Annotated in this window: 97 protein-coding genes, 2 tRNA genes and 1 pseudogene (2 of these 100 running past the window's edge); 51 read left to right on the forward strand and 49 right to left on the reverse strand. The window is 42.7% G+C overall.

The genetic code is table 11. From position 1 onward, the window contains the following. Positions 1-1,025, forward strand: partial view of a peptidylprolyl isomerase gene (locus tag ACEZ3G_RS08500; RefSeq protein WP_432425011.1) — the end only. The gene continues 1,096 nt to the left of window position 1, outside the view; only the last 1,025 of its 2,121 coding nucleotides appear in the window; its start codon lies off the left edge, out of view; the stop codon is at positions 1,023-1,025. A 9-nt stretch (positions 1,026-1,034) separates the two neighbouring features. Here the strand turns inward: ACEZ3G_RS08500 and ACEZ3G_RS08505 are convergent, their stop codons facing one another. Further along, positions 1,035-1,946 carry a GYDIA family GHMP kinase gene (locus tag ACEZ3G_RS08505; RefSeq protein WP_432425012.1) on the reverse strand — a complete coding sequence of 304 codons (912 nt, stop codon included), beginning with the start codon at positions 1,944-1,946 and terminating at the stop codon, positions 1,035-1,037. Next, positions 1,943-3,280, reverse strand: a pseudogene (locus tag ACEZ3G_RS08510) (hydroxymethylglutaryl-CoA reductase, degradative); the annotation flags it as partial. The gene ACEZ3G_RS08505 and the pseudogene ACEZ3G_RS08510, both read right to left, overlap by 4 nt. A gap of 138 nt (positions 3,281-3,418) precedes the next feature. On the opposite strand from ACEZ3G_RS08510, the gene ACEZ3G_RS08515 reads away from it, so the two are divergent. Both ACEZ3G_RS08515 and ACEZ3G_RS08520 read left to right on the forward strand, forming a co-directional pair. Beyond that, positions 3,419-5,584: a S9 family peptidase gene (locus ACEZ3G_RS08515; RefSeq protein WP_432425013.1), complete on the forward strand. Its 2,166-nt coding sequence runs from the start codon at positions 3,419-3,421 to the stop codon at positions 5,582-5,584. A 20-nt stretch (positions 5,585-5,604) separates the two neighbouring features. Next, positions 5,605-7,137, forward strand: a complete 1,533-nt coding sequence (locus ACEZ3G_RS08520) for a peptide MFS transporter (protein WP_432425014.1) — start codon at positions 5,605-5,607, stop codon at positions 7,135-7,137. Here the strand turns inward: ACEZ3G_RS08520 and ACEZ3G_RS08525 are convergent, their stop codons facing one another. The 5 genes from ACEZ3G_RS08525 to surE form a co-directional block, all read right to left on the reverse strand. Next, entirely contained in the window at positions 7,138-9,165 is a 2,028-nt protein-coding gene (locus ACEZ3G_RS08525) for a ComEC/Rec2 family competence protein (RefSeq protein ID WP_432425015.1), read from the reverse strand. Positions 9,166-9,206: 41 nt separating this feature from the next. Continuing rightward, entirely contained in the window at positions 9,207-9,776 is a 570-nt protein-coding gene (locus tag ACEZ3G_RS08530; RefSeq protein WP_432425016.1) for a C40 family peptidase, read from the reverse strand. 239 nt (positions 9,777-10,015) lie between these two features. Further along, positions 10,016-11,134, reverse strand: coding sequence for a lipid-A-disaccharide synthase (gene lpxB, locus ACEZ3G_RS08535; RefSeq protein ID WP_432425017.1), 1,119 nt, complete (start codon positions 11,132-11,134; stop codon positions 10,016-10,018). Position 11,135: 1 nt separating this feature from the next. After that, positions 11,136-11,417, reverse strand: coding sequence for a hypothetical protein (locus tag ACEZ3G_RS08540; protein WP_432425018.1), 282 nt, complete (start codon positions 11,415-11,417; stop codon positions 11,136-11,138). Next, entirely contained in the window at positions 11,410-12,189 is a 780-nt protein-coding gene (gene surE, locus ACEZ3G_RS08545) for a 5'/3'-nucleotidase SurE (protein WP_432425019.1), read from the reverse strand. The genes ACEZ3G_RS08540 and surE overlap by 8 nt, the downstream gene beginning before the upstream one ends. Before the next feature lie 190 nt (positions 12,190-12,379). Here surE and ACEZ3G_RS08550 point away from each other — a divergent pair, with 190 nt between their 5' ends. Together ACEZ3G_RS08550 and ACEZ3G_RS08555 are read left to right on the forward strand one after the other, a co-directional pair. After that, positions 12,380-14,512, forward strand: coding sequence for a carboxy terminal-processing peptidase (locus ACEZ3G_RS08550; protein ID WP_432425020.1), 2,133 nt, complete (start codon positions 12,380-12,382; stop codon positions 14,510-14,512). Positions 14,513-14,725: 213 nt separating this feature from the next. Then, on the forward strand, positions 14,726-15,496 hold the full coding sequence (locus ACEZ3G_RS08555; protein ID WP_432425021.1) for a DNA/RNA non-specific endonuclease: 771 nt from the start codon (positions 14,726-14,728) through the stop codon (positions 15,494-15,496). A 9-nt stretch (positions 15,497-15,505) separates the two neighbouring features. Here the strand turns inward: ACEZ3G_RS08555 and rodA are convergent, their stop codons facing one another. The 7 genes from rodA to ACEZ3G_RS08590 form a co-directional block, all read right to left on the reverse strand. Next, positions 15,506-16,789, reverse strand: coding sequence for a rod shape-determining protein RodA (gene rodA / locus ACEZ3G_RS08560; protein ID WP_432425022.1), 1,284 nt, complete (start codon positions 16,787-16,789; stop codon positions 15,506-15,508). Beyond that, positions 16,779-18,653: a peptidoglycan D,D-transpeptidase FtsI family protein gene (locus tag ACEZ3G_RS08565; RefSeq protein ID WP_432425023.1), complete on the reverse strand. Its 1,875-nt coding sequence runs from the start codon at positions 18,651-18,653 to the stop codon at positions 16,779-16,781. Before ACEZ3G_RS08565 ends, rodA begins: the two co-directional genes overlap by 11 nt. A 106-nt stretch (positions 18,654-18,759) precedes the next feature. Beyond that, positions 18,760-19,269 carry a rod shape-determining protein MreD gene (locus ACEZ3G_RS08570; RefSeq protein WP_432425024.1) on the reverse strand — a complete coding sequence of 170 codons (510 nt, stop codon included), beginning with the start codon at positions 19,267-19,269 and terminating at the stop codon, positions 18,760-18,762. Continuing rightward, complete coding sequence (gene mreC, locus ACEZ3G_RS08575) at positions 19,259-20,080, reverse strand: rod shape-determining protein MreC (RefSeq protein WP_432425025.1); 822 nt, start codon at positions 20,078-20,080, stop codon at positions 19,259-19,261. The genes ACEZ3G_RS08570 and mreC overlap by 11 nt, the downstream gene beginning before the upstream one ends. A gap of 66 nt (positions 20,081-20,146) precedes the next feature. Beyond that, a complete protein-coding gene (locus ACEZ3G_RS08580) occupies positions 20,147-21,175 on the reverse strand; it encodes a rod shape-determining protein (protein ID WP_432425026.1) in 1,029 nt (342 codons plus the stop codon). 65 nt (positions 21,176-21,240) lie between these two features. Beyond that, positions 21,241-22,770, reverse strand: coding sequence for a bifunctional phosphoribosylaminoimidazolecarboxamide formyltransferase/IMP cyclohydrolase (gene purH, locus ACEZ3G_RS08585; RefSeq protein ID WP_432425027.1), 1,530 nt, complete (start codon positions 22,768-22,770; stop codon positions 21,241-21,243). 93 nt (positions 22,771-22,863) lie between these two features. Then, positions 22,864-23,316 carry a GAF domain-containing protein gene (locus ACEZ3G_RS08590; RefSeq protein WP_432425028.1) on the reverse strand — a complete coding sequence of 151 codons (453 nt, stop codon included), beginning with the start codon at positions 23,314-23,316 and terminating at the stop codon, positions 22,864-22,866. Positions 23,317-23,431: 115 nt separating this feature from the next. Here ACEZ3G_RS08590 and ACEZ3G_RS08595 point away from each other — a divergent pair, with 115 nt between their 5' ends. The 4 genes from ACEZ3G_RS08595 to ACEZ3G_RS08610 all read left to right on the forward strand — a co-directional run bounded on the left by ACEZ3G_RS08595 (position 23,432) and on the right by ACEZ3G_RS08610 (position 27,327). Further along, positions 23,432-23,845 (forward strand): HYC_CC_PP family protein, encoded by a 414-nt coding sequence (locus tag ACEZ3G_RS08595; RefSeq protein ID WP_432425029.1) that lies wholly within the window; start codon positions 23,432-23,434, stop codon positions 23,843-23,845. A gap of 129 nt (positions 23,846-23,974) precedes the next feature. Beyond that, positions 23,975-24,697: a heavy-metal-associated domain-containing protein gene (locus ACEZ3G_RS08600; RefSeq protein ID WP_432425030.1), complete on the forward strand. Its 723-nt coding sequence runs from the start codon at positions 23,975-23,977 to the stop codon at positions 24,695-24,697. 9 nt (positions 24,698-24,706) lie between these two features. Further along, positions 24,707-26,944, forward strand: coding sequence for a TonB-dependent receptor (locus ACEZ3G_RS08605; protein WP_432425031.1), 2,238 nt, complete (start codon positions 24,707-24,709; stop codon positions 26,942-26,944). Positions 26,945-26,970: 26 nt separating this feature from the next. Then, complete coding sequence (locus ACEZ3G_RS08610; RefSeq protein ID WP_432425032.1) at positions 26,971-27,327, forward strand: heavy-metal-associated domain-containing protein; 357 nt, start codon at positions 26,971-26,973, stop codon at positions 27,325-27,327. 414 nt (positions 27,328-27,741) lie between these two features. Here ACEZ3G_RS08610 and groL read toward each other — a convergent pair whose 3' ends face one another. The 7 genes from groL to miaB form a co-directional block, all read right to left on the reverse strand. Beyond that, positions 27,742-29,373 (reverse strand): chaperonin GroEL, encoded by a 1,632-nt coding sequence (groL, locus tag ACEZ3G_RS08615; RefSeq protein ID WP_432425033.1) that lies wholly within the window; start codon positions 29,371-29,373, stop codon positions 27,742-27,744. A gap of 95 nt (positions 29,374-29,468) precedes the next feature. Beyond that, the gene (locus ACEZ3G_RS08620) at positions 29,469-29,747 is read right to left on the reverse strand and encodes a co-chaperone GroES (protein WP_432425034.1); all 279 of its coding nucleotides are present in this window, start codon (positions 29,745-29,747) and stop codon (positions 29,469-29,471) included. 142 nt (positions 29,748-29,889) lie between these two features. After that, entirely contained in the window at positions 29,890-30,264 is a 375-nt protein-coding gene (gene secG, locus ACEZ3G_RS08625) for a preprotein translocase subunit SecG (protein ID WP_432425035.1), read from the reverse strand. After that, positions 30,264-31,163, reverse strand: coding sequence for a hypothetical protein (locus ACEZ3G_RS08630; RefSeq protein WP_432425036.1), 900 nt, complete (start codon positions 31,161-31,163; stop codon positions 30,264-30,266). Before ACEZ3G_RS08630 ends, secG begins: the two co-directional genes overlap by 1 nt. A gap of 12 nt (positions 31,164-31,175) precedes the next feature. After that, positions 31,176-31,691 (reverse strand): LptE family protein, encoded by a 516-nt coding sequence (locus tag ACEZ3G_RS08635; protein WP_432425037.1) that lies wholly within the window; start codon positions 31,689-31,691, stop codon positions 31,176-31,178. A gap of 90 nt (positions 31,692-31,781) precedes the next feature. Then, entirely contained in the window at positions 31,782-33,062 is a 1,281-nt protein-coding gene (locus ACEZ3G_RS08640; protein WP_432425038.1) for a sigma-54 interaction domain-containing protein, read from the reverse strand. 68 nt (positions 33,063-33,130) lie between these two features. After that, positions 33,131-34,576 carry a tRNA (N6-isopentenyl adenosine(37)-C2)-methylthiotransferase MiaB gene (gene miaB, locus ACEZ3G_RS08645; protein ID WP_432425039.1) on the reverse strand — a complete coding sequence of 482 codons (1,446 nt, stop codon included), beginning with the start codon at positions 34,574-34,576 and terminating at the stop codon, positions 33,131-33,133. 131 nt (positions 34,577-34,707) lie between these two features. Between miaB and ACEZ3G_RS08650 the strand changes: the two genes are divergently transcribed. The 10 genes from ACEZ3G_RS08650 to ACEZ3G_RS08695 all read left to right on the forward strand — a co-directional run bounded on the left by ACEZ3G_RS08650 (position 34,708) and on the right by ACEZ3G_RS08695 (position 47,616). Next, positions 34,708-35,436, forward strand: a complete 729-nt coding sequence (locus tag ACEZ3G_RS08650) for a hypothetical protein (RefSeq protein WP_432425040.1) — start codon at positions 34,708-34,710, stop codon at positions 35,434-35,436. A 217-nt stretch (positions 35,437-35,653) separates the two neighbouring features. After that, positions 35,654-36,898, forward strand: a complete 1,245-nt coding sequence (locus ACEZ3G_RS08655; protein WP_432425041.1) for an LVIVD repeat-containing protein — start codon at positions 35,654-35,656, stop codon at positions 36,896-36,898. 4 nt (positions 36,899-36,902) lie between these two features. Beyond that, on the forward strand, positions 36,903-37,583 hold the full coding sequence (locus ACEZ3G_RS08660) for a BPTI/Kunitz domain-containing protein (protein WP_432425042.1): 681 nt from the start codon (positions 36,903-36,905) through the stop codon (positions 37,581-37,583). Between the two features lie 148 nt (positions 37,584-37,731). Next, complete coding sequence (topA, locus tag ACEZ3G_RS08665; protein WP_432425043.1) at positions 37,732-40,209, forward strand: type I DNA topoisomerase; 2,478 nt, start codon at positions 37,732-37,734, stop codon at positions 40,207-40,209. 187 nt (positions 40,210-40,396) lie between these two features. Further along, positions 40,397-41,554, forward strand: a complete 1,158-nt coding sequence (locus ACEZ3G_RS08670) for a formimidoylglutamase (protein ID WP_432425044.1) — start codon at positions 40,397-40,399, stop codon at positions 41,552-41,554. A gap of 122 nt (positions 41,555-41,676) precedes the next feature. Then, entirely contained in the window at positions 41,677-43,032 is a 1,356-nt protein-coding gene (porK, locus tag ACEZ3G_RS08675; protein ID WP_432425045.1) for a T9SS ring complex lipoprotein PorK/GldK, read from the forward strand. 102 nt (positions 43,033-43,134) lie between these two features. Continuing rightward, positions 43,135-43,785 (forward strand): type IX secretion system motor protein PorL/GldL, encoded by a 651-nt coding sequence (porL, locus tag ACEZ3G_RS08680; RefSeq protein ID WP_432425046.1) that lies wholly within the window; start codon positions 43,135-43,137, stop codon positions 43,783-43,785. Between the two features lie 56 nt (positions 43,786-43,841). After that, a complete protein-coding gene (porM, locus tag ACEZ3G_RS08685; protein WP_432425047.1) occupies positions 43,842-45,401 on the forward strand; it encodes a type IX secretion system motor protein PorM/GldM in 1,560 nt (519 codons plus the stop codon). A gap of 59 nt (positions 45,402-45,460) precedes the next feature. Continuing rightward, complete coding sequence (porN, locus tag ACEZ3G_RS08690) at positions 45,461-46,360, forward strand: type IX secretion system ring subunit PorN/GldN (protein ID WP_432425048.1); 900 nt, start codon at positions 45,461-45,463, stop codon at positions 46,358-46,360. A gap of 200 nt (positions 46,361-46,560) precedes the next feature. Further along, the gene (locus ACEZ3G_RS08695) at positions 46,561-47,616 is read left to right on the forward strand and encodes an NAD(P)/FAD-dependent oxidoreductase (protein ID WP_432425049.1); all 1,056 of its coding nucleotides are present in this window, start codon (positions 46,561-46,563) and stop codon (positions 47,614-47,616) included. Here ACEZ3G_RS08695 and ACEZ3G_RS08700 read toward each other — a convergent pair. Further along, complete coding sequence (locus tag ACEZ3G_RS08700) at positions 47,604-47,996, reverse strand: DUF983 domain-containing protein (protein WP_432425050.1); 393 nt, start codon at positions 47,994-47,996, stop codon at positions 47,604-47,606. The two genes, ACEZ3G_RS08695 and ACEZ3G_RS08700, sit on opposite strands and share 13 nt — an antisense overlap. A 64-nt stretch (positions 47,997-48,060) precedes the next feature. On the opposite strand from ACEZ3G_RS08700, the gene ACEZ3G_RS08705 reads away from it, so the two are divergent. The 6 genes from ACEZ3G_RS08705 to ACEZ3G_RS08730 all read left to right on the forward strand — a co-directional run bounded on the left by ACEZ3G_RS08705 (position 48,061) and on the right by ACEZ3G_RS08730 (position 57,203). Continuing rightward, the gene (locus ACEZ3G_RS08705; protein ID WP_432425051.1) at positions 48,061-49,986 is read left to right on the forward strand and encodes an ABC-F family ATP-binding cassette domain-containing protein; all 1,926 of its coding nucleotides are present in this window, start codon (positions 48,061-48,063) and stop codon (positions 49,984-49,986) included. Positions 49,987-50,166: 180 nt separating this feature from the next. Then, on the forward strand, positions 50,167-51,048 hold the full coding sequence (locus ACEZ3G_RS08710; RefSeq protein WP_432425052.1) for a leucine-rich repeat domain-containing protein: 882 nt from the start codon (positions 50,167-50,169) through the stop codon (positions 51,046-51,048). 166 nt (positions 51,049-51,214) lie between these two features. After that, complete coding sequence (locus ACEZ3G_RS08715) at positions 51,215-52,330, forward strand: efflux RND transporter periplasmic adaptor subunit (protein ID WP_432425053.1); 1,116 nt, start codon at positions 51,215-51,217, stop codon at positions 52,328-52,330. 17 nt (positions 52,331-52,347) lie between these two features. Further along, a complete protein-coding gene (locus ACEZ3G_RS08720; protein WP_432425054.1) occupies positions 52,348-55,653 on the forward strand; it encodes an efflux RND transporter permease subunit in 3,306 nt (1,101 codons plus the stop codon). Next, positions 55,653-57,008: a TolC family protein gene (locus ACEZ3G_RS08725; protein ID WP_432425055.1), complete on the forward strand. Its 1,356-nt coding sequence runs from the start codon at positions 55,653-55,655 to the stop codon at positions 57,006-57,008. The genes ACEZ3G_RS08720 and ACEZ3G_RS08725 overlap by 1 nt, the downstream gene beginning before the upstream one ends. 12 nt (positions 57,009-57,020) lie before the next feature. Further along, complete coding sequence (locus ACEZ3G_RS08730; RefSeq protein ID WP_432425056.1) at positions 57,021-57,203, forward strand: CPXCG motif-containing cysteine-rich protein; 183 nt, start codon at positions 57,021-57,023, stop codon at positions 57,201-57,203. Positions 57,204-57,209: 6 nt separating this feature from the next. Here ACEZ3G_RS08730 and ACEZ3G_RS08735 read toward each other — a convergent pair whose 3' ends face one another. Then, positions 57,210-57,890, reverse strand: a complete 681-nt coding sequence (locus ACEZ3G_RS08735) for a head GIN domain-containing protein (protein ID WP_432425057.1) — start codon at positions 57,888-57,890, stop codon at positions 57,210-57,212. 249 nt (positions 57,891-58,139) lie between these two features. Between ACEZ3G_RS08735 and ACEZ3G_RS08740 the strand changes: the two genes are divergently transcribed. From ACEZ3G_RS08740 to ACEZ3G_RS08780, 9 genes are all read left to right on the forward strand, one after another. Next, the gene (locus ACEZ3G_RS08740; RefSeq protein WP_432425058.1) at positions 58,140-59,186 is read left to right on the forward strand and encodes a formylglycine-generating enzyme family protein; all 1,047 of its coding nucleotides are present in this window, start codon (positions 58,140-58,142) and stop codon (positions 59,184-59,186) included. A 22-nt stretch (positions 59,187-59,208) separates the two neighbouring features. Further along, the gene (locus tag ACEZ3G_RS08745; protein ID WP_432425059.1) at positions 59,209-59,754 is read left to right on the forward strand and encodes a YceI family protein; all 546 of its coding nucleotides are present in this window, start codon (positions 59,209-59,211) and stop codon (positions 59,752-59,754) included. Continuing rightward, complete coding sequence (locus tag ACEZ3G_RS08750; protein WP_432425060.1) at positions 59,744-60,772, forward strand: FAD:protein FMN transferase; 1,029 nt, start codon at positions 59,744-59,746, stop codon at positions 60,770-60,772. Before ACEZ3G_RS08745 ends, ACEZ3G_RS08750 begins: the two co-directional genes overlap by 11 nt. Positions 60,773-60,857: 85 nt before the next feature. Next, on the forward strand, positions 60,858-63,200 hold the full coding sequence (locus ACEZ3G_RS08755) for a PSD1 and planctomycete cytochrome C domain-containing protein (protein ID WP_432425061.1): 2,343 nt from the start codon (positions 60,858-60,860) through the stop codon (positions 63,198-63,200). 4 nt (positions 63,201-63,204) lie between these two features. Beyond that, positions 63,205-64,665: a DUF1501 domain-containing protein gene (locus ACEZ3G_RS08760; RefSeq protein ID WP_432425062.1), complete on the forward strand. Its 1,461-nt coding sequence runs from the start codon at positions 63,205-63,207 to the stop codon at positions 64,663-64,665. Positions 64,666-64,668: 3 nt separating this feature from the next. After that, complete coding sequence (locus ACEZ3G_RS08765; RefSeq protein WP_432425063.1) at positions 64,669-66,099, forward strand: c-type cytochrome domain-containing protein; 1,431 nt, start codon at positions 64,669-64,671, stop codon at positions 66,097-66,099. Positions 66,100-66,670: 571 nt separating this feature from the next. Further along, a complete protein-coding gene (locus ACEZ3G_RS08770; protein ID WP_432425064.1) occupies positions 66,671-67,219 on the forward strand; it encodes a DUF4347 domain-containing protein in 549 nt (182 codons plus the stop codon). Positions 67,220-67,230: 11 nt separating this feature from the next. Further along, a complete protein-coding gene (locus ACEZ3G_RS08775; protein WP_432425065.1) occupies positions 67,231-71,865 on the forward strand; it encodes a T9SS type B sorting domain-containing protein in 4,635 nt (1,544 codons plus the stop codon). 31 nt (positions 71,866-71,896) lie between these two features. Further along, positions 71,897-72,787 (forward strand): PorP/SprF family type IX secretion system membrane protein, encoded by an 891-nt coding sequence (locus ACEZ3G_RS08780; RefSeq protein ID WP_432425066.1) that lies wholly within the window; start codon positions 71,897-71,899, stop codon positions 72,785-72,787. 756 nt (positions 72,788-73,543) lie between these two features. On the opposite strand, the gene ACEZ3G_RS08785 is transcribed toward ACEZ3G_RS08780, so the two are convergent. The 4 genes from ACEZ3G_RS08785 to ACEZ3G_RS08800 all read right to left on the reverse strand — a co-directional run bounded on the left by ACEZ3G_RS08785 (position 73,544) and on the right by ACEZ3G_RS08800 (position 77,287). After that, a complete protein-coding gene (locus tag ACEZ3G_RS08785; RefSeq protein ID WP_432425067.1) occupies positions 73,544-74,656 on the reverse strand; it encodes a helix-turn-helix domain-containing protein in 1,113 nt (370 codons plus the stop codon). Between the two features lie 48 nt (positions 74,657-74,704). Next, the gene (locus ACEZ3G_RS08790; protein WP_432425068.1) at positions 74,705-75,397 is read right to left on the reverse strand and encodes a hypothetical protein; all 693 of its coding nucleotides are present in this window, start codon (positions 75,395-75,397) and stop codon (positions 74,705-74,707) included. Between the two features lie 229 nt (positions 75,398-75,626). Continuing rightward, the gene (locus tag ACEZ3G_RS08795) at positions 75,627-76,229 is read right to left on the reverse strand and encodes a LytR/AlgR family response regulator transcription factor (RefSeq protein ID WP_432425069.1); all 603 of its coding nucleotides are present in this window, start codon (positions 76,227-76,229) and stop codon (positions 75,627-75,629) included. Further along, a complete protein-coding gene (locus ACEZ3G_RS08800; RefSeq protein ID WP_432425070.1) occupies positions 76,226-77,287 on the reverse strand; it encodes a sensor histidine kinase in 1,062 nt (353 codons plus the stop codon). Before ACEZ3G_RS08800 ends, ACEZ3G_RS08795 begins: the two co-directional genes overlap by 4 nt. Before the next feature lie 220 nt (positions 77,288-77,507). Between ACEZ3G_RS08800 and ACEZ3G_RS08805 the strand changes: the two genes are divergently transcribed. From ACEZ3G_RS08805 to ACEZ3G_RS08820, 4 genes are all read left to right on the forward strand, one after another. Then, positions 77,508-79,874 carry a TonB-dependent receptor domain-containing protein gene (locus tag ACEZ3G_RS08805; RefSeq protein WP_432425071.1) on the forward strand — a complete coding sequence of 789 codons (2,367 nt, stop codon included), beginning with the start codon at positions 77,508-77,510 and terminating at the stop codon, positions 79,872-79,874. Between the two features lie 457 nt (positions 79,875-80,331). Further along, positions 80,332-80,652: a hypothetical protein gene (locus ACEZ3G_RS08810; protein WP_432425072.1), complete on the forward strand. Its 321-nt coding sequence runs from the start codon at positions 80,332-80,334 to the stop codon at positions 80,650-80,652. Between the two features lie 97 nt (positions 80,653-80,749). After that, the gene (locus ACEZ3G_RS08815) at positions 80,750-80,890 is read left to right on the forward strand and encodes a hypothetical protein (protein ID WP_432425073.1); all 141 of its coding nucleotides are present in this window, start codon (positions 80,750-80,752) and stop codon (positions 80,888-80,890) included. A 113-nt stretch (positions 80,891-81,003) separates the two neighbouring features. Next, a complete protein-coding gene (locus ACEZ3G_RS08820; RefSeq protein WP_432425074.1) occupies positions 81,004-81,378 on the forward strand; it encodes a hypothetical protein in 375 nt (124 codons plus the stop codon). Between the two features lie 483 nt (positions 81,379-81,861). Here ACEZ3G_RS08820 and ACEZ3G_RS08825 read toward each other — a convergent pair. The 5 genes from ACEZ3G_RS08825 to ACEZ3G_RS08845 all read right to left on the reverse strand — a co-directional run bounded on the left by ACEZ3G_RS08825 (position 81,862) and on the right by ACEZ3G_RS08845 (position 86,276). Next, positions 81,862-81,935 (reverse strand) — tRNA-Arg (locus ACEZ3G_RS08825). 109 nt (positions 81,936-82,044) lie between these two features. Continuing rightward, complete coding sequence (gene scpA / locus ACEZ3G_RS08830; protein WP_432425075.1) at positions 82,045-84,276, reverse strand: methylmalonyl-CoA mutase; 2,232 nt, start codon at positions 84,274-84,276, stop codon at positions 82,045-82,047. Next, complete coding sequence (locus tag ACEZ3G_RS08835; protein WP_432425076.1) at positions 84,269-85,645, reverse strand: methylmalonyl-CoA mutase subunit beta; 1,377 nt, start codon at positions 85,643-85,645, stop codon at positions 84,269-84,271. The genes scpA and ACEZ3G_RS08835 overlap by 8 nt, the downstream gene beginning before the upstream one ends. A 279-nt stretch (positions 85,646-85,924) precedes the next feature. After that, positions 85,925-85,997, reverse strand: a tRNA-Met gene (locus ACEZ3G_RS08840). Continuing rightward, positions 85,980-86,276: a hypothetical protein gene (locus ACEZ3G_RS08845; protein ID WP_432425077.1), complete on the reverse strand. Its 297-nt coding sequence runs from the start codon at positions 86,274-86,276 to the stop codon at positions 85,980-85,982. The genes ACEZ3G_RS08840 and ACEZ3G_RS08845 overlap by 18 nt, the downstream gene beginning before the upstream one ends. Before the next feature lie 135 nt (positions 86,277-86,411). Between ACEZ3G_RS08845 and ACEZ3G_RS08850 the strand changes: the two genes are divergently transcribed. From ACEZ3G_RS08850 to der, 4 genes are all read left to right on the forward strand, one after another. Further along, positions 86,412-87,779: an alanine/glycine:cation symporter family protein gene (locus ACEZ3G_RS08850; protein ID WP_432425078.1), complete on the forward strand. Its 1,368-nt coding sequence runs from the start codon at positions 86,412-86,414 to the stop codon at positions 87,777-87,779. Continuing rightward, a complete protein-coding gene (era, locus tag ACEZ3G_RS08855) occupies positions 87,766-88,653 on the forward strand; it encodes a GTPase Era (RefSeq protein ID WP_432425079.1) in 888 nt (295 codons plus the stop codon). Before ACEZ3G_RS08850 ends, era begins: the two co-directional genes overlap by 14 nt. A gap of 221 nt (positions 88,654-88,874) precedes the next feature. After that, positions 88,875-89,576, forward strand: a complete 702-nt coding sequence (locus ACEZ3G_RS08860; protein WP_432425080.1) for an acetyltransferase — start codon at positions 88,875-88,877, stop codon at positions 89,574-89,576. 105 nt (positions 89,577-89,681) lie between these two features. Then, on the forward strand, positions 89,682-90,986 hold the full coding sequence (gene der / locus ACEZ3G_RS08865) for a ribosome biogenesis GTPase Der (RefSeq protein ID WP_432425081.1): 1,305 nt from the start codon (positions 89,682-89,684) through the stop codon (positions 90,984-90,986). Positions 90,987-91,122: 136 nt separating this feature from the next. Here the strand turns inward: der and ACEZ3G_RS08870 are convergent, their stop codons facing one another. The 5 genes from ACEZ3G_RS08870 to ACEZ3G_RS08890 all read right to left on the reverse strand — a co-directional run bounded on the left by ACEZ3G_RS08870 (position 91,123) and on the right by ACEZ3G_RS08890 (position 94,501). After that, positions 91,123-91,941: a TPM domain-containing protein gene (locus ACEZ3G_RS08870; RefSeq protein WP_432425082.1), complete on the reverse strand. Its 819-nt coding sequence runs from the start codon at positions 91,939-91,941 to the stop codon at positions 91,123-91,125. A gap of 44 nt (positions 91,942-91,985) precedes the next feature. Next, complete coding sequence (locus tag ACEZ3G_RS08875; protein ID WP_432425083.1) at positions 91,986-92,423, reverse strand: TPM domain-containing protein; 438 nt, start codon at positions 92,421-92,423, stop codon at positions 91,986-91,988. A 4-nt stretch (positions 92,424-92,427) separates the two neighbouring features. Then, positions 92,428-93,027: a LemA family protein gene (locus tag ACEZ3G_RS08880; protein WP_432425084.1), complete on the reverse strand. Its 600-nt coding sequence runs from the start codon at positions 93,025-93,027 to the stop codon at positions 92,428-92,430. Between the two features lie 167 nt (positions 93,028-93,194). Then, positions 93,195-93,524, reverse strand: a complete 330-nt coding sequence (locus ACEZ3G_RS08885) for a MerR family transcriptional regulator (RefSeq protein WP_432425085.1) — start codon at positions 93,522-93,524, stop codon at positions 93,195-93,197. Beyond that, positions 93,524-94,501, reverse strand: coding sequence for a M23 family metallopeptidase (locus ACEZ3G_RS08890; protein ID WP_432425086.1), 978 nt, complete (start codon positions 94,499-94,501; stop codon positions 93,524-93,526). The genes ACEZ3G_RS08885 and ACEZ3G_RS08890 overlap by 1 nt, the downstream gene beginning before the upstream one ends. A 104-nt stretch (positions 94,502-94,605) precedes the next feature. On the opposite strand from ACEZ3G_RS08890, the gene alaS reads away from it, so the two are divergent. The 4 genes from alaS to ACEZ3G_RS08910 all read left to right on the forward strand — a co-directional run bounded on the left by alaS (position 94,606) and on the right by ACEZ3G_RS08910 (position 99,534). Then, positions 94,606-97,218, forward strand: coding sequence for an alanine--tRNA ligase (gene alaS / locus ACEZ3G_RS08895; RefSeq protein WP_432425087.1), 2,613 nt, complete (start codon positions 94,606-94,608; stop codon positions 97,216-97,218). A gap of 3 nt (positions 97,219-97,221) precedes the next feature. Continuing rightward, complete coding sequence (locus ACEZ3G_RS08900; protein WP_432425088.1) at positions 97,222-98,217, forward strand: GSCFA domain-containing protein; 996 nt, start codon at positions 97,222-97,224, stop codon at positions 98,215-98,217. Next, entirely contained in the window at positions 98,214-98,828 is a 615-nt protein-coding gene (locus ACEZ3G_RS08905) for a DUF4230 domain-containing protein (protein ID WP_432425089.1), read from the forward strand. The genes ACEZ3G_RS08900 and ACEZ3G_RS08905 overlap by 4 nt, the downstream gene beginning before the upstream one ends. A gap of 67 nt (positions 98,829-98,895) precedes the next feature. Continuing rightward, positions 98,896-99,534 carry a mycothiol transferase gene (locus tag ACEZ3G_RS08910; protein WP_432425090.1) on the forward strand — a complete coding sequence of 213 codons (639 nt, stop codon included), beginning with the start codon at positions 98,896-98,898 and terminating at the stop codon, positions 99,532-99,534. On the opposite strand, the gene ACEZ3G_RS08915 is transcribed toward ACEZ3G_RS08910, so the two are convergent. The 4 genes from ACEZ3G_RS08915 to ACEZ3G_RS08930 form a co-directional block, all read right to left on the reverse strand. Beyond that, complete coding sequence (locus ACEZ3G_RS08915; RefSeq protein ID WP_432425091.1) at positions 99,535-100,794, reverse strand: glucuronyl esterase domain-containing protein; 1,260 nt, start codon at positions 100,792-100,794, stop codon at positions 99,535-99,537. A 26-nt stretch (positions 100,795-100,820) separates the two neighbouring features. After that, complete coding sequence (locus ACEZ3G_RS08920) at positions 100,821-102,572, reverse strand: aromatic amino acid hydroxylase (RefSeq protein WP_432425092.1); 1,752 nt, start codon at positions 102,570-102,572, stop codon at positions 100,821-100,823. 84 nt (positions 102,573-102,656) lie between these two features. After that, positions 102,657-103,226, reverse strand: coding sequence for a DUF4136 domain-containing protein (locus ACEZ3G_RS08925; RefSeq protein WP_432425093.1), 570 nt, complete (start codon positions 103,224-103,226; stop codon positions 102,657-102,659). Positions 103,227-103,302: 76 nt separating this feature from the next. Continuing rightward, the gene (locus ACEZ3G_RS08930; RefSeq protein WP_432425094.1) at positions 103,303-103,464 is read right to left on the reverse strand and encodes a DUF5522 domain-containing protein; all 162 of its coding nucleotides are present in this window, start codon (positions 103,462-103,464) and stop codon (positions 103,303-103,305) included. 205 nt (positions 103,465-103,669) lie between these two features. Here ACEZ3G_RS08930 and ACEZ3G_RS08935 point away from each other — a divergent pair, with 205 nt between their 5' ends. From ACEZ3G_RS08935 to hemL, 4 genes are read left to right on the forward strand one after another with little or no spacing between them, the layout of a single operon-like run. After that, positions 103,670-103,999, forward strand: a complete 330-nt coding sequence (locus tag ACEZ3G_RS08935) for a hypothetical protein (protein ID WP_432425095.1) — start codon at positions 103,670-103,672, stop codon at positions 103,997-103,999. Positions 104,000-104,013: 14 nt separating this feature from the next. After that, the gene (locus ACEZ3G_RS08940; RefSeq protein WP_432425096.1) at positions 104,014-104,922 is read left to right on the forward strand and encodes a 1-aminocyclopropane-1-carboxylate deaminase/D-cysteine desulfhydrase; all 909 of its coding nucleotides are present in this window, start codon (positions 104,014-104,016) and stop codon (positions 104,920-104,922) included. Then, positions 104,919-105,779, forward strand: a complete 861-nt coding sequence (locus ACEZ3G_RS08945; protein WP_432425097.1) for a glucosaminidase domain-containing protein — start codon at positions 104,919-104,921, stop codon at positions 105,777-105,779. Before ACEZ3G_RS08940 ends, ACEZ3G_RS08945 begins: the two co-directional genes overlap by 4 nt. Before the next feature lie 2 nt (positions 105,780-105,781). Next, positions 105,782-107,065, forward strand: coding sequence for a glutamate-1-semialdehyde 2,1-aminomutase (gene hemL, locus ACEZ3G_RS08950; protein WP_432425098.1), 1,284 nt, complete (start codon positions 105,782-105,784; stop codon positions 107,063-107,065). Between the two features lie 2 nt (positions 107,066-107,067). Here hemL and ACEZ3G_RS08955 read toward each other — a convergent pair whose 3' ends face one another. From ACEZ3G_RS08955 to ACEZ3G_RS08965, 3 genes are all read right to left on the reverse strand, one after another. Next, entirely contained in the window at positions 107,068-107,517 is a 450-nt protein-coding gene (locus tag ACEZ3G_RS08955) for a hypothetical protein (protein WP_432425099.1), read from the reverse strand. Between the two features lie 424 nt (positions 107,518-107,941). Continuing rightward, on the reverse strand, positions 107,942-108,397 hold the full coding sequence (locus ACEZ3G_RS08960; protein WP_432425100.1) for a hypothetical protein: 456 nt from the start codon (positions 108,395-108,397) through the stop codon (positions 107,942-107,944). 161 nt (positions 108,398-108,558) lie between these two features. Continuing rightward, positions 108,559-108,729 carry a hypothetical protein gene (locus ACEZ3G_RS08965; protein WP_432425101.1) on the reverse strand — a complete coding sequence of 57 codons (171 nt, stop codon included), beginning with the start codon at positions 108,727-108,729 and terminating at the stop codon, positions 108,559-108,561. Positions 108,730-109,360: 631 nt separating this feature from the next. Here ACEZ3G_RS08965 and ACEZ3G_RS08970 point away from each other — a divergent pair. Further along, a complete protein-coding gene (locus ACEZ3G_RS08970; protein WP_432425102.1) occupies positions 109,361-109,672 on the forward strand; it encodes a hypothetical protein in 312 nt (103 codons plus the stop codon). A 58-nt stretch (positions 109,673-109,730) separates the two neighbouring features. On the opposite strand, the gene ACEZ3G_RS08975 is transcribed toward ACEZ3G_RS08970, so the two are convergent. The 5 genes from ACEZ3G_RS08975 to ACEZ3G_RS08995 all read right to left on the reverse strand — a co-directional run. Then, positions 109,731-111,161: an SLC13 family permease gene (locus tag ACEZ3G_RS08975; RefSeq protein ID WP_432425103.1), complete on the reverse strand. Its 1,431-nt coding sequence runs from the start codon at positions 111,159-111,161 to the stop codon at positions 109,731-109,733. A 112-nt stretch (positions 111,162-111,273) separates the two neighbouring features. Continuing rightward, positions 111,274-112,668, reverse strand: coding sequence for a c-type cytochrome domain-containing protein (locus ACEZ3G_RS08980; RefSeq protein ID WP_432425104.1), 1,395 nt, complete (start codon positions 112,666-112,668; stop codon positions 111,274-111,276). Between the two features lie 12 nt (positions 112,669-112,680). Then, positions 112,681-113,556, reverse strand: coding sequence for a sugar phosphate isomerase/epimerase family protein (locus ACEZ3G_RS08985; protein ID WP_432425105.1), 876 nt, complete (start codon positions 113,554-113,556; stop codon positions 112,681-112,683). Positions 113,557-113,653: 97 nt separating this feature from the next. After that, positions 113,654-115,165 carry a DUF1501 domain-containing protein gene (locus ACEZ3G_RS08990; protein ID WP_432425106.1) on the reverse strand — a complete coding sequence of 504 codons (1,512 nt, stop codon included), beginning with the start codon at positions 115,163-115,165 and terminating at the stop codon, positions 113,654-113,656. Then, positions 115,165-115,343 carry the end of a PSD1 and planctomycete cytochrome C domain-containing protein gene (locus tag ACEZ3G_RS08995; protein ID WP_432425107.1) on the reverse strand. The gene runs 2,563 nt beyond the window's last position, so 179 of the gene's 2,742 nt are visible here — the last part of the coding sequence; the start codon falls outside the window, past its right edge; the stop codon is at positions 115,165-115,167. The genes ACEZ3G_RS08990 and ACEZ3G_RS08995 overlap by 1 nt, the downstream gene beginning before the upstream one ends.

Genomic DNA, 115,343 nt, shown 5'->3' on the forward strand with positions numbered 1-115,343 from the left:
CGAATCCAGATATTAAACGTACAAAAGAAGAAGCTGAGGTAAAAGCCAAAGATTTACTAAAGGAGGCGTTAAAAAAAGATGCCGTTTTTGTTGAATTGGCTCGAGATAACTCAGATGGCCCTTCGGCACCGAATGGTGGCGACCTAGGCTATTTCCAGCAAGGGGTAATGACACCCAAATTCAATGATTACGCATTTGGTAATCCAATTGGAAAAATAGGTTTGGTGGAAACCGAATTTGGTTTCCATATCATAAAGGTCGATGACAAACAAGATATCGTTCAGGTCGCCACTTTGACACGTGAGATCGAACCATCTGAAGAAACAATAAATACCCTGTTTACCGACGCGACCAAATTTGAAATGGAATCGATTGATTCCGATAAGGCATTTTTTGATTTGGCCAAAGAAAATGAATATGCCGTGATGCCCGTGAACAAGATAAAGGCTATGGATGAGAACCTGCCCGGTCTTGGTGCTCAACGGGCCATTGTACAATGGGCGTTTAACAGTGACACTAAGTTGGGTGATATCAGAAGATTCAACATTAACAATGGTTACGCCGTTGTTCAACTTACGGCCAGTTACGATGAAGGTTTGATGTCTCCGGAAGATGCTTCGGCCACCGTATTGCCCAAAATACGTAAAGAGCGCAAGGCAGCACAGATCATTTCAACGAACAAGGGCAAATCGATGGATGATTTGGCCAAAGACAATAATGTAAGTGCCAGTACCGCAACAGCTTTGGCGGTCAAATCGCCTACCATTCCGGGATCTGGAAGCGAACCCGTCGTGGTTGGGACGGCCTATACTATGCAAGAGGGTGAGACCTCTGGCCTTATCGAAGGGCAATCGGGTGTTTTCATGATTACGGTAACGAAGAAACAAGAGGCCCCAAAACTCGATAATTATAGCACTTTTGCCAATTCACTTCAGTCGGCCAATGCCTCTAAGGTGAATACGGCCGTCTACAATGCACTTAAGGAAGCTTCTGAAATTGAGGATAAAAGAGCCACTTTTTATTAGTAATCGAAGTTAAGAAAGAACCATTTGGGAATAGGGTATGATCGTTTCATACCCTTTTTCTTTGAAATAATCGGGTGTCCGGTTATCTCCGGTAGCCAATATAAAATCGCCTCCCCAGGCCCCTAGACTTTTTATAGCCCCTGAATAGTCAGAAAACAATTTTTCGCCCACGGGTTTGAGATTGAGCGCTCGAGACAGTAAGTCTTCGTGTTTGGAGATCAACTCTTCGAAGAGGTTTAATTTTTTACATTTAAGTAGTTGCAAAGAAACGTCAGAGAGGCTATTGATCAGTTCTATTTGGTCGAAATGTTTTTTTCTATAGTCAGCAATGCCCTCGCGACTGTTTTGCTTTTTGTTGAGATGTATGAAAAAAAGACGGTCCTTGAATGGAGGGTCGTAGTGAACGACTTTTGTTTTAGGACGCGAATCTTCAAGCCAAAACAACACTGGGGAATCATTTTGGGCACAGGCGATGTCATATCCACTACCTCCAAAGGTTTTTGCTAATAATGCATAGGGATCTACGCCCGACCATTGCGCGATGTTATTGATTAGGGTAGATGAAGTGCCGAGTCCCCAATTTTGAGAAAATGTAAGCTTTGTTTCAACTCTTAGTCCACCAGGCTCTACTAAAAATTTAGGATTCAAACCTTTTGCTTGTCGCAGTATTGCGATCAAGGTTTTTGATATTTTGGCATCGGAACTTGAAACTTCGGCGAACGACAACAATTCATAACGACCTTCGAACCAAATATTTCCTTTTTCATCAATACTCTTCCAATGTAGCATTGCTGAATCCTCTTCGGTCACATTCAACGATTGGCCAAATTTGGTCGGCACCGCTAAACCCTTTGCCCCATCTAAAATGGCATATTCGCCTGATAACAAAAGCTTCCCGTTGCTGTAAAAGTTTTTTGTCATTTGCCATTTCTCAAGGCTTCAAAAGCATCGACCACGGCACTATGCGAGGCAGTATGGTTTTTGAAGTGTTCGGTCAGGTTCTTTTTTTCTTCTTGGGTGGCGCCCAATTGATTAAGAATGTTCAACAGGTGCATTTTCATATGGCCTTCTTGTATGCCCGTTGTAACCAGCGAACTTACCGCGGCAAAGTTTTGTGCAAGGCCGGCAACGGCAACAATTTGCATTAACTTTTCAGCCGTAGGCCTTTGTAAGATTTCGAGGGCCAGTTTTACCAAAGGATGAAGTGAGGTTAGTCCGCCGACCGTGCCCAAAGCCAAGGGCAATTCGATCCAAAAATGAAAAATATCACCCCTGATCTCCGCATGGGTCAGGCTGGTATATTTTCCATCTTTGGCGGCATAGGCATGTATTCCCGCTTCCACTGCCCTAAAATCATTGCCCGTGGCCAATACGACCGCATCGATACCGTTCATAATACCCTTGTTATGGGTTACCGCCCTATGGGGCTCGACCTTGGCAATGTCGATGGCCCGTACCATTTTATCTGCGAACGCTTTCGGTGAAATCGAATTCGGAACTTTTAATTCTTTGACAGGGCAACTGACCTCTGCCTTCACAAGGCAATCGGGTACATAGTTGCTCAGAATGCCCATTACGATTTCGATATGCTTTTCTTTTTCGGTAAATTGACCAAAAAGTAGCGCTTGTTCCTTAAAGGTTTTGCCAAATTGTTCGAGGCATGAATTGATGAAATTCGCCCCCATGGCATCCAGGGTTTCAAAAGTACAGTGCAACTGATAGTAACCCTTTATTTGAGCCGTCTTGTCGCGCAGTTCAATATCGACTATACCTCCTCCGCGCCCCTCCATATTTTTTGTGATCGGCCTTGCATCGGCCCTTAATTTTGGTTTTACCTCGAGGAAGAATTTTTTAAGTTTCGATGGATTGCCGTAATAGTTAAAATGTACCTGCCCTATTTTCTGGGTTCCGAGTACGACGGTCTTGAATCCGCCGCGATCCAGCCAAAATTTAGCGGCCCGACTGGCCGCTGCAACCACCGAGCTTTCTTCAATGGCCATTGGAATCGCGTATAACTTGCCATTTATCAAAAAATTCGGCGCAATGCCAAAAGGCAGGTAATAATTGGTTATCGTGTTTTCGATGAACTCATCGTGTAATTTTTGAAGCTCGATGTCCTCGTTCCAATAGTTTTTCAAGATTCTTTTTGCGGCCTTTGGATCGGGGGTGAAGTTGTTGGCCAACCAATCGATTTTTTCTTCTTTGGTCAGTTTGGAAAATCCTTCGATAGGCTTTGTCATAAAGTACTTGGTTTCGTGATAAAGATAAGCATAAACCTGAAAAAGGGACTCTTATGTTCGCTTGACCCCTTATTGTATTTTAATGGTAAAGGTTATATTATCTGCAAAATTATCACTAAACTTGACCGATTTAATCCAATTTTTAACAAACTAATGCGAAAAATAGTATTACTGGGTTTTATAGGGGTCTTTTTTTTGACATCTGCACATTCCCAAAACAAACAAATAACCGTAGAAGATATCTACCAAGGCACCTTTGGCACCGAAGGTCTTGACGCCCTGCGATCGCTCAACAATGGCAAGGAATATACTGTTTTGAACTATGACCGTGTAAGTAAGGCAAGTTCGATCGACATGTATGATTATACCACCTTGTCCAAAGTCCGGACTATAGTTTCTTCGGCAGATTTGAAAGGGGTGTCTAACTTCACCTCCTATGAATTTAGTACAGATGAAAGTAAAATTCTTTTGGCCACAGAAGTCGAGTCTATTTTTAGGCGTTCTACTTTGGGCGTTTTCTTCGTTTATGATATTGGCTCAAAGACCGTAATCCAAATCTCGGATTCGAAAATTCAAGAGCCTTCACTATCGCCTGATGGCACCCAAGTTGCCTATGTTCTTGATAATAATATTTACCTTTTCAACATAGCCGATAAGACCACGAAACAATTGACGACCGATGGCGTCAAGAACAAAATAATCAATGGTGTTACCGATTGGGTCTATGAAGAGGAGTTTGCTTTCGTTCGGGCTTTTGAATGGAATTCCGATGGTACCAAAATCGCGTTTCTTCGCTTTGATGAGACCGATGTTCCCGAATTTTCCATGGATGTCTATGGTGCCGAACTCTATCAAAAGCCATATGTGTTCAAGTACCCGAAAGCGGGCGAGAAAAATGCGATGGTGACTTTGCACACGTACGACCTTTCTTCGAAAAGTATTTCGAATGTTGATTTGGCCGACGCATACTATATTCCTCGAATAAAGTGGATGAAAAACCCCGATCAACTAAGTGTACAGACAATCAACCGTCATCAAAACCATTTACGGTTGCACCGGGTCAATACAAAAGACAATAGCATTGATCTGTTATTGGAAGAAAAAGACGAAGCTTATGTCGATATTCACGATAACCTTACTTTTTTGGCCGATGACAGTTTGATATGGTCAAGTGAAAAAGATGGATGGAACCATATTTATCTGCATGATAAGAACGGCCGATTGGTTGAACAGGTTACCAAAGGCCCTTGGGAGGTAACGGCCTATTATGGCTATGACCCTAAAAAAGACAAAATATACTATCAATCTACCGAAAATGGTTCTATAAACAGGGGTGTTTATAGTGTTTCCAGTAATGGTAAGAACAAAAAGGAATTGGCAACCGCGTTGGGAACTAACAGTGCTGATTTCAGTGCCGACTTCACGTATTTCATCAATACTTTTTCAAGCGCCGCCACACCGCCTGAATATACATTGCACAGGGCGTCGAACGGCAAAAAGTTGAAGGATATCAAAGACAATAATAACCTTCTTAATAATTTAAAAGGTTATGTTACCTCCCCAAAGGAATTTTCCACCATAGCCATCAATGGTAACGATTTGAACATGTATATGGTCAAGCCCAAAGATTTTGATGCCTCTAAAAAATACCCGATGTTAATGTTTCAATATAGCGGTCCGGGATCACAACAAGTTGCGAACCGATGGATGGCAGCCAATGACTACTGGCACCAGATGTTGGCCCAAATGGGCTACATAATTGTGTGCGTCGACGGTAGGGGCACAGGTCTTAAGGGTAGAGACTTCAAAAAGGTCACGTATTTGAATTTGGTAAAGTATGAGACCGAAGACCAGATCTCCGCTGCCAAAAAGTTGAGCGAGCTACCTTATATCGATGAAGAGCGTACTGGAATTTGGGGTTGGAGTTTTGGCGGGCATATGGCCACAAATTGCATATTGAAAGGCAATGATGTCTTTGAAATGGCGATTGCTGTGGCACCGGTTACAAGTTGGCGATTCTACGATACCATCTATACCGAGCGATTCATGCGAACACCTGAAGAGAATCCGAATGGGTACGATGACAATTCGCCTTTCAACTATCCTGAGCTTTTACAAGGAAAATATTTGTTGGTACATGGATCTGGTGACGATAACGTTCACGTACAGAACAGTATGCGAATGATCGAGGCATTGGTTCAGGCGAATAAACAGTTCGATTGGGCGATATATCCTGATAAGAACCATGGCATTTATGGCGGCAATACCCGAATACATCTCTTTACCAAATTGACCGATTTTGTAAAAGAAAACTTGTAATAAACCAATCATAAGATCTTATGGAAACCAAAAATGAATATACCGATCAAGAGCAAATGTTCGGCCATCCCAAAGGTTTGTTCTATCTCTTTTTCGCCGAGCTGTGGGAACGTTTTAGTTTTTATGGTATGCGTGCCTTGCTTACCCTTTATATGGTCAATGTTATCTTCGAAGCATTGGCCGAGCGCGATTTTGCAACGGCCGCGGTTTATGCTTCATACGGATCGTTGGTGTATGCATCAACGGTGATTGGGGGCAAAATATCAGATCAGATTTTGGGTATGCGCAATTCCATTTTTTTAGGAGGCATATTGATGGCCCTTGGGCACTTCGTTCTGGCCATTGAGAACAATATGGCGTTCTTTTTGGCCTTGTCGCTCATCATCGTTGGTAATGGGTTTTTTAAGCCGAACATCTCAACTTTTGTTGGCACTTTATATGAAAAGGGAGATCCCAAAAAAGATTCGGGATTTACGATATTTTATATGGGAATCAATATTGGAGGCTGGGTAGCCCCGCTCTTGTGTGGTTGGTTGGCGGCAAAATATGGATGGCATTATGGTTTCGGTTTGGCCGGAATCGGGATGCTAACGGGACTTATATTTTTCTGGAGCGGTATCAAAAAGAACGTTTTTGGAAATCGAGGGCTTCCTCCTAATGAAGAAGTAATGGACAAAAAAATAGTTGGAATTCCGCAAGGTATTCTTGTTCCGATCTTGGCCGTTATGGCCGTACCTTTGATAGCTTTTCTATTGTCCTCGTACGAATCTGTCGCAACAGAGGGTATGTTCGCCGGCCAGAATATAGTAAATGTCATATTCACGGGTATTGGTATTACGGTTCTCGCGTACTTGGCCTATATCATGTACAAAGCTTCCCTTGATGAGCGTAAAAAATTATTCGTTGCAGTGCTGCTTACATTTTTCATGACCATTTTTTGGGGATTTCATGAGCTTTCGGGGAGTGTAATAACACTCTTCGCTGCAAGAAATATTGATTTGGAGGGAATAATGACCGCCGCACAGACTAATTCTTTGAACTCAATGTTCATAATAATTTTAGCGATTCCTATTTCAATGATGTGGACATGGTTGAGCAAGAAAAAATCGAATCCAAGAACCCCTTATAAATTCGGTTTGGGATTGTTGTTCGCTGGAATTAGTTTCTATGTTTTGGCGATTAGCGGAGCAAGTGCCAACGACAATGGTTTAGTGCCATTTGCTTATCTTTTGTTGATGTATTTTCTGCTTTCTGTCGGTGAGTTGTTCATGTCACCGGTCGGCCTTTCGAAGATGACCGATTTGGCACCTCTGCGCTTTATAGCCTTTATTATGGGGGTTTGGTTTTTATCATCGGCTTTTGCATTTCAGATTGTAGGGTTTATTGGCAAACAATTGGCAATCGAAAGTACTGACAAGAACATTGGGGGATTGGAAACCTTGGGTGTTTACACCGATGGTTTTATGTTAATAGCCAAATATGCGCTAGGAGCCGGATTGATTGTGCTCGTAACATCTCCATTGATTAAAAAGCTGATGGGCAAGATACATTGATTATGGTATATCAATGAAGTAATATGCTCCCTTTTCACCTGTATAGTGAAAGGGGAGTCTTCTTTTTTTACAAGTCGTTCTCCAGCGTTCGATATCGCTTTTATAGTTGCTTCCGTCGGCGATCAAACTTTTAGGGTGCAAAGAATCGATCAGTCTTTCAAGATTAATTTTGGGTGATTCGGTAAGTACGATGTAATCCATTGGTTCAGAGGTCGGGCCATATACTCCAAGACTGTCGATAATCAACAAATTATTGCCCCTAAAAGAATAACTGTTCTTCAGTTCTTGATATCCAACGGAATCGATTCGTTCAGCGACTTTATAATCGGCGGCCAAGCGGGCCGCTTCGTTTTTTTTGTTGGTCATAAGGGTCAGTCGATTTCCATTATGGTGCATTAAAACAGAATTACGGGTTTGATGCGCCAATATCAACTTTGTCGTTCGGGCGGTGCGATGAGAGGTACGGAGCATCCAAAGTTGGAAACCGATAACCAAGGCCAATAGGGTCGCGGCTCTTTTAAAGGATACTTTTGTGCTTATCATAAGTAGATAAAACATAATCGCGTAGACCAATAGCAATTGAACATGATCAAAAGAAATGTCCTTAAAAATAAAAGCTTCGCGTTGGGCGACCCATTCGACGACCTTATTCATTGAACCAATGGCAAAATCATAGATTTTGACCAACGCATCGGGCAGTATATTGAAAAGGGAGAGTAAAATGACCAAGATACCAAGACCTAAAATCAATCCTAAGAACGGTACGATCAAGAGGTTCGAAACAAAGAAAAGACCAGGAAACTGGTGAAAATAATAAAGACCGATAGGCAATACCCCTAACTGAGCCGCTATACTAACCGACAATAATTGCCACACTTTTCGAGTAAACCAATTCTTGGGATGCCATAATTTCTGAAATAATGGATAAATTCGAACAATGGCAAAAACAGCGGCGTAACTCATTTGAAACCCGACCTGGAACAAAAGTTTTGGGTCATAGACCAATAAAATGAAAAACATCGAAAGGGCGAGAATGTTGAAAGTATTGCCCGGTCTGTTCAAAAATAGGGCATAGGCCACGAACGTGAACATGGTGACCGCCCTGACAATAGAAGCGGACAAGCCTGCTAAAAAGGCAAACCCCCAAAGCAACAGAAGCGTAACTATTAGTTTAATGGTTTTTCCCTTGGGTAGATATTCCAAAGGCCTTAACAAGAACTGTAGTAGAAATAGCAAGATACCGATATGCAATCCCGATACGGCTAAAATATGAACGGCCCCTGCATTTTTATAGTTATTATAAGTCTCTACCGATATATCGTGGCGCTGCCCCAAAAGCAACGCCTGTATAATGGCCAATTCTTCATTCCCAAAATCAGAGGTTTTCAATTTTGAAATGATCTTATTTCGAAAAGATGCGGCCACCCCATAAAGTGTTGGCGATTGATTTTTTAAAACGATATAGTTACTATTATTCAGTCGTAACTGATGTGAAATGCCTAGATTTTTAAGGTAATTTTTGTAATCGAATTGATGTGGGTTCAAAGCAGGCCCGATTTCTTCGGCTTGGCCAAAGGAAATGAGTTCATCATCCACCTCAAATGGCGACACTGCGGTATCTTTGGGCAAACTCAGTAATACTTTTCCTGATGCTCTATGGTTTTCGAGACGATGTACTTCGGCAATATAGCGCGCTGAAAAGGTGGTAGGTTTCATGACCTCCAAAATCTTCAATCGCCATTTTACGTCATAGCCTGAAATCCGGTATGAATAATGATCATCATAATTTTCGGGCGTCGCCAGTGATATTGAAAGCACGCCTAAACTAATAGTGGTCAAGAAGACCATGATTGCGAACAGATGTGCTTCTTTTCTTTTGTTCCTAATGAATATCCACCCCAATACGGCAAGGAAGAAAACTGTCAAGGTAGAAGAAATGATAATTCCAAAATGTAAATAGTGACCCAAAAGAATACCTAAAATGAGGTATATCGTCAATTTTACCGGGATGAATCGGAATAGCTGCATCGGGTCGGTTTACGCCCTAAAGTAGGAAAAAACAAACAATTTTAGAGAACGCGGGTCGCCTTGACGAAAGCGTAGTTCCAATATCCTTCCCGTAAAGAAGAAACGATGACACCCCTTGAAGTGGATGCATGAATGAATTTTATGTCATCACCTTCCACCGCAACGACCATGCCCACATGATTGATACGTCTTTTGCGCTTACTGGTCTTAAAGAACAGAAGATCTCCCTTTTTGACTTTATTTATTCGAATTCGGCGACCTTCCTCGGCCATTTGATACGAAATTCGCGGCAATGCTATATCATGCTCGCCGAAGGATACGTAAAGCAGTCCGGAGCAGTCCATTCCCTTTTTTGTGGTACCTCCATATTTGTATCGGGTACCTGAATAGGTAAGAGCCGTATTGATGATCTTGTCGGCGACAGGGCCGTTAGGTGACGAATTGTCTTCATGATCCGATTCATCGATTTCGACGGTCTTTGATTCGGATGCCTCGACAGTTACCTTTCGGGTTTCGCCAAAGGACTTATTCTTGCTGTACGAAGTCTTCTTTTTATAGGTACCACAGTTTACTACCAAAAGACCCAAAAAAATATAAACGATTTTTCGCATTTTAAGGACGTTTTAGGCATCCTTCCGTTTCAAAATTAAAGAAATTATTTAGAGAACCCATCTTGACTTTTTCCTACAGGCCAAAAATTGCTCTTTTGATTCTGCTTTTCGTCATGTTTTCTTTTCGTAGCCCAGATATGCAATTCAAGAATGTTTTCGATCAGTCTCAAAATGGCCGATTTTCGCTAAGATCAAAAAAGTCAAGGTGGGTTCGTAAAAGATTTTGTGGGGCCTGGCAATTAATGCTTGATATTCTCAATGATCAAGCTTGCCGTTTTGGTACTGGCACCGGGCCCGCCCAGTTTTTCGGACAGTTCTTCGTATGCTTCCACTTGCTTTTTTCTATAAGGATCCCCAAGAATTTTCTTCAATTCGACCTTGATGTTTTGGGTGTTCAATTCGGTTTGGATCAGTTCTTTGACAACCTCTTTTTCCATGATCAGATTTACCAGTGATATATAGTCCAGGGTGATAATGCGTTTGGCGATTTGATACGATATCCAATTGGCGCGATAACAGACCACTTGTGGTACTTTGTAAAGTGCGGTTTCCAAGGTGGCCGTACCGCTGGTCACCAATGCGGCATCGGCCACACTTAGAAGGTCATATGTTTTGTTCGCAACAAAACCGACATTCGGATTATCTAAAAAAGGGGTGAAAAAATCACGCTCCAGACTGGGGGCTCCCGCTATCACGAACTCATATTCCGAAAAATCATCGACGACCGATAGCATTAATGAGAGCATTTTTTCAACTTCCTGTTTACGGCTTCCCGGAAGTAGGGCGATAATCGGTTTTTCTGGATCCAAATGATTTTCGGATCGAAATTGTTCAGGGTCGGGCCTTGTTTTTTGTGAGATCGCATCTATTAAGGGGTGCCCCACAAAGTGTACCGGAAAACTATGTTTGCCCTCGTAAAATTGCTTTTCAAAGGGAAGAATGACATACATCGCATCAATATCTCTTTTGATATCATTGATCCTGCTTTCTCGTGAGGCCCATATTTGGGGTGAAATGTAGTAGTTGGTCAAAAAACCATGTCGTTTTGCCCATTTGGCAATTCGAAGGTTAAAGCCTGAAAAGTCTATAAAGATGATTACATCGGGCGAACATTGGGCAATATCGGCCTTGCAGAAAGCGATATTTTTTTTGATGGCACCAAGATTTTGAACGACTTCCAAGAAGCCCATAAAGGCCATTTCCTTATAATGCTTGACAAGTGTTCCACCTGCGCTTTGCATGAGGTCGCCCCCCCAACAACGCACTTCGGCGTAATTGTCTTGAGCCTTTAAGGCCTTAATCAGGTTGGAACCGTGCAAGTCTCCGGAAGCCTCACCGGCGATGATGTAGTATTTCATATTAAAATACTTTGTAGCACAAAATTATCAGGGCCGTCATCAAAGTGGCGATCAAGACGCCTTTTGCCCGCTGGTCTCTCTTGATGCGCAAAAAGCCAAAAAAAGCGCCGAGGTTCAATATGGCGCCCAAGGCGAGCAGGCTTCCTATATGTCCCTGTTGCACGGCGGCTTCAAAAGTTTCAACAATTCCCAAGTCCGAAAATAGAAGAATGTACAATAAAGTTCCAACGGTATTGGCGATTATGCCAACGGCAATGCCAATGATCAATTCCTTCCTATTCATTTAAATTCCACGTGTTTAGGTTTTGTATCGCATGATGGGCAGTGAGGTCGAATTGGGTAGGCACAACCGAAATGTAGCCGTTGGCCAAGGCCCACTCATCGGTATCTTCGCCTTTATCAAGTAGTTCGAACTCGCCGGTCAACCAATAATAGTCCTTGCCCATGGGACTCGTTCTGTGGTCGAATTTCTCTTTCCAATTCGCGCGTGCCTGTCTGCATACCTTTATACCTTTGATGTTTTCTTTGCTCAATTTCGGTATGTTTACGTTTAGTACCACTCCTTCGGGCATACCCTTTTTCAACGATTGTCTTACTATTTTTTTGATTGCGGGGCCGGCCTGTTCAAAATCGGCGTTCCAAGAATAATCGAGCAAAGAAAAACCGATGGCCGGAATTCCTTCGATGCCCGCCTCTATGGCCGCGCTCATGGTTCCTGAATAAATGACATTGATCGAAGAGTTCGACCCATGGTTGATACCGCTGACACAGATATCGGGCTTTCTGTCTAAAATTACCTGAAGCCCTAGCTTAACGCAATCTGCGGGCGTGCCGCTACAGCTATATTCTTTCGGAGCGCCGTGCAGCTGGTCTACCGTGACCTTGGTTGAGAATAAAGTGTCATCAATGGTTATGGCGTGGCCTTTGCCAGATTGCGGACTGTCAGGGGCGACGACCACGACCTCTCCCAAATCACCCATAAAACGTATCAATGCCCTCAGCCCCGGTGCTGTAATTCCATCATCATTCGTCACAAGAATCAAGGGTTTCGACATACGGTATAATTTTAATGGTAAAAATACGTTTTAAAAAAGATATCGCCTTTCCGGCCATTAACAAAAAATTAATGAAAGAAGCTCCTTGCTGGCATGGTTTTTTCAGTATATTAGGGAATCGAACGATATGGGAGACCCATTTGGACTGAAAATCCCGGGCGATAAGATTTTAATAAATTAAAAATAACGGATGAAAAGGAATTTGGCCTACGCATTGGTTGTAATGCTCATAGCTGTAGCTTCGTGCAGCTTTACTAACAAGACTTTTGAAAATGACGATAAGGACAAATTATTGTTGGATCTTATTACCTATGTGCTAGAGAAAGGGCACTATGAGCCTAAGGACATCGATGATGATTTTTCAGTAAATGTCTTTGAAGATTTCATCGATATTATCGACCCTACAAAACGTTATTTTTTAGAAAGTGACATAAGGGAGTTCGAGAAGTATAAATACCAGATAGACGACCAGATCAAGAATACCGATATCACCTTCTTTAACTTGGTCCATGAAAGATTGGTGCAACGAATGGGCGACGCGAAACAAATCTATAAAGAGATTTTAGAAAAGCCCTTTGATTATGCCCAAAACGAAACGATCAATATCGATTATGATAAAGAGCCCTTTGCATCTTCACGGGAAGATTTGAAAGAACGATGGAGAAAGCAATTGAAATATGCCACTTTGGGCAATTACGATGCCAAGATGACCGTGAACGGACCGGATTCTGAAACTGGGACCGATTCTGAAAAACCGTTAACTGCCGAGGAAGCCGAATTGGAGGCGCGACAATATACCGAAAAGACTTTGGACGAGTTTTTTGATTTCATCGATGACCTTGAAAGAAAAGATTGGTTCGTGCAATATATTAATACCATCGTTGATGAGTTCGATCCTCATACCTTGTTTTTCCCTCCTGAGGAAAAGGACAAGTTTGACATGAATATGTCGGGTAAATTCGAAGGAATCGGCGCGCGACTACAGAAGAAGCCCGAAGGGGCAAAAATAGTGGAGATCATTTCAGGTGGGCCGGTATGGCGTGATGCACGGCTTGAGGTCGGAGACTTGATCTTGAAGGTGGGCCAAAAGGGTGAAGAGCCCATCGACATCGTAGGTATGCGCCTTGACGATGCCATTAAGATGATCAAGGGCCCTGAGGGTACCGTGGTAGACCTCACCATTCGCAAGGTAGATGGCTCTTTGGAAATTGTTTCATTGACCAGAGATGTGGTCGAGTTGGAAGAATCGTATGCAAAATCTGCCAATATCATAAAAGGAGACCAGACTTTCGGTATTATCAATCTGCCCAAGTTCTATGTTGATTTTGAGGACTATAGTGAGCGTAATGCCGCGACCGATGTGGCCAAGGAAATCGAAAGATTGAAAGAGACCGGGGTCGAGGGCCTTATCTTGGACTTGCGTGACAATGGTGGTGGTTCGCTGAAAACCGTGGTAGAAATGGCGGGACTGTTTATCAAAGACGGCCCGATCGTTCAGGTACGATCGAACGGAAAACGAAAAGATGTTTATGACGACAAAGACGAGCGTATTCAGTGGGATGGCCCATTGGTTGTATTGGTCAACGAGCTGTCCGCTTCGGCTTCTGAAATATTGGCTGCCGCTATGCAAGATTACAAACGTGCGATTGTCATTGGCAGTAAACAAACCTTTGGAAAAGGAACCGTACAGAACGTTATTCCTTTAGATAATATAGTACGAAGTAATGAACACGGAGACCTAGGGGCCATTAAGTTGACCACACAAAAGTTCTATCGTATCAATGGCGGCTCTACGCAGCTTGAAGGGGTGAAGAGCGATGTTGTGGTTCCGGATCGTTACAGCTACATCGACCTAGGTGAGCGTGATCAAGAGAACCCCCTTAAATGGGATGAAATCGAACCTGCCAACTATGAAGTATGGGACGGTTATATCGATTATGAGCAGACCATTGCCAACAGCAAGAGCCGCATGGCCAAAAATCCGCAGATCAAATTGATCGAGGAGAATGCCAAATGGCTTAAGGACGAACAGGATGAAACCGAGATTTCATTGAACTATGAGGTCTATAAAACCGAGGACAAGAAAGATAAAGAAAAATCGAAATATTTTAAAACGCTATCGGATTACGATTCACAGTTGACGTTCAAGTCGCTTAAATATGAAGAAGAACTGTTTACCAAAGATTCGGTCTTGCGACAAAAAAGAGATCGTTGGCATCAAGATTTAGCCAAAGATGTCTATGTCGAAGAAGCGGTCAACGTACTTCGGGATCTCAAGATCAACAATATCAAGAACGGCAAGTTGGCCAGTGTAAAGGGATAATAATCCCAATAAGATTGTCAAATAGACCCCGGCGTAAATACGTCGGGGTTTTTGTTTCTGGTTCGATTTTGGAAATCTTGTTCGACGCATTTTTTTTGACAAATCAGCGCGCTCGACTTTTGTAATAAATGCTGGTGCCCTTGTGACCGATATTTGATTTACATTTGACCCATGCGAAGCAGCGATAAGAACAGAATCATTTATACAGGTTTAATGTTGTTATGTATAATCGGGTTCTGGGTTTTTGAGAATTTCTATACGCCCGATAGCTATTCCAATACCAAGGAGCGTTTTTCCAAAACTAAAATACCGACTTTTTTCATGCCAAGTTCGACAACAGGTGCCATTGTTGAGCATGAACATTTCATACTCTCGTACAACGAACCTTTTGAGCAGGCCGAATGGGTGGCCCATGTTTTGAAAAAAGAGCATTTGACCAATGACGACAGAAAGCGGCCCTATTTTATCGAAGACCCAAAGGTAAGGACAAAGTCCGCCGATTGGCGCAATTATAGAGGTTCAGGGTTTGACCGCGGACATTTGTGTCCGGCCGGTGATCGTAGGTTTTCAGAGCAGGCCTATAATGAGACTTTTTATACAAGCAACATAAGTCCGCAGAATACTGATTTCAATGCCGGCATATGGAACCGACTTGAAATCAAAGTTCGTCAATGGGCCAAACAATACGGAACGCTTTACATCGTTACCGGAGGTGTCTTGGAAGCAGGTCTTCAAGAAATCGGAGACGAAGATGTCGACGTACCCAAATATTTTTACAAAATCATAGCAAGGGGAAATCCTGAAAGCTTAAAGGTCATCGTGTTCTTAATGCCAGGCGAAGAGCGCACTCAACCACTTGAACAATTTGTTGTTTCTGTCGACACGGTCGAAGCGATGACAGGTATCGATTTTTTCGAAGATCTTAATGACGAGCAGGAAGCCGAATTGGAAAGTCGAATAGTAACCGACAACTGGAAATTTTGATGTGAGGCATTAAATGCCTTCCTTGAGTCTGTTCGAGTCCAACTTCAGAAAAATAAAGAGTAGGGCGGTGAAACCCAACATACTCGACCCCCCGTAACTGAAAAAAGGCAACGGTATACCGATAGTCGGTAGTAAACCGATGACCATACCGATATTTATAACGTAGTGTATAAGAAGTATTGATATTACGCCATAACCGAACATGCGGGCAAAATCTGTTTTTTGCCTTTCTGCCAAATGAACCAAGCGCAGCAGTAAAAAAGTAAAAAGCAATACCACGGTCGTCGTGCCTATAAACCCCCATTCTTCGCCCACAGAGGTAAAAATATAGTCAGAGTGTTGTTCGGGCACAAAATCTCCTTTGGTGCGGGTTCCTTCTAGAAAACCTTTTCCGAAGAATCCACCAGATTCGATGGCTTTTTCAGATTGGTAGGTATTGTAGCCGATACTCTTTCTAATACTTTCAAGTTTTGCCGGGTCATTTTCCAACCGTAACCAAAGACTGAACCTGTCGCGGTGACGTTGTTCAAAGACATTGTTGAAAACGAAATTTACCGAAAACGAAAAAAGGATCGCAATAACCGTGAATGCGAACATTGGCAAGATGCGTATTCTTGATTTCTTTTTTTTCAGAATGAGAAAAAGTGTCAGCAGCAACACCAAGGTAATACTTACCCATATTGTGCCAAATATCAGGGTCGTAATAAAGACTAAAATTGCAATAAAGGCGATACCGAGATAATATAGGGGCAATCCTTCCCTGAAGATTACCATGACCAAGGCAAAAAAGACCAGGGCACTACCTGGGTCAGGTTGTGGAATGATCAAAAGCGCAGGAACCAAAATAATCAATAAAGCATAGAGTTGATCTCGCCCCTGTCTTATATCGGTCTGGATGTCACTTAAATACTTTGCCAGGGCCAAGGCGGTCGCCGCCTTTGCAATTTCAGAGGGTTGAAGGTTGAAAAAACCAAGATTATACCAAGAAGTCGCCCCGGCTATCGTTTTGCCGAATACGAAGAGTCCCAAAAGCAGAATTAGTGATATGACATAGAACAGACTTGCGAACCGCTCATAAAAATTGGCTTCAAGGGCTAGTATGACCACTATGGCCACCAGACTGGCGCCTATAAAGAACAATTGCTTTCCGTGCAGGGTATCAAAATCAAAAATGGACGGAGCGGCTTCATCGAACGTACTTGAGTAGATACTTACCCACCCGATGGTTATCAATGCTAGATAGATGAAGATTGACAGCCAGTCAATACGCTTGAGAATGCTCTTACCAGACATATTCGTTGATCTTGAACTCCTCGCCACTGTAGGGTTTGGCATATTCGTGTTCCAAGGTCTTTTCCAACATTCTCTTTTCGAGGTCTTTCCTTGTAATCTCGCCTTTCAAATATTTTTCGATCAACAATGATGCGATATGACCTGCATATCGGGCACCATAATAACCGTTTTGAATGTATACCGCAAGTGCGATTTTTGGTTTGTCGACCGGGGCAAAGGCCACGAAAACAGAGTTATCGGTCAATTGCGTCTTCACACTGTCTATTTTCATGAAATTTTCGACGGTACCGGTTTTTCCCGCTATTTCGATATCGGGTATTTGAATCCACTTCGCAGTACCTTTATCATAAACATCCGCCATACCTTGTATTACCGGTTCGAAATGATGCTTGTCGATTGTGGTCTGTTTGGGTTCGACGAAATCTGGAATACTGATTTCCTTGCCATCGATTTTTTTGAGGATGTGCGGAGTATAGAAAAAACCTCTATTGGCGATTGCAGCGGTCATGTTGGCCAACTGTAAAGGTGTTACGTTCACCTCGCCTTGGCCGATGGCATTGGAATAAGTCGTGGTGGCCGACCATCTGTTGTCGCCTTCACCATACCATTTGTTGTACAGTTCGGTGCTTGGTACACTACCGGGCCTGCCCGTATAAAGATCCGAGCCTAGATATGAGCCTAGCCCGAAGCTTCTGACATGTTTTTCCCATACATCCATTGCTTGGCTATTTGATGGAAACTGCTCGAAAATCTTTTTGTACGCACCTACAAAATAGGCGTTGCAAGATTTATAGATACCCGAGTTCAGATTTCTGACACCTCCTCCGCAATGACAGCCTTTTTTACTTCTTCCGATAAAGAAACCATGATAACATGTAAATTTTGTCGATGGGGTAATGGCACCCTCTTGCAAGGCAATCAGGGCATTGATGGCCTTAAATGGTGAACCGGGACTCTTTTCGAACGATATCGAGCGGTCAAATGTCGGTTTCGAGATCGAATCATAATGCAGTTTGCTGTAATTGGCCGATCGTTGTCGCCCGACCAAAAGTGATGGGTCGTACGTTGGCCCTGAAATCATGGCAAGAATTTCTCCTGAGGAAGGTTCAATGGCAACTATGCCGCCCCATTTGCCATGCATCAATCGCTCACCATACTCTTGTAGGGCCTTATCAATGGTAATGTTGATTTCGATACCTTGCTCAGGAAGCGTGTCCAAAGCACCATCTTTATATGGGCCGATATCTCTATTGAAACGATCTTTCTGAATATATTGTACGCCCTTGCGACCCCTCAATATATCTTCGTACACCTTTTCGACCCCGGTTCTGCCGGTCAGTTCTCCTTGCACGTAATACGGGTTTTTGGCAATATCGCGTTCATTGACCTCGCTGATATAGCCCAAGACATTTGCGGCACTGTTGGTATCGTAGTAGCGCAGTGAACGTTTTTGGATGTAGAACCCTTCGTAATGCCTCATTTTTTCCTGCAGGCGGGCATAGTCTTCCTTTGAAAGTTGATGTACCAAAACCGACGGAAGTCTTGGTGAATATACCCTGGCCCTATTTAAGGTCTTGATGAATTTTTCCTTCTCGATACCCAAAAGCTTGCAGAATTCAAGTGTGTCCAAAGGCTTTACCTCACGGGGTATGACCATCACGTCATAGGCAGGTTGATTGCCCACCAACAATTCTCCGTTACGATCATAGATGTAACCTCTTTCCGGATAATCATAAATGGCCTTGATGGCAGGATCTTCCAATACCTGATCGGGAGAAAAACTGAATATCTGTAAATATGATAGACGACCTATAAAGGTTATGCCAACTATGACAATTATGGATGACAGTAGAAATTTTTTCATCTAGGATGAAATTTTTGTTTGACTTTAAGGGAAGTAAAAATACCTCCCGACCGTTGTGATTAATACACCTGAACATCAGAAAATATGTCGTTCCCTATTTCGTTTTTCACTCCTTTTTGGTACTAAAAAGCGAGCCGAGCAGCAAACAGAGTACCAAGGAGGCCAAACCTATGGAAACTACTTTTTTCAATATTAGCAATATGTTGGCTAAACTGAAAATTTCCAAAGTAAAGAACACGGCATGGTGCACTATAATCAATAACGCTAAAAAAGTAAATTGTTGTACCCTAGTGGCGTTGCCCAGCTTAAAATTTTGAAATTCATAGTTGACACCGAAGACAAATCTCATAATGGCAGGTCTAAAATAGGCGATCGTTACCGTTGAGGCAGCGTGTATGGCCATCGTGTCCGAGAAAAAGTCGATTGAAATTCCCAACAGAAAACTTAACCCTATGAAAACCGCTCGGTTCTCTTTGATCGGATACCAGTATAAAAACATGATATAGACCATTGGGTTGATAAAGCCAAAGAAATTCAACCGATTAAAGACCAATACCTGTACCAGGACCAAAAGTATAAAACGCGCGATATTTATGAAATAGTTGTTACTGATCATCGCTTTTGGTCTCGGTTTGCAATTTGATAATCTCTTCCTGATTCTTGTTATAAACGATATAGATGTGTTTCAGGTCGGTCATATCGTTGAATAGGGCAACATCAATGGTGTATAGGCTTTGCGAGTTGTTCAGGTCGAATTTTTGTATGGTACCTATTGGAATATCGGCAGGGAATATAGTGCTCATGCCCCCAGTTACGATCGTATCGCCTATGGTGAGATTCGCCATTCTTGGAATGTCTATCAATTGAACGACATTGTAGTCTTTGGTATTCCATACCAACGAGCCAAATTGATCTGAATTTTTGATCTTTGCGTTAATGATCGAGTTCTCATTCAGGATACTCTGGACCGTTGCGAAGTTTTTGGATGTATTCTCCACGATACCCAAGATGCCATGATCCGTGATAACGCCCATATCAGGTCTGATGCTGTCTTTGCTGCCCTTGTCGATCGTAATATAATTTCTCGGATTGGCATAACTGTTCTTGATGATTTTGCCAGAGGTGATGGTATAGGTTTTTTGAACGGAATCCAAATCGACAGAATCTGTGGTCTTAAGATTGAAAAGGCGGTCTCGTAATCTTTTGTTTTCCTCGATCAGTTTGCGATTTTCTTCACCCAGGTCGAAATAGGTAAAGAAACTGTTGGAAGCCTCATAGATATTTCCCGAAATCCAGTTGCTCGAGTTGAAAAAGCGTGAGTGGTGATACGAATGTGATTGAATGGTAAAGGCTAGGGAGACCGTCAACAAAAAGATATAAAGAAGAAAGTTCTTATATCGTATGATAAAGTTGATGATCTGCTGCATGCGCTGTTCGGTTTAAAATAACCTTTTCTGACTTGAGCCCTTTATGACAAAGTACCTACCAAGATATTATTTGATAAGGATGCTTTTATACCGCTCCAAATTTTTCAAGGCGATTCCCGTACCGCGAACAACGGCTCTTAATGGGTCTTCGGCGATGTATACCGGAAGGTCCGTTTTTTGTGACAACCTCCTATCAAGGCCGCGCAACATAGACCCGCCGCCAGCTAGATAAATTCCCGTATTATAGATATCGGCGGCAAGTTCGGGCGGGGTTTGCGATAATGTCTCCATTACGGCATCTTCGACGCGAAGAATCGATTTGTCAAGGGCCTTGGCGATTTCGCGATATGAAATCTGTACTTGCTTTGGTTTCCCCGTCAGCAAGTCCCTTCCTTGAACCGATTTCTCCTCTGGCGGTGTCTGAAGGTCTTCGGTCGCCGATCCTATCTCGATTTTTATATTCTCGGCCGTGCTCTCACCAACATACAAATTATGTTGGGTACGCATATAGTAAATGATATCGTTCGTAAAGACGTCGCCCGCAATTTTGACCGATTTGTCACATACGATGCCACCTAACGCTATAACGGCGATTTCGGTTGTACCGCCACCGATATCAACGATCATATTTCCCTTGGGCTGCATAATGTCCAAACCGATACCGATGGCCGCGGCCATCGGTTCGTGTATCAAATACACTTCTTTTCCGTTCACGCGCTCTGCGGATTCCTTTACGGCCCGCATTTCAACCTCGGTAATGCCCGAAGGAATACAAATTACCATTCGCAGGGCGGGTGGGAACCATTTTTTCTTTAATGCCGGAATGTTCTTGATGAACATGTTGATCATCTTTTCAGAAGCATCGAAATCGGCTATTACCCCGTCTTTCAAGGGTCGTATGGTCTTTATGTTTTCATGGGTCTTGCCCTGCATCATGTTGGCTTCTTTGCCCACCGCGATTATTTTGCCAGTGATACGGTCTCTGGCAACTATCGAAGGACTGTCGACAACGACTTTGTCCATATGAATGATGAGGGTGTTCGCAGTACCTAGGTCGATAGCGATTTCCTCGGTCAAGAAATCAAAAAATCCCATTTTTAATTCGTTTGGTTATGTTACATGTATGCGTGGGGTGCATTTCATCGACAAAAGTAGTGAAATTAATGCTTGAAATGACGTGTTCCGGTCATGACCATCGCAACTCCATTTTCGTTACAATAATCGATACTCAACTGGTCCTTTATCGATCCGCCCGGCTGTATAACGCTAGAAATACCGTTTTTATGCGAAATTTCGACGCAATCTGGAAATGGGAAGAAAGCATCGCTGGCCATAACGGCGCCATCTAGGTCAAAATTGAACGATTTTGCCTTGTGTATGGCTTGATTTAGGGCATCGACACGAGATGTCTGTCCGGTACCACTTGCACATAATTGCTTGTTCTTGGCAAGAACAATGGTGTTCGACTTGGTATGCTTGCATAACTTGGAGGCAAAAATAAGATCTTCAAGCTCCCGTTCTGAAGGTTCTTTTTCGGTAACGTATTGTAGCTCGGCAACGGTATCGGTCTTAAAATCCTTGTCTTGGACCAAAACCCCGTTCAGGCAGGTCCGAACCAACGTGCCAGGCAATTCTATCTCATTTTGAATCAGGATAATACGATTTTTCTTTCCCTTTAAGATTTCCAACGCACCTTCAGAGTAAGAGGGTGCTATTACCACCTCACAGAAAAGTTTATGTATTTCATCCGCCGTTGGCACATCGATTTCAACATTACTGATAAGTATGCCGCCAAAGGCCGAAACGGGGTCGCCAGCAAGTGCATCAACATACGCCTGCTGAATGTTTTTACGTGTTGCAAGTCCGCAGGCATTGTTATGTTTCAAAATGGCAAATGTGGGATCGTCATTCTTGAACTCGCCAATCAAATTGACCGCGGCATCTACATCGAGCAAGTTATTGTACGAAAGTTCCTTGCCGTGGAGTTTGGTGAACATAGCTTCAAAATCACCGAAGAAAAATCCCTTTTGATGCGGGTTTTCCCCATACCGTAACACGCGGCCTTTGGTCTCGCTTATCTTGAGTACGGCCTCTTCGTGCCCTTTGTTGAAGTAATTGAAAATGGCCGTATCGTAATGCGATGACACGTTAAAAGCTTTTGCCGCAAAACGCTTACGGTCTTCGATGGTGGTACTTCCATTTTTTGCGGAGATCAATTCCAGAAAATCGGAATAGTCTTCCATCGAGGAGACGCAAAGAACGTCTTTGAAATTTTTGGCCGCGGCACGGATCAATGAAATTCCGCCGATATCGATTTTTTCGATAATATCTTGTTCCGAGGCTCCACTCGCTACTGTTTTTTCAAAAGGATAAAGATCGACGATCACGATATCCAATTGCGGGATATCGAATTCTTCCAATTGGGCGACATCGCCCTCATTGTCCTGTCGGTTCAAGATGCCTCCGAATACCTTCGGATGCAAGGTTTTGACCCTGCCTCCCAAAATGGAAGGATAGCTTGTCACCTCTTCGACGGGTATCACATCAACACCCAGTTCTTTGATGAATCTTTCGGTTCCGCCCGTGGAGTAGATCGTAATTCCCAGTTCTTGAAATTTTTTTACAATGGGCTCCAAACCGTCTTTATGGAATACCGAAATCAAAGCCGATGTTGCTTTTTTAACGCTCATTTTTACTTGCTTAAGGGTTTGTTATTGAGCCAGTAAAAGTAATTTTTTTGGTGGTAAAAAGCTTGGCAGGTTATCAACAAAAAAGGGAAAGTTTTAAAGAATTTCGGCCACTTTGGCGTTTACGAATTCAAGAAATCGTTCATCTTCCACGCTGAATGGATCGGGCGTATTGGAATCTATGTCGATCTGGCCGATATTTTTACCGTCTACGAAAAGGGGAACAACGATTTCGGCCTTCACCGTAATACTACAGGCGATATAGTTGTCTTGTGCACTTACATCGGGCACTACGAAGTTTTGATTACTAACGGCAACTTGTCCGCAAATACCCTTTCCGAAGGGAATAATTGTGTGGTCGGTCGGTTCTCCGGCATAGGGCCCCAATTTTAATTCCTCTTTGTCGCCGTTTTTGAAATAAAAACCTACCCAATCGTAATAGGGTACTGCCGATTTCAACAGTTCGCAAATAGCTTTCAAACGATCATCAATTGTCTTTTGAGGAGTATCTAAAATCTCGATAACATGCTGTTTTAGGTCTTCGAACATTGATTTTGATTCTAGTGGATTCGACGGCAAATTTAAGATAATTTATGTCCTAAATTTTCGTTAATCAAAGTACCACCTTATATAGTGGATTTGAATATTTCCTATTTTTGTGCCGATGAAGGAAACCGTACACAGACTATTCTCCATATTGATGGCCATGTTATTATTGGTTTCCACCACGTCATGGGCGGTTGACAAGCACTATTGTATGGGGCATTTGATGGATGTGTCCTTTTTTGCGAATGCCAAGGATTGCGGAATGGATATGACGCCTTCCGACGAAACCTCCAAAACGGAAGAGAAAAGCTCATGCTGCGATGATGAGACCATGGTCGTCGATGGTCAGGACAATCTAAAAATATCGGTGCAAGATATTGATCTGGGCCAACAATTCTTTTTGGTCTCCTTTACGTATTCCTATTTAAATATTCTAAGTCCCATTGAGGAACTCCCAGTTCCCAATGAACATTACCCGCCTCCCATACTCGTCAAGAACATTCACCTACTCGACGAGGTCTTTCTTATTTGATCACTATTTGTTTAATCGTTCCTGTGCACCAGGAAAGAACCCTTTTTTGATCCAAAACAGGCAATAGGGTCGGTTTGTAAAACGAAAAAACGATTTCCTCCCTCGAAGAAATCAAAAACAATAGTAATCATGAAACACACGTATAAAATTACCGGTATGACCTGCAGCAATTGTGTTGCGTCGGTCACTGAAAAATTATCAAAAGTCGAGAATGTCACCGGTCTCGAAGTGAACTTAAAAAGCGGTGAAGCCGATATTTCCATGAAAGAGCATATTCCTTTAAACATGCTTCAATCGGCACTTCCTGAAAAATACACAATTAGTGAAAAAAACGGGTACGTACCTGAATCTCTGGTTGACGACTTTGGCAATAAGTCGAAACTTCAGCAACTGAAACCATTGCTGCTCATATTTCTTTACTTATTTGCGGCCTCCTTTCTTTTGAACTACGGCGATTGGAATACTTCTGAAGCCATGCTTGATTTTATGGGACTTTTTTATATCGTCTTCAGTTTTTTCAAGTTGTTGGATCTCAATGGTTTTCCTGAAAGCTTTCGTATGTACGACCCGCTGGCAAAGGTGACACCTTTTTATGGATGGATTTATCCTTTTATAGAGTTGGCGTTGGGGCTAATGTTTTTGATGCGATATGAAATTACTATCGCCTTGATTGTCACATTGGTGGTTTTAGGGATAACCACAATCGGAGTTACAAAGACCTTAATGGATAAAAAGAGCATTAGATGTGCCTGTTTGGGTACCGCTTTAAAGCTGCCGATGACCGAAGCGACGTTCATTGAAAACGCGATTATGTTGGTCATGGCCATTACCATGATCTTAAAACTTGTTTAAACAGAGAAGATGAAAAAGTATATAGCAATGGCCGTAATGGCGTGTTCGACCTTTTCCTTTTCGCAGGACAAAGTAGAAGGTATGGTAATGGAATCAAATACAGAGAACAAGCACATAGGCCTTTCGGGTGCGAATGTGTATTGGATGGATTCTCAAATAGGCACTATCACGAATGAAGAGGGGTTGTTCAGTATTCCTTATTCCAAGGAATACAATAAACTGATAATCAGTTATATAGGTTTTGAATCGGATACCTTGACGATTACCGAACCCAAGATAGTACACCATTGGTTAAAACCTTCCAATGAGTTGGATGAGGTCGTGGTGCAGAAAGAGCGTGATGCACTTCAAAAAACTTATTTCAGCACCCAAAATGTGGTTACCGTAAACAGCGCAGAGCTTTTAAAGGCCGCCTGTTGCAACTTATCAGAAAGTTTTGAAACGAATCCTGCGATCGATGTCAATTTCAACGATGCCCTGACAGGGACCAAGCAGATCCAGATGTTGGGCCTGACGAGTCCGTATTTATTGATAACGCAAGAGAATATTCCCATGGTACGTGGCGCATCGCAGACCTATGGCCTCACTTTTACCCCGGGAACATGGGTCGAGAGCATACAGATCACCAAAGGGGCCGGGAGCGTGGTGAATGGATATGAAAGTATTTCGGGGCAAATAAATACCGAACTCGTTAAACCATTGACGGACAAAATGGTCTTCGTGAACGGCTATGCCAATAGAAATGGCCGTTTAGAGCTTAACACCCACCTGAACAAAAAATTCAGCGATAAGTGGAGTTCGGGCCTTTACATTCATGGCAATAGAAGGGATCATAAGGAAGATGGTAATGAAGACGGTTTTTTAGATGCCCCTTTGGCCAATCAGATAAATATAATGAACCGTTGGCAGTATCAGAATCCAGAAACGGGTTGGGTCAGTTTTTTGAACCTACGGTTTTTGAACGATGAAAAACAAGTGGGTCAAACCAATTATGACCCAGATACCGATAAATTCTTGGCCGATGTTTGGGGCAGTGAAATCGATACGCGACGTATTGATTCTTCCATTAAGTTGGGATATGTATTTCCGGAACTCCCTTTCCAGAGTTTTGGTTTTCAGGCCTCTTATAGTAAACATAAACAAGATTCATATTATGGACTCAAGCGCTATGATATTGACCATGAGAGCGTGTATTCGAACCTTATCTTCAATTCGATTATCGGAGATACCCGCAGCAAGTTCAAAACAGGGCTGACCTTCGCTTACGATGGATACCAAGAATTGGTCAATACCCAGAATTTTGAAAGGGATGACGCCTCGGTAGGGGCTTTTTTCGAGTACAGTTATGAGAATCTTGAAAAATTAAGTCTTACGGCCGGATTACGCATCGATTCGCACAACCGACTGGGAACGTTTATTACCCCAAGATTACATGTTCGATATACGCCTTGGGAACGCGCCAGCTTAAGGGGTTCTTTTGGAATGGGTAGAAGGGCGGCCAATATTTTTGCCGAGAACCAACAACTTTTCGCCACCTCGCGAAGCGTTCAAATTTTGGATGCCGGTGGAAGTATCTATGGACTTGATCCCGAAGAGGCCTTGAATTTCGGGTTCAGCTTTTTGCAAGGTTTTACTTTTCTGACAAGGCCGGGCAACATTTCATTTGATTTCTATAAGACCGATTTCAAAAATCAAGTAGTTGTCGATTGGGAAAACCCTAGAACGGTTACTTTTTACAATCTTGAAGGGAAGAGTTATGCAAACAGTTTTCAAGTGGAGGTCGACCATGAGGTTTTGAAAAACTTGGAATTGCGTACGGCCTATAAATACTATGATGTCAAGACCGATTATCGTTCGGGCAGTTTGCAAAAACCGTTACAGGCCCAACATCGTTTTTTTGCCAATTTGGGCTACAAGACCGAGGCCAAGGAGAATGGCTCACAATGGAGGTTCGATTATACGATCCACACATTGGGTGAACAGCGCTTGCCGAATACCGACGTAAACCCACCCCAATTTAGATTGGGCGGATTCGCAAATGGGTATAGCTTGATGAACGCACAGGCTACAAGGGTATTTTCCGATCAGTTCGAAATTTATGTAGGCGGTGAAAATTTGACTAATTTTAGGCAAACGAATCCGGTTTTGGGTGCCGATAATCCCTTTGGCGCAAATTTTGATACCAGTATCGTGTATGCACCGATAATGGGGCGTATGTTCTATGCAGGCTTTAGATATAAACTTTGAAAAATAAATCGATAAAATTTAAACAGATGAAGACAACATTCTTGACAATTGCAATACTACTTTTCTCCTTAACAGTTTTCGCGCAAGAGAAAAACAAGAAAATCAACATGGAGGTCGATGGCAAGTGCGAAATGTGCAAAATGCGCATCGAGAAAGCGGCCTTGGGCGTGAAAGGCGTGAAATATGCCCTTTGGGATATTCCTTCGCACCAACTTTCGATGGTCATTGATGAACGGAAGACCGACCCTATGAAGATAAAGACCGCCTTGGTCGAAGTCGGCCATGATACTAAGGAATTAAAGGCGACCGATGAAGCCTATGCCAATGTGCATCCGTGCTGTAAATATCGTGAGAATGATACAGATGATAGTGACACACACTAAAAACCAAAAGCTGCGTTCTTTTGGAAATAGTGGGTAGGCTATGAATTTTGGGCATATCGATGTCAATATAATTGTTCAAAAGTAGGTTCATAAAATTATTTCCGCCTATTTAATACACGGAAATAAGAACTAATTTTAATTGAAATTTTAAACATTTCAATCATGGCAACAGCAAAGAAAGCAGCTCCAAAAGCCGCCGCCAAAAAAGCCGCTCCTAAAAAGGCAGCGACCAAAAAGGCACCAGCGAAGAAGAAATAATCTGTTTGGGGGGCTTATCAGATAGGTCCTTTAAGATTCTAAGATCGAACCACTCGTGATTGACGGGTGGTTTTTGTTTTTGGCGACTTTCAATAAAACAAAAGCCGCTTGGAAAATTGGGTTCCAAGCGGCTTTGAAGTGTTTTAAACCGTCGACTTACATCATTCCGGGCATACCGCCGCCGCCCATAGAAGGGCCGGCCGGTGCATCTTCTTTGATGTCGGTCAAGGCACATTCGGTGGTCAAGATCATTCCGGCGACCGAGGCGGCATTTTCCAATGCTACCCGTGTCACTTTCTTGGGATCGATGATACCAGCTTTGAACATTTCAACGTATTTTTCAGATTTTGCGTCATAACCATAATCGGCTTTTCCGTCCAAAATCTTGGCCACTACTACAGAACCTTCGCCACCTGCATTTTCAACGATGGTGCGCAATGGAGATTCTATGGCACGGGCCACGATCTGTAGTCCGGTTTCTTCATCAGCGTTTTCAACCTTGACTTTTGCAAGCGCAGATTTTGCCCTTACCAAAGCAACACCGCCACCGGCAACGATTCCTTCTTCGACGGCAGCTCTTGTTGCGTGAAGCGCATCATCGACACGATCTTTCTTTTCTTTCATTTCGACTTCAGAGGCGGCACCGACATAAAGTACGGCTACGCCACCGGCCAATTTGGCCAAACGTTCTTGAAGTTTTTCACGGTCGTAATCAGATGTGGTCGTTTCGATCTGTGATTTGATCTGGTTGACACGAGACTTGATATCCTTTTGAACACCGCCGCCGTTGACGATGGTCGTATTGTCTTTATCGATGGATACTTTCTCACAGGTACCCAACATGTCAAGTGAAACATTTTCCAAAGAGAAACCGCGCTCTTCAGCTATTACGGTACCTTTGGTAAGAATGGCGATATCTTCCAACATCGCTTTTCTGCGATCACCAAAACCAGGTGCCTTAACTGCGGCGATTTTTAACGACCCCCTTAATTTGTTTACTACCAAAGTGGCCAATGCCTCGCCATCGACGTCTTCGGCGATGATCAACAACGGTTTTCCCGATTGTGCCACAGGTTCCAATACCAGCAGCAAATCTTTCATTGCAGAGATCTTCTTGTCGAACAAAAGGATGTACGGATTTTCAAGTTCCGCTGTCATTTTTTCAGAATCGGTCACAAAGTAAGGAGAAAGATAGCCTCTGTCGAATTGCATTCCTTCCACTACATCTACATAGGTATCGGTTCCTTTGGCTTCTTCAACGGTAATAACGCCTTCTTTGCCGACCTTTCCGAATGCCTGGGCTATCAACTCGCCAATGGTCTCATCGTTATTGGAAGAAATTGCGGCTACTTGCTTAATCTTTTCTGAAGAATCGCCGACTTTTTTGGATTGTTTTCCCAAATTTTCAACAATGGCCTCGACCGCCTTGTCGATACCTCTCTTCAAATCCATTGGGTTGGCACCGGCGGCAACGTTCTTCAATCCTTCTTTAACAATAGATTGTGCCAAAACAGTGGCGGTGGTTGTTCCGTCACCGGCCAAATCATTGGTTTTCGAAGCAACTTCTTTGACCATTTGAGCACCCATGTTTTCAAGGGCATCGGCCAGCTCGATTTCTTTTGCAACAGTTACCCCATCTTTGGTCACCTGAGGTGCACCGAATGATTTGCTAATGATCACGTTGCGACCTTTAGGCCCTAAAGTAACCTTGACCGCATTGGCCAAGGCATCTACGCCTCTTCTCAGGCCGTCGCGGGCATCAATGTCAAATTTTATGTCTTTTGCCATAATTATTGTTCTTTTTTATTTGTTTCCCCAAATTGTAGGGATGATTTTAATTGTTCTTTGTGTTTTGAAATTTTCGATTAAAGCGAAGCGAAATATTAGATGATCGCAATGATATATTTCTGTTGCATCATTAGGTAATCCTTGCCTTCCCATTTTAACTCCGTTCCACCGAATTTTTCGTAAATGACACTGTCACCTACTTTGACACTGATCGTCTCGTCTTTTGTGCCCGGTCCGACGGCAACGACTTTACCTTTTTGCGGTTTTTCCTTTGCAGTATCCGGAATATAGATGCCGGAAGCAGTTTTGGTCTCGGCCGCCATAGGCTCAATAAGAATTCTATCCGCCAATGGTTTAATACTAACTTTAGCCATATTGTTTAGTTTTTAAAATTGATTTTAAATTTCCCGTATGTTCGGGCATAAATTGTGCCAGTTCAAAGAAACTGACATTTTGTAAAATGAAAATGCCAGCTTGTCATTTTGGCTGGCATTTTTGATATGATGGATCGTTGATTTAAAGACTGTCCGTGGGGTCTGCCTGATCATTTGTCGGGGTGGCAGGCACCTCTTCAGGTACACTTTCGGGCACCGTTTCAGGTACTACGGTCTCAATATCGTCACCGTTCAGCAATTTAGAATCGGCATCACCAAAATTGCCTTTCAACGCAATGTTCGATGCCAATATCAGAACGACCAAAAGTATGGCCAAGGTCCATGTGCTTTTATCTAGGAAATCACCGGTCTTCTTAACCCCGCCCACGATTTGGGTGCTTCCTCCACCAAATGAAGAAGACAGGCCGCCGCCTTTAGGGTTCTGGACCATGATGACCAAAACCAGCAGGAAGCAAACGATGATAATAAGGATCAAGAATATTGAAAATGTACTCATTACTCTCTTGGATTTTCTTTTCGAATTTTTTCTATCGCCCGAATTCGGTCTGCAAAGAAACCACTTTTTTCCGGATATTTCAAACTTAAAATTTTGAATGCTTGTATGGCCTTTTTGTACTTTTTCTGTTCTAGATAGACCTTGGCCAAAGTCTCGGTCATCAACTCATTCTTGTCCAATTTGACCGAGGTCGAAATATCGACTTCAGAGCTGCTGCCTTCTCGGGGAATGATTTTAGGATTCTCTTCCAAGAACTTATCGATCAACTCGAATTTTTTCTTTTTAGAGTTTTCTTCCTTAGGTAATATTCCGGAATCATTATCCGAAGCCAAATCATCAACCTTCTTTATCTTGTCTGAATGCCCCGAACCTGAATCTTGCTTCTTTAAAGAGGTCAATTGTAACCACTCGCTGAAAGAATGTTTTTCGTTCTTGGTGAACGCTAAAGGTCTGCCCAATTCAAGTGAAGCAACCACATCATCCTTTTCGATTTGCTCATTTGTATTTGTGTCAGAACTTTTCGATTCGACCGACAACGGTTCTAAATCCGAATCGGGCTTCTTCGGCATTTGTTGTGTCGGCCTGTCTACAGAATCAACTTCGTTTTCTGTAGGTTCATCGTTGTTGCCAAGAATGGTCTTGGCTATGTCGTTCTGAAGAAATTCTTCAGAGGTTATGAAATCGAAAAGTACGTCCCTATCGGCAGTATATGCGGCTGCCACTTTTAAGGCGTTGTTATATTTGAAACTGTTTGCGTTTTTCAGGCCTTTAAGGTGCAGGGCCCTGGCGGCCTGAAAATAAGGGTATTCGTCAATGACATCTTCAAGCTGCGCGGTTTGTTCGGTTGAAACCACTTCATCTGGATGCTGTAACAAATATGTGAAATCCTGTACTTTCATGTCATGATCTGACTACCAATCGGCCAATGAGGCATTAAAAATATCCTGTGTGATCCTTTCGAAAATCACTTCATGTGCCTCATCCTTTACCGATGATAATTGTGCTGCCGCGGGGTAGTCGTAAAAGAAAGAAAAACGTTGGTCAAAGTCGGCATCTTCTTTGGTGTTGTTATAAAACCTGACTTTTACCGCGATCGACAACCTATTTTGGGCCGCGGTCTGTTGCGCGGTTGCACTCATTGGCGAGATGCGATATTCGACAATTTCACCCTCATAAACAAGGTCGCCGCCCGAAGCTACCAAGGTCAAACTCGACTGGTCTTGGATCCTGGTTTGAAGCGCTTGTGTAAAATCACGGTCCATGCCCGGTTCAAATATGGATCCCGGACTTTGCGTGGCATAATTTTGAAAATAGTCTACCCGAAAAGTCTCTGCCGTACCGACGTTGCCCCCTGTGAAATTATAGGCTCCACATCCAGAGATCATACTGACGGTCAAAAAAATAAAAATGGCCTTAACGTTTCTCAAGATTTTATAATTTTTAACACCTAACACCTAACACCTAACACCTAACACCTAACACCTAACACCTAACACCTAACACCTAACACCTAACACCTACAAATCGTACTGTTTTATCTTCCGATAGAGCGTACGTTCAGAAATACCCAACTCGGCCGCCGCAGCTTTTCGCTTTCCTCGATTACGCTCCAACGATTTTTTGATGAGCTCTATTTCCTTTTCATGTAAAGATAGGGTTTCCTCTTCCTCTATTTCTTCCGCAAAATGATACTTGTCCTCTTGTTGTATATGCTGAGGAACCGGTTCTACAGGCGGGTGGTTCGGTAGTTGAAGTACTTCGGTTGCCACTGTGTCCTCCACGTTGTCGTCGACAGTATTTTTCTTGTCGTTGCCGTATATTTTTTGGATCAAGGTCTCGTTTTCTTCTTGAACCTTCTCTGAACTATCATGCTTCAACAGTTCTAAAGTGAGCTTTTTCAGATCATTAAGATCACTTTTCATATCAAAAAGCACTTTGTACAATATTTCACGCTCTGTGCTGAAATCACCATCTTTCTTATTGGTGCCCACCACTGCCGGTAAATTCGAGCTACTTGCAGAGGGTAGATAGCCGTTCAAAGTGATCGCCGAGATATTCCTGTTCTCTTCTAGAACCGAAATCTGCTCGGCAATATTTCTAAGTTGACGGATGTTTCCGGGCCAGCGATAACGCAATAGCAATTGAATGGCGTCGTCATCCAATCGAAGTGTCGGCATTTTGTACTTCTGCCCAAAGTCGGAAGCAAATTTTCTGAACAATAAGTGAATATCATCTTTTCGCTCGCGCAATGGGGGAATATTGATTTCGACCGTACTCAATCGATAATAAAGATCTTCTCTGAACTTTTCTTTCTTAATGGCCTCGAACATGTTTATGTTGGTAGCGGCAACGATTCGTACATCGGTCTTCTGTACCTGTGAAGAACCGACCTTCAAAAATTCGCCGTTTTCCAAAACCCTAAGCAATCGCACTTGGGTGGTCAATGGCAGTTCGCCGACTTCGTCAAGAAAAATGGTTCCGCCATCGGCTACCTCAAAGTAACCGCTTCGGGTCTGAGTCGCTCCGGTAAAAGCACCTTTTTCGTGACCGAAAAGTTCACTATCTATCGTGCCTTCGGGAATTGCCCCACAGTTTACAGCGATATACTTGGCATGTTTTCTGTGCGACAGGGAATGGATGATCTTGGGAATGGATTCTTTGCCGACACCGCTCTCTCCCGTCACCAAAACAGAAATATCGGTCGGGGCGACCTGAATGGCTTTTTCAATGGCACGATTGAGTTTTACATCGTTGCCGATGATTTCAAAACGTTGTTTTATTGCCTGTACGTTTTCCATTGATTGTCTTTCACACTTGTAACCGTGCCCTTGCCTTCAACTGAAAGTACTTGGGCCAAATTTTTGCTTTAATTATTTTTTGAATACCCCATGGCCTTGCCGATCAACGTGGCAGAGGTACAACTATCCATTCGTACCATTACGAAATCGCCCACTTTATAATTTTCCTTGGGAAAGACCGCTACCGTATTCTGCGAATTGCGGCCCATAAAATGGTCGTTTGATTTTTTCGAGACCCCTTCGATGAGCACTTCTTGAACTTGGCCCAAATGTTGTTCGGTACGCTCTTGGCAATGTTTTCGCTGTAGTTCAATGATTTCAGATAGCCTTCTTTTTTTTGTTTCGAAAGGTACAGCGTCTTTCAATTTTCTGGCGGCCATTGTGCCCGGTCTTTCAGAATAGGCGAACATGAAACCGTAATCGTATTTTACATATTCCATAAGCGATAGCGTATCTTGATGGTCTTCTTCGGTCTCGGTCGGAAAACCAGCTATCATGTCTTGTGAAATTGCGCAATCGGGAATAATCTTCTTGATATTGTCGATAAGTTCGAAGTATTCTTCGCGAGTGTGCAAGCGGTTCATTTCCTTAAGAATGCGATCGCTTCCGCTTTGCACGGGCAGGTGAATGTAATTGCAGATGTTCTCAAACTTGGCCATGGTATGGATTACGTCCAAGGTCATGTCCTGCGGATTCGAAGTCGAAAATCGAATGCGCATTTTAGGTTGCGCCGAAGCTACCATACCCAAAAGGTCAGAGAAATTGACGGCCGTCGCCTTTTGCATATCGGACGCTTTGACAAAGTCTTTTTTCAACCCACCGCCGTACCAAAGATAACTGTCGACGTTCTGGCCCAGTAGCGTAACCTCTTTAAAACCTTTTTTCCATAGATCGTTTACCTCATTAATGATAGAAAGTGGGTCGCGACTCCGTTCTCGGCCCCGTGTAAAAGGTACGACACAAAAGGTGCACATATTGTCGCAACCGCGTGTAATGGTCACGAATGCCGTGACCCCGTTCGTATTTAACCGCACCGGCGCGACGTCACCATAGGTCTCTTCCTTTGAGAGTATGACGTTCACGGCGTTTCTACCTTCATCGATTTCTTGCACGAGGTTCGGCAGGTCTTTGTAGGCATCTGGCCCGACGACCATATCGACGATTTTTTCCTCTTCCAGCAATTGGCTTTTCAATCGTTCTGCCATGCAACCCAGAACACCCACCTTCATATGGGGGCGTTTTTCTTTTACTGCATTGAACTTTTCAAGGCGTTTTCGAACGGTAAGCTCTGCTTTCTCGCGAATCGAACAGGTATTGACCAGTACTAGGTCGGCATCTTCGAGGTTGTCAGTAGTATTGAACCCTTCATTGGCCAATATCGAGGCCACGATTTCACTGTCCGAAAAGTTCATTTGGCAACCATAGCTTTCGATATAAAGCAGGCGCGTGTTCTTGACATTATCCTTGGTCGACAATGCAGTGCCTTGAATCGATTCGTTTAGTACCTTCTCCATAAGCCGCCATTTTCTTGTAATCAAATGGATGGGCAAAGATAGCATTATATTCAAAAAAGTGACATTATGACAGTTTATTTTAGAACTATTTTAGCGTTTATGGTTACCTTTAATCGAGTAAATCAGCGGCTATGAATTTTACAGCGGTTAATGAACGAATACTATCGAGCAGGAGTTTGGATTTTGGCAGCATCTTTGGCCGATCCATCGAATTGTTCAAAAAAGTGTGGTTGCAAGGTTTCATAACCTTGTTTTTAACATTTGTGACCATAATACCGTTTTATGTGCTCTTTTATCTACCCCTGATCGGGGCTGGAATATCAGACCCGGAAATGGTACGAACAGAAGAGTTACCACCGGTAATTCTTGTATTGATGATGTGTTTGTTTCCTATTCTGTTAATGGCAGTGATGACCATTGCGCTGGCATTTAATGCGGCTTTTTTAAGGATATGCAGACAAAAAGATTTGAGCGAAAATGGTCGTGAGGATTATTTCCATTATTTCAAAAAGAGGTATCTGGGCAAATGCCTTGTGCTTTCTTTAATGATGATCGGTCTTGGTTTTTTGGGGATGCTGACATGTGGGGTCGGGCTGATCTATGTAATCGTGCCTTTGTATATCATGCCCGCTTTTTTAGCCTTTGACGAAGAATTATCACCGATCGAGATTGTCAAGGCCAGCTTTTCATTAGGGAATAAAAATTGGTTGACCGTTTTCGGATTGGTATTTTTGATGGGAATTTTAGCTGAACTGGGCATACTGTTATGCATAATTGGGGTTTTCTTTACCGCAATGCTCGCTAAAATACCTGCCTATTTTATATATAAGGATAGCATAGGCATCTCTTTTAACGATTAGTCTTTCGTCGAGTTTTTTGAATTCTTGCGCAACTGTTTTGGGTCGATGACATCTAGTAAGAAAAGACCAAAAAAAAATTGATTATGAAATGAGTATAAACAAATTTAATTTTTTGCATTACGACCGAAATGATTAAATTTTTTATGCGAAAGCGCAGTGGTTGATCTAAGCAGAAAAGTTTTGTTTGATTATTTACTCAACAAAAATTTTTAAAGAGATGAAAAAGAAATTTTTATTCGTACTGTTTGTAGCTTCCCTTGGGTTATTATCATGTGAAAAAAATGATGACAACAAATATGCCGATTATCTTGTGGCCAGACCCTTAAAGGTCAGTATGGCCGAATTCAAGAACGGTGTTGATGTAATCGCCCCCAAACCCGTTGAAGAATCGGGTAAAATTTATGCCTATCAAAATTATATTTTTGTTAATGACAAGTACCGTGGCGTTCATGTAATTGACAATACCGACCCTAGTAATCCCAAGAAGATTTCCTTTATCAAGATTGCCGGCAATGTCGATATTTCCATAAAAGATGATTATCTATATGCCGATAGCATTACCGATTTGGTCGTACTTGACATATCCGACATAAACAACATTACCATTGTGAACCGTTTGGATAATGTGTTGCGAGATAATGTTGTGTGGCCCGCCGAGGCCGATATTTTTGAAAGTGAAAATATTGATTACGAGAATGAGATTATCGTTGGTTGGGAAACGGTCACCGAACGAAGGCTTATTTCTGAATATGAGAAAAATATTTTAAGGGGAGATGTTTTCGCATTGGCAGAGACCGCAAACGATGCGTCTGTTGGTCAAGGCGGTTCGCTGGCAAGATTTAAGATTGTCGAAAATTATCTTTATGCGGTCGATAGCCATAATATCAATGTATTTAATATAGAAGATCTGGAGAATCCGCAAGACCTAGAGGATGTTTATGCCGGATTCGACATTGAAACGATTTTTAACCGTGGCCAACATTTGTTTTTGGGTAGCATGCGAGGTATGTATATCTATGATATTTCTTCACCGGCCACACCGACATTTGTTTCCGAATTTCAACATGGCACAGCTTGTGACCCGGTGGTGGTCGATGGCGATTACGCCTATGTAACGCTTCGGGGCGGTAATTTTTGTGGAGCGACCGAAAGTGGACTTTTCATTGTCGATATTTCGAACATTGGCAATCCTGAGTTGAAGATTTCCTACCCCATGGACGGACCCTATGGACTCGGAATCAAAGATGAAAAACTTTTTGTCTGCGATGGTGATTCTGGTCTAAAGGTTTACGACAAGACCGATGTTGAGAATTTGGTGGCCTTGAACCACTTTGAGAACATCAACACCTTCGATGTAATTCCTTTGGAGAATTCACTTCTAATGGTAGGTGAAGATGTTTTATATCAATACGAATATTTAGAGAGCGACATCGCCTTGATGAGTACGTTGCAACTGAATTGATACAATGTTTGAATTGTCTTTGTTCAACGCCGACAAGTTAAGACTTTGGGCAAAATCGATTTTGGTTTTGCCCATTTTTGTGATTTCTTGTGACGATTTTGACGATGCAACCGATCTTGCCGTAAACGATTATTTGATTTTCGGCCACTTTTATGGGGAGTGCTCTGGCGAAGGTTGTATCGAGATATTCAAGCTCGAAAACGGTTCCTTGTTTGAAGATACACAAGATATTTATCCCAATGCCATTTCTTACTACAGGGGTAATTACATGATCTTGAATGTTGACACCTTTAATGGCGTCAACGATTTGACGACTTTTTTTCCGTTAAGGTTATTGGGCGAAAATGACAGGATAATTGGAAGGCCTGATGCAGGTGATTGGGGCGGACTGTACATCGAATACAACGTCAATGGAACACGAAAGTTTTGGCTCATTGACCAAAAGAAGGATAATGTTCCACCATACCTACATACTTTCATTGATAAGGTAAATGAAAAGATCCGTTTCATCAATAATAAGGGCAGATGTGGTTTGGCGCCGCAATCGGGAAACTGTGAGGCGGCGATACCGAAATATTACTACGACCCACAAGATGGGGAATGCAAAGAGTTTATCTGGGGAGGTTGCGATGGCGTAGTTCCGTTCCACACCTTGCAAGACTGCCGCGAATGCCTATCGGACTGATTGCCCGAACCTTTAAAATTGAAATCTTTCGCCTTGCACACATGCGGTTTTAACGCCCTTTAGAGCAGGGCTTTTTTATTCCATATATATTAAGGTATAAGTGCATATTAAAATTTTCGTATACATTTGTTCCCTCAAAAACCGATGAATGGCCAAGAATTTAGTGATAGTAGAGTCACCTGCAAAGGCAAAGACGATTGAAAAATTTTTAGGAAAAGATTATAAGGTAGAGTCCAGTTTTGGACATATTGCCGATTTGCCCTCTAAAGAACTGGGTGTCGATGTCGACAATAATTTTGAACCGAAATATATTGTCGATAACGAGAAAAAGGCCTTGGTCAAAAAACTTAAGGACCTGGCAAAGAAAGCCGAGACCATTTGGTTGGCCAGTGATGAAGATCGTGAAGGAGAGGCTATCTCATGGCATTTGGCCGAAACCTTAGATCTTGATAAAAAAAAGACGAAAAGAATCGTTTTCAACTCGATTACCAAATCGGCGATTCAAAAGGCGATAGATAATCCGCGTGATATAAACTATAACCTTGTCAACGCACAGCAGGCACGCAGGGTGCTGGATCGTTTGGTGGGGTATCAGCTGTCGCCCGTGCTTTGGAAGAAAATAAAACCGGGACTATCGGCAGGACGAGTGCAGTCGGTCGCGGTACGCTTGATCGTTGAGCGCGAAAGGGAAATTGAAGCGTTTGCTCCAGAGGCTTCCTTCAAGATTTCCGCAGAGTTCAAAACGAATGACGGTAGTGTGTTCACCGCAAAACTTTATAAGACATTTTCGTCAAAGAATGAGGCTGAAGCTTTTTTGAAACAGAATATCGGGGCCAGCTTCACAGTTGCCGAACTTGACAAGAAACCTGCTAAAAAATCACCTTCGGCACCTTTCACAACCTCTACCTTACAACAAGAAGCCTCGCGAAAACTCTATTTTTCAGTTGGCCGCACCATGCAGGTTGCGCAACGTTTATATGAAGCAGGTTTGATTACGTACATGAGAACCGATAGCGTGAATTTGTCGGGCGAGGCTATAAATGCCGCCAAAGAGGCCATAATATCCAACTACGGAAAAGAATATAGTACGGTACGTAATTTCAAGGGCAAATCAAAAGGGGCCCAAGAGGCGCACGAGGCCATTAGGCCGACCGACATCAATAATCAAACCCCTTCGTTGGAACGTGATCAGGCCAAGCTTTATGAATTGATTTGGAAACGAACCATTGCCTCCCAAATGAGCGATGCACAGTTGGAACGTACCAACGTAAGGATCAAAACGAATACGCATTCCGACGAATTTACCGCCAATGGCGAAGTAATCAAGTTCGATGGATTTTTAAAGGTTTACATGGAAGGCCTTGATGATGAAGATAAGGCCGAAGAACAGGAAGGTATGTTACCTGCCATGAAAATAAACGATGCCCTTACCAACAACTACATCAGCGCGACGGAACGTTTTTCGAGACCACCTTATCGTTTTACCGAGGCATCCCTTGTTAAAAAACTTGAAGAACTGGGTATCGGAAGACCCTCGACCTATGCACCTACCATTTCTACAATACTCAATAGGGGCTATGTCGAAAAAGGAACCATAGAGGGCACTGAAAGAAAATATACTCAATTATTGTTGAAATCGAACGAGGTCAAAGAAAAGACCTTGACCGAAATGGTCGGTTCCGACAAAGGAAAAATGGTGCCCACCGATATTGGTATGATCGTGAACGATTTTTTGGTAAGCCATTTTGCCAATATTCTCGATTATAATTTCACGGCCAAAGTTGAAGAAGATTTTGACGAAATTGCCGAAGGCAATGAAGATTGGCAGAAGGTGATGAAAGATTTTTATAAAGACTTCCGCCCTAATGTTTTGGATGTCGAAGAGAATGCCGATCGTGCCAGTGGTGAACGGGTTTTGGGCGAGGATCCGAAAACCGGAAGGCAGGTTTCGGTACGTTTGGGTAGGTTTGGCCCGATGGTCCAGGTCGGTACGGTCGATGATGAAGAAAAACCGTTGTTCGCGAGTCTGTTGCCAGACCAGTCATTGAATACGATTACTTTCGAAGAGGCCATGGAACTCTTTAAACTCCCTCGTGATCTTGGGGTTTTTGAAGGGGAGGAAATTGCGGCTAATGTTGGCCGTTTTGGACCTTATGTGCGGCACGGAAAGAAATTTGTTTCGCTGCCAAAAGGAGAGAATGCCATGGAGGTCACATTAGAAAGGGCAATAGAGTTGATCAAGGAAAAGCAGAAAGCCGATGCGCCCATTGCAGCATATGAAGGTAAAGACGTGGTCAAGGGCGTTGGTCGTTTCGGGCCCTTCATTAAATGGGACGGCATGTTCATCAATGTGAACAAAAAGTATGATTTTGACAACCTCACGCAAGCCGATATCGAAGAACTCATCGAAGCCAAAAAGCAAAAGGAAATAGAAAAAGTTGTGCAAGACTGGCCTGAAGAAGGCATTCGCATTGAAAAGGCGAGATGGGGCAGACATAATATCCTGAAAGGCAAGGTCAAGGTAGAGCTTGCCAAAACGGTCGATGCCTCAAAAATGACCTTAGAGGAAGCCAAGGCCTTATTAGAAAAGAAAGCGCCCAAGAAAAAGGCCAAGACGAAAAAGTAACCTATCTTTTGTAGGCTTGTGCGCCGCAGATAATGGAATCTTACCGAACAAAGGATAATCGGCAAAGGTCGTGTTCTATTTTTGTTAAAATAGTTGTTGACAGTTTGAAAGAATCATAGGCGATTTACGTTGCTCCTTATGCCTTAACCCAATAACTTTGTAACAAAGAACCTGACAATCATCTTTTATGGCTTATGATTTTTTGGTCCCTGTCGAAGACAAAGTTTTGGCCCATTGTGAACTTCTACCGCCACAGGCCTTGGGTAGACATATCCACGCCCATACCACCAAAGACGGGCTCCCTGTACTGGCATTGGCATCTTTGGCCATTCTTGGGGTGAAGGAATCAAGAAATGCCTTCGAGAAAAAGCCCGATAAGCTCGATACCTCAGGTATTCGTTTGCAGTTATACAAATTGATGATGGGCAATTGGAACTCCAATATTATCGACATGGGTGATATTGAGGAGGGAGAATCGGTCGAGGACACTTATTTTGTAGTAAAGGAAATCGTAGCCGGCCTTTTGGAAGAAGATATTGTTCCTGTCATTATAGGAGCCACCCAAGATATTACTTACCCCGCCTATCGTGCTTTCGATGGTATTGTCGATATGATCAATCTGGTGGCTATAGATAGTCGTTTTGACTTTGGAATTGACGATGAATTGATTTCCTCGCATTCGTACATGAGCAAGATTATTACCGACAAGCCGAACAATCTTTTCAACTTTTCCAATATAGGGTATCAAAGTTATTTCAATGCCCAAGAGGAGCTAGATCTTATGGAGCGCCTTTTTTTTGATGCCTATAGGTTGGGCGACGTCGCTGCCGATATTGCCTTGGCCGAACCTGTGCTCAGAAATGCACATCTGGTAAGTTTAGATCTTAGGGCCGTTCGGGCAAGCGAGGTAGGGTTGCCAAATAGCTTTTCCCCAAATGGTTTTACGGGGCGGGAAATCTGTGCAATAGCGAGATATGCCGGTCTGAGCGATAAGGCAAGGGTATTCGGCATTTATGAAATGGAGAACGGCAATCAATCAAGTCAGTTGATCGCTCAGGTCATTTGGTATTTCATTGAAGGGTTCAACTTTCGAATTTCTGAATCCCCATTGACCCACAAAGATGACTTCACAAAATATACGGTGCCAACTGAAAATGAGCAGTTGGTCTATTATAAGAGTCATTTCACCGATCGGTGGTGGGTAGAGGTTCCTTCTGTTTTGACTTCACATACTAAACCGGGTCTGCCCGCGTTGTTACCATGCACCGAAAAGGACTATTTAGACGCATGCGACCAAAACATTCCTGACCGGTGGTTCAAGGCCTATAAGAAAGGGTTTAATTGAACATAAAATTTTTTAAGGGATAATAACCTCCGATACAATATTTTACTCAAATCGAAGTTTTAGAGAGTAGAAATGCTAATTGTGTTTGCAGTTATAACCATAATCGAAATTTAACCTAAAGTATGAAGAAGCTATTGTTATCATCTATAGCGTTTGTTTTTTTGCTCACGAGTTGTGGGTCAAAGACAAAAGGAGAACTAGTTGGGGCCAAAGGCAAGAAATGGTATCCGGAGAAGCCTTACGGAATGGAGCTGATTCCCCGTGGATCCTTTATCATGGGTAAGGCCGAAGAAGATCAGGCCAAGGTTCTCAATGCCCCCACAAAGACAGTTACAGTACGCTCGTTCTATATGGACGATACCGAGATTACGAACAGTGAGTACCGCCAGTTCGTAGAGTGGGTTCAAGATTCGATTGCCAGGACCAAATTGGCAGAACTTGCCGATCAGTTAGGTTTGGGCCCAGAAGATGGCGGAATCGGTGAATACGCATACAAAGATGCTGATACCACAAAATTATCGGTATATGATAAATATATGTTGGATAATTATGTGGGCATGGGCGATAATTTAAATGAGGGTAGAGCACTCAATAGGGACCAAGACCTGATATGGGATATTTCAGATTATCCAGATGAGTATTATACCGAGGTGATGGATTCTTTGTACATACCTGAAGAGGAGTCGTACAACGGTCAACGAACTATTGATGTGACAAAATTAAAGTACAAGTATAGCTGGATGGATATCGAGGCTGCCGCTAGGGCAAAGACCGGAAGAAGAAAAGATTTCATCCGTCATGAAGAATTGGAAATCTATCCTGATACAACGGTATGGATTCGAGATTTCGAATACTCTTATAACGAGCCCATGCACAACGATTATTTTTGGCATGATGCATACAGCGATTATCCGGTGGTAGGGGTTTCATGGAAACAGGCCAAGGCCTTTTGTAATTGGAGGACCAAGTTCAAGAACGACGACCAAAAAAGTCGCGGTAAACAATTTGTGAACCAGTTCAGGCTGCCTACCGAAGCCGAATGGGAATATGCCGCGAGAGGTGGTATCGAAGGTGGCACCTATCCATGGGGCGGGCCTTATGTAATCAGCGACACGGGTTGTTTCATGGCCAATTTCAAGCCACAGCGAGGTGATTACGCTGCTGATGCCGCCTTGTATACGGTAGAGGCCAAGTCGTACGAACCGAATGATTTTAACCTTTACAACATGGCCGGTAACGTATCTGAATGGACGAATTCAAGCTATGACCCAAGTTCTTATGACTACGTGTCGACAATGAACCCGAACGGGGGTGATGGCAGCAATTCCAGAAAAGTGATCAGAGGTGGTTCTTGGAAAGATGTGGCGTATTTTCTTCAGGTGAGCACCAGAGATTATGAGTATGCCGATTCGGCCCGAAGCTATGTAGGCTTTAGAACAGTGCAAGATTATATGGGAGAAGAAGATTCCACACAATAAAAAATACAATACTAATAATAAATACACCCCCCTCCGGAACCTTCCGGAAACAATCAAATTTTAACCAAATACTTTTAATAAACTTAAATTAAATTCTAAATTATGGCACAGTCAAAATCAACAAAGAAACTATTCAACATGGCCTATGGCCTTGGTGCGTCCGTGGTAATTATCGGTGCATTGTTTAAAATCCTCCACTGGGAGTTCGGCCCTCTTACAGGTGGTCTGCTTCTTGCGGTAGGTCTTATCACAGAGGCACTTATTTTTGCGATCAGTGCTTTCGAACCGGTAGATGACGAATACGATTGGTCTTTGGTATACCCAGAATTGGCCGGTGGTGCTTCTAACGGAAGAAGCAATGAGATGGCAGAAATCAAGGAAGCCGAAGCTTCATTGTCCGCTAAATTGGATAACCTATTGAAAGAAGCCGGTGTCGATGCCAGCTTGATGGAAAGCCTTGGTGACAGCATCAGAAACTTCGAAGGTGCGGCCAAAGGTATCGCCCCTACAGTCGATGCTATGGAGTCTACAAGAAAATATTCAGAGGAAATGGTTCAGGCGGCCGCCCAAATGGAATCTTTGAACAGCTTGTACAAAGTTCAATTGGAAAGTGCCAGCAAACAAGCTTCGGTAAACGAGGAAGTCGTACAGAATGCAAGCGCCTTGAAGGATCAAATGAGCTCATTGGCTACCAACCTTTCTTCTTTGAACGGAGTATACGGTGGAATGCTTTCTGCAATGAATAGAAACTAATTGGATTTAGTACAATAAACCCAAATCAAATTAATAATTAAATCTAATTAGAAAACATGGCAGGAGGAAAGCAAACGCCACGTCAGAAGATGATCAACCTTATGTATTTGATCTTCATCGCGATGTTGGCCTTAAATATGAGTAAGGAAGTTCTAGCTGCTTTCGGAATAATGAACGAAAGGATGGAAGCTTCTAACAGCAAGACAATGGAAAGCAATGAGGCTTTCTTGGCAAGTCTTGAAACGAAAGCATCTGAAGATGCGGCCAAATATGACAAGCTTTACAAAGACGCCCAGAAAATCAAGCAGTTGTCGAAGGACTATTATGATTATTTGGAAGGTTTGAAGCAAGGTATGATGGAAGGGGTCGAAGACCCTAAAGACTACGCCGTAATGGATAAATCGGATTGGTTGGACCAGAAGTTTTTTCAAGGCGACCAATTGGGTGAAGGCGGTAAAGAGTTTATGCAGCGCATCAACGATTACCGTACGCAAGTTGCCGCTATCGTTCCACAGGGAATAAAAGCTTCAGTCAATGATCGTTTTGAAACCGGCGATGCCAATGGCAAAGTTGAAAAACGTGACGGAACCAAGCAAGATTGGATCAACTACCACTATGAAGGGTTTCCTTTGGTGGCCTCGTTGGCCAAGTTGACAGCGCTTCAATCCGATATCAAGGCAACCGAAGAAGATGCTTTGAAAACGATGTTGGCCGGTGAGTTGACCGAACAGGTTTCATTGAAGAATTTTGCAACTTCTTTGATGGCCACTAAGTCTGCCTTTTATAGCGGAGAGCAGTACGATGGTAAAATAATCATTAGCAAGACCGACAAAACGTCGACTCCCGTTAGGGCCGAACTGACGTTGGACGGAAGAAAATTATCCGATGGAAAAGATTATCGTTTGGAAGAAGGAGGCGTTAAAATGTTGGTCGGTGCAGGTGCTCCTGGTGACCATACTGTTGAAGGTACTTTGTTCTTCATGCAAGATGGTGAGGAAATCCCTGTTCCCGTTAAGAATACATTTGCTACCATAAGCAAGCCTAATGCCGCTTTGATAGCCGCCGACAAGATGAACGTTGTTTATCGCGGTGTGGCCAACCCAATGTCGATTTCGATTCCCGGTATACCTAATAACAAGGTTCGTGCCTCGGCCCCAGGTTTGAAATCGGTCAGCGGAAGCAAATATGTAATGAACCCACAACAGGGAAGAACGGTAACGATTACGGCTTCAGGTACATTGCCTGACGGCCAAACGGTATCCTCTAAATCCGAATTTCGTATCAAGGATATTCCGCGACCTTCTGGTACGGTTAGCAAACAAGCCGGAAACCTTGAGTTGCCGAGAAACAACTTGGAAATCGCTACCATCGGTGCGATGTTGGAAGACTTTGATTTTGATTTGAACTTGGCCGTTAGTGGATTTAAGTTCAAGGTGCCAGGTCAACCAACGGTAGCCGTTAATGGGAACAAGCTCGACTCAAGGGCCAAGAATGCCTTGAAAAGGGCCAAGCGAGGTGACGCGGTTCAGATCTTTGACGTAGAAGCTTATATCACTAATAATAAGAGTTACAAATTGAAGAAAGTATCTCCTATTGTAGTGGAGATTACAAACTAGTAGTATTAATTGACCGGACGGCCTTAGAAGTCGTCCGGTAATTTTAAATTGAAATAAACATGAATTGGAAGAATGTTTTAATAGTCGGTGCGGTTGCATTGTTGCCGATTTCCATGATGGCCCAGGCGAATATCTTGAACGCCAAGAAGCCCGAGGATATCGGTAAGAAGACAGAGGCCCAAAAGGCCATGGACAATGACGCTCCTTTGGAGTATGGCTATGTCGATGATCGCGACATCCTATGGTCGAAGACCGTTTGGGAAGTCATCGATCTTGATGAGCGTGTCAATTTTCCGTTGTACTATCCTACGGATACCATAGACATCGGGGCCGATAGAAGGTCATTGTATGACGTGCTGATCAAGAACGTTAAGAACGGAAAACTTGAAGTTTATGCCGATTCGTATTTCACCGACAAGCGAAAGTTCAATGATTTACAGGCTACCTTGCAAAGCGTAGATACGACCGACTACGGTTATGAGCAGCTAAATGCAGGCGAAGCTCTTTCCGCCGAATATGTCATCAGGCGAGATCTTTCTGCCGCCGATATCGAAGAATACCGTATCAAAGGTATGTGGTACTTCGACAAGCGACAGGGAGAATTAAAATATCGCTTGTTGGGTATTGCCCCAGTGGCTCCCGACGTAAACTTTATCGGTGATGAGTCGATGGATCCGGATCAGAACAAAGTAGAACTTTTCTGGGTATGGTATCCTGACGCACGGCAGATTTTACACGAAGCGAAGGTGTTTAACCAACGTAATTCGGCACAGCCGATATCATTCGATATGTTGTTGAACGCAAGACGGTTCGGAGCGATTATCTATAAAGAAGATAACGTACACGGTGACCGGGCGGTAAACGACTATATTGCCGACAATGCCTTGTTTCAACTATTGGAAGCCAATAGGATCAAAGAGGTTATTCGAGATCGTGAACAAGATATGTGGGCATACTAGCATAAAGAATTCCAATTCAAATATTTAAAAAAACCTGACATTTTTAGTCAGGTTTTTTTGTGCTTAAAAGTTAATCGACAAATATTGGGTCGCCAACAGTTTCACCTCCCAGTGAATAGCTTGAAAGATTTTTTTTTGTCATTGGAGCGAAATTTTAGTGACAGGGAGTGCGATACCCTCCAATTTTTTACCTTTGCCCAATGCTTGATTATCTTATTGTCGGCTCCGGTTTGGCGGGAATCTCTTTTGCAGAGACACTGGACCGAAACAATAAATCGTTCAAGGTAATCAGTGACGATTCACAAGTCTCTTCAAGTGTGGCCGCCGGATTGATCAATCCGGTGATATTAAAACGTTTCAAACTTGTATGGAAGGCCAAAGAACAGATGGCTCTGGCCAGGCTTTTCTATCAAGGCTTGGAAAAAAAACTTGAAATTTCGCTTTATTGCCCAATGAAGGTATTTCGTCGTTTTATATCGGTCGAGGAACAGAATCTATGGTTTTCGGCTTGCGACAAAAACGGGTTGAGGGAGTTTTTGTCAGACCATATCCATATGAATGCCAATGCTTATATTGACGCCCCGTTTGGTTTCGGCGAAGTACAACAGACCGTAAGGGTCAATACCCAAATGTTGATTTCGGCTTATCGGGAATATCTACTAAACAGGGGATCGCTGCTGTGGGAAAAATTCAATTTCGACAAATTGATAATACATGAAAACCATATCGAATATGGATCGGCCAAGGCCAAACAGATTGTCTTTTGCGAGGGATTTGGCATTAAAGAAAACCCATATTTCAACTATCTTCCCATAGCCGGTAACAAAGGTGAATATGTATTCGTAAAGGCACCTGAATTGAAATTAGACCAAGCCATTAAATCTGCCATATTCTGTATACCTGAAGGGAATGACATCTATCGAATCGGGGCAAATTACGACCGATGCGATGAAACAAATGAACCGACGATCAAAACAAAAAAAGAGCTTTTGAAAAAGTGGGAATCCATTTTTAAATGTTCGTACGAAGTTATTGACCAAATAGCCGGTATACGCCCGGTGGCAATCGATAGAAGGCCGGTGATAGGCAGGCATCCGAAATACAATAATTTGTATGTTCTGAACGGCTTCGGTTCGAGGGGAGTACTGATCGCACCTTATGCGTCGAAACAGCTTTACGGCCACATTGAAAATGAAGAACCGATAGCTACCGAAATGTATATCGCACGTTTTAATAAAAAACACTACTCCGGTTGAACATCGGTGGCCTTGGAGTCATACTTCACAAATATGTTGATCCATATATTCCGCGAAGTACGGATGATTATGGGCAAAAATAGGATCAACGTGCCCACGATGGCTACGAAGGTATATCTTAATGAGGTTCCCAAGAACAAATATGAAATAACGAATGCCGCGACCGCAAAGGCGATTCCGACCGCATAACTGACGTACATCGCCCCATAAAAAAATGACGGTTCTATCTTATACTTGGTGTCGCAGCGTGAACACCGATCGTACATTTTAAAGATATTCGTCAGGTTATAGGGGTTCTTGTCGAGATACATGCTCTCTTCATGGCACTTGGGGCAAGTTCCTGTTAAAATGCTGTAGAGTTTGTTTCCTTTTTTTAACATTTGCAAATATTTTTGCAAAGGTAAAGCATTGCAAGGGCAATGAATGTGACTATTATTACAAAGAATGCTGAACGTCCATAATCTTTCCGTTTCCTTTGGAGGCGAATATCTATTCCAGGAAATATCATTTCGTCTGAACGGTGGGGATCGTGTCGGGCTGATCGGTAAAAATGGCGCCGGCAAGTCTACATTGTTAAAATTATTATCGAAAGATATGCCGTTCGATTCAGGCACGATTGCTATCGAGAAGGAAATCAAAATCGGTTTTCTTCGGCAAGATATCGATTTTGAGCAGGGTAGAACGGTATTGCAAGAGGCCTATCAGGCCTTTCATGAGATAAAACAATTGGAGCAACGCTTAGATGATATCAATCAGCAATTGGTCGATCGCACCGATTACGAAAGTGATTTTTACCATCAACTGATGGTCGATCTGAACGAAGTTACCCATCGTTATGATATTTTAGGAGGATACAACTATCAGGGCAATACCGAAAAGATACTTCTAGGGCTTGGGTTCAGCCGTGAGGATTTCAATAAAAGAACGGACACTTTTTCGGGCGGTTGGCGTATGCGAATTGAACTGGCCAAACTTTTATTGCAAAGTAATGACGTGCTCTTATTGGACGAACCTACGAACCATTTAGACATAGAATCGATTATTTGGTTGGAGCAATTTTTGAAAAACTTTGCTGGCGCGGTGGTCATCGTATCGCACGACAAAATGTTCTTGGACAATGTTACCAATAGAACGATCGAAATTTCATTGGGCCGCATTTACGACTATAACAAACCCTATTCCAAATATCTGAAGTTGCGGCAAGAGATCAAGCAGCAACAGTTGAACGCTCAAAAGAACCAAGAAAAAGAGATACAACAGGCCGAAAGATTGATCGAAAAGTTCAGGGCAAAAAGCACCAAGGCCTCAATGGCCCAATCGATGATCAAAAAATTGGATAAGATGGAACGCATCGAGGTTGATGAAGATGACAATGCGGTCATGAACGTTCGCTTCCCAATTTCCATAACACCAGGAAAAGTAGTAGCTGAGATCGAAAGCCTAACAAAAAGTTATGGTGACAATTTGGTATTGGAGAACATAAGCCTGCTCATCGAACGCGATAGCAAAACGGCCTTTGTTGGCCAGAATGGACAGGGTAAATCGACTTTGGCGAAAATCATTGTAGGTGATTTGGATTATCAAGGGCATTTAAAGCTAGGCCATAATGTGCAAATAGGCTATTTCGCCCAGAACCAGGCCGAATATCTAGAGGGTTCGAAAACGGTTTTGGATACCATGGTCGATGCCGCTAACGAAAAGAACCGCAGCAAGGTTCGCGATATTTTGGGATCTTTTCTTTTTAGGGGCGATGATGTGGAGAAATACGTAAAAGTGCTTTCAGGAGGCGAAAGAAACAGATTGGCCCTTGCTAAAATGCTCTTGCAGCCTTTCAATGTCCTTGTTATGGACGAACCAACTAACCATTTGGACATTAAATCTAAAAATGTGCTCAAACAAGCCCTGCAAAATTTTGAGGGCACCTTGATTCTTGTGTCTCACGACCGTGATTTTCTGCAAGGGTTGACCAACAAGGTATACGAATTCAAAGACAAGAAGATCAAGGAGTATTTAGGCGACATCGATTATTATCTTGAGGAAAGAAGTGCCGAAAACTTCAGGACCATTGAAAAAAAGGAGGAAATGACGAGTAGTTCCGATAGAAACGACCTCGATAAAAACCAGGGAACTTCTTTTAAGGACCAGAAAGAGATCAAATCACTGAAGAACAAGCTTAGTTCGACCGAAAGCAAGATAGCCATACTTGAAAAAACAATTGCTGAAATAGATCATGAATTGCTCATGAACTATGATCAAACCATCGCCCGGCCGCAGTTTTTTGAAAACTATCAAAAGAAAAAAACCGATTTGGAAAAACTCATGGAAAATTGGGAAACTATTACTCTAAAGATTGAAGAGCTATCGAACTGACCTGATAATCACAGGATGATTTTTGCTTTACAACATAAAACGTGGTTTTCACAACAAAAATGGGTATTTCACCGATTATTATTTGAATTTTATCTATAATATAGTAATATTTGTAAGTAAAATCTGAATAAATGCGAGTTTTAAAATTCGATTTCTTGAGATAACGATTATAATAGGCTTATGAAAAAACTACTTGCTTTTTTTGCGCTGTGCCTGGTTATGACGCCCTTAGCTTTGGCAAAGGTTCCTAAGGCGGAGAAAAAGGCTTTATTGGACTTGTATGAAAGTACCAATGGAGACCATTGGATAAAAAAATGGAACCTAAACGCACAGGTTTCCGACTGGTACGGTGTTAAGGTTGAAGAGGGCCATGTTATCGAAATAAACCTTTTCAGGAACAATTTGATGGGCGCCCTGCCTAATAGCCTTGGAGCTTTAAAGCACCTTACCAAGCTCAATCTTGCCTTTAACAATATTACCGGCGAGCTACCTGAAGGCATTGTTTTGTTGAGTAATCTTGAAGTACTTAAATTGGAGATGAACAAGATCAAGGGAGAGATTCCTGAAAGTATCGGCGCCATGGAAAATCTTCAAGAACTTTCGTTGTTCAACAATTTTCTTTCTGGAAACATACCCGAAGGACTCGGAAATATCAGTAATCTGAAAATATTGAATTTATCAAGTAATTCACTTTCCGGAGAAATTCCCAGTACATTGGGAGATTTGGTGCAGCTTGAAAGCCTTGGGCTTTTCGAGAACGATTTATATGGATTCATACCACGGGAGATGGGTAATTTGGTGAAGATGAAAGAACTCGTACTTGCCAACAATCGATTGACCGGTGCCATTCCGGAAGAGTTTGGTCAATTGGCCAGCCTGGAGGTGTTTCAGATCCAGAACAACCAATTCAATTCTTTCGAAAATTTAAAAATGATGGATTCGCACCAATTTTTGGTATTCGACTATGATGATGATAATAACAAAAATGACTTCAAGGACATAAACTTTAGCAAGACAAGAATGGCTGACACGAAATTTGAAGACGATATTGACAATGATTGAGCGTCCATAGAATATTGAGGTCCAAACAAAATTCGATTGAAAGGGATAGCCATGGGCATCCCTTTTTTGTTTTGCCGACCTTACTTTATTTAAGATATATTTAACTAAAGGCGCTTAAACCAATAGTTAGTTTTGTACTCTAATCCAGGGCCAACCTTAGCATTACATGGACAAAAGAAAAATAATACTATCTTTTTTAGGGGTACTTTTAATTATTGCCTCGATATACGGGGCAATTGCCATTGTCAATAGTAAGAACATGCCCAAACCACGACCTGAAAAGGTCGTTAAGACCGTTTTTGTCGATACGGTCAAGAACGGCATCGTAGATATCGTTGTGCCGGCCAATGGAAATTTGAAGGCCAAACAACGGGTTGAGCTTTACTCAGAAGTACAGGGTGTATTCAACCAAGGGAACAAACTTTTTAGACCGGGGCAGCAATACGGGATCGGAGAAACAATTATAAGAATCGACGCGGACGAATATGCCGCCTCTGTGCAATCCGCTAAAAGCAATCTTTACAATCAGATTACTTCAATAATGCCTGATTTACGCCTAGATTACCCTGAGATCTTCGACAAATGGCAAAAGTACCTGAATGGTTTCGATATGGCCAAGGGCACGCCTAAACTTCCTGAAATGATTTCGGATAAAGAGAAGTATTTCATCTCAGGTAGGGGTATTTTGACGAGCTACTATAATGTTAAGAATCTTGAACAGCGTCTGGCCAAATATAGGATCTCCGCACCATTTAATGGAGTGCTGACCGAAGCTTTGGTCACTGAGGGATCATTGATTCGTTCGGGGCAGAAACTGGGCGAGTTCATCAATACCGATGTCTATGAATTAGAGGTTGCCGTTAGCAAGACCTATAGCGATTTGCTCAAGTTGGGCGAGAAGGTCGAACTCTTGGATTTAGAGGGTGATAAAACCTATATAGGTGCTGTATCCAGAATCAATGGTAATGTCGATCAAGCCTCACAGACCATAAAGGCCTTCATTGAAGTAAAAGATGAAAGCTTGAAGGAAGGAATGTATTTAGAGGCGAATTTGAGCGCTAAAAAAGAAACTGACGCCATAGAGGTCGATCGGGGCCTATTACTTGAAAATGATAGAATTTTTGTTGTTAAAGACTCGGTCTTGGACCTTATCGACGTAAGGCCGGTTTACTTCTCGAACAAAAAAGTAGTCCTTAAGGATGTGCCCGAAGGCATTACAATAGTCTCAAAACCTGTTGTAGGTGCATATGCGGGCATGCTGGTCAAGGTTTTTGGCGAATAAACATCGATACTGGAATAATGAGGAATATCATATCCTATTTTATAAAGTACCACGTAGCCGTAGACGTTTTTATTCTGGCGTTCTTCGTTTTTGGAATTTTCGGTGCCTTATCGCTCAACTCTTCATTTTTTCCTCTTGTAGACTCAAAAAACATTTCCATTAGTATTACCTATCCTGGGGCATCTCCTCAAGAGGTCGAAGAAGGTATTGTTCTAAAAATTGAGGATAATTTGAAAGGTCTCGAAGGCGTAGACCGCGTTACATCGACGGCAAGGGAGAACAGTGGTACTATAAACGTGGAAATTGAAAAGGGAAGGGATGTCGATTTCATGCTCCTCGAGGTCAAGAATGCGGTTGATCGGGTGCCTTCTTTTCCTACGGGTATGGAACCGTTGGTCGTATCAAAATTGGAAGCCATTCGGCAGACCATAAGTTTTGCCATAAGCGGCGATGATGTACCCTTGGCTACCTTGAAGCAGGTAGGCCGACAAGTTGAAAACGAGTTGCGCACCATCGATGGTATCTCACAGATTCAAATGTCCGGTTATCCTCAAGAGGAAATCGAGATTGCCGTAAACGAAAACAGTTTATTGGCCTACAATATGTCATTCAATGAGGTGGCACAGGCTGTTGCCAATGCCAATATTCTGGTAACCGGGGGCAATATCAAGACTGATGCCGAAGAATATTTGATTCGTGCCAATAATCGTTCCTACTACGGTGATGAGCTTTCCAATTTGATCATAAGGGCCGATGCTTCGGGCAGTGCGGTTCGTTTGAAAGACGTTGCCATTATTCGAGATCGTTTTGCCGAATCGCCCAATGCCTCTTATTTTGATGGTAATCTCGCCGTAAGTGCCTCAATAACAAGTACGAATACCGAAGATTTGATAGGTGCGGCTGAAAAGGTCAAAGAGTATGTCGAAGACTTTAATCAAAAACACAATAATATTAAGCTCGATGTGGTCAGCGACCAATCTAAGACCTTGACCCAACGCACTGAGCTGCTGACCGAAAATGCCATTATCGGAATGATATTGGTGTTGGTGTTCCTATCGTTGTTTTTAAACACTCGACTGGCTTTTTGGGTGGCCTTTGGACTACCGATTTCTTTTCTGGGAATGTTCGTTTTTGCGGGCCAGTTCGATGTTACTATTAATGTGCTTTCGCTTTTCGGTATGATTATCGTTATCGGTATTTTGGTCGATGACGGTATAGTAATTGCCGAAAATATATATCAACACTATGAAAAGGGTAAATCACCCATTCAAGCCGCAATAGATGGTACCATGGAGGTTATTCCTCCTATAGTATCGGCCATAATTACGACGGTACTGGCGTTTTCAATTTTTCTTTTTCTTGATGGTCGAATAGGGGAGTTCTTTAGCGAAGTGTCGGTCATCGTTATACTGACCTTGGTCGTTTCTTTGGTTGAGGCCTTGATTATTTTGCCCGCTCACTTGGCACATTCCAAGGCTCTTGCACCTTTGGACCAAAATCCAAAGAAGGGGTTGGCAAAAGCCTTTGCCAATTTAAGGGTAATCAACGAAATGGGCGACCGTTTTATGATGTGGATGCGCGACAAGCTATACAGCCCTGCCTTACGGTTTGCCCTACGTTATAAGATTTTGACCTTCGCTTTTTTTATGATGGCTTTGATATTGACATTTGGATCAATGGGAGGTGGGATTGTCAGAACAGCGTTCTTTCCAAGAATAGCCAGTGATAGGGTCGCGGTCGAACTTTTGATGCCCAATGGCACCAATGAAAAGGTCACCGATTCGATTATTGGCCTGATCGAGGAAAAATCGGCTATCGTTAACCAAGAACTGACCGAGAAATATTTACAGGGTTCCGGAAAAGAACTTTTCGAAAATACGATACGGATCATTGGTCCGGGTTCATCGGCGGCCACTTTGGTAATCAACCTACTACCGGGTGAAGAACGGCCCGATGCCATTAGATCTGATATGGTGACCAATCGGTTGCAAGAACTGGTAGGCCCGGTTATCGGGGTCGAGAGCCTTATTTATGGTTCAGGAGGTAATTTTGGGGGCAGTCCGGTTTCGGTATCCCTTCTTGGGAATAATATTCAAGAGTTGAAAGCGGCCAAGGCCGAATTGAAATCAAATTTGGAGAACAATGCTCTTCTGAAAGATGTTGCCGATAATGATCCAGCCGGTATCAAGGAAATAAGGCTACAGCTTAAAGAAAGCGCTTACTCATTGGGATTGGATTTGCGAACCGTGATGAATCAGGTCCGTGCCGGTTTCTTTGGAACTCAAGCCCAGCGTTTTCAGAGAGGGCAGGATGAAATCCGTGTTTGGGTACGCTATGATAGGGAAAACCGTTCCTCGATCACCGATCTTGACGAAATGCGCATTACAACACCCACTGGCAGTAAGGTGCCCTTAAAAGAAATTGCCGACTATACCATTGAAAGAGGAGACGTTGCGATCAACCACTTGGAAGGGCAACGTGAAATACAGGTGTCTGCCGATATTAAAGACGATAAGACGACAAGTGCTACGGATATTATGGCCGAGATCCGTACCGAGATCATGCCAGATATACAATCGAAATACCCGACGGTAACCGCTTCTTACGAAGGGCAGAACCGTGAAGCCAATAAGATGACCGCTTCGTTAAGGGTCGCAGGTCTTTCGGTACTTTTATTGATTTATATCACTATTGCCTTTACCTTTAGAAGTTTTAGCCAGCCTTTGTTATTGCTTCTCTTGGTTCCTTTTAGTTTTACCGCCGTGGCCTGGGGCCATTGGATACATGGTTTTCCGGTGAATATTCTTTCAATGTTGGGCATCATAGCACTTATTGGTATTATGGTAAACGATGGTCTTGTGCTGATCAGTAGATTCAACGGCAATCTTCGTGAGGGTATGAAATTCGATGACGCGATCTTTGAGGCGGGCCGTTCGAGGTTCAGGGCCATATTTTTGACATCGGTAACGACCATAGCCGGATTGGCACCCCTTTTATTGGAAAAAAGCAGACAGGCTCAATTCTTGAAGCCTATGGCCATTGCCATAGCGTATGGTATTGGCTTTGCCACTGTTCTGACATTGTTGATGCTACCGATATTTCTGGCATTTAATAATCGAATAAAAATGAGCGCGAAGTGGTTGAAAACAGGCGAAGATATAAGTAAGGAAGAAGTCGAACGCGCCATTAAGGAGCAGCAAGAAGAGATGCATATGCAGATCAGGGCGCCTCATTCATTGAACGGTAGTAGTCACAAAGAGCCATCCGATACTTCGAAAAGCACCAAAAAAACTTCCTTAGAAACTGAAAGCGAAGAATTGTAATGAAAAAAATTGAATTGCTTGCCCTCTTCATATTCTTGATGGGCCAAGGGATGGTCTTTTCCCAAGAAAAACTATTATCCAAAGATGAAGCGGTAAGTATGGCCCTTGAGAATAATTTTGGGATAAGGGTGGCCAAAAATCAGGTTGAAATTGCAGAGAACAACAAAAGTGTACTTAATACCGGTTTTTTGCCTACGTTAACAGGCAATGCCGGGGCAACCTATCAAAGAGATGACAACACCATTGAATTTCCTGGACAGATTAATGCGGATGGATCTCCTAGGGCCGATGTTCAGATCTATAAAGCCGAGGCACAACGGTATAATTCTTCGCTGAACGCAAATTATGTGCTGTTCGATGGGCTGGGCCGTTTTTATAATTATAAGCGTTTAAAGGAGCAATATCAGCTAAGTGAGCTTCAGGCCCGGGAAACCATTGAGAACACCATGTTGCAGTTGTTCAGTGTTTATTTTGAAATTGCTAGGCTCACCGAGAACGAAAATGTTTTGAGAGAGGCTTTGGAAATCTCTACCCAACGCATCAAAAGAGCCGAGTATGCCTTTGAATATGGTCAGAACACCAAGCTAGATATCTTGAACGCCCAGGTCGATGTAACCAATGACAGTATAAATCTTTTAAGTACAAGATTACAATTGGCAAATACAAAGCGAGATTTGAACGTAGTGCTGAACCGTAGTCTCAACGAGTCATTTAAGGTAGATACTTTGGTCAACTTTATACCAAGACTTCAACTTGAAGAATATATGGCCCAGGCCAAGTTGAACAATGTGGCGTTGTTGCAGACCGAGAAGAACTTGGCCATCAATGCCTATGATATCAAGGTGAACAGATCGGGCTATCTGCCGACATTGGGTTTGAACGGCGCCTATGGTTGGAATTTGAATCAATCTGCCGCCTCGGCATTTTTTCCGGGCACAAATAATGAGAACACCAGGAATTTCGTTTTGGGCGCTAGTCTGACTTGGAATCTTTTCGATGGGGGAGGTACGACCGTACGGGTCAAGAATTCGAAAATAGCCTATGAAAATCAAGAATTGTTAAAGGAGCAGGTAGCGTTGGAGGTCGATCGTGACATTAAGAATGCAATGGCCATTTATGAGAATCGATTAAACGTATTTGAGATTCAAGAACAAAATGTGATTACCAACCAGAACAATTTCGAACGATCAAAAGAACAATTTCAACTGGGCAGGATCACTTCGATAGAATTCAGGCAGGCCCAGATTAACCTTCTAAATGCGCTTACCAATAAGAATTTGGCCAAATACGACGCCAAGTTGGCCGAATTGCAATTGCTTCAATTGACGGGACAACTCTTGAACGTCGATTTTTAGTCTTTCAAAACCATGTACGAGCATTTTTTTCAATGCCCTTATTGTTGGGAACAGATTTCGATGCTTTTGGATTCGTCGATACCTCTTCAAACTTATGTTGAGGACTGTGAGGTGTGCTGCAACCCCATTGAGGTAACACCTCGCTTCGAGGCTTCGCAGCTGATTGGCTTTGAAATCAGGGATATTGGGCAGTAGCAGCCGTTAATCCATTATTTTGATTTTCCCTCCAAAAACTTTGTTTTTGTCCACTTCCTTAGGGTTGCCATAAATATAGATCGTTCCGCCCGCCCTGACTTTGGCCGTGACCTTATCTGTAGCATTTACATCGGCCCTACCGCCTGCGTTAACGGTCACGGTCGTTTGTTCGGTGTTCAATTTCTCGTTGAAGACCTTGCCCCCTGCATTGGCCACCACTTCTTGGGTTTTGGCGTTGCCTGTCAGGGTTATTTCGCCACCTGAAGTCGATTTTATCTCGAGTTTGTCAATGTTGACCTTGAGGTCGACCTTGCCTCCTTCCTGTACCGCAATTCTTGAGAAATCACCGGTCAAGGTATCTTCGGAATTGATTTTGGCATTCTCGTTCGAATCTATGAGACTGAGGTTTTCAGTATAATATACTTTGGCCTCTATATCCCCTCCATCCATATGATTGCCCAATTCCATTCTGATTTTCAAAAGGCCATTTTTATTGGCTACTTCTACTTCATCACGATCCTCTCCGCTAATCACGACCTTATTTTCGCCGCTCTTTATCAGTATTACCTGAATTCGGTCAAAAGCCTTTATTTCTGTAAATTTTTCGAGTTCTACGGTAATCTCTTTCTGTGCGAACATGTTGAACGAGATCAGCCCCATCAGGAAAATCAGTATACTTTGTTTCATTTTGATTGATTTTTGCTTGTATAAATTTAACAAGAAACGTTCCAAATGTAATAATTGTGTGCAAAACTTGCATATGGCTTTCAAAATTGATGCTTACAATGAACAAAAGTTTCTTCAAGCCACTGTAAACAGGGCATCGGGTATTAGCATATGGATTTTGTGCGATACGGGAAGATAGAATTAAATGTATAGATTAGCCGACCAAATTGATTAAATTGCGATACTTAGTAAAAACTTAAAACTCAATTTTTGAAAAAATCCGCTGTCGAAAAGTTCTGTGGCTATAGCCCGTTAAGATATGCCTTTCTCGGAATGCTTGTTCTTGGAATAGCCTGCAAAACGACCAAAGTTGTTGAAGAGTCTACTTCAGGGCAAACAAAGACCGAAGAAGCCCGCATGGTCGAGACCTATTCTGAAACAATTCCCGAAACCGACATATCCATTGACATGGTCAAAATACCTGAAGGAAGTTTTACCATGGGAAGTACGGATGCCGAACCGGATCGAAAGGCCGACGAAGGACCGCAGCGGGAAGTGACCCTAGATGCTTTTTGGATGGGAAAATACGAGGTTACCTGGGATGTGTTCGAACTCTTCTTTAAACAGAACCAAAAATTGTTTCAAAATTTAGAAGCTGAGAAACTCCAGGGCATCGATGCCATTTCCCGCCCAAGTCCACCTTATGAGGATCCATCATATGGTATGGGCAAAGATGGCTATCCGGCAGTGAGTATGAGCACCTATTCGGCACTGGTATTCTGTAAGTGGTTAAGTAACATGACCGGAAAATTTTACAGACTTCCGACAGAGGCGGAATGGGAGTATGCGGCACGAGCGGGTACTGAAACGGCCTACTCGTTCGGAGATAATCAAGACGAGATAGACCAATACGCGGTGTATTATAAAAACTCAGGTAATAAATATGCTCAGGTGGGCAGTAAATTACCCAATGCATGGGGATTGTACGATATGCACGGCAATGTTGCCGAGTGGACGCTCGATGAATACAAAGAAGATGCCTATGCTACGTTGGACACCAAAAATCCTTGGGCCGTGCCAATGGTAATCCATCCAAGGGTCTATCGGGGTGGGTCTTGGGATGATGATGCTGATAAATTACGTTCTGCCGCGAGAACGGCATCAAGTTTGAGACAGCAGAAAAGGGACCCCCAGATACCCAAAAGTTTTTGGTGGTTTACAGATTCGAACTTTGTCGGGTTCCGATTGGTAAGTCCGGTAGTTCAGCCCAGCGAGGACGAACAAAAGAAATTCTGGCAAAAAGTGCTCGATGAATAATGTAGAATAAAAAGCTAAAAGAATGAAGCAAAATATAGTAGTGGTCTTTTTCATGTTCGTTTTGGTCGGACTCACTCCGCTAATGGCCCAAGAAACATATGGGTTGTCCTCTGAAAGCAAGCTAACGATAGAAGGTACTTCGACGGTCCACGATTGGACGGTCACGGCAAATACCATACAAGGTAAGTTAAGGGCTCAGGGAACTTCGCTCGAAGAAATCGAATTCCAGGTCGATGTAGCCGATATTAAAAGCGAGCGTGGTGCGACCATGGATAAGAAAATGTACAATGCGCTAAAGAAAGAAGAACATCCCAAGGTACTATTTGTACTCAATGAAGTAAAAGGTCAAAATGTGCTATCAGGTACTTTGACCATTGCCGGCAATGCCAAGAAAGTCGATATTGAATGCAAAATTTTGGCTTCAAGTGATGAGGTCAAGATTTCCGGAGAACATCGAATTGCCTTGAAAGATTTCAATATTGAACCTCCGACGGCCATGTTCGGGCAGGTTATCGTCGGTGATGATGTTACGGTCAAGTTCGATTTGGTTTTCAAAAGTGAAAGCTGAACGAATCGAAGGCAGGTTACATTTGCTCAAGAATTATTTCTTAATTGCACTATTTTTGGTCGTTTTTACGACGAGCGCGCAGATTCGCTTCGAGTATGAAGGCCAAAAGATGGGTACGCAGATTCGACTGGTATTTTATGCCTCGGACCCAGTAGTGGCAGACTCCGCTTCGAAGGCTGTATTCTCTAGAATCGATGAACTCAATACCATCTTAAGTGATTATCTCGAAGATAGCGAACTGAACCAATTATGCCAACGACCCAAACAACCTGTCAAGGTTAGCGGCGATTTGTTCGAGGCCCTTTTTGAATCCGTGGAAATAGCCAAGAGCACCGAAGGGGCGTTTGACATAACGGCCGGACCCCTGATCCGATTGTGGCGAGATGCGCGAAAATCTAAAATACTTCCGAACAGCAAGGAAATCAAAAAAGCACTGAAGGTTGTCGATCATCGCAATATTACTTTTTTAGGGAAGGATGAAGTCAGACTTGAAAAGGAAAATATGCAACTGGATCTGGGTGGTATCGGAAAAGGCTTTGCCGCCGACGAGGCGTTAGAAGTTCTTAAGGCCCATGGAATCTATTCGGCACTTATCGATATGGGAGGGGATATTACCGTGGGTGACCCCCCACCTGACATGGAATACTGGACACTTGCGTTTTACTATTACGATAAAGAGGGCAAGGAAGTTGCCCAGAAGATAAAACTCAAAAATCAAGCAATTGCCACTTCGGGCGATCTTTACCAATTCTTGGAAGTAGATGGCATACGCTATTCGCACATTGTGGACCCCAAGACCGGTATGGCATTGAATTCACGAATTCAGGTCACGGTGATAGCCCCGAAAGGAACCCTTGCCGACGGCTATGCATCGGCCTTTAGTGTTATGGGAATAGGCAAGACCAAAGAAAAAATTGATCAAATCAGGGGTCTCAACGCATTTATTGTCGAACAAGCGCCGCACAAACATCTTCAATGGATTAGCGATGGTTTTCAGGGATTCTTTCTTACGAACTGATCATTAAACGTGCTCGTCGATTTCTACATGATACTTTTGATCGGAAATCACTAACTTTAGAGAATGCGTTCTAGGGAATAAGGGTATGAAGCAAAAAATTGGAATCGTTGCTATCTTGGTCGCTTTGATAGTGCTGCTCTACGCTTTTAAAAGTGGGGTCTTCAATTCGGCAAAAGATGATTATATAGGTATGGTGTTGCCGAATAAGGTCGATTATAATTTTCATATCAAGCCGATACTTTCCGATAACTGCTACACATGTCATGGGCCTGATGCCAATAAGCGCAAGGCGGGTTTTAGACTTGATGTGGCCGAAGATGCCCATTCTGAACTTCCAGAAAACCCCGGAAGATTTCCCATTGTGCCGGGCAAGCCGGGCAAAAGTGCAATTTATGAGCATATCATTTCCGATGACCCGGATATGTTGATGCCGCCCCCAGACTCAAAACTGGCCCTGAATTCCTATGAGAAGAAACTGATCAAAAAGTGGATCGAGCAAGGTGGTAAATTTGAAAAGCACTGGGCTTTTAAGACTCCTGAAAAAAGTAAGGTTCCAAATACCATAAATATTGAATGGCCACAAAACGAAATCGATGGCTTCATCTTGGCCAAACTGGAGGATCGTAATTTGGCCCCTTCGCCCAAGGCTGGTACCGAAACTTTGATTCGAAGGATAAGTTTGGACCTTACCGGGCTTCCGCCAAAAAGAAAAGTTGTGGATGATTTGATCAAAAATCCTTCAGATAAGTTATTGGAAAAGGTAATCGATGAGTTTTTGGCTTCCCCCGAATATGGAGAGCGAATGACCCAGGCTTGGCTCGATCTGGCGCGTTATGCCGATTCGCACGGTTACCAAGATGATAGTTATCGAAGCATGTGGCCTTGGCGCGATTGGGTAATCCATGCCTTTAATGAAAATTTGCCGTACGATGAATTTTTGACCTGGCAATTGGCAGGCGATATGCTTCCTAATGCGACGAAAGAACAGATTTTGGCCACTGGTTTCAACCGCAACCATCCCATTACTCAAGAAGGGGGTGTCATTCAAGAAGAGTACCGTACCAACTACGTCTTAGATCGTACCAATACATTGGGCAAGGGCATTTTGGGCATAACCTTGGAATGTGCACGGTGCCACGACCATAAATATGATGCCATCTCGCAAAAAGATTATTTCAGTCTTTTCTCATTTTTTAATCAGGTCGATGAAAAAGGGCTGCAGATGGATGCCGTTCAGGCGGCCAATCAAAAGTTTTATGCCGACCCGCCCTACATCACAATTTCTGACAAGGAGACCGAAGACGTACTTTCTTTCGTCAAATTGGAAAAAGGAAAACAGATCAACGTGATGGTGATGAACGATTCGGCCCCCAAGACTACGTTTATACTGAATAGGGGCGAGTACGACCAACCGACCGACTCGGTCTTGCCCGGTACCCCTGAAACTATCTATCCCTTTCCCGAAGGTCTTCCACAGAATAGGTTGGGGCTTGCCCAATGGGTAACCGACAAAAAAAACCCTCTTACGGCAAGGGTTTTCGTTAATCGAATATGGGGAATGGTATTCGGTCGCGGCCTTGTGGAGACAGCCGAAGATTTCGGTGTGCAGGGAAGCCTGCCCACACATCCTGAACTTTTGGATTGGCTGGCCGTTGATTTTATGGAGCATGATTGGGATATTAAATATCTTTTGAAAAAAATCATGCTTTCGGCTACCTATCAGCAAAGATCGGAACTTACCCCTGAACTCAAAAAAACGGATCCTGAAAACAAATTACTGGCCCGTGCACCAAGATTTAGAATGAGCGGTGAAATGATACGCGACTATATTTTGGCCTCGAGCGGAATTTTAAATCGAGAAATCGGCGGGCCTAGCGTAAAACCGTACCAACCCCCTGGTTTATGGGAGGAAACAAATGCTGGAGGTAATCGCGGCATACTAACGACTTATGTGCCCGATGAGGGCGATAAACTTTACCGACGGTCATTGTACACTTTTTGGAAACGTACGCTACCCCCGGCAAGTATGACCATTTTTGATGCTCCTACACGTGATTTTTGTGAAGTACGCCGACAAAAAACAAATACACCTCTACAGGCATTGGCGCTTCAGAACGATGTGCAGGTTTTGGAAGCTGCCCGGGTCTTGGCGCAGACTGTGATTGGCGAAAAAGAAAATACGAGAGAAATGGTTGACGAAACATTTCGGTCGATCCTGATCAGGAAACCGAGCGTGGACGAACTAGAGCTTCTCGAAACCTATTATACCAATGCCTGGGCAGATTTTGATGCTGACAAACAAAGTGCGGAAAAACTAGTTGTCCAGGGTAACTATCCCGTCGCGAAAACCGACCCTGTCAAGACCGCCGCCTTGATGTTGACGGCTCAAGTCATATACAATTTGGATGAAACCATAACCAAAGAATAAGATTATGGAAGAAGAAAAAACGAAATCGGAAAACCCTCTAAAGGTCAATCGCCGACATTTTTTCTCACAACTTAGTGTGGGGATCGGTTCACTGGCCTTGGGTTCCCTGTTGATTCCTGACCTATTTAAGAATAATACCGGACAGGTAGCTCAGCAAAAATTAGGGATTCCACATTTTGCCCCCAAAGCGAAACGGGTCATTTATCTGTTTCAGGCCGGGGCCCCATCCCAATTGGAGACGTTTGATTATAAGCCCGTTTTGCGAAAGCGAATGGGAGAAGATTTGCCTGAATCGATTCGCAATGGCCAAAGGTTGACCGGTATGACCGCAGGGCAGGATAAATTCCCTTTGATGCCCCCCAAAGTGAATTTTCGGCAGCATGGCGAAAGTCGTACTTGGATCAGTGATTTTTTTCCTCATATAGCGAAAATAGCAGATGATATTACAGTAGTTCGCAGTATGCATACCGAAGCGATAAACCATGATCCGGCCATAACTTTTTTTCAAACAGGAAGCCAGATTTCAGGTAGGCCCTGTATGGGATCTTGGCTGAGCTATGGTCTGGGCAGCGAGAACAAAAATCTGCCATCGTTCGTTGTTTTGACCTCTAGGGGAAAGGGAAATAGCCAAGGGCTATATTCCAAATTGTGGTCCAGCGGTTTTTTAGATTCAAAACATCAAGGTGTTCTTTTACGCTCAGGTAAGGATCCAGTACTTTATTTGAACGACCCCGAGGGCATTTCGCGAGCTGACAAAAGACATTTGTTGGATCAGGTTTCTTCATTGAACAAACTTCACCATGTAGAAACGGGCGATGATGAAATAGAGTCTCGTATTGCCCAATATGAGATGGCGTATCGCATGCAGATGTCGGTTCCCGATGTGATGGATGTTTCGAAAGAACCCGAATCGATTGTCAAATTATACGGTGAAGATTGTCAAGTGCCCGGTACATACGCCGCCAATGCGCTGCAGGCGCGAAGATTGGCGGAAAACGGGGTGCGATTCATTCAATTGTACCATCAGGGATGGGACCAGCATGGCAATTTGCACAATGAAATGGCAGGGCAGGCAAAGGATGTAGATCAGGCTTCGGCGGCTTTGGTAATGGATTTGAAGCAACGTGGAATGTTGGAAGATACGTTGGTCATTTGGGGCGGTGAATTTGGCCGTGGAAATTATTGCCAAGGCAAATTCGACCCCGATAATTATGGCCGTGACCATCACCCCAGGGCCTTTAGCATTTGGATGGCCGGTGGTGGAATCAAACCCGGACTCAATTACGGCCAGACCGATGAATTTGGTTATAATGTGGTCGAAAACCCTGTGCATATCAATGATTTTCACGCCACCCTTATGCACACCTTAGGTCTCGATCATGAGCAATTGACCTATAAATATCAGGGCAGACGTTTTCGTTTGACCGATGTGGCCGGTAATGTCATCAATGATCTCTTAGCATAATCTATGGCCCATACTTCAAAAAATAAATGGGTGGATTACACCATTTTCGGACTTTCCGTTTTCTTGATTTTCTGTCTGGTTTTTGAAAAGTATATCGAATTGCCCGTTCTCGTCGCTTGGGTCGGTCGTTGGCATCCCTTGATATTGCATTTTCCGATTGTCCTCCTATTGATTGCCATATTTTTAGGATTGACGGGAAAGAACATTCCCAGGTCATTATTGGTCGTTGCGACCTTGACTGCCCTGATTACTGCTATCTCTGGATTTTTTTTGGGAAAGGAATCTACGAACAAAGGGGATCTGTTGTTTTGGCACCAATGGCTGGGTGGGGGTGTGGCCCTGCTTGCGGCCGTTTGGTATTGGGTGCATGGCATGCAAAAAGGCAAAGACATTGCCGCCAAGATATTACAGGTAATTTTGGCGTGCTTGATCGTTTTTACGGGCCATTATGGCGGCATGGTGACCCATGGCGAGGATTTTTTGGCGCTTCCGGCAAAAAGGGAAGATGAAAAAATTCCTGACAACCCACTGATTTATGAGCATATCGTGGGGCGGATCTTGAAGAATAATTGTGTGTCGTGCCATAATCCGAATAAGCAAAAAGGACAGCTTTTGATGACCAGTCTGGCCGATTTAATGAAAGGGGGCGAAGTTGGTTATACAATTGTTCCCGGTGACCCCGAGGCCAGTGAACTGATACGAAGGATACACCTTCCGGCAGATGAAGAGGAACACATGCCCCCGGATGGCAAAAAGCCATTGGAAGCCTATGAAATTGAAATACTTGAACGATGGATCGCCTTGGGTGCTTCCGACACCCTAAGATTGGATCATTTGAAAAATAACGAACCCCTGGTGGCCTTGGTCGAAAAACTTATGGAACCCGATCCGAAGAATCAGTGGATAGACCTTCCCAAAGTTGCCGACAGCACCATATTGAACTTGTCTTCCGATTATCTCACCATAAATAGGGTCGCCAATGATTCTGATGCGTTGAGCGTTACCGCCTTTCTGCCGCCTGAATATGACCCCAAATACATTATGGATCTGCAAAGGGTCGCACAAAATATTGTGGAGCTTGACCTTAGTGGATTGCCGATCGGCGAAAAAGAAATGGCAGTTGTCTCGCAATGCGTTAATTTGGAGTGGTTGGAACTGGATCGTACACTTATTTCGGATGCCGAGATCGATAACTTGAAAAACCTTGCAAAACTTCGGTTGTTAAAGGCCTACCGAACAAACATAGGCGACAAAGGCATTACAGTATTGAAAGAAATGCCCAAGCTAGAGCGGCTTTATTTATGGGAAACCAATGCCACACCGCAAATATTGACCGATATAAGGTCGAAGAGACCTAACCTTCTTATCGATAATGGCATTGCCGATAGTTTGAAAACTTTTTTTGTGAAGAAAGATTCCGTTATCTTGAATTAACTTTTTGTTGTTGATTACGAGCTGAGTGCATTAAGTTTTACGTCAATGCTTGTTAACTGTGCAATTTGGGGATCTAACAATAAAAACTATAATTTCTATTTTCTTCTGACAACAGAATAGCGGAGACACGGTTTTGTGATTTGAATTACATATGGTAATATCATTTTCGAATCTATTTCAAGCCAATTAGATGTTTTTTATTGCTTATACTTTAAACGCAATTCTTAGGGTATCAATTGTGCTCACATTTCAAAATCAATAAGTCCAATAAGAAGTTCGTATTAAGATATTATACCGATCAAATTGATATTGGCACTGTTAAATTACTTATTGGCTTTCAATTCCTATTTTCTATTAATGATTGAGGTAGTGCATATGTAAGGCATCATCTGGCCACATTGATTTAATGGCCCGAATCAATTAAAATAACAATTTCTTAATATATCTATATAATTAAACTTTCTTTAGTAATAAATAATAGATGACACTATAAGTAAGTAAATACAGCAATATTTTAATAAAAGAGACGTTAATCGATAATATCATACATTTTAACGGTAATTCTTACAGAATGAAGCAACTTACTTATTTCCCTAGAAAATCTAAATTTTCAAAACTGCTATTATTTTTTGCGAGCACCTTTGTTTATTCGCAGGCAACAGACCTTTTGGTAATTGATTCCGATTATTCTAAAAAAGAGCAGCTGTTGTCCCAAGTGTTCGAAGTTCAAATTTTATATCTCGATTCAGAAACGAACCCGTGGACTGATATTCGCGAAGTGCTTTTGGCCGAGAAATCGATTAAGACGGTCCACCTTTTTACCGATGCCACTTATAAAGAAATAAGAATGGGAGGCATTACCTATAACATAGATACGCTTAACGATGAATTTGAACTAGGCATGTTGGAGGGACTCTATCAGGGAACCAATATTCAGCTACTTATCTATAATTGCAATCTTGGATCTAATGCAGATGGACTTTCGCTCATTAAAAAAATCAGCGACCTATCCTATTTCAACGTTGCGGCGCCCACGAAATGCAATTCCGTTTTCACTCCAGGTTTAGAATTTGATTACACCGCCATGGACCTGCCCGTTAACAGTTCAATACTAAAATAGAATAACCGACCATGAAACAAGTTTTACAAAGTATCTTTTCATTTTTACTGCTATTTTTTTTGTCAGGGGCTGCTAGTGCCCAAACAGTTGACATGACCGTGCAGCAGGGGCCCAATATAGATGTTATGGTAACTGTTGGATCGGCTGATGTTGATCTGACTACCTTTGAGGATGACCTTGAACAAGCCATGTACAACAAAGGAATTCCATTAGGCAAATTACGGGTAGAGGCTTATCAACGAAGCTCCATTTCTTCTGACCAGGCCGATGCCGGTGATATTTTCAATAGCTGGAACATCATGGATTTCAACGGTGCCGAACCACCGAATCCGCACAACTATTTGAGCAGCGCCGGTGGAGGTGCCTATAACGGCCCTTATTTCTCTTTTGATAGCGGGTCGAATCAAATATTGGCAGATCCTGTAGCAAGAAACTCGGGCAATTACGGTGTAGCCATGTACGATCCTACCGGTGATGTGTCTGACGGGACCATCTCGGCGACATTCGGGCTCTCCGGCGCACCATATACGCATGCCGAAGTAGGCTTTATCTTCAGAAAGGTCGATAACAACAATTTTTACGCCTATATCATAGATAACCACACCGCATGTGGTAATCTGAGTAATTATGCCAATGGCGATGGTTATCCGGCGGAAGCAATACTAAAAAGGGAAAATGGGGTTACCACGATTTTGGCCGTAAACACCAATAGCGGAAGAACGGGAACGGCTCCTTATGGATGGGATGAAAATCGATCCGATATGTTCGCCGCATTCTACAATGGCCAGAAAATCGATTTTAAAATAGAAATGTCGGGCAATGACATCAAAGTTTCCCGAAGGGGCGGCGGTGGAAATGCTGGAACGGATTGGATCCAATCTTTTGATATTACCGATACCACTTTTCCTTCAGGAAGCTACGGCTTCTATGTGCACGAACAGCAAAATGCTTATTTCAAGGATATAAACATCGAAAAACTAGAACTCCGGGCTTTTAAGGATGTCTTGCGCGAACCACAATGGCGGAACAGTGCCCTTCGTTTCAATGTAAACCTAGATGATATTGAAGTCGCCGATTTTGACAACGATCAAGATTTGGCCGAAATATTGATGCGGACCATCAACGAGGACATACATTATATAGGTTGGGGAACCAATGCAAACCAAACACAGTTTGAACGCTTCATTGTACAGAACAACAATCAGGGAATATTCGTTAATAGGGATAGTGGTGGTTGGACAACGTGGCTTGACGAAATGGCACAATATATCTATGAACAATATCAGTTCGGAACCGTAACCGCCGGTGAATATTTCATTGCCGGCACTTCCGTTGAAATCGATGTTGACCCGGCAGAAATGAAGGCCAATACCGCCAATGCCAGCTACCCAAGCGGTAGATGGAAGATAACGCATGACGAAACTTTTTTCCCGAACGACGAGGGACGTGTATCTTGGAGCGGACTTTATCTTGAGGATGTTCCCGAATATTATGAAAAGCCGGGAGAATATTCTTTCACGTTTGAAGATTTGCCTACGGCGCCCACGACCTTGTATTTTCATAGGAAACCTGTTGCAAGTTTCACCTATAGCGCCGCTACTGGCGTATTCAACAATACCTCCTATGATTTAGACGGTGGCTCTAACAATGGTATTTCACAGAACATTTGGAAATGGAAATCTGTAGATGCCGCATCTACCGATGATTGGACTACCGGGGTTTTCGATAAAAACTCCGTTCCTGACGGCGAATATCTCGTAATGCTTACCGTACAGGATTACCAAGGGACGTGGAGTAGTCCCACAAGCGTATTCATTGAATTAGATGGTGGCGGTTCTGCCGGCAACGAGGATCTTCCGGTATCTCAATTCAATATTCAACCCGACCAATTGTTCACATATTCAGGAAGTATGTTCATCAACATTGCTAACAATTCCATAGATCCCTATGGCCGTACGCTGGCCACTGAAGAGTGGATCGTTACCCAAAGAACATATGACAATGACGGCAACCCTTCCGACACCGAAATTTATAACTCAACTATCGAAATGACCGATTTTTCGGCCTACAATACCCTTTCCGCAGACTACATTATTAGCCTAAGGGTACAGACCGATACAGGTGTTTGGTCAGAACCTTTCTACCGAACCTTGAACATTACACATGACACTACAAATCCCACAATTGCCGCCACTCCAGAAAACGGTGCCATTGACACCAATACGGATATTCTGTTAACGTTTCAAGACGAAAATAGTGGTAGTGGTTTCGACGTACAACGATATGTATTGGTTCAAGATGTAAATCCACCGGCATCTGGTGCCGCCAGTTGGAGTTCGTGGAGCAACAGCCAATCAAAAAATGTATCCTTTTCGAACGGAGGAACCGGATGGTACATACATGCAGAGGCGAAGGACAACGCGGCGAATACCCAAACCGCTACCTTTGGGCCATATGACCTTACCCTAGTGGTTTCTGCAGACGATGATCTCGCCATTGTCGACGAAGATTCGGTTACCGATCCCATAGATGTACTGTATAACGATGTTTACGATAACAACAATTCGCCCTTGATTACCATTATTACACAAGGAACCAAAGGTAATGCCGTAGTGAATGGAAGTAATCAAGTTATATATACTCCGAACGAAAACGAAAACGGCACCGATGTGGTAGTATATGAATTGGACGACTCGGGTACTAAGGTAACGGCCAATATAACAATTTCCATCACCGCAATAGACGACGAACCGACTGCCGTAGCCGATGATTTTATATTGGATGAAAATGCGACCCTTAACGAAGACGTATCTGTTAACGATATTGAGATTGACGATGACGACAGAATATATTACCTGGTAGATTCACCAACCCATGACGCCTCATTCTCCTTTAATGGTGACGGTTCGTTCACTTATGTACACGATGGTGATGAATCAAGTACGGATTCTTTTACCTATAACTTTGAAGACGCGTTTTCCTTTTCCGAAACCGTAACCGTGACCTTGAACATAAACCCGATCAACGATATTCCCACAGGTGGAGACGTTTCAATAGAGGCCATTGAGAATTTACCATATACGTTCGCCGTGACCGACTTCATTTTTTCTGACGAGGATCCCGGTGATTCCTTCAATGGAATACAAATTATTGCATTGCCTTCGAATGGAACATTGACCTATAACGGTTCTGCGGTGCAGACCAATGATATGATCGATGATATAACTTTATTGGGGTATACGCCAAATTCGAATGAATTCGGCTCAAATTACACCTCATTTTCCTTTAAGGTAAAAGATGGGTCAGATACTGTCAGCAATGAATCCTATACGCTGAATATTGATACCTTGGAGGATACTGACGGAGACGGTAACCCTGATATACAAGATACCGATGACGACAACGACGGAACACCCGATACGGAGGACAATTTCCCCAAAGATCCCAATGAGGATACCGACACCGACGGCGACGGCACGGGCGACAACGCCGATACCGATGACGACAACGACGGAACACCCGATACGGAGGACGATTTCCCCAAAGATCCCAATGAGGATTCCGACACCGACGGCGACGGCACGGGCGATAATGCCGATACCGATGACGACAATGATGGAACACCCGATACGGAGGACGATTTCCCCAAAGATCCCAATGAGGATGCCGACACCGACGGCGACGGCACGGGCGACAACGCCGATACCGATGACGACAACGACGGAACACCCGATACGGAGGACGATTTCCCCAAAGATCCCAATGAGGATGCCGACACCGACGGCGACGGCACGGGCGACAACGCCGATACCGATGACGACAACGACGGAACACCCGATACGGAGGACGATTTCCCCAAAGATCCCAATGAGGATACCGACACCGACGGCGACGGCACGGGCGACAACGCCGATACCGATGACGACAACGACGGAACACCCGATACGGAGGACGATTTCCCCAAAGATCCCAATGAGGATTCCGATGCCGATGGAGATGGTATTGGAGACAATACCGATGATGACGATGACAACGACGGTGTTACCGATACTGACAATGACGGTGACGGACTTGGGGACAACGTGGATACCGATGACGATAATGACGGTATTTCGGATGATGAGGACGATTTTCCAAACGACGCTTCGGAAACCATTGATACCGATGGCAATGGAATTGGAAATAATTCCGATACCGATGACGATGGCGACGGATATTCGGACGAAGTTGAATCAGCAGAGGGAAGCGATCCCTTAGACGACCAGAGTATTCCCTTGGATACCGATGGGGACGGTATTCCAGACAATAACGACACCGATGACGACAACGACGGCGTAACAGATAGTGCTGATGCGTTCCCCACCGATAAAGAACCTTCTTTGGTACCTGCTCAAGCTTTTACGCCCAATGGCGATGGAAACAATGATGCTTGGATTATTCCAGGAATCGACAACTATCCAAATAATAAGGTAACGGTATATAATCGATGGGGCCATAAAGTCTTCGCCACTATCTCGTACCGTAATGATTGGGAAGGTTTCTACAAAGACAGAAGGGAAAAACTACCTGCGGGCTCGTACATGTATATAATAGACCTAGGGGACGGTAATGCTCCCCTTCAAGGTTGGATTTTCATAAACTATTAACCGAAAACTAAAGATACAATACCCTTAAGACATGAACATAATCCATAAATTACGGTTATCGATCGCGGTAATTCTTCTCTCCTTTACGGCCGTTGCCCAACAAGATCCAGGCTACACCTTTTATCGCTATAATATGAATATTTATAACCCGGCCTTTACCGGAAGTTCCGAGGGCCCTGAGTTTTCACTGGGAGTCCGAAGTCAGTGGGCTGGGATCAAGGGGGCTCCTGAAAGCCAAAGCGCAATCTTTGGCATGCCCATGGGCAAAAACATCGGCCTAGGGGTTTCAATTCTAAACGATAGAACTTTTATAGAACGGCAAACATGGCTGGCCGTGGACGTCTCTTACTTTATTGAACTAGACGAAAAACACAAACTTTATTTTGGTATCAAGGGAAGCGCAAACTCCTATGATGCCAACACCGATGGTCTGATCACCTACGGTGTCGGTCAAGATGAAAACTTGGTGAATTACGACAGTCGTTTTACGCCAAATATCGGAATCGGGGCCTATTTAAAACATGACAGATACTTCATATCGCTATCGGCACCAAAAATTCTAACTCCCAAACGGCTTCAAGAGAGGGATGGCAATGCATACTTGGGAGTTGACCGTATGCATGCCTATTTGAGCGGGGGCTATAACTTCAAGCTAAGTAAATCGTTAAACTTGGAAACTATGGGGATGCTTCGGTACGTAGATGCTTCACCCTTGTCTTTGGAAGTAACGGGCATTTTTGATTTCGGCCAACGTTTCGAAATCGGGGCTTCTTACAGATACGATGAAAGCATAAGTGGACTGTGCTTGTTCAATATCAGCAGCGGATTCAATATAGGATACGCATATGAAACCTCGGTACAGAACTCGATCGATGGCCTAGACAATAATACACACGAGCTTTTCATGAATTTGAGACTTTGAAAAAAGAGGTTCGAACGTTCATTGATATAATGTAAGTCTAAAACCTTAACATGACTTTCAATTATTTTTGCAAAAAACAGGTCGTTACTTTCATAATTTTGAATTACTGCTTTTTTCCAATTGTTTTATTGTCAAAAGTTGGCCAATTTCCAAGTATTGATTGTCCGTGAGTTGTTGTCAAACTCAAAGGTATTTAAAAAGTATAAAAAAATGTTGCATGGTTATCGGTTGTTTTTTAAGTATTTGTAGTTTTTCTTTCTCTGTTCAAACCATTAAGGGTAATTATTAAAAACACTAAAGAAATTAACTCAAAAAATATTCTTAACCAATACCATTCTTCCCAAGTGTTTAAAACCGACTTCAATTGATTTGTATCAAATGCTTTTGTATATAATATTTGATTAGTTTCTTCAAAGTAGATGTATAAGATGACAATAATCAAAAAACCAAATAAAGCCGATACGATGCAAGATTTTAAAGGCTCCGACTTTTTTTATAGCAATAAATACTTAGGCTAACAGGAATTAAAACAGCTATAATGGTTAGAAAAGTATGGAAACTGACTATCAAAGATCCAAATGCAGTGTAATAGTCATAAAATTCTGCTTTGGATAAAGATTTCCAATATGGAACCAATAAAATGACCCCGCTAATTTTCTATTTACACACTTTATGAGATAGTCCTAGGATTTGGGACTTGCAGCACGAAATATGGTTTCGCTCGCTTAAATCCTTTATGCAATTGTAAATGAATCACTAGCTTTCAATCTTTAAGAAGTACTCTGATGGGACTGTTCCCATCAAATTTTTGAAAGATTTATTAAATGTTGTTTTGGAGTTAAAGCCTGCTTCTTGAGCCAGACCAAAAAAAGTGAGTTCCTTGGCTTTATTCGTTTTTGCTAAATCAATAAATTCTTTTATTCGATAATAGTTTACGAAATCAAAGAAGTTCATTCCAATTCGTTCATTCAAAAGGCGTGCTAAATCGGGATTGCTAATACCTAGCATTGTCGCCAGTTCAGCCTTCACCAACCTACTGTTCAAATACGGCTTTTTGGCAATCATCATTTCTTCTAGCTTTAACTTTAAATCGTTCAAATCTTGGCTGTCCAGTTTCGATTGACTGTATTTTTTTTGAGTTAGTTGCACGGCTCGTATTCGGAACAAGTCAGGTGCAATCATTCCATAATAGGCTATAAAAAGAATAATGAAGGTAATAGCCAGCCAAATGAATTTTCGAGCTTCGCGCTCAAAGGCTTCCGGTCCAAAAAGGCTTCCGGTATAAACCACTATCCAGACCAATAGACAGACTCCTATCGCTATCAAAAAATTGAAGAAGAACTGTATTTTAAGGCTATAACTCAATTCGTTTTTCAACCTTTCCTTAAATCGGACAAATTGTCGCAGTCCCAAGAACCAATAGGTACAATTAAATAGTAATCCAATGGCCACTAGAACATTTACAATGGCATATAATTCCCCTGTTTGTATTCTGGCAACAATTACCTCATTCGAAGGCACTATAAAATAAAAAGTAACAAAAAGTATGTAGGCGATACCCGGTAAATAGTGTACCAAATCTTTTGCCGTAAAACGTGTATTGGTTAATGACGACTTTGTAAAAAGATATACGGTCGAACCAAAAAGTAAAATTGCAAACTCTGAAATAGTGATCAGTCTAAAATTTTCTCCGAAGACCTTAGTCGTATACAGAACCCTACCCAATAAACCGAGGAAAAGTACCAATATCAAAAAGACGATATACCCATTACTGTTTTTACGGTTTTTCGCAGAAAACGAATACACCGACAATAGAAATAGGCTTAGAAAAAAACCAAAATACACCAACTGATTTGCGAATATTTCCATAACCTAAAGAAGGCTGGCAAGTATAAGGTAACTTGCCAGCGTAATTATTTATTTAATAATAAATTGATTCACGTTCTGTATTCCCTTTTTTTCCATTTTCATACTTGCCTTTGCGAAAGCATCAAAGGCCACTCTATCCTTCCACTCGGTTAATACAACGTAATCGGGTTTATACATGTATCCTACAGAAGACATGGCATCATTTAGTTCTAACATTACTTTGCCTCCATTGCTTTTGGCCTTGTTTAGCCATTCTTTCTTAAAGTTTGTAAAGCTATCACTACCATCTTTCCAATAGGCCGTAGCTACGATTACCTTATCCGGATTAATATCAAAGGAAATGTCTTTGTCCATTTCATAAAAAGCTAAATAAAAAGACGACCACATAGCTCTTCTCTGCTCATGAAAATCGGGTACTTCTATAGTAATCTCACTTAAGAACTTCTTTCTGCTGGCTAAATTTTTCCATTTGCCGAAAACAAAAGAGCTTGGTTGATAACCACCTTGTAGAGTCTCTGTCACTGCCAACAAAGGTTGAGGCTCGTATCCTGTTTTTAAAGCAAATGCAAAAGCCGTCTCCTTATATTTTGGGAACAGTTTGCCCATTTCAGGTTTTCCTGTAAAAAGCAAAATATCAAGAACCTCCCCCTTTTTAAAGGACAACGTCTTTGATTGTGCGTTCACTAGTGTTCCAGCTAAAAATAAAGCAATTACTAAGAGCATTGATTTTGTTTGTTTCATACTATAAATTTTAAGTTTTAAATTAATCCCGCTAATGTAAAATGGACTTAAAACGGAACAAAGAAAAACGCCTTGCTATGGGTTCGTATACGGTATACACCCATGTTTTATAGGAACTTTAGGCTTAAAGAGATTTCAGAAAGGGAACGATATTTTCTTTATAATTGGTTCCGATGGGGATTTCCATTCTACCGATTTCCACATCGTTTTTAGTGTAGGCCGTAATTTTTTAGGTGTTTACAATATAAGATCTGTGCAATCGAACAAAACGATTGTCTACACGGTTTTCAAAAGCCGAAATACTTTCTTTTACCATCAAAGGCTCTTGTTCTTTTAAATGGATTTTGATATAGTCTTTAAGGCTTTCTACATATTCGATATCATCAAAAATAACCTTGATCTGTTTTTTGGCTTTATTCACAAAAAGAAAGTCGTTCCGACTAGTGGGTGTTGCCTCGAAATCTGTCTCTGGGTTTTGTACTTGTTTTAAAAACTTCTGCACCCCCTGAAAGAAGCGTTCAAAAAAAATGGGTTTTAAGAGATAGTCCAGTGCATTGAGTTCAAAGCCATCCAAGGCATAATCCCTGTAAGCGGTAGTGAAAATTACTTGAGGTTTGTGAATCAGGTTTTTAAAAAAATCGGTCCCTTTAAGAAAGGGCATTTCTATATCTAGAAACAAAAGGTCTATTTGCTCTTTGCCCAATATGGAACTTGCTTCAATAGCACTTGTACAAGAAGAAACCAGTTCAAAATCGGGCATTTTGTCAAGATACCCTTCCAACAATTCCCTTGCCAAAGGCTCATCATCTATGATAAGGCATTTGTAACTCATGCAAGATTCAGTTTAAGATTGGCCGAAAAGGAGCTGGCCGTGTTTTCTATAATCAAATCGTACGCCTTTGGATACAGTAGTTCCAATTGCTTTTTTATATTGGCAAGCCCAATAGGTTCTCTTTTCTCCTTTGTATCAATAACTTTTGGTTTACTGTTCTCTACCTTAAACAGTAACCGTTCTTCTTTTTTTGAGATATTGATGTCAATGTTCGCTTGATTCATTTCATTGGCCACACCATGCTTGAATGCATTTTCCACAAAGGTCAGTAATAATAGGGGGGCCACTTTTTCTCGACCTGTTACATTTTTACTGAATGAGATTTTTACTCTATCAGCATATCTAATTTTCTCCAGGGACAAATAGTTTTCTATAAGTTCGATTTCTTTATTGAGTGAGACAAACTCATCATTACAACGATATAAAATATAATCCAGAATTTCTGATAGCTTCTGAATCACCTTAGGGGTATCGTCAGATTTTTTTAATGCCAAAGCATAGAGATTGTTCAAAGTATTAAATAAAAAATGAGGATTTAACTGATTCTTCAACGCTGCCAACTCTGCAGTTTTCTTTTGTTCGTTCAGCTTTAGCAATCGCTGTTTTTCCACATATAATTTAAATACCAACAGCAGTAATGTGGGATACAATAAATACAAGGATTTTGACACAAACTCACTAATGTTAGTCAATCTTCCCAAGAACGAAGCGTCATCAAATCGCTTCACATAATTAGCATAGGTACCAGGAAAGGTTGGCTCAAAATAGTAAATGAAAATCAAGTTGCATACAACATAAAAAACCAACAAAGTGGCGGTTATGGCAAGCACGAAGATTTTATTTTTTCCTTTGTTGAGCAAATACTTAATTAGGTATTCAATAATGATATAGGCCAGTAGAATTTGCAGAACTACGCGAATACCAAAAGTGATAAATAATTCGGAAGAGGTGGTGTAGTACCAACTGGAAGTAGCCGCTGAAAAAGCAAAAATGAGCACTCCAAAAATCAAATATTTGAATTTTGAAGCTTCTAAATACCCCTGTATTTGCTGTAGCATTAACATCTTATTTTTTATTAAAGATAATTCCTTTTTAGGCGGCTATCATACTTTAGATGACGAACGGGCAGTAACCGATGACCAATAGTCGTTTCACATCGCCTTAACGACTTGTCATTACAAATGCATCATTTGACAACGTTGGTTGCCTCTTTGAACACACTTCGCCTAGTGAGCCGTTCCTAACGCTAGATTCGCCCTAAAGTAAAATATTATCCTTATGAAAAATCACATGTACCTGTTGCTGATATCTTTCTTGATGATGGCTTCGGCATCTTACGGGCAAGGCGAAATCGAGGGTATCGTTTTGGACAAAAATACTCAGGAACCCATACCTTATGCAAATATCATTGTTAAATCACATGACAGCTTAATTACTGGGGCGATTACAGACGATACGGGAAAATTTACCCTATCCAAAATAACTATGGGAAGTTATACTCTTGAAATTCAATATATTGGTTATAAAACCGAAGCGAAATCGATTGTACTCAATGAAGAAAGCAAAAAAATCAACCTTGGCATTATCAATATCGAAGAGGATGCCGTTGCCTTAGAAGCGGTTGAAGTATCTGGGGAACGCTCTACTATTGAACAGAAGATTGATAGAAAGGTCATTAATGTGGGGAAAGACCTCACTACTGCTGGAGCTTCCGCCAGCGATATTATGGGGAATATACCATCTGTAAGTATTACCCAAGATGGGGATCTGTCTTTAAGGGGCAATGAAAATGTTCGTGTACTGGTTGATGGAAAACCTACCAACATTAGCTCGCGTGAACTGCTACAGCAAATACCATCTACATCCATAAAGACTATTGAGCTCATTACCAATCCTTCGGCAAAGTATAACCCTGAAGGCATGAGCGGCATTGTCAATATCACGTTAAAAAAGGATGCCAATTTAGGTTTTAACGGTTCTCTAAATATAGGATTTACCTATGGCGAACTTGTACGTTATAATAATTCTCTAAGTTTAAACTATAGAAATGGGAAGGTTAATTTTTATGGTAGTTATGGAAATAGATTGGGCAAGGGCGTAACTAACGGATTTATTAATAGAAATGTTGAACGTACAGGCCAAGATATTTTAAGTATTGCTGACCGTACATCGCACCTATTCAAATTTGGAGCGGATTATTACATTAATGAAAGAAATACATTTTCTGTATACACCAACCAGAACTTTTTTGATGCGGTCACGAATGCGGAACGAAACATTACTTTTTTAGATATTCCTGATGCCGATTTCAATCAGTTTGATCTGACCGATAGAGGTAACACTAATGCTTCTTACAATATAGATTTTAAGCATGAATTTTCTAAAGAGGGGCATTTCATTGAACTCGAGGTAGATTATAACACCTTAAAAAGCGACACCGATAATGATTTTGATTTTAATTTTAATGGTAATACACCTCTAGCCAATTATGATGAATTTATAGATGATACCAGTACCAATACGACCATAAATCTAGATTACGTAAATCCACTTTCAGACAATACTACTTTGGAAACTGGTTTGGAAACCCGTTTAAGACGAACAGAAAACACCTATACAACAGATAGAGCGGATTTCAATAATTCAGATTTTAGATATAATCGATATATATATTCCTTTTATACCACTTTTAGCCAAAATTTTGGAAAATGGCAGTACAACCTTGGGGTACGGTTAGAAGATTATAATGTAGATACACAGTTTAAAGAGGTCTCGGAAGAACCATTTAATTTTACGGACAAGCTCTTTAATGTTTATCCATCAGGATTTTTAAAATATACGCCAAGTGGTGAGGGCAAGAACTCCTATCAATTAAGTTTTAGTAGAAGAATTGATAGACCGTCCTTAAATCAAATCAACCCTATTCGTCAGCTTAGTACGCCACAATTGATTCTTTCAGGAAACCCAAGTTTAGTGCCTCAATTCACCAATTCCGTAGAGCTAAATTATACTAGAAGACTTGAGAAAGGAAATTTCACATTTGGTGGTTTTTACAGAAGAATTAATGACGAAATCAATAGAAGAGGATTCTTTGATGAAGACAATCCAACAGTATTAATTGTTGACTATGACAATTTTAATAGCAATGATGCATACGGACTTGAATTGTCCGCTAGCTATCGTCCAACCAATTGGTGGAGTCTTAACGGAAGTTTTGAGGTGTATTCTAGAAGCCAGAAAGGCTTCATCGAAGGTGAAAGTGTCGAGGTAAGCAATACCTTGATGAACACCAAGTTGAACAACAGTTTTAAAGCCACGAAGGACTTAACCCTTCAACTGTTTACTTTTTACAGTGGAAAGCAAAGTGTTTTGCAGTATGATTTAAAGGATAACTTTTTCATGAATATCGGCGCGCGATACAATTTTGCCCAAGGAAAAGGAACGCTAAGTTTAAACTTTAATGATATTTTCGGAACACAGCGTTTTGCATTTGAAACTTTTAGAACCATAATACAAGAAGGTCAGTTCAAACGCGACTCACGTTCCGTAAATTTAGGGCTGGCCTACCGTTTTGGTAGCGGAAAAAATAAGAGTATTAAAAGAAAGAAAAGGGATAAAAACGAAAAGGCAGATAAGCTATTATAATTTATAACTAAATTTATTTTCCTCCAGACAAACTTTTTTAGAATTAAGTATTAGTGCAGAAATGAAAAAAAATAAAGGGGCAACGGTATTTATTATTGGAATGATGATTATTATACTTGTGCTAACAGTTTTTAAGGATGATAAAATGTTACAGTATAGTGCTTTGATTCTTGGATTAATAGTCTCGATATATAGCGTGTATATATCTAAAAAATATTGATAGAATTTGAATGCGCACACACTTAAATTTTGAGCAAATAGGATGTAATGGCTTTTTGAAAGGTGGTATTTTATTCTATTAGGGTAGCGTTTCTGTTAAAGTTGTATAGAATAGTGGACAAGACTATTTTGTACCAAGGACTTCGAACCGCTCTAGTAGGTTTGAAAATAGCTTTTTCAACTAAGGTCTGAAGATTCCTTGTGACGGTGGTTCATGACGGCCTTGCCAAAGAAACATATGGTCGAGCATTCATTCCACCCTCAAAACCTTGATGGCCTTCCTTCAACATTCCAAATTGAAACGAAAAAGGAAAAGGAGATGCTCGAAAACAGATTCAAGCTCATCGAAGAGGTATTGGAAAAGCGCATTTTTGAAGTAGGTGCGGAAAATGGGGAGCATCCGTCTCTTGTTCCAAGCTTGTGTGTGAAGTATCATGATAACAAGCTGTTTTTTGCTAGTTCGAACAGGCATGCCGTTCCATTTCCTTTGGGCCGATTGCCCCTCCCTGAGAATATGGGCAATTATGTATCCACGAGATTCGTCTGTAAAACCACTTGATACTCAAAAAGCTATCTGAACAGTCCTCCGAGAATAGCTCCGAGCTGACGGCATCTGCCATTTTCTTGCCATGATATTTCCGAAACTTTATGAAACAATGAACCCTGTTTATAAAAAGCAATATGAAAGTGTTACTCTGGCTTCCTATGTAAAGAATGCGGAACGGATGAACGCCCCTTTCGAAAAATACCCGAAAGACTATATCGCATTTTCAATGCGAAAGGTTTCTATTTCATAAAGGTAGAAAAAGGTTTCGAGGTCAAGTCCATTTACACGGACAACCGAACGAGTTACCCATTGCCGAAAAGAACAAGTCAATATTTGAGTTCTATACCCAATCTTAACATAACATTGCAGGGACAACGAACCGTTATCAATGGACTCATCGAGGAGGGTAGCAACGTTCTCAAAAACCTATGGGCGGGTCATCTCATGGAAAGGGGTGTCTACGATAAGGTCGCCTTTATACTGACCAGTGAAAAAGCCTATCCGAACCTGCATCGAGAGATGATGCGGCGCCATATGGACAATGAGCTTCGGGAGTGTATGAGCCAGGTAATCAAACTAAAAACAAGTATCCAACAAAACCGTTTGCTTAGAAAAGGGGTTTACGCCGTTAGTTCGCTCTTGGGAGGTAGCAGCAATAAAACCGGAGAGATGTACAATGGGTTTAAGGACGAGTTTACGGTTTTTACACAATATAAAGGGCATGGTCTAGGGTTTTGATATTAATTTAGGATGCGGTTATGAGATTTTGCGCCCTTACGGGCGTTTTTTTGTGGATAGGGAGAAGAAGAGAAAAGTACAATTTAAGGCCAAAAAGAACCATATTAACCTATATTACCCCAATTTTTGAGTGCAAATAAAAAAGACTTTAAAGAAATTAATCCTTAAAGTCTTGATATTCAAGTGATCGCGACAGGATTGTTTCACTTCCTTGGCGCTCCGTTTTGAAAACCACAAAAGGAAACATTTCGCATTTCCAAAAAAAAAAGCGAGCTTCATTTTTGAAACTCGCTCATATTTCCACTTTTTTGTGGTTTATCCGTGATCGCGGCAGGATTGGATATCCTTGGCAATACATGTTGCAAATACAAAAACTCGCAGCTATCGCTGCCGGCCCTTTATTTTTGTCCGAATCCACAAACAAGTTTGGGCTTCTTCCAAAAATAAAGAACCACGCCTTGAGGCGTGGTTTTGTGAGTGTCGTGATCGCGGCAGGATTCGAACCTGCGACCGTCTGCTTAGAAGGCAGATGCTCTATCCAGCTGAGCTACGCGACCATTTTCAAATGCGCGTGCAAACTTACTAAAAAATATAGATTCGAAAACCGTAAAATACGGCAAATTATCGAAGTATTTCGATCAATTCGTTGCGAATGAAACCACTTGATCAAGCATCTAGAAGTATCTCAAGGATTTGAATGGCCGCCTCTGGTATTTTCGAACCTGGGCCAAAAATGGCAACGGCACCCGAATCGAACAAAAATTGATAGTCTTGTTTGGGTATTACGCCGCCTACGATGACCATGATATCTTCCCTTCCGAAAAACTTAAGCTCTTCTATCACCTGCGGTACGAGTGTTTTATGTCCCGCGGCCAGTGATGAAACGCCTAAAATATGCACATCATTTTCCACGGCCTGTTTTGCCGCTTCTTTTGGGGTTTGGAACAAGGGGCCGATATCTACATCAAAACCGAGATCGGCATACCCCGTGGCGATTACCTTTGCCCCACGATCATGGCCGTCCTGTCCCATTTTGGCAATCATAATGCGTGGTCTGCGACCTTCTTTTTCGGCGAATCGGTCGGCCATTTCACGAGCTTTTTCAAAGCTCCCATCATTTTTGATTTCTTTTGAATACACTCCAGTAACGGATTGAATTGGTGCTGTGTGCCTGCCAAATGCTTTCTCCAGGGCATCGCTAATTTCTCCCAGTGTTGCCCTTGCCCTAGCGGCCTCTATGGCCAAAGCTAACAAATTTCCTTTTTCCTTTAGAAGTTCGGTGTCAGCTTCGGAAGTCGGGTAAGTTACATATCGGTGTTCTTGATTTTCTTCCAATACAGTCGAATCCATTTTCATCCGGGCAGCTTCCTCCAATTGTTTTAGACTGGCATGGACTTTAGTATTGTCGCGCGTGTTTTTTAAAACGTCCAATCGCTCGATCTGCTGTCGCCGCACCTCATTATTGTCTACTTCCAAAATATGAAGTTCATCTTCTTCTTCAAGTTGATATTTATTGAGGCCGACGATTATATCGCGTCCGCTATCTATTCGCGCCTGTTTTTTTGCTGCGGCTTCCTCGATTCGCATTTTAGGGATTCCGGCTTCGATTGCCTTGGTCATTCCACCTAATTCTTCGATTTCTTTGATATGCTCCCATGCCTTTTGACAGAGTTTTTCCGTTAGAGACTCCACATAAAAGCTTCCGCCCCACGGATCTACCGTCTTTGTTATTTTGGTTTCCTCTTGTAAAAAAAGCTGGGTATTTCGGGCGATACGAGCTGAGAAATCGGTTGGGAGGGCTATGGCCTCGTCCAAGGCATTAGTGTGCAGGCTTTGTGTTCCACCGAAAACCGCTGACATGGCCTCAATGGTAGTTCTGGCGACATTGTTAAAAGGGTCTTGTTCGGTGAGGCTCCATCCACTGGTCTGACAATGGGCCCGTAGGGTCAAAGATTTTTCATTTTTCGGCTCGAATTGCTTGACGAGTTTGGCCCAGAGTATTCTTGCGGCGCGCAGTTTGGCGATTTCCATGAAATGGTTCATGCCAATGCCCCAAAAGAATGAAAGACGTGGGGCGAAACTATCAATGTTCATCCCTGCCTGCAGCCCTGTTCTAATATATTCCAAACCATCTGCCAAGGTATACGCCAATTCGATATCTGCCGTAGCACCAGCTTCGTGCATGTGATATCCTGAGATACTGATACTATTGAATTTGGGCATTTTTTTGCTGGAATACTCAAAAATATCCGACACGATCTGCATTGAAGGTTTTGGCGGGTAGATGTAGGTATTGCGAACCATAAATTCTTTCAGGATGTCGTTCTGTATTGTCCCTGCCAAGTCTTTGGGCGATACCCCCTGTTCTTCTGCCGCAACTATATAAAAGGCCATTATAGGCAATACGGCACCGTTCATGGTCATAGAAACCGACATTTCTTTTAATGGAATGCCATCAAAAAGAACTTTCATGTCTTCGACCGAGTCGATGGCGACACCTGCTTTGCCAACATCGCCAGTGACACGTTCATGATCGCTGTCGTACCCTCTATGGGTCGCAAGGTCAAATGCTACCGAGAGTCCCTTTTGCCCTGCGGCCAGATTTCTTCTGTAAAAAGCATTGCTTTCGGCCGCTGTTGAGAAACCCGCGTATTGTCGGATCGTCCAGGGGCGGCGAACATACATGCTAGCGTATGGGCCACGCAGGTACGGAGGTATACCGGCGGCAAAATTAAGATGTTCTGTTTGCCCGATATCGGCCATGGTGTATTTATTATGAATACGAATACCCTCGGCGGTTTCAAAGACTTGATCTTCAATTTTTAAATCTTCATCGCTGCCCTTGCCATCTTCAAGGGAACACTTCAATTCGATATGTTGGATGTCTTTTCTACTCATCTACTAAACGTTTCTGCTCCATTTTTTCGGCCAATCTTTTTTCAAGAATGGGCTCGATAAGGGTCTTACGTTTGTTTGTTCTTACAAATGGGTTAAGCTCTATATCATTCTTCATCAGATCGTTTAGATTTTGATACTTATTGGATCCTATCAAAATCTCTTTTTCGCCGTCGATTAGATCTTGCTCTTTTTTTGCACTTTCCCTAATTTTTTTTTGGATGGTATGGTTTTTCAACTGTTTTAAAAATCCGCCGCTCGCCTCAATATCCTTAAATAGTGTCAATGCTTTTTCCGCTAACTGCGAAGTCAGCGTCTCGATGTAATAACTTCCATCAGTGGGATTAGCTACGTTGTCAAAATAGGACTCGTTCTTTAGGATCAATAATTGGTTTCGCGCAATGCGCGTTCCAAATTCATTGTATCTGTGATAGATTTCGTCATAAGGTAAATTTACGATCGTGTCAGCCCCTCCTAAAATCGCCGACATGCACTCGGATGTCGTGCGTAACATATTTACATTATAATCGTATAGTGTTTTGTTTCTCCTTGAAGGGGTGGCAACAATTTGACAGTTACGGGTTAAACCGTATTCACTGCTAAGCGATTTCCAAAGTATCCGCATAGCCCTCAATTTGGCTATTTCAAAGAAGTAATTGGATCCCACGGCCATTTTAAAAACGATTCCGTGGTCGATTTTTACCAATCCATGATTCAAATACTCATTGGCATGGGCAAGGGCGTAGGCCAGTTGTTGAACCATATTGGCACCTGCATTTTGATATATCGCTGCATCTACGCTAATTGCAGTATTCGGTTCAATATGCGAAAATCTTGAAACGATATGCTCAAGGATTTCATGGTCTTTTTGCAGGTTATAAAACCAATTTCCACTTCTGGCCAAGTGTCCGATGATGTCTAGATTTATATGGAATTGCCCTGTTGACTTTTGTTGAAAATCAAGTAATTGGTCTACGTATTCAGAAGAAAGAAACCTTAGATCAAAATGAACAGGAACGAGGTTCAGGTCAATATTTCTAAGCAGTTTATCAATTTTGATTTCTTCGGAAGTAATTTCAAAAACTAAACTTTCAGCTCCTTTTTGCAGAATATCCAACGCCCTAAGGTTTGAAGTTTTGGCATCGGCGGTAAAGATTTTCTGGCCAATCTTCCAAGGGCTGCTCGTTCTAAGGTTGGATCGTTGTCGTTTTTTTAGGTCTTCACTATGGTAAAATGGCTTGACCTTTATGCCTTCAGGCGATTCCCATACCAAAGTGTTATTGTAATCCGCTCCCTTGAGGTCATATTGGATTTTTTGTTTCCAAGCCTTGGCGGATACTTCATCGAATTCTTCAAATAACCGAGATGCCATATACAAAAGTAACCAACTCTCAATTGATGTGAAATATTATAGCGGTCAAGTCGGTAAAACTTTATGTGAAGAAAGCATTTTTTTATTTACACCAAGGCACAAGCAAGTTTAGCTTTTCCATAAATATAAAAACCAGATGGATGCCTATCCGGTTTTCTTTGTAGCGGGGACTGGTCTCCCTTCGGCTGCGCTCAGGGTAAACTTCTCGTCCAGTCCTTAGATCTTTTTCCGGAGGTCATGCAATAAAAAAGACCTTACTTTAGTAAGGCCTCAACTTTGTAGCGGGGACTGGACTCGAACCAGCGACCTTCGGGTTATGAGCCCGACGAGCTACCTACTGCTCTACCCCGCGATGTATGTCGTTTGTTTCTTTTAGAAACGGGTTTTTCAAAATGTTTGCCCAGTTAAGTAGGTACTTCATCCTGAGCGTAGTCGAAGGGTACTGCTCTACCCCGCGATGTATGTCGTTTGTTTCTTTTAGAAACGGGTTTTTCAAAATGTTTGCCCAGTTAAGTAGGTACTTCATCCTGAGCGTAGTCGAAGGGTACTGCTCTACCCCGCGATGTATGTCGTTTGTTTCTTTTAGAAACGGGTTTTTCAAAATGTTTGCCCAGTTAAGTAGGTACTTCATCCTGAGCGCAGTCGAAGGGTACTGCTCTACCCCGCGATGTGAACCGCAAATATACGATGGTTTTTTAGTTATTTCAAAAGAATGCCCGAAGAATATTTTTAAGTCGATACCGTCAAAAAACCATATTATTGCATTATGGATGCAATCAATGATTTTCTTTCCGCCATGTTGCCCTATACCGAATGGGCCATGTTGATTCTCTTGATAGGTGGCGGTTTGTTCCTCGCCTTTTATTCGAAGTTTTTGCCCTATCGCTATTTTGGCCACGCCATAGCCATTACATCGGGCAAATATGATGACAAAGAGGCAAAAGGCGATGTTAGTTCTTTGCAGGCATTGTCCTCTGCCGTGGCGGCCACAGTTGGCTTGGGCAACATTTCGGGGGTGGCCATTGCTATTTATATGGGCGGTCCGGGCGTGATTTTCTGGATTTGGATGACGGCCCTCTTGGGTATGGCCATCAAGTTTTACTCCTGTAGTTTGGCCATTATGTTCAGAGGGGAAGATTCCGAAGGAAGTTTGCAAGGTGGCCCCATGTTCTATATAACCAAAGGTATGGGTCAAAAGGCAAAACCTTTGGCCATTTTCTTTTCAGTTGCGGGACTTTTTGGGTTTCTTGGAGTATTTACTGCCAACCAGTTTACCCAAACCTTTATGAATGTCGTGAAGCCAAGCGAAACATTATTCGTAATGACCGAGTTTAGTTGGAAGTTGACAATCGGTATTGTTCTGGCCATTATTACATCGTTCGTCATTTTTGGGGGCTTGAAAAAGATAGCCAAGGTGGCCACGGCAATCGTGCCTTTTATGGTTATGGTATATTTTTTGGCCGTGGCCATTGTAATGGCTATGAACGCATCTGAGATTTTACCTTCGTTGCAGTTGATTTTTACCGAAGCTTTCAATTTCGACACTGCGGTGACTGGTGGCTTCTGGGGGTTGGTCATTTTGGGTGTCCGTCGGGCGATGTTCTCCAACGAAGCAGGTTTGGGCAGTGCGCCTATGTACCACGGCCAGTCAAAGAACGACGAACCCATACGGGAGGGCCTTGTGGCGATGCTTGGTCCGTTCATAGACACGATAGTGGTCTGTACGCTTACGGCCGTGGTCATCATTTTGAGTGGGGCCTATCTTGAAGCTGAGAGCAATGGCATTATTATGACCTTGATCGCCTTTAAGAAATCGTTGTTCGGGGTGGGTGATGTTCTTTTGATGATCATTGTGACGGCCTTTGCACTTTCGACCTTGTTTACATATTCGTACTATGGGGTCAAGAGCCTTTCTTTTCTGACCAATGCCAAGACTGGCCGTTATTACAACTGGTTTTTTGTGGCCACGATTGTGTTGGCCGCCGTAGCCACGGTAGATCTGGTCATCAACCTAATCGATTTGGCGTATGCCTTAATGGTAATACCCAACATGATCGCTGTACTTTGGTTGGCCCCAAAAGTGAATCGGGCCTCCACGGCTTATTTCAAAAAACTTCGCAATGAAAGCACATAGATCTGGTTTTGTGAACATTATTGGCAACCCCAATGTGGGCAAATCGACCTTGATGAATGCCTTTGTGGGGGAAAAGTTGTCGATCATCACCTCAAAGGCCCAGACCACAAGGCACCGTATTCTGGGCATCGTCAACGGTGATGATTTTCAAATGATTCTTTCTGATACCCCGGGAATCATAAAACCCGCCTACGAGTTACAGTCTTCGATGATGGATTTTGTGAAATCGGCCTTCGAAGACGCCGATGTACTCTTATACATGGTAGAGATAGGGGAGAAAGCCTTAAAAGATGAAAAGTTTTTCGAGAAAATAAAAAATAGCAAGATTCCTGTTTTGCTGTTGCTCAATAAAGTGGACACTGCGACTCAAGAATTGCTCGAAGCGCAGGTGCAGTATTGGCAAGAACAACTTCCGAAGGTAGAACTGCACCCGATTTCCGCCTTGACCAATTTTAATATAAAGAATGTTTTTGATAGGATAATCGAATTACTTCCAGAAGCCCCGGCCTATTACCCAAAAGACCAGTTGACCGATAAGCCCGAACGTTTTTTTGTCAATGAGACCATCCGCGAGAAAATATTGATGCATTACAAAAAGGAAATTCCCTATTCCGTGGAAATCGAAACCGAGGAATTTTTTGAGGATGATGACATCATTCGAATGCGATCGGTAATTATGGTCGAGCGCGATTCGCAAAAAGGAATCATCATTGGCCATAAGGGTAGTGCCCTGAAAAAGGTAGGGGTCGAGGCGCGAAAAGATCTTGAAAAGTTCTTCGGAAAACAGGTGCATATCGAACTCTACGTAAAGGTGAACAAAAATTGGCGCAGCGATTCGCGGCAATTGAAGCGTTTTGGTTACAATCAAAAATAAGACCTGCCATTAGGTTCATTGATTGAAAGGGTTATACGGCATTATTCCTCTTATTTATCCGATAGCATTTATCTATCCTACTTCATTTGTTTTTCTGATTTTTTGTTGGGGCCGTTCAAAAAATCCAACAAAATATTAACACTTTCAAAACTTTGTCTATATTTGAATTTTCGATAAAACGTTCAATTTTATCGATGAAATGCACAAATCCCTCGAAATTAATGAAAAACATAGTCATTTTCGGAGCTTCAAGTCATGGTAGTGTCGTGTTGGATTGTTTAGAGAAAGAAGGCAGGTATAGAGTGGTCGGCTTTGTAGACTCTTTTAAAAGAAAAGGAAGTTTTCAAAATGGATATGAGATATTAGGCACCGAATATGACCTTCCGTATTTATGTGATGTCCACAATCTTTATGGTGGAATAATCGCTATTGGCGATAATTTCCTTAGAAAACATATTGCGGACAAGGTCAAAAAGGTCGCCCCTGATTTTAATTTCATTTCAACGGTACATCCGACGGCCCTACTCGGCAAAGATATTCGATTGGGCAAGGGTGTCGCGGTACTTTCGGGTGCTATAGTCAATACCAATTCAAAAGTTGGTGATTTTTGCATTTTGAATACCAATAGTGTTTTGGAGCATGATGGTGTTATGCAAGCCTATTCGAGCCTCGCGCCAGGAGTATATACGGGCGGTAATTTTCGTTTAGGTAATTTTTCGGCAATTGGTCTTCGCGCCAACATAATCGACAACATAACCGTAGGGGAACATACCGTGATCGGTGCCGGTTCTTTGGTGGTTAAGAATATAGGGCCGTTTGTTGTGGCTTACGGAGCACCGGCCAGAGTTGTGCGTCAAAGAAGCAAAGGCGAAAAGTATCTTTCAGGTGAAAAGAATAAATATGTTCGTAGCGCACTGAATTGAACGAATTATGTTACATGTCCTTTACGGTCCTTGGCTTCATACAAATACCTTTTCTGCCATAAAATAGTTTGATTAACACTAACTTTGCGCCGTAATTATAGTTTTATGGGCGCTATTGTAGCTATTGTGGGAAGGCCGAATGTTGGGAAATCCACTTTTTTTAATCGTTTGATCCAACGTAGGGAAGCCATAGTCGATGCGGTAAGTGGGGTTACCCGTGATCGACACTATGGAAAGAGCGACTGGAATGGCAAAAGTTTTTCCCTTATCGATACGGGCGGGTACGTGCTCGGTAGTGATGATGTATTCGAACTGGAAATCGATAAACAGGTCGAACTTGCCATAGACGAGGCCGATGCCATAATCTTTATGGTAGATGTAGAGGCCGGGGTTACGGGTATGGATGAAGATGTGGCCAAATTGTTGCGAAGGGTCGACAAGCCTGTTTTCTTGGCCGTAAACAAGGTTGATAACGCGCAGCGGGCCGCCGATTCCGTCGAATTTTATGCGCTCGGACTGGGTGAATATTACAATCTATCGAGTATTAATGGGAGCGGTACGGGCGAGTTGCTCGACGCATTGGTCGAAGTGCTTCCCGAAGAAATAGAGCAAGAAGAAGAACTTCCACGGTTTGCCGTGGTCGGAAGACCTAATGCGGGAAAGTCATCATTTATCAATGCCTTGATCGGTGAAGATCGATATATTGTAACAGATATCGCAGGTACAACTAGAGACAGTATCGATACCAAATATAACAGGTTCGGTTTTGAGTTCAATTTGGTCGATACCGCCGGAATTCGCAGAAAGGCCAAGGTGAAGGAAGATCTAGAATTCTATTCCGTGATGCGTTCTGTGCGCGCCATTGAACATTGTGATGTTGTTTTGTTGGTGCTTGATGCGCAGCGGGGCTTCGATGGGCAAGTAGCCAATATTTTTTGGCTGGCGCATCGTAACAACAAGGGTGTCGTAATTTTGGTCAACAAATGGGACCTGGTCGAAAATAAAGAGACCAATACCATGAAGCGGTATACCCAAAAAATAAAAACGGCCATCGAACCCTTTGTCGATGTGCCGATCCTGTTCATCTCAGTATTGACAAAGCAACGCATTTTCAAGGCCATTGAGACTGCTGTTGAGGTTTATGAAAATAGGAATAAAAAAATCGTGACCCGAAAGCTCAACGATGTCATGTTGCCCTTGATAGAGAACTATCCGCCACCCGCGTACAAGGGGAAGTTCGTTAAGATCAAATTTTGCACCCAGTTACCGACACCTTATCCGCAATTCGCATTCTTCTGTAACTTGCCCCAGTACGTCAGGGAACCCTATAAGCGGTATCTCGAGAACAAGATTCGTGAAAATTTTGATTTTAAGGGCGTTCCGATTTCTATTTTTATTAGGAAGAAGTAGGTTTGTTAGGTGTTAGGTGTTAGGTGTTAGGTGTTAGGTGTTAGGTGTTAGGTGTTAGGTGTTAGGTGTTAGGTGTTAGGTGTTAGGTGTTAGGTGTTAGATGTTAGATGTTAGGTGTTAGAAAGAATACCTGCATTTACCAGCCCCCCGAGGCACCGCCACCGCCAAAGCCGCCACCTCCAAAACCGCCGCCAAAACCGCCGCCAAAACCACCACTGCCGAATCCGCCTCCGCCGCTGCCAAAGCCACCACCAGATCCACTGCTGCGACCCATATTGCTCAGAATAATAAAGTCCCAGATGTCGAGCCCTGAAGAACGTCTTCCACCGTTGCGACCTCCCCCACGTCGGTTTCGTCTAGACAGGATGATCAGTATTACTATGAAAATGATGATGGGTAAAAAAGCACTGAAGGGAAAACCTCCGTCTGTGTTTTCGAAAGTCCGCTCTTCTTTGAATTCACCGTTCAAGACCTGAAATATGGCATCCGAACCTTGGCTAAGGCCAGAGTAGTAATCATCTTCTTTAAATCTGGGTACAATGACATTTTCGATAATGCGTCGTGACATGGCATCGGTAAGGTTTCCTTCGGCTCCATAGCCTGTATTGATGGCAATTTTGCGGTCATCCTTGGCCAAAAGTATCAGAACGCCATTGTCTTTACCGGCTTGGCCGATTCCCCATTTTTGTCCCCATTGGGCCCCCAAATAGGTAATTTCCTCACCCTCGGTGGAACTGATGATCGCAACCACTATCTGAGTTGAAGTACTATCGGAATAACGTATCAACTTTTGCTCAAGGGCCTTTTCCTGACCTTCGGGAAGCAAATCGATATAATCATAGACGCTGGTTTGAAGGGCCGGTTTTTCAGGTATTTTGAATTGGCCCAAACCTAAAGCAGGTAGCAATAATACTACTATAAGGAAAAAACCGAACACGAATTTTTTACCAAACATAATACGTGCTGAATTTCCCTGCGCTGAGAGGGTGTGGTAACCGATTAACCTTTTGATACTTCATCGCTCAGTTCGTTTCGATCGTCATGTTGCCATGGAAAATGCGCTTGTAGCTCATTGCCGGCCATCAATATGCCATCGATTATGCCCTTTTTGAAATTTCCTTTTTGAAATTGATCTTGAATGACATTTTTGGTACTGTTCCAAAAGCCCTTGGGTACGACGCGATCGATACCATTATCGCCACAAATGGCAAACTTGCGGTCGTTTACGGCCACGTAGATCAATACGCCGTTTTCTTGCTTGGTATTGTCCATCTTCAATTTATGGAAGACCTCTTTGGCCCTTTCCATAGGGTCAAGACGGGTGTGTGCCTCGATATGTACACGTATTTCGCCTGAAGTATCTTTTTCGGCCTCCAAAATGGCAAGCACGATTTCTTGCTCTTCTTCAGGGGTCAAAAAATCTTCTACCCTTGACATGCGATCAGTCAAATTCGAAGTTCACATCAGGAGCGTTTTCAGATCCTGGATCAGCTTTGTAACGGGCCATTTCTTTAAATCCGAAAAGGCCGGCGAGAAGTTTGCCCGGAAATTTCGTGGTATGCACGTCATAGATATTGACTTTTTCATTGAAACGGTCGCGGGCCACATTGATGCGATTTTCGGTCCCTTCGAGCTGTGATTGCAGCTCTAAGAAATTTTGATTTGCCTTTAGCTCGGGGTATCGTTCGACGACGACCATCAATTTGCTCAAGGCCCCTGTAAGTCCACTTTGTGCTTCTTGAAAAGCGGCCATATTCTCCGGCGTCAAGTTATTGGCATCGATATTCGTCGAAGTAGCTTTCGCCCTTGCCTCAATGACGTCTGTCAAGGTGCCCCGTTCAAAATCGGCCGCGCCCTGAACCGTTTTTACCAGATTACCGATGAGGTCGTTTCTACGTTGATAGGCACTTTCTACATTCGACCAGGCCGTTTTGGCATCCGCTTCGTATTCGACGGCCGTGTTGTTGAAGCCAACGGCCCATTGGTATAGTCCGACCGCTATCACGCCCAGAACTATCAATACAATCAATCCTTTTTTCATAATAGTGAAGTTTAATGTCCTTCCCATTGCTATGGGAATTCTTAGTGTTTATTTAATGTTCAATTATGCATATCATTAGTTGGTAATTTGCTCAAATCGTTACATTCTGTTGGAGAAAAATTTGAAGTAAGGCCAATATTTTGACCTTTAGGCATTCAGTGATCCACCTATAATTGCTCCTTGATCTTCATCAGCTCGGTCTTCACTTTTTCAAGTTTTTGAATAATATCGAAATTTGAAAGTGTCTTTTGCCTGTTTTCCTTAAGGTGGGTCTTGGCCCCTTCGAGAGTAAACCCCCTTTCCTTGACCAAATGATAGATGAACTGAAGGTTTTTAATGTCTTCAGGAGTAAATTTTCGATTGCCCTTGGCGTTTTTTTTTGGTTTTAACGCATCGAACTCCTTTTCCCAAAAACGAATCAACGAGGTATTGACACCAAAAGCCTTGGCCACTTCGCCAATTCCATAATAACGCTTTTCCGGTAGTTCAACTTGCATTAATCGAGTGATTGGTTTTCTTGGTTGGCATATTTCAACATGTTCTCGAACTCCTTGGCGCTCAAACTGCCATAGTAGAAATTGATAGGGTTGATCCTATCTTCATCTTTGCGAACCTCGTAGTGTAAATGTGGTGCTTCCGACCTCCCGGTACTTCCGACAAAGCCAATAAGGTCGCCGCGCTTTACCTTCTGTCCCTTTTTTACATTGTATTGGCTAAGATGGGCATAGAGACTGACGTAGCCGTACCCATGATCTATCCGTATGTGTTTTCCGAATCCTGAAGAATTGTTGTCGGCCCTTGTGATTTTACCATCTCCCGTGGCATAGACCGGTGTGCCCTTGGGGGCTGTAAAGTCCATTCCCCAATGCATTTTCCTTGCTTTGGTAAAAGGATCCGACCGCCAACCAAAACCGGATGCCATTCTTGTTAAATCTTCATTGTTCAAGGGTTGAATGGCCGGTATTGCCGCCAAAAGCTTTTCCTTTTCGGCCGCCAAAATCGTAATCTCGTCAAGCGATTTTGATTGGATCGCCATCTGCTTTTTGATGATATCCAATCGTTTGGTGGTGCCAATGACCATTTCAGAGTTATTGAACCCTTCAAGTGACCGGTAGCGATTTACACCGCCAAATCCAGCACGGCGTTGTTCTTCAGGAATCGGGTTTGCCTCAAAGTACAACCTGTATATGTTGTTGTCACGTTCTTCGATGTTGGCCAAAACTTCTTCGATCTGCCCCATTTTTTTGTTCAAAATCTCAAACTGCAGCTCGTAATTCTTGACTTCGCGTGCCAAAGAAAGTTCTCTCGGGGTATTGATGAGGTTGGTGTTCAATAATAGGATCAACGATAAAAGGCCAAATAGGAACGAACCCAAAACAAAAAATGCAATATTTCGGTACCGTCTCGATTTTTTGGGTTCTATCTTTCGGTACGAAAGGGTGTCAGGATCGTAATAATACTTTACTTTAGACATGAAGGTATTTTATCCTATTTTTGTGCTTCCGTTTTAACAGAACAAACAAATATAAAAATTGTTTCGCTTAAACCGTTAAAATTTACAAAACCTTACCATTTTCTATGAACTCCAAGGAAATCAGGACACAATTTTTGAATTTTTTCAAGGAGAAAAACCACAAGATCGTGCCCTCGGCGCCGATGGTCATAAAAGATGATCCCACACTGATGTTCACCAATGCGGGAATGAACCAGTTCAAGGAGTTTTTTTTGGGTAACAGTACTGCAAAACACTCCAGGATCGTCGATACCCAAAAATGTTTACGTGTCAGCGGTAAGCATAATGACCTGGAGGAAGTGGGCAAAGACACCTATCACCATACGATGTTCGAGATGTTGGGTAATTGGAGCTTTGGCGATTATTTTAAAAAAGAGGCCATAGAATGGGCCTGGGAACTGCTCACCGAAGTGTTGAAGATCGATAAGAATAGGCTGTATGTCTCTGTTTTCGAAGGAAGCAACGATGACGATGCACTTGCTATGGACCATGAGGCCTTTGATTTTTGGAAGGCCATTGTGCCCGAAGACCGCATTATTTTAGGAAATAAGAAAGATAATTTTTGGGAAATGGGGGACCAAGGTCCTTGTGGACCGTGTTCAGAGATTCATGTAGATATCCGCCCTGAAGAAGAAATGGCGAAGGTTTCGGGGGCTTCACTGGTCAATCAAGACCATCCGTTGGTCGTTGAGATCTGGAACCTCGTATTTATGCAGTACAATCGTAAGGCAAGCGGGCAATTGGAGCCACTACCATCGAAACATGTCGATACAGGTATGGGCTTTGAGCGCCTCTGTATGGTGCTGCAAGGGGTGAGGTCGAATTATGATACCGATATTTTTACCCCTATCATTCGCGAGATCGAGACTATAACGAGCTCAAAATATTGTAATCAAGAAAAAACCGACGTCGCCATTCGCGTAATCGCCGACCATATACGTGCGGTCTCGTTTTCTATTGCCGATGGCCAACTGCCGAGCAATACAGGTGCGGGATATGTGATCCGAAGGATTCTAAGGCGTGCCATTCGCTACGGGTTCACCTTCTTGAATACAAAACAGCCCTTTATGTATCGCTTGGTCAAGGTATTGGCCGAAACCATGGGCAATGCTTTTCCTGAATTGAAAGAACAACGCCAGCTTATTGAAAATGTCATTAAAGAAGAAGAACATTCTTTTTTGAAGACCTTGGAACAAGGACTGGTGCTTCTCGATACGATAATACAAAAGAACAAGGGCAACGAAGTTGACGGGCGCAAAGCTTTCGAATTGTACGATACATATGGCTTTCCCATAGATTTGACTTCCTTGATTTTGAGCGAAAAGGGCCTCTCGCTCGATGAAGAAGGTTTCAACTTGGCCATGCAGGAGCAAAAAGACCGTTCAAAATCGGCTTCCGAGGTTTCCAAAGAAGATTGGGTCGTACTCTCCGATGATGCTGAACAGGAGTTTGTAGGCTACGATGTTTTGGAAGCTGATGTAAGGCTGGTCAAATACCGAAAAGTGACCTCAAAAAAAGATGGTGAGCTTTATCAGCTGGTATTCAATCTGACACCGTTTTATGCCGAAGGGGGCGGACAGGTCGGCGACAAGGGTTATCTCGAAGTTCAGAACGGTGATGTGGTGTATATATTGGACACGAAGAAAGAGAATAACGAGATCGTGCATTTTGCGAAGAACCTTCCCAAACATTTGAACGGAGCGCTCAAGGCAGTTGTTGATAAAAAACAGCGCGGGCGAACCGAGGCCAACCACACGGCAACGCACCTGTTGCACCAAGCGTTGCGCGAGATTTTGGGAAACCATGTCGAACAAAAAGGCTCTGCCGTACATTCAAAATATCTTAGGTTCGACTTTTCTCATTTTGCCAAATTGACGACCGATGAAATTCGTGCCGTGGAGAATTTTGTAAATGCACGTATCGATGGGCAATTGCCCTTGCAGGAAAAGCGAAATGCACCTATGGAAGAAGCCCTGGCGGAGGGTGCAATGGCACTTTTCGGTGAAAAATATGGCGATACGGTTCGTACCGTGAGGTTTGGCCAGTCGCTAGAATTGTGTGGAGGAACGCACGTAAAGAACACTGCGGATATTTGGCACTTCAAGATCAGATCGGAAGGCGCCGTGGCCGCGGGAATCCGGCGTATAGAAGCGATTACCTCCGATGCTGTCAAAGAATTTTATTTCGAGAACGACAGAACCCTCTATGAGATCAAAGATTTGTTGAACAATGCCCAAGACCCTGTCAAGGCAGTACAAACCTTACAGGAAGAAAATGCCAAGCTTAAAAAAGAAGTCGACCAACTTTTAAGGGACAAGGCCAAAAATCTTAAGGGAGATTTACAAAAAGAATTACAGGAAATCAATGGAATAAGATTTCTTGCCAAAAAAGTCGACTTGGACGTATCGGGCATCAAAGATCTGTCTTTTGAAATGGGAAGCAACGTTGACAATCTGTTTCTACTTTTTGCGACCGAGCAGAATGGCAAAGCCTTGTTGTCTTGCTATATTTCAAAAAACTTGGTTGCCGAAAAAAACCTGAATGCAGGCAACATCGTGCGCGAACTTGGAAAATACATCCAAGGTGGTGGTGGCGGCCAGCCTTTCTTTGCCACGGCGGGGGGCAAGAATCCTAGTGGTATTGATGAAGCTTTGAAGCGGGCAAAGGATTTTTTGTAATCCATGAAACTTCAGACCCATATTCCGCTAAACAAGGCTGAAAAGCCTATTGATTATGATAGCAGTATACTTCTACTTGGTTCATGCTTTTCGAATAACATAGGTCAAAAATTTGGATATTTTCAATTCAGGTCGGCTCATAATCCATTCGGTATTTTGTTCCATCCCAAGGCCATAGAGAATTTGATTGCCAAATCCATAGCTCAAAAAGAGTATTCAGAAGACGATATTTTCTTCCTCAACGAACAATGGCATTGTTATGATGTGCATTCCGATTTGAGTGACGCTTCAAAAGATAGGTTGGTACAAAAGTTGAACAAAGGCCTTACAGGGGCTTACCAACAAATAAAAGAGTCTACCCATGTTATCGTTACATTGGGCACATCGTGGGTCTATCGTAGAACCGATGCAGGTCGAATCGTGGCCAATTGCCATAAAGTTCCTCAAAAGGAGTTTGAGAAGTTACTGTTGTCAATAGATGATATCTCGAAGAGTTTGCGAAATATTATTGATTCGATCCGAGTTGTGAACCAAAAAGCCCTCATTATTTTTACTGTCTCCCCGGTACGCCACTTAAAAGATGGATTTACGGAAAATCAACTGAGCAAGTCTAGGCTGATTTCAGCGATACACGATATCCTTGGAGTTCCCCCTTTGGGGGTTAAGGGGCTTTCCCCCTCCTTTGGAGGGGGTCGGGGGGAGGCCTATTTCCCCTCATACGAAATCATGATGGATGAACTACGCGATTACCGGTTCTATGAAAGCGACATGGTACACCCGAATCAAGTGGCGATCGATTATATCTGGGAAAGGTTCAGGCAATCATGGATTTCAGAAAAAGCCTATCCCGTGATGGAACAAGTGGATGCCGTTCAAAAGGGATTGGCACATCGACCTTTTAATGCTGATTCGCTACGGCATAAAGAATTCAGGAAATCCCTCGAAGGGAAAATTACGTATCTTAAAGAACGATATCCCCATATGATATTCTATCAATGAAGAAAGTACTGGCAGGAGCGTTGATTACCTTGGCGGCCGTTTTGGTCTTTCGTTCTTGTTCCAAGGGCAATGAAGAAAAATCAATACTTCAAGAGAACTCGATGCTGATCCAACAACAGATCGAGAGTGTTTCAAAGCTGATCGTGACCGAAGGCCATTTTTCCGAAGTTTACAATTACAAAGATTCGCAGCAACTTTTCGGCCCATTGATCACTGCCGATAAAAAGGCCTTGGTAGTTGTCAATGCCGAGGTCACTGTGGCTTATGATTTATCAAAAATAGACTTTCAGATCGATGACACTGCCAAAACGCTGCGGATCAACAGAATTCCCGAACCCGAAATAAAGTTGAATCCTGATTTTGAGTACTATGACGTAACCGCCGATTATCTCAATCAATTCAACGCTGCCGATTATAATACGATCAAAAAGAATGTCAATGCTTCCTTGATGCGAAAGGTCGAGGCATCCTCCCTGAAAAGAAACGCCCAAAACCGCTTGATCGGCGAACTTCAGAAGTTTTATATTTTGACCAATTCCATGGGGTGGACTTTGGAATATGATGATGAACCGGTCGGTCAAAACTTCATGCAACTATTGCCTAAAGACTAGGGCCAAAATGGCGATGATTCGAAAACCATGGATTTTATTTTTTACCTTAATTGGAAAATAAACAACTATGTCTTTGAAACAACAGCACAATAGAAGAAATTTTTTAAAATCGACAGGGTTATTGGGCGCAGGATTATTGGTTCCCAATATCAATTTGGCTTCAAATGGAACAATTGCCATGAATGATGGCATACATCAATTTGGAAAACGCGAAGGATTCACGGATCAGATAAGTATTTTGGTTTCAATGATGGATTGGATGCGGGCTACCGTGTTGAGGTCAGTTGACGGGCTGTCACAAAAAGAACTCGATTTTCTGTTGGATGAGGAGTCAAATTCGATAGGTGCCATGTTACTTCATCTAGGTGCAACAGAGCGGTTTTATCAAATTCATACTTTTGACGGAAGGGCTTGGGGCGATTTTGACAAAAAGGATACGGATCAATGGGAGGTCGCTAGCCGTTTGGGGCAAAAGGGCCGCGAAATAATCAAGGGAAACCCTCTTTCATATTATACCGATAATCTTGAGAAGGTGAGAGAACGAACGAAGAAGCTACTTAAAGAGCGCGATGATAGTTGGTTAATGGAATCGACTATGTTCTTTGGCAATGAGCCCACCAACAACTATTGCAAATGGTTTCATGTGGTCGAACATGAATCGAACCATAATGGGCAGATAAAATATATCAAAGGTAGAATGGCCTAACTATTCCATTACTTTTTTTACCCATTTTATATATTGTTTCCAGTCGTAATCGGTGACATCATGTTTTCCTGTGCGAATGTGATAGGCCACCGTATTCTGTATCGGCGTATTTACCTCTGGCATTTCTATCGTATCAATGCCCGTTTTGCCAAATAATCTGTAAACAGCGGTTGCGTAATGTGCCGATAGAAACTCGCCTTTGGGGTCGGCCCATTCATCTTCTTGGGCACTCGCCACATAAAGCGGCCGTGGCGCCATAAGGGCCAAAAGTTGATGTTGGTCAATGGGTAACGCCTCCTCATTGTTGTTGTATGCATTGAAATTATCGCAGAACCAATGCGGAAAACTCTCATTAATGCGGCCAACGGTTTCACCGAACCGGCGTTTTGAAAGCGCGGCACCGCCACAACCCGAATCATTACTGATGACCGCGGCAAAACGATCGTCCATTGCACCGGCCCAAAGTGCGGCCTTTCCTAATCTGGAGTGGCCGAATACAATAACCTTGCCCACAGCACTGTCTTGCACGAGATAATCCATGGCACGGCTCAGGCCGAAGGCCCATGCGGCAATGCTTCCCCACTCATCGGCTTTTGGTTTTTCTTGTCCTGGTTCATAAAACAATTGGTGCAATCCATCCGAAAAATCGTTTTTATCGGGATCTAGTTCACCATAATAAATGGTAGCCAAGCCCATGCCCGAAGCAATTATGTTGGTGATATCCCAGCGATTAATCCGAACGCCTCGTGATTTTTCGGTCGGGGTATTGTTATCGATTCCAAAATCTTCATTGTTCATAGACCATGCCGATGTAACGATTACGTTTTCATCACTGGTCGTAGTATGATTTCCATAGAAATTAAGGCCAAGGAAAAGAGGAACTTTTTCAGTGGTTTTCGGTAAATACATCAAAATGGTAAACGATAGTGATTTTTTGTCTTTTTCCAGGGTGACCTGCACTTGTTTTCTATGAGCCGTTCCGTTAAAGGCATTCGTATTTTCTTCGATTAGCTTGAAGGAAATATCATCTAGATTTCCAGGAACCTTGCCATATACTTCATTTTCAAAGAAAGCAAGCAGTTCTGGGCGCCTAACTTTAGACCAAGCCTTTTCATTTTCGATTTTAGTTCCGCTATAGGATGTCAATGGATCCGGAACGCTGAATTCAGGAACTTTGGTTTCATCATAATTGGGCTCAAATTGCGCAATGGCCATGGAAGACATGATTGTAAGGAAATAAATAAAAAGAAATGATTTCATTAATACCGACTATGGAATTAGTGTTTCTAAGCTACAAAACTTTTTGCCACCAAGGCTACACCGTCATCTATAAGTTGGCCCACTTTAGGGTTGTCTATTTTCACAGTTTGAAGATGCGATAAGATTTCATTGGCAAATACAATATCGCCATTGGTCTTGGCCAGTTCATAGAGTTCTACGGGCAGCAACCAGTCCAACGTATGGTTTTCCTTGACTTCTTCAAAGACCTTATGGCGTGAGATGGTGGTGTTCGTTCCTTCCCGAAACTCCCTGATTTGCCGATATAATTGCTCTAACTTTATTTTCTGACTATCTTTTTCGGTCTTTATGGTCGTGCTGCTCAATTTGTGGGTGACCCTATCAAAACTGTTCAGATCGGCAGGGCCGTTGAAGGCTGAGACAATACGCTCGCCAATGGCCATATTATAAAGTTCGTCATTTGATTCGAACAGTACTTTGTCGTTATGCAGTACTTTGCAGTTTTTCATAGTGACCAAGATTATCTGCCCGCTGAGGTTACGGGTACCGGTAATAATATGTCCGGTGACCATAATATTTCCTTCGAATTCTAGCGAAACCATTTCTCCCTCGTAAATATTATAGGCTTTTAGATCTCGGGGACTCATATCTTCTATGGCCAGGTTAATGCCCTTTAATTTACCGATAGGGCTACCAAAGCCCGTGGAATGCCTTTCAACGCTATGGCCCACCAGTTCCTTTTCGCGATAGGCAAGTGCCGTTGGCCCCTCCGTTTGAAAAAATACCGGTTTGCCCTCATGGGCGATCATACTTTTGAAGTTTCCTGAAATTTGAAGACCAGTACTTAATTCAATCGTGCCCAACTCTTTTGAATGGATCAATTTTTCGAGCCCGGAGAATCCGCCTTTGCGCAGGGCCATGGTATTCGCAAATTCTTCCAATACCTGACTTAGAAAAGCAAAATCGGGAGTTACGAACAATTGAGGCTGAGGTTTTGTAATATCGAAAGCAGTGCGCGCCGCCTCAATGGAATACGGAATCTTTTTGACTTTGTCGGTCATGCACCAAGCACTTTCACCGATTGAACTCAGTAGCCCTGCCCCATATATTTTAGGGTTTTTGACCGTGCCGATCAGCCCGTATTCCACGGTCCACCAATGAAGGTTTCGTATCAAGGCGATTTCACTGGGCTCACCCATGTTTTTTTGTAGTTCTTCAATATGTTCTTCGGCCTTGTCGATCTCGACCTTCGGGGTGCCCGATGCTTCTTTTATGATAGAAAGATGCCTGACGGCCTCGTAAAGTTCAAAATCTTTGGCACTTGAAATAGCCTTGCAGCCTATTTCCCCGAATCGTCTCAAATACTCTGCATATTCAGGGTTGGCGATTATGGGTGCATGACCCGCCCCTTCATGGATAATATCGGGTGCCGGGGTATATTCGATATGTTCGAGTTGGCGTATATCTGAGGCGATTACAAGCACATTGTACGCTTGAAATTCCATAAAGGCGGACGGTGGTATAAAACCGTCAACTGCGACCGCGGCCCAACCGATTTCCTTTAAAATGCGGTTCATGCCGTACATATTAGGAATATGGTCGATCGAGATGCCCGTTTTTTTAAGTCCGTCCAAGTATGACCGATGGGCGACCTTGCTCAAATAATCGACATTTTTTCGCATCACATACCGCCATACGGCTTGATCTATCGCCGAATACTCGGTATAGTTCTGAGGTTTTATATACTGCTTTAAATGTTTGGGAAGCTTGTCTAATATGGCATTACTTTCGTATGTCATTTTCTGTGCATTTTTGCAGACTAAAGGTACGAAAAAAGCCCTGACGGTAACGTCAGGGCTCATACTCGTTATCGTAGAAAGACTTTATTGGTTGGCCGCCACGGCATTTGGCGGATAGGCCTCAAGTATCTGTGAAACGAATTCGCGAATTCGTTCTTCTTTCTTTTCAATATTCGAAATATTGTTCAGGTTGCCAACGCCCTTGCCTTGCCAGACCAATTCTTTGCTCTTAGAATCGATAAGGTCGATGTAAAGTGAACCTTCGGTACGGGTGCTGACGTTATTGCCATAGTACCCGGGGCCCCATCCACCCCAATACCAAGGGTTCCAGCCCCAACCAAAAGCACCGCCCCAGTAGTTGTTGTATATATCTACTTGTTCTTTTTCCTTCGTGAAGATGCTGATCAATATGTCGGGGTTCTCCGATTTGACAAAACCTCTTGAGCTTAACTCGGCGTCGATGGCCCTTAAAATCCTCTTTTTATCCAAATCCGAAATTTGGGCCTTGTCGATTCCTGTTTTGTAAAACGCGTACGATTTATAGTTGTTGAAGTTCGCCTCGCGATCATAATCAGAGAGTACGCGCACCGAGGCGCAAGAGCTTAAAAAAAGCAAGACCATCATCGGTATTGCCAAAATCTTAATCTTTTTCATAACCAAAGTTTTTTATGTAATGGAGTATCTATATGTTGTAAAATAATTCTCAAAAATCATGCCGAGATTCACTTCTTTAGCTTTGGGTATTGGTCTTTGGATCATAGCCATACGGGCAATGCCTGCAGCCACTTTCGCAGCAATGACCTCTTTTTAGATGATACTGTTCTGTAAAGACGCGAAAACCTTCTTTCGACATATAGTAATCTCCCTCTTCAAGTGGAATGAACTCTTTCATACTGCAATGCCTTCATGTAAAGAATCTTCTAAAATTACTTCAATTCTGTTAATAAGCATATTTTGATTTTCTTAAAACGTTGAATTTCTAGGGGTCAAACGATGATTTTAAAGAATTGGTACAATTGTTGGCAACATATACGTGCGGGCATCAAATGGGCGGCTTTAACAATTATCTTTGAATATGTTCGTTTAAATACAGGTCTATGGTTTTGGTCTTTAAACATTTCTTCTATAAAAATTATGTAGGGCTTTCGCTTTGGCCTTTCATTTTTCTTAAGAATGACGCCCTAAAAAACGATGCCGTACTTGTGAATCACGAGAAGATCCACTTAAAGCAACAGCAAGAATTATTGATATTGCCGTTCTATGTGCTGTATATTTTCGAATGGCTCTTACGGTCCCTTTATTATTTGGATAGCTATAGGGCCTATCAGAACATTAGTTTTGAACGTGAGGCCTATCAGAACGAAAGAAACTTGAACTACACTTCTGAACGAAGGACTTTCGGTTTTTTAAAGTATCTTTTTTATTAAGTTAAAGGGATAGTTTGAGACCGGTCAAAAACCAATATGTAACACTGCCGATCCTTACGGAAAAACAACTGACCCTTTGCATCAAAAGGGAAGATTTGACCCACCCCCTAATTTCGGGCAACAAATACCGCAAACTCAAATACAACATCGCTACGGCCAAGGACCAAGGCTTCGACACGCTTTTAACGTTTGGCGGGGCATATTCCAATCATATTGCGGCTACTGCCTATGCCGGAAAGTTGCATGGCCTTCGGACCATTGGGATAATCCGTGGCGAAGAACTTGAAGTAAAATGGAAGGAAAACCCGACTTTGCGGAAGGCTTCAGAAGATGGAATGCATTTTAAATTTGTTAGTCGAGAGGTTTATCGCCAAAAAGAATCCCACATTTTTTTGCAACTTTTGGAAAAGGAATTCAGAAACTTTTACCTGCTTCCCGAAGGTGGTTCGAACGCCTTGGCGGTAAAGGGTTGTGAAGAAATACTCGATGCTGAAGACCGTGATTTTGATATTGTCTGCTGTGCCGTGGGTACTGGCGCAACCATCGCGGGGATCGCCAATTCAGCAACATCTGAACAGCAGGTTTTGGGCTTCCCGGCGCTCAAAGGTGATTTTTTAAATCAAGATATTCGTAAATTTGCCCATAAGGAGAATTGGAAATTGCTAACGGAATATCATTTTGGCGGGTATGCAAAAGTGACGCCAGAACTTGTTCACTTTATTAATGATTTCCGTGAAAAGACCCATGTTCCCCTAGATTCCGTTTATACCGGGAAAATGATTTTCGGGATTTTGGATATGGTCAAAAAAGACTATTTCCCTCCGAAAACCAAAATTTTGGCCATCCATACCGGAGGGCTCCAAGGTATAGCGGGCGTGAACCAAAGATTGAAAATGAAAAACCTACCCTTGATCCACGTATGATGAAGAAATTGCTATTGTCGGTGATATGTGCCACACTTCTGATTGGCTGTAAAGTAAGGCAAAGTGTCTCCATGAAGAAAAACAACGGTCATTCACCCAGGGCGACCGTGAGTAAGTCGGATCAAAGTAACAATGACTCCGACGGTCTTTATGAATTGCCCGAGGATTCGGGCGAATTCGTTCATTTTGAAGTTGCCTCGATCGATGAATATATCGATACTTTTTCCGAAATCGCTCAAATGGAAATGAAAGCTTACGGAATTCCGGCCAGTATCACGTTGGCGCAAGGATTGCTTGAAAGCGGATTCGGAAGGGGCGCACTGGCCCGGAAAACCAATAACCATTTCGGTATTAAATGCCATACAGGTTGGGAGGGTGATTTCGACCATCATGACGATGACGAAAAAGGGGAATGTTTTAGAAAGTACAATCACCCCATGTATTCGTACAGGGACCATAGTGTTTTCTTGTCGGGCCGCAGTCGTTACGCCTTTCTTTTTGACCTTCCCAGCAATGACTACAGGGCATGGGCGAAGGGTTTGCGCAAGGCCGGGTATGCGACCGATAAACGGTATCCACAAAAATTGATTGCCTTGATCGAGCAACACGGTCTACACAAATTTGATGCCGATGTGGTCAAGCAGGGCTATGGGCGTGTCGCCGCGGCCCAAGTTGCCGAAAATAAGCCGCGGCCTACTAAGGTAGACACCCATATTGTAAAGCGGGGCGATACCCTATATTCCATTTCGCGAAAGTATTCGGTTTCTGTCGATGACCTAAAGCGGTTGAACTACATGTACGATAACAACATTTCTGTCGGCCAAGAATTAGTGGTAAAGACGGCAAAATTCAATTAGCCATGATTTATAAACGCAGTAGTGCCCTTTTCGCAGAGGCCAAAAGCTATATCCCCGGGGGGGTGAATTCTCCGGTGAGGGCCTTCAAGGCGGTGGGCGGGGACCCGATTTTCGTAAATGAGGCCAAAGGCGCCTATCTCTATGATGAAGACGGTAATCGGCTCATTGATTATATCGCCTCTTGGGGCCCTTTGATTTTAGGTCATGCGTATGAACCGGTAATCAATGCGGTCATCGAGAAGGCCAAAAAAGGGACTTCGTTCGGAATGCCTACTGAAATTGAGACCGAACTGGCAAAATTGGCCGTATCGATGGTACCCAATATCGATAAGATTAGGTTCGTGAACAGTGGAACCGAGGCCTGTATGAGTGCCGTTCGCTTGGCCCGTGGTTTTTCAGGTAAGGACAAGATCATCAAATTCGCCGGATGCTATCATGGCCATTCCGATTCGTTCTTGATACAAGCGGGTAGTGGCGCTGTCACTTTTGGAAGTCCGAATAGCCCTGGAGTCACCCAAGGAACCGCAAAAGATACACTATTGGCAAATTATAACGATCTCGATAGTGTCGAGGCCATTGTCAAGGCGAATAAAGAAGAAATAGCCGCGATCATCATCGAACCTGTTGCCGGAAATATGGGATGTATCGTCCCGAAAGATGGTTTTATGCAAGGATTGCGAAAAATCTGTGATCAAGAGAACATATTGTTGGTATTCGATGAAGTGATGACGGGTTTTCGCTTAGGCAAAGGAGGTGCACAAGAGGCACTGAACATTAATGCCGATATTCTTTGTTTCGGGAAGGTTATCGGTGGCGGTCTTCCCGTCGGGGCATTTGCGGCGAGAAATGAAATAATGGATTATTTGGCGCCTGAGGGGCCTGTATACCAAGCTGGTACACTTAGCGGAAATCCGTTGGCGATGAGTGCTGGCCTGGCCATGCTCACCGAGTTGAATGCGCACCCTGAGATATTCAAAAGTTTGGCCGATAAGACCGAATACCTGCACAAGGGCCTTGATGAAGTATTGCGTTCAAAGGGAATACCCTATCAAATCAATCGTTTCGGAAGCATGATCTCGGTACACTTTACCGAAGAGCCTGTCGTCGATTTTCAGACTTCCGCCAAAGGAAATAATGAAACGTTCAAAAAATACTTTCACGGCATGCTGCAAAATGGTATTTACCTACCGCCAAGTGCTTTTGAGAGTTATTTTTTGAACGATGCTTTGACCTATCATGATTTGGATGAGACCGTAAATGCGGTTAACTCTGTTTTTAATGAGTAGTGCTATTGCAGTATTGCCATTTTTTCTTTTTCTTCATGCATGAACAATCTCTTCTTCTGTTTTTGGGTGAGAATCTCTTTAATTTTTTCACTAGCTTGTTTGTCTAGTTTTTCTAAGAGAAGATTTTCCTTTTGTTCATCATATTCGGTGTACGACGATTGCTTGCGATGTGGCCGCTCTTTATACCTATTTCTTTGCTTGAATTTGGTATTTGCGAGTTTCTTTTGTTTTTTGATCTCGTAATCCTTGTAGATTTGGTATGCTTTCTTTTTCTGCTTCCCTTTATTAAGATGCACTACTTCATCCAATCGCTGCGTCTTCTCCTCGACTACTGATTCCAACTTTTCATAATTGATATTGCCATATGAATCTATAGGTCTCCCTTGCGCATGAAGGAACAAGGAATGGGCAAATAACAAAACGCCAATTACCATAAAGATCTCTTTTTTCATTGTAAACCAAAATTTGTATAAAATTAGAACGCTTTTTTTGTTTAAAAAGTGTGGAAAACTATATGGGGTCCTATCAGTAATCAGGTGCATTTCTTTTTTGATATAGTTTTTTCTCGCTCAAAGTGAGAGCTTAGATTTTTATTTATTATTTGGACAAATGAGGGTATGCAATAAGCATCTGAGTTAAAATTCATTGTTTTAACTGCTGAGTTTGTAGTGAAGATATTATACTTTTCTATATGCGGCTGCTATAGAATTCGTATAAAATTACTGATGGTGCAAAAGTGGAAAAATCATACCTTGTAAGACTGCATATATGTTTTATAATACATATAGAACCATATAGAAGTCTTCAGTAACGTTAAAAACCAAAAAAAAACCGTCCACAATTTGCGAACGGCTTTTCATCAACTAATCAACCAACCTATTTTTGTTTGCCCTCTATTCTTTTGTGCTTCATTCTAGGTATGCCCTTTTTATGTTTTGAATAATGATGTGCCATTTTCTGCCATTTATCGTATTGTTCGGGCGATAGTATTTTCTTGAACTTTTCTTTTTGGGCAATTTGACGGTCGAGGCGTTCATTTTGCATCGCAAAACGCTCTTCTTGCGTTGGCTTCTTACGTTCTCCATCCTCTTTCATCGCTTTGAGTTCGTCCATTTTGGCCTTGCGTGCTTTGGCATTTTCAAGGTTCAGAGTCTGTATTTGCGATTGTTGGACTTCGGTAAGGTCGAGGGCCAAGGTCATTTTCTTGGTTTGAAGGGTAGCTATTTGCTCCGGGGTGAAATCTTTCATACCCTTACGATGAACGTTCCCTTCCCTTTGGGCGAGGCCGACGATACCGGTCAGTAGTAACATTGCCATTATTATTTTTTTCATAACGTAAACTTTAAATGATTTATACCTAAGATGTCATGACGGGGAGATGGTTTAATCCATTGCATGAATTTGACACTTTTTTAACACAGACAGTATCGATACAAATAAAAAAGGGCAAGGATTCTCATCCTTGCCCTCTTGGGGGTAGTAGTAGGTCGTTCTTATTGAATATTTTGATTCATTGTTTCTATAGTGATCTGCTCGACATCGGCTTTTGCCAGTTCGTTCACATCAGAAATTATACGCTGTGAAGCCGATACGTTATAATAATAGGTTATGGTGGCGATCACGAAACTTGCGAAATACAGTAAACTTTTAGTTTTATATGACATGACGTTTGGTTTTTAATGCTGAAGCTAAATTAGACATTACCCTAACCCAAAAAAGGGCTTTGTTGCGAAACGGTACTAATTAGATGTCAAATGTATCATAGTTGTGGAATACCGGTTTTTTTCATCGGATTTATTTACATTTTGACGTAGAACCTATAAAAATGTATGCATTTGATTGTTGCGAACGAATCTTTTTTCGAAGTTTCGATTTGATTTAAAATCGATTTAAACATCTTTTTTAGAGTTGGATTGTAACATTTTGTTTTTTTATCAGTCTTATATATAGAAAATCTCATTTTTCAATTAGCGAATTAGTCAAGATAAAGCTGTCATAAACCTATGGCAGCTTTATTTTTTATCGACCAACTGCAAAAACCTCGATGAACGGTAAATATTTTTACAGGATGTCTTGGGCCCGACAAAAAAACGTCAAAATTTTGGCTGTAAAAGTTTGCCAAAGAACTTCAATAAATATTAATAAAAATCAGGTCGAATTACGAAGTTGATAACTTCCGTATGTTCTAATTGCGAAATCATCGATTTTCGATTTTACAAGAAACCCCTTACAAAGATGCAAAACAATAAATAACGTTCTAGACGTTATACTATCTCATATTTAACAATAGAAGTTATGAAAAAAATGGAACTTGTATCTGCGGCTACCGTTGTACTTTTGTTCGCTTTTGGAGTTTTTGCCAACAACAATATACCCGTTGAAAAAGAACTCGATATCAATTCGATTATTATAATCGAAGAAGAGGTCGATATCGACCTTGGTTTCGATACGCAAGATTATTTGCCTGCAGATTTTAATGCCTATGCCTATCCATATGATGTGGACGGTTTCAATTACATTGAAGAAGATGATACCGTTATCTTGGATTTTGATCCGAAGGAACATCTGCCCGAAGGTTTTGACCCGTATATAAAGACGAAGAAGTAAACTTCTTTATTTGAGTTAGTCCAGATAAAACCTCCATTTTCGAATGGGGGTTTTGTTTTTAAAAGAACATCGGAATTACAAATTGAAACATCAGTATCAATAGTGCTATCGCTATCAAGTTAAGTATTGCCCCTACACGTGCCATTTCACTTACCTTGACATAACCGCTGGCAAATACGATTGCATTGGGCGGCGTAGCCATTGGCAGCATAAAGGCACAACTGCTTGCCATGGTAACCGGGATCAATAGATACAAGATGGGTACTTCCAAACCTATAGCGATACCGGCGACCACTGGGGCCAGTACGGCGACCAATGCCACATTGCTCATCAGTTCGGTCATAAAGAGCATGAGCGTTATAAGAAGAACGGCGGTCATCAAGATACTGATATCGCTGTTGGCAATCGCACTCGAGACCATATCGACTATTCCGCTTACCGACATACCTTTGGCGAGTGCCAATCCGCCCCCAAAAAGTATCAAAATGCCCCAGGCCAGTTTTTGGGTGTCTTTCCAGTCGATGATAAAATCTCCCTTTTTAAGATTATAGGGAATTGAGAACATGGCAATGGCCCCCATCATGCTGATCATGGTATCGTTTAACTTTAATCCTGGTAAATAACTATTGATGACGGTTCTAAAAATCCAAAGAAAAACGGTAACGCCGAATATGGCCAAGACCATTTTTTCCTTGCCTCCCATTGGGCCTAATTTTTGTAGTTCATCGTTGATCACTTCCCTTGAGGCGGCAAATTTGAGTTGTTTGTTGGGGAACATCCATTTGGTCAGTACAAGGTAACTGATCCATATCATTACCGCCGAAAAGGGTACCCCTATGACCATCCATTTTAAAAAGGAGATTTCAATATTGTATTCGTTTTCAAGCAGTCCGATCATTACCGAATTCGGTGGCGTGCCTATTACGGTAGCAATGCCGCCCGCATTGGCCGAGAATGCAATACCCAACATTACGCTCAGGGCAAAGTTTTTATCACTTTTGGTAAAACCATCCTCGTCGTTCACCAACAGACCGATGACCGACATGGCAATGGGCAGCATCATTACGGTGGTCGCCGTATTGCTGATCCACATGCTCAAAGCCGCGGTCGCGATCATAAAACCCAACACGACTTTATTGGGGGCCGTGCCCGTTAATTTAATAATACTTAGTGCAATGCGTTTGTGTAGATTGACCTTTTCCAAGGCCAGGGCCAGAATAAAACCACCAAAGAAAAGAAAGATGATCGGACTCCCGTAGTTGGCACCGACATCACCGACATCCATAATTTTTAGGATGGGAAAGAGCAGCAACGGTAACAAGGCAGTGACCGATATCGAAACAGCCTCGGTGATCCACCAAACGACCATCCAAACGGCAATGGCCATGACCGAGTCACCTTTTTCAGAGACCATCTCGAAAGGTAGGTTGGTGAGCACCAAGAAAAGTATCGGTCCGAGAAACAGCCCCGCTTTTTTACTGAAATTCATTTATAAACATTATCGGCCCTAAGCTATGTTTTTTCTTTTTGTTTTGGAAATGAAAAAGTCAGATGTATGATGCTAATGTGCGAAGTACCGGGCATGGTACATCTGGCCTTTTTCAATAAATAATCGAATCCGACGGAATGGGCGGCAACTCGTAGTTGCCGTAATCTACAGTTATCTGTCCGTCGTTCAATGTCTTTATTCCCTGAGATTCGGATTTGGTTTTATAGAGATAGATTTTTTTCAATTTTTTGAAGCCGGAAAAATCGGGTAAATGGGTTTCCTCGAATTTGGAGGCCGTAAGGTTTATCGACTTTATATGTTCAAGTGATGACAGTTGTTTGATGTTTTGTCCTGTAATCGAGGTATTGTCGAGTTTCAAAATCGTCAGGTTCGGAAGTTGTGTCAATTTTTCGAAAATGGCATCGGTCACTTGGGTTCCGCCCAGATCCAATTGGGCAATCTGTGGAGCTATGGAAAGCAGATTCTCGAAATCGGCATCGGAAAAAGCGGGTTTGTTGATGCAGGAAACGCTTAAAAAATTCGAGGATTCACTGATAGGATCGACATGAACGCCAGTTTCTTCAATAATTTTTATACTGTCTTGTGAAGCGGCGGTTATTTCGATATCGGGATAATCATTGTCCAAATTTTGGGGAAAGAACGAAGTGAACAGTTCTTTGGCCAATCCGTTTTCTTTTATGGTGCCCTCGAACGGGTGTCCGGCATCGATCCAGGCACCGAGTAATATTATTTCCTCTTTCGTCGGTTGTCTTTTACCTTCGGGAGGCATATGGTTGTCGTCATCATTTGGTAGCTTCATACGCGTGAACACTTCGCTTTGGGAAGCATCATTGGCTACGACTACTTCTCCGTTTTCTCCTCCATTTAAAATGCCTTCCTTAGAATGCAAAAGTAGTTCGCCCTTTGTCTTTTTTGGATTATGGCAACTGACGCAATTATTGTTCAGAATCGGTTTGACCACATCCTCATAAAGCAAGGCTTCCTCCCAATTGTCTTCATTGAGTTTGATTTGTTTTTCCTCGAAGGTTTCGTAGCCCAAGGCCGATTTAATGTTATTGGGTAGGGGTTCAACAAGATAATCCTCCCCGTGGGTAATATTTCCACCTTTGTGCCCGGTAAAGGAAATCAAAATGAAAAAGACGATCGATAAGGTGATTGTGGGAGTGCGTTCCAAAAAAGAAAAAGCTTTTGTTCCTTCTGATTTGGCGTACATCAAAAATGAGAATAGGGCCGTGGCCACGCCACTCCATAAATGCCATTTTACCGTATCGAAGGCATAACCTTCGCCCGTATACTGCAAATATCCGGTAAGGCAGGCTACAACTGCGGCAATGCCTCCCCAGAGATACGCTATGGGAATCAGTTCGCCATACGTTTGTCTTTTTCGGTCGTACCATTGAAGTAACAATCCGAAGACGATGAATCCGATGGGTAAGTGGACTATGATAGGATGTAGTCTGCCCAAAAGTTGTTTTAGAACGTCCATGATACCGTAAACTTATTCAATTTTTAGACGTTCTTTTAAGGTTCTCATCATATAAATGTTCGCTTTCCATTGATCGGCCACGGGCATGCGGGTATAGGGTAGGGTTGGCATATAATCCGCCGGGCCGAATTCAGTTGTTATGGTAAAGACATCTCTTGTTTTCCATTTTTTTCTGATGATATTTTCCCAGATATCCAAATGTCGATCAACGGCCTTTTTCCATTCAGGAGCTTCGGGATCGTTCACCTGTGGCCCTTCGGCGTGGCCGATCCTGGCATGGATGTGGTGAGAACGGTCTATGATTTCCTCCAATTCATTGTCCTGATTTTGCAACAACGATTCGTGCACGACCATCCAATGGCTGATATCCAAGGTCAATTTTAGGTCGGGAATCTTTTGCACGTATTTTTTTGTGTCCGGCAGATTGTAACTAAACCGGCCGCGGTGGGTTTCATGGTAAACGGGAATGTTGTTTTCTTTGGCAATATTATTGGCCGCATCGATAAAGGCCCTGTTCTGCTCAAAGGTAAAAAAGTCGCTACCCGTATGGCAATTGATATACGCAGGTTTCCAGGAGATCAAGGTCTTGAAATGTTCGGTATAGGCTTTGAGACTTTCTTCGAAGGGAAGCGATTTGTTGGTACCGTTCAAAAATCCGACTTTGAGCCCATACTTATTTAAAGCCGCCTTTAGTTCTTCTTGGCTTTTTTTATCGGAAGGAAACCAGGTTTCGAGTCCGTCATATCCAGAAGCTTTTGTTTTTTCACAAAAAGCGTCCCAGGAAATATTTCGGCCCCAATCGGTCTGGAAGAATTGCAATTGTTTTTTTTCTTGGGAAAAAGTGGTTAGGTAAAAAAATGTGAATGTGACTAGTAGTAGTTGTTTCATTAAGTTGGTTTTGATTTTTTCGAGACTTGCTCTTTTTGACCAATATGACCTAAAAATGGTAGATCAATTCATTTTCGATGATAATGGTTTCATATCATTACGCCAAAATCTCTTTGATCACCTCGCCCTCTACATCGGTCAGGCGAAATCGTCTTCCCTGAAATTCATAGGTGAATCGTTCGTGGTCGAAACCGAGTAATTGCAATATTGTGGCATGAACGTCGTGCACCGATACCCGGCCTTCAATACCCGAAAATCCGATGTCATCAGTTTTACCGTGAGAAGCACCTTTTTTGATGCCGCCACCGGCCATCCACATGGTAAATGCATCACCATGATGATCACGGCCTTTATAGGCCATTTCTTTATTGCCCCTGTTTTCTTGCATGGGCGTACGGCCGAATTCGCCGCCCCAAACGATCAGGGTTTCATCCAACAGTCCTCTTTGTTTCAAATCGAGGATCAAAGCGGTTATCGGTCTATCGATCTCACGACATTTGTTGCGAAGGCCCATATCGATGGAGCCTTCGCGAATGTTACCGTGGGTATCCCATCCCCAGTCGAACAACTGTACGAAACGCACCCCGTCTTCGACCAACTTTCTGGCCAAAAGGCAATTATTGGCGAACGATTCCTTGCCAGGTTCGACCCCGTACATCTGTTTGATATGCTCAGGCTCGTTGTTGATGTTCATGACCTCGGGTACGGCAATCTGCATGCGATATGCCATTTCGTATTGATTGATCCGCGCCAAAATTTCGGGGTCGGCATATTTGGCGTATTCCTCTTTATTGATTTTGTTTATGGCATCGATAGTATTTTTTTTGAGATTTCTAGAAACCCCTTTAGGGTCTTCAATATATAGAACGGGATCTCCTTTGGATCGGCATTGCACCCCTTGGTAGACCGATGGCAAAAACCCGCTGCCCCAGACACTTTTTCCTGCGTCGGGGGTGTTGCCCCCTGAGGTCAGTACAACAAACCCGGGAAGGTTTTGATTCTCGGAACCCAGTCCGTAGGTTGCCCAGGCACCAATGCTTGGTCGGCCCAATCGGGCACTGCCCGTATGCATGAACAGTTGTGCCGGCCCATGGTTGAACTGATCGGTGTGCACGGCTTTCAAGAATGCGACTTCATCGATTACCTTTTTGAAATGGGGTAGAAAATTCGACACCCAATTGCCCGATTCGCCCTCTTGCTTGAATTCGGCCTGTGGCCCCATCAACTTGGGCGTACCTTTGATAAAGGCGAATTTTTTTCCTTCCAACAACGATTGCGGGCAATCTTGTCCATCATATTTATGAAGTTCGGGCTTATAGTCGAACATCTCCAATTGGGAAGGAGCTCCGGCCATGTGCAGGTAGATGACCGATTTTACTTTTGGGGCGAATGGAGGGGGCAAGGTAGCCAAGGGATTTAGGTCACGTTCGGAAAACGCCATCTGCATTTTCTTAGCAGGCTTGCTCAACGGATCGCATGCCATAAAAATGGAACTCAAGGCGAGTCCGCCCATACCTTGGGCGCAACTTTTTATAAAATGCCTTCGGGTCTTGGCCTGCACCTCGCGTGCCAATTTTTCTTGGATCAGTCTTTCGATTTGGTCTTTCATCAAGCTTTCGTTAAAAATTCATCCAAATTCATTATGGCATTGGCCACTATGGTCAACGCACTCAATTCCGGTGTTGGGCGTTCCTCCAAATGCAGGAACATTTCGGTTGCTTCGTTATTTTTGGCAAACTCGGCCAACGAATTTTGATACAGATCTTTCAATGCGTTCAAAGTCATAG

The sequence above is a fragment of the Meishania litoralis genome, assembly GCF_042611095.1.
In the GTDB taxonomy this organism is placed as follows: domain Bacteria; phylum Bacteroidota; class Bacteroidia; order Flavobacteriales; family Flavobacteriaceae; genus Meishania; species Meishania litoralis.

Bases quoted from the DNA above. Each gene is read 5' to 3' on its own strand.
- ACEZ3G_RS08650 (WP_432425040.1), top strand. From the start codon at position 34,708: ATGAATTTTACAGCGGTTAATGAACGAATACTATCGAGCAGGAGTTTG.
- ACEZ3G_RS08850 (WP_432425078.1), top strand. From the start codon at position 86,412: ATGGATGCAATCAATGATTTTCTTTCCGCCATGTTGCCCTATACCGAA.
- hemL (WP_432425098.1), top strand. From the start codon at position 105,782: ATGATTTATAAACGCAGTAGTGCCCTTTTCGCAGAGGCCAAAAGCTAT.
- ACEZ3G_RS08815 (WP_432425073.1), top strand. From the start codon at position 80,750: ATGAACCCTGTTTATAAAAAGCAATATGAAAGTGTTACTCTGGCTTCC.
- ACEZ3G_RS08985 (WP_432425105.1), bottom strand. From the start codon at position 113,556: ATGAAACAACTACTACTAGTCACATTCACATTTTTTTACCTAACCACT.
- ACEZ3G_RS08780 (WP_432425066.1), top strand. From the start codon at position 71,897: ATGAACATAATCCATAAATTACGGTTATCGATCGCGGTAATTCTTCTC.
- ACEZ3G_RS08930 (WP_432425094.1), bottom strand. From the start codon at position 103,464: ATGAAAGAGTTCATTCCACTTGAAGAGGGAGATTACTATATGTCGAAA.
- ACEZ3G_RS08555 (WP_432425021.1), top strand. From the start codon at position 14,726: ATGTTGTTATGTATAATCGGGTTCTGGGTTTTTGAGAATTTCTATACG.
- ACEZ3G_RS08765 (WP_432425063.1), top strand. From the start codon at position 64,669: ATGGCCCATACTTCAAAAAATAAATGGGTGGATTACACCATTTTCGGA.
- ACEZ3G_RS08620 (WP_432425034.1), bottom strand. From the start codon at position 29,747: ATGGCTAAAGTTAGTATTAAACCATTGGCGGATAGAATTCTTATTGAG.
- ACEZ3G_RS08695 (WP_432425049.1), top strand. From the start codon at position 46,561: ATGCTTGATTATCTTATTGTCGGCTCCGGTTTGGCGGGAATCTCTTTT.
- ACEZ3G_RS08720 (WP_432425054.1), top strand. From the start codon at position 52,348: ATGAGGAATATCATATCCTATTTTATAAAGTACCACGTAGCCGTAGAC.
- ACEZ3G_RS08770 (WP_432425064.1), top strand. From the start codon at position 66,671: ATGAAGCAACTTACTTATTTCCCTAGAAAATCTAAATTTTCAAAACTG.
- ACEZ3G_RS08885 (WP_432425085.1), bottom strand. From the start codon at position 93,524: ATGCAAGTTGAACTACCGGAAAAGCGTTATTATGGAATTGGCGAAGTG.
- ACEZ3G_RS08990 (WP_432425106.1), bottom strand. From the start codon at position 115,165: ATGAAAGACCAAATCGAAAGACTGATCCAAGAAAAATTGGCACGCGAG.
- era (WP_432425079.1), top strand. From the start codon at position 87,766: ATGAAAGCACATAGATCTGGTTTTGTGAACATTATTGGCAACCCCAAT.
- ACEZ3G_RS08580 (WP_432425026.1), bottom strand. From the start codon at position 21,175: ATGGGATTTTTTGATTTCTTGACCGAGGAAATCGCTATCGACCTAGGT.
- ACEZ3G_RS08590 (WP_432425028.1), bottom strand. From the start codon at position 23,316: ATGTTCGAAGACCTAAAACAGCATGTTATCGAGATTTTAGATACTCCT.
- ACEZ3G_RS08775 (WP_432425065.1), top strand. From the start codon at position 67,231: ATGAAACAAGTTTTACAAAGTATCTTTTCATTTTTACTGCTATTTTTT.
- ACEZ3G_RS08670 (WP_432425044.1), top strand. From the start codon at position 40,397: ATGGCTTATGATTTTTTGGTCCCTGTCGAAGACAAAGTTTTGGCCCAT.
- porK (WP_432425045.1), top strand. From the start codon at position 41,677: ATGAAGAAGCTATTGTTATCATCTATAGCGTTTGTTTTTTTGCTCACG.
- rodA (WP_432425022.1), bottom strand. From the start codon at position 16,789: ATGTCTGGTAAGAGCATTCTCAAGCGTATTGACTGGCTGTCAATCTTC.
- ACEZ3G_RS08595 (WP_432425029.1), top strand. From the start codon at position 23,432: ATGAAGGAAACCGTACACAGACTATTCTCCATATTGATGGCCATGTTA.
- surE (WP_432425019.1), bottom strand. From the start codon at position 12,189: ATGTCGAAACCCTTGATTCTTGTGACGAATGATGATGGAATTACAGCA.
- ACEZ3G_RS08900 (WP_432425088.1), top strand. From the start codon at position 97,222: ATGAAACTTCAGACCCATATTCCGCTAAACAAGGCTGAAAAGCCTATT.
- ACEZ3G_RS08735 (WP_432425057.1), bottom strand. From the start codon at position 57,890: ATGAAACAAAGTATACTGATTTTCCTGATGGGGCTGATCTCGTTCAAC.
- ACEZ3G_RS08805 (WP_432425071.1), top strand. From the start codon at position 77,508: ATGAAAAATCACATGTACCTGTTGCTGATATCTTTCTTGATGATGGCT.
- ACEZ3G_RS08875 (WP_432425083.1), bottom strand. From the start codon at position 92,423: ATGTCAAGGGTAGAAGATTTTTTGACCCCTGAAGAAGAGCAAGAAATC.
- lpxB (WP_432425017.1), bottom strand. From the start codon at position 11,134: ATGAAATACTACATCATCGCCGGTGAGGCTTCCGGAGACTTGCACGGT.
- ACEZ3G_RS08610 (WP_432425032.1), top strand. From the start codon at position 26,971: ATGAAGACAACATTCTTGACAATTGCAATACTACTTTTCTCCTTAACA.
- ACEZ3G_RS08660 (WP_432425042.1), top strand. From the start codon at position 36,903: ATGTTTGAATTGTCTTTGTTCAACGCCGACAAGTTAAGACTTTGGGCA.
- topA (WP_432425043.1), top strand. From the start codon at position 37,732: ATGGCCAAGAATTTAGTGATAGTAGAGTCACCTGCAAAGGCAAAGACG.
- secG (WP_432425035.1), bottom strand. From the start codon at position 30,264: ATGAGTACATTTTCAATATTCTTGATCCTTATTATCATCGTTTGCTTC.
- ACEZ3G_RS08530 (WP_432425016.1), bottom strand. From the start codon at position 9,776: ATGCGAAAAATCGTTTATATTTTTTTGGGTCTTTTGGTAGTAAACTGT.
- ACEZ3G_RS08525 (WP_432425015.1), bottom strand. From the start codon at position 9,165: ATGCAGCTATTCCGATTCATCCCGGTAAAATTGACGATATACCTCATT.
- ACEZ3G_RS08915 (WP_432425091.1), bottom strand. From the start codon at position 100,794: ATGAAATCATTTCTTTTTATTTATTTCCTTACAATCATGTCTTCCATG.
- ACEZ3G_RS08730 (WP_432425056.1), top strand. From the start codon at position 57,021: ATGTACGAGCATTTTTTTCAATGCCCTTATTGTTGGGAACAGATTTCG.
- ACEZ3G_RS08640 (WP_432425038.1), bottom strand. From the start codon at position 33,062: ATGGAAAACGTACAGGCAATAAAACAACGTTTTGAAATCATCGGCAAC.
- ACEZ3G_RS08880 (WP_432425084.1), bottom strand. From the start codon at position 93,027: ATGAAAAAAGGATTGATTGTATTGATAGTTCTGGGCGTGATAGCGGTC.
- ACEZ3G_RS08520 (WP_432425014.1), top strand. From the start codon at position 5,605: ATGGAAACCAAAAATGAATATACCGATCAAGAGCAAATGTTCGGCCAT.
- ACEZ3G_RS08945 (WP_432425097.1), top strand. From the start codon at position 104,919: ATGATGAAGAAATTGCTATTGTCGGTGATATGTGCCACACTTCTGATT.
- ACEZ3G_RS08955 (WP_432425099.1), bottom strand. From the start codon at position 107,517: ATGAAAAAAGAGATCTTTATGGTAATTGGCGTTTTGTTATTTGCCCAT.
- ACEZ3G_RS08745 (WP_432425059.1), top strand. From the start codon at position 59,209: ATGAAGCAAAATATAGTAGTGGTCTTTTTCATGTTCGTTTTGGTCGGA.
- ACEZ3G_RS08505 (WP_432425012.1), bottom strand. From the start codon at position 1,946: ATGACAAAAAACTTTTACAGCAACGGGAAGCTTTTGTTATCAGGCGAA.
- mreC (WP_432425025.1), bottom strand. From the start codon at position 20,080: ATGCAGCAGATCATCAACTTTATCATACGATATAAGAACTTTCTTCTT.
- ACEZ3G_RS08975 (WP_432425103.1), bottom strand. From the start codon at position 111,161: ATGAATTTCAGTAAAAAAGCGGGGCTGTTTCTCGGACCGATACTTTTC.
- purH (WP_432425027.1), bottom strand. From the start codon at position 22,770: ATGAGCGTTAAAAAAGCAACATCGGCTTTGATTTCGGTATTCCATAAA.
- ACEZ3G_RS08715 (WP_432425053.1), top strand. From the start codon at position 51,215: ATGGACAAAAGAAAAATAATACTATCTTTTTTAGGGGTACTTTTAATT.
- ACEZ3G_RS08870 (WP_432425082.1), bottom strand. From the start codon at position 91,941: ATGTTTGGTAAAAAATTCGTGTTCGGTTTTTTCCTTATAGTAGTATTA.
- porN (WP_432425048.1), top strand. From the start codon at position 45,461: ATGAATTGGAAGAATGTTTTAATAGTCGGTGCGGTTGCATTGTTGCCG.
- miaB (WP_432425039.1), bottom strand. From the start codon at position 34,576: ATGGAGAAGGTACTAAACGAATCGATTCAAGGCACTGCATTGTCGACC.
- ACEZ3G_RS08565 (WP_432425023.1), bottom strand. From the start codon at position 18,653: ATGAAAAAATTTCTACTGTCATCCATAATTGTCATAGTTGGCATAACC.
- porM (WP_432425047.1), top strand. From the start codon at position 43,842: ATGGCAGGAGGAAAGCAAACGCCACGTCAGAAGATGATCAACCTTATG.
- ACEZ3G_RS08600 (WP_432425030.1), top strand. From the start codon at position 23,975: ATGAAACACACGTATAAAATTACCGGTATGACCTGCAGCAATTGTGTT.
- ACEZ3G_RS08800 (WP_432425070.1), bottom strand. From the start codon at position 77,287: ATGCTACAGCAAATACAGGGGTATTTAGAAGCTTCAAAATTCAAATAT.
- ACEZ3G_RS08795 (WP_432425069.1), bottom strand. From the start codon at position 76,229: ATGAGTTACAAATGCCTTATCATAGATGATGAGCCTTTGGCAAGGGAA.
- ACEZ3G_RS08790 (WP_432425068.1), bottom strand. From the start codon at position 75,397: ATGAAACAAACAAAATCAATGCTCTTAGTAATTGCTTTATTTTTAGCT.
- ACEZ3G_RS08540 (WP_432425018.1), bottom strand. From the start codon at position 11,417: ATGAATAGGAAGGAATTGATCATTGGCATTGCCGTTGGCATAATCGCC.
- ACEZ3G_RS08980 (WP_432425104.1), bottom strand. From the start codon at position 112,668: ATGGACGTTCTAAAACAACTTTTGGGCAGACTACATCCTATCATAGTC.
- ACEZ3G_RS08785 (WP_432425067.1), bottom strand. From the start codon at position 74,656: ATGGAAATATTCGCAAATCAGTTGGTGTATTTTGGTTTTTTTCTAAGC.
- scpA (WP_432425075.1), bottom strand. From the start codon at position 84,276: ATGAGTAGAAAAGACATCCAACATATCGAATTGAAGTGTTCCCTTGAA.
- ACEZ3G_RS08655 (WP_432425041.1), top strand. From the start codon at position 35,654: ATGAAAAAGAAATTTTTATTCGTACTGTTTGTAGCTTCCCTTGGGTTA.
- ACEZ3G_RS08860 (WP_432425080.1), top strand. From the start codon at position 88,875: ATGAAAAACATAGTCATTTTCGGAGCTTCAAGTCATGGTAGTGTCGTG.
- ACEZ3G_RS08755 (WP_432425061.1), top strand. From the start codon at position 60,858: ATGAAGCAAAAAATTGGAATCGTTGCTATCTTGGTCGCTTTGATAGTG.
- ACEZ3G_RS08920 (WP_432425092.1), bottom strand. From the start codon at position 102,572: ATGACATACGAAAGTAATGCCATATTAGACAAGCTTCCCAAACATTTA.
- porL (WP_432425046.1), top strand. From the start codon at position 43,135: ATGGCACAGTCAAAATCAACAAAGAAACTATTCAACATGGCCTATGGC.
- ACEZ3G_RS08570 (WP_432425024.1), bottom strand. From the start codon at position 19,269: ATGATCAGTAACAACTATTTCATAAATATCGCGCGTTTTATACTTTTG.
- ACEZ3G_RS08890 (WP_432425086.1), bottom strand. From the start codon at position 94,501: ATGTCTAAAGTAAAGTATTATTACGATCCTGACACCCTTTCGTACCGA.
- groL (WP_432425033.1), bottom strand. From the start codon at position 29,373: ATGGCAAAAGACATAAAATTTGACATTGATGCCCGCGACGGCCTGAGA.
- ACEZ3G_RS08710 (WP_432425052.1), top strand. From the start codon at position 50,167: ATGAAAAAACTACTTGCTTTTTTTGCGCTGTGCCTGGTTATGACGCCC.
- alaS (WP_432425087.1), top strand. From the start codon at position 94,606: ATGAACTCCAAGGAAATCAGGACACAATTTTTGAATTTTTTCAAGGAG.
- ACEZ3G_RS08965 (WP_432425101.1), bottom strand. From the start codon at position 108,729: ATGTCATATAAAACTAAAAGTTTACTGTATTTCGCAAGTTTCGTGATC.
- ACEZ3G_RS08700 (WP_432425050.1), bottom strand. From the start codon at position 47,996: ATGTTAAAAAAAGGAAACAAACTCTACAGCATTTTAACAGGAACTTGC.
- ACEZ3G_RS08960 (WP_432425100.1), bottom strand. From the start codon at position 108,397: ATGAAAAAAATAATAATGGCAATGTTACTACTGACCGGTATCGTCGGC.
- ACEZ3G_RS08905 (WP_432425089.1), top strand. From the start codon at position 98,214: ATGAAGAAAGTACTGGCAGGAGCGTTGATTACCTTGGCGGCCGTTTTG.
- ACEZ3G_RS08925 (WP_432425093.1), bottom strand. From the start codon at position 103,226: ATGAAAAAGATTAAGATTTTGGCAATACCGATGATGGTCTTGCTTTTT.
- ACEZ3G_RS08725 (WP_432425055.1), top strand. From the start codon at position 55,653: ATGAAAAAAATTGAATTGCTTGCCCTCTTCATATTCTTGATGGGCCAA.
- ACEZ3G_RS08845 (WP_432425077.1), bottom strand. From the start codon at position 86,276: ATGAAGTACCTACTTAACTGGGCAAACATTTTGAAAAACCCGTTTCTA.
- der (WP_432425081.1), top strand. From the start codon at position 89,682: ATGGGCGCTATTGTAGCTATTGTGGGAAGGCCGAATGTTGGGAAATCC.
- ACEZ3G_RS08970 (WP_432425102.1), top strand. From the start codon at position 109,361: ATGAAAAAAATGGAACTTGTATCTGCGGCTACCGTTGTACTTTTGTTC.
- ACEZ3G_RS08835 (WP_432425076.1), bottom strand. From the start codon at position 85,645: ATGGCATCTCGGTTATTTGAAGAATTCGATGAAGTATCCGCCAAGGCT.
- ACEZ3G_RS08935 (WP_432425095.1), top strand. From the start codon at position 103,670: ATGGTTTTGGTCTTTAAACATTTCTTCTATAAAAATTATGTAGGGCTT.
- ACEZ3G_RS08515 (WP_432425013.1), top strand. From the start codon at position 3,419: ATGCGAAAAATAGTATTACTGGGTTTTATAGGGGTCTTTTTTTTGACA.
- ACEZ3G_RS08705 (WP_432425051.1), top strand. From the start codon at position 48,061: ATGCTGAACGTCCATAATCTTTCCGTTTCCTTTGGAGGCGAATATCTA.
- ACEZ3G_RS08910 (WP_432425090.1), top strand. From the start codon at position 98,896: ATGTCTTTGAAACAACAGCACAATAGAAGAAATTTTTTAAAATCGACA.
- ACEZ3G_RS08630 (WP_432425036.1), bottom strand. From the start codon at position 31,163: ATGAAAGTACAGGATTTCACATATTTGTTACAGCATCCAGATGAAGTG.
- ACEZ3G_RS08810 (WP_432425072.1), top strand. From the start codon at position 80,332: ATGGTCGAGCATTCATTCCACCCTCAAAACCTTGATGGCCTTCCTTCA.
- ACEZ3G_RS08605 (WP_432425031.1), top strand. From the start codon at position 24,707: ATGAAAAAGTATATAGCAATGGCCGTAATGGCGTGTTCGACCTTTTCC.
- ACEZ3G_RS08760 (WP_432425062.1), top strand. From the start codon at position 63,205: ATGGAAGAAGAAAAAACGAAATCGGAAAACCCTCTAAAGGTCAATCGC.
- ACEZ3G_RS08550 (WP_432425020.1), top strand. From the start codon at position 12,380: ATGAAAAGGAATTTGGCCTACGCATTGGTTGTAATGCTCATAGCTGTA.